This window comes from Streptomyces sp. NBC_00459 (assembly GCF_036013955.1).
In the GTDB taxonomy this organism is placed as follows: domain Bacteria; phylum Actinomycetota; class Actinomycetes; order Streptomycetales; family Streptomycetaceae; genus Streptomyces.
Genome location: NZ_CP107903.1, coordinates 7,556,598 through 7,671,940 on the forward strand (window position 1 = coordinate 7,556,598; position 115,343 = coordinate 7,671,940).

Here is a 115,343-nt window from a genome sequence, read left to right on the forward strand (position 1 = left end):
TGGCTGTGGCCGGGGGCGCGTCGGCGGCGTGCGCGAGCCAGTCGCGTACGGCGGGTACGGCGGTGAGGTCGTCGCCGCGGACCAGGGCGCCGACGGCACCGCAGTGCGAGTGGCCGCAGACGACGATGTCGCTGACGCCGAGGACCTCCACGGCGTACTCGATGGTGGCGGCCTCGCCGGTGGGGCTGGCGGAGGCGTAAGGGGGGACGATGTTGCCCGCGGTGCGCAGCTCGAAGAGCTCGCCGGGCCTGGCACCCGTGATCAGGGCCGGGACGACCCTGGAATCGGAGCAGGTGATGAACAGGACCTGGGGGGACTGGCCTTCGGCGAGCCCGGCGAACTCCTCAGGGCGCTGACCGAAGGTGCGGGCGTTGTCGATGAGGGGCTGCATGTGGTGACTCCTCCTGGCGCGCCTCGAAGGCGCGTCGGACGTACATGACAGTCGGACGTGCTGACAGGGAGTGGGGGGGGCGTCCCGGCTGTCAGCAGCGGAAGACCTGGAGCGCGGCCGGGGTGTGCGCGGTCAGCGATCTGGGTGCCTGATGGCGTGACGTGACGCGCGTCTCCGGTTCGTGCGGAGCCGTGGGATCCACCGCGAGGAGCGGGCGCTCGGGCACCTGGGGACCCGAATCGGCGATGCGATGCCGGTCGCGGGTGCGCAGGGGCAGGCTCGGGTCGTGATGACGGCCGCCGTCACCACAGGTGACGTACTCGTCGCGCTGGGCTGCCACCCTGGGTTTGTTTCTGGGCTCGGTCTTGGCCTCGGCATGACGGGCTGTGTGCGCGGATGCGAAGGACGTCGTGGGAGCGAAGAACGGGAGGGCCAGCAGGACGGCGGCGAGGAGGGAAATCACGGTCCGGGCCGTAGTACCTCGGAACATGCGCCCCCCTCCAGGCGATTCACGGTCTCTCGAACGCGTCAACGGTTGGTCAATTACGGGTCAAGAAACACGTTAACCCTGCGAAGTTGTTTGCTGGGTTAACTTAGCGTTTCAGGCTGAAGAGAGCCTGAAAAGCGCGGGTGGGGTGACGCGAACTGGTCCTTGACCTGCGGTAGTTCATATGGTGCGCAGGTCAGAGCGTCATGAGGGCTCCACGAGGCCCTTGGCGTCGCGGGCCAGCGCGGTCAGACGGGAGATCGCGCGGAAGTACTTCTTGCGGTAGCCGCCGTTCAGCATCTCCTCGCTGAACAACTGGTCGAAGGGCAGGCCGGAGGCGAGCACCGGCACCTCGCGGTCGTACAGCCGGTCGGCGAGCACGACGAGCCGCAGCGCCGTCGACTGGTCCGGGACCGGCCGCACATCGGTGAGGCACACGGCCTTCAGGCCGTCCGTGAGGGCGCCGTAGCGGCTGGGGTGCACGCGGGCGAGGTGGCCGAGGAGCTGCGGGAAGTCGTCGAGCGACGTGCCCTCGGTGGCGTAGGCCGCCTTGGTCACCTGCTCCTCGGTGTACGGCGCCGGGGCCTGGGGCAGCCCGCGGTGGCGGTAGTCCTCGCCGTCGATGCGCAGCGCGTGGAAGTGGGCGGACAGGCCCTGGATCTCGCGTAGGAAGTCGGCCGACGCGAACCGCCCTTCACCGAGCTTGCCCGGCAGGGTGTTCGAGGTGGCGGCGAGGGCGACGCCCGCGTCGACGAGCTTGCCGAGCAGGGTCGAGACGAGGACGGTGTCGCCCGGGTCGTCGAGTTCGAACTCGTCGATGCAGAGCAGCCGGTGGCCGGACAGGGTCTGGACGGTCTTCTGGAAGCCGAGGGCGCCGACCAGGTTCGTCAGCTCCACGAAGGTGCCGAAGGCCTTGAGTGCGGGTTCGGCCGGGGTGGCGTGCCAGAGCGAGGCGAGGAGATGGGTCTTGCCGACGCCGTAACCGCCGTCGAGGTAGACGCCACGGGGACCGGCCGGCACCTTGGACGCCTTGACCTTCCCGAACCCGAAGAACCCCCGCTTGCCGCCTCCCAGGGCGTGCGCCCCGCCGAGCCCGCCCGCGAACCCGTCGAGGACGCGTACGGCCTCGGTCTGACTGGGCTGGTTCGGGTCCGGGATGTACGTACCGAAGCGCACCGAGTCGAACCGGGGCGGCGGCACCATCTCGGCGACCAGCCGGTCCGCGGGGACGTGCGGCTCACGGACGCACAGGGACAGCGGAGCCGTGTCGGCTATCGGACCGAGACCGGGGGACGCGGGGGTGGTAGGCACGGTTCACCATGCTAGGGCCTGTCCGGCGGGCAGGGCCGGGCCGGACCGGCGCTGCGCGGGCGGCGACCGGGCGGGGGCGGGGTGGGCGGCTGCCGGGCGGAGGAGGCCGGCGGCGCGTGGGGGTCCCGTCGGTCGGGCGAAGCCGGGGGTGGGGGAGTCGGCAACCATGACAAAGGCGGCAGATGGGCGTTCGGGGCCCCGCGGCCCCGGGCCCGGCCCGCCGGACAGGCGGGGGGCGCCGTGCCAGACTGCCTGGCATGCGACGTCTGTTCCCTGTGACCGAAGAGACAGTGGCCGAGGCCCCGGGAGGGGGCGCGGACGCCGGTGGTTCGCCCGGTGCCGGAGCGGTCGACCGTGAGTGGAGCCTGGAGGAGCTGGCCGCCGCCTACGCCTACCCCGAGAAGACGAACGGGAGCCGGGAAGCCTGGCTGCGCGCCAACATGGTGTCCACGCTCGACGGCGCAGCCCAGCACGACGGCCGTTCCCAGCCCATCTCGTCCGCCTCCGACATGCGGATCTTCGGCACCCTGAGGGCGCTGGCGGACGTGGTCCTGGTCGGTGCGGAAACGGTACGCCAGGAGGGCTACCGCCCGGCACGCGCGCGTGCCGAGTTCGCCGCGGCGCGGGAGGCGGCCGGGCAGGCGCAGGCGGCGGCGATCGCGATCGTCAGCGCGAGCCTGGAGCTGGACTACTCGCTCCCGCTGTTCACCTCGCCCCTGGTGCCCACCCTGATCCTCACGGGTGCCGCTGCCGCTCCCGACCGGGTCGCCGCGGCCGAGAAGGCGGGCGCCCGGGTGGTCGTCGCCGGTGACGGCATGGGCGTCGACCCGGCACGCGCGGTACAGGCACTCGCCGACCTCGGGCACACCCGTTTGCTGGCCGAGGGCGGGCCGCGGCTGCTGGGCCAGCTGGTGGCGGCCGAGGTGCTCGACGAGCTGTGTCTGACGATCTCCCCGATGCTCACCGTGGGGGACGCCCAGCGGATCTCGGGCGGGCCCTCGGTGCCCGTTCCCCGTCACTTCGAACTGGTGTCCTTGCTGGAGGAGGCCGGCTTCCTGTTCAGCCGTTATCACCGCTCCTGACGCACCGGGTCCGACTCGGCCCGACACGATCCGGAACCTGCCGTTCCGTTTGACTTTCGCTGGGCACACTAAATTTCGCAGTCCCCGTGCGATCACGGGGCAGGATGGTTTCAGCAGGGGCCTACGAACGGCCCACGGAGGAGAAGGGCGCCTGTCGTGTTCACAAGCGTACTGATGATCGAGAAGGCCCTGACGTCCGCCGACGTGGAGTTCGTCACCACCTTGCACGGCGACGAGGACGTGGCCTTCCACGTGCTGCTCCAGCCCCGTGGCGACCAGGCCGACCGACTGTTGCGGGCCATCGACGACATCGCGCTGGGCGAGCTCGACGAGGCGGCGCACGAACGGGAGACCCCGGAGGGCGAGGACGCGGCGGCGCTGGGGGAGCGGGCACTCGAGGTGTCGCTGACGGCGCTGCGGGCGGCGGGGCACGAGGCGGAGGGGCGGATCGTCGAGGACCATCCGCTCGATGCGTTGCGGGGGCTGGTGGACGAGATCGAGGCGGACGAGGTGATCGTGCTGACCGATCCCCACTACGTGGAGGAGTTCTTCCACCGCGACTGGGCTTCCCGGGCCCGGCACAAGGTGGGGGTGCCCGTGCTGAAGCTGTTCTCGCACAGCAAGGTGTGACGCCGTAGGGGCCGGGCGGGTGTCCGCGGCCCTCCCTTGTCGGGTGCCGCCGGTCCGGCTAATAGGCTGGGGGCTCAGCTTCGTACCGCATCTGGGGAGAAACGCATGGCACCCGGCCTTCCTATCGCCATGGACCGACCGCACTTCATCGGTATCGGTGGTGCCGGGATGTCAGGGATCGCGAAGATCCTGGCGCAGCGCGGGGCCGTGGTGGCCGGCAGTGATGCCAAGGAGTCCGAGACCGCCACGGCACTGCGGGCGCTGGGGGCGACCGTGCACATCGGCCATGCCGCCGGGCATCTCGCCGACGACGCCACCTGCGTCGTGGTCTCCTCCGCGATCCGCGCGGACAACCCCGAGCTGGCGCGGGCGGCGGAGCTGGGGATCTCGGTGGTCCACCGTTCGGACGCGCTCGCCCGGCTGATGGACGGCCTGCGGCCGATCGCGGTCGCGGGCACCCACGGGAAGACGACCACGACGTCCATGCTGGCGGTGTCGCTGAGCGAGCTGGGGCTGAACCCCTCGTACGCGATCGGCGGCGACCTGGACGCACCCGGCTCGAACGCCCTGCACGGCGACGGCGAGATCTTCGTGGCCGAGGCGGACGAATCGGACCGCAGCTTCCACAAGTACGCGCCCGAGGTCGCGATCATCCTCAACGTCGAACTCGACCACCACGCCAACTACGCCTCCATGGACGAGATCTACGAGTCCTTCGAGACGTTCGCGGGCCGGATCGTGCCCGGCGGGACGCTGGTGATCTCCGCCGACCACGACGGTGCCCGCGAGCTGACGCGTCGCCTGCCGGACTCCGTACGGGTGGTGACGTACGGGGAGTCCGCGGACGCGGACGTGCGGGTCCTGTCGGTCGTACCGCAGGGCCTCAAGAGCGAGGTAACCGTCCTGCTGGGCGGCGAGGAGCTCACGTTCACCGTCTCCGTCCCCGGCCGGCACTACGCGCACAACGCGGTGGCCGCGCTCGCGGCGGGCGTCGCACTGGGCGTGCCCGCCGACGAGCTGGCCCCCGCCCTGGCCGCGTACACGGGGGTGAAGCGGCGGCTCCAGCTGAAGGGCGAGGAGGCGGGCGTCCAGGTCATCGACTCGTACGCGCACCACCCGACCGAGATGACGGCCGACCTGGAGGCGATGCGGGCGGCGGTCGGCGATGCGCGCATCCTGGTGGTCTTCCAGCCGCACCTCTTCTCCCGTACCCAGGAGCTGGGCAAGGAGATGGGCGAGGCGCTGGCGCTCGCGGACGCGTCGGTCGTCCTCGACATCTACCCGGCCCGCGAGGACCCGGTCCCCGGCGTGACCAGCGCGCTGATCATCGACGCCGCGCGGGCCGCGGGCGCCGACGTGACGGCCGTGGCGGACAAGGCCGAGGTGCCGGAGACCGTCGCGGGAATGGCGAAGCCCGGTGATCTCGTTCTCACCATGGGCGCGGGTGATGTCACGGACCTGGGCCCGCGGATCCTGGACCGTCTGGCACGGTGACGTTCAGGGTTCCGCAGTGACTTTCGCGGTGACTTTCGCAGTAAGGGGCTGAGCTACATGTCGTACGACGTCGAAAAGCCGGACGAGCAGTGGCGCGCGGAGCTGACGCCGGCCGAGTACACGGTCCTGCGTCAGGCCGGCACGGAGCCCGCCTTCGTGGGTGAGTACACAGGCACCAAGACGAAGGGCGTCTACTCCTGCCGGGCCTGCGGCGCCGAACTCTTCACCTCGGACACGAAGTTCGAGTCGCACTGCGGCTGGCCGTCCTTCTTCGACCCGAAGGACACCGACGCGGTGGAGCTGATCGCGGACCGTTCGCTCGGGATGGTGCGGACCGAGGTGCGGTGTGCCCGGTGCGGGTCGCACCTCGGGCACGTGTTCGAGGGGGAGGGGTATGCGACCCCGACCGATCAGCGGTACTGCATCAACAGCATCTCGCTGCGGCTGACGCCCGACGAGGGCTGAGGACCGGGAGCGCCACTGGCCGATGGGGGCCCTGCCGTCGTACGTCGTACGGCAGGGCCCCCATCGCGTTCCCCTATGAGGTGCAGACGTCCTTCAGCCGGTCGGCGGCGGCGTCGATCCTGCTGGAGTCCGGGCTCGTGTCGCCGTTCAGGATCGACTTGTTGTAGTCCTTTATCGCCTTGTTCAGATCGTCGACCGCCTTGTCGACCTCGCCGTCGTCCGTCTCCTTGTTGATCTTGTCCAGGTTCTTGTCGATGGTGTCGATGGAGTCGTCGGTTTTCGACGGGTCCTTCACCGCGTCCCAGCCGGCCTCGTGGATCGCCTTGACGCTGTCCGAGATGGAGTCGGCGTTGCTGAGGCAGCCGAGGGAGTTGTCGAGGTCCTCGCAGCCGGTCAGAAGTCCGGCGGTCATGGCGACGGCGGCGACGGCGGTGGCGATGGTGGTGGTGCGACGGCCGCGACGGCGGTTCGAGGGCATGGAAAGGGTCCCTTCACTTCATGGGTTGACGAGGACTTCGGTGTGCGGGCGTCAGGCCCAGGGCTGCTGCTCCACGAGCGCGGGCGCCGTCCGCTCCTTGCGGCTCGACACGAGGCCGCCGGCCGCGCCCAGGGAGACCAGGCCCATACCGGCGGCGGTCGCGATCCCCTTCACGCCGTCCATCGTGAAGTAGCAGAACGCGGCCACACCGCCGTTGAACAGGAAGAGGAACCAGAGCGTGGACGGCTTCGACAGGAACGCCTTGATCCTCGGCCTCCTGGCGATGCGTGAGCCCGCCAGCAGGGAGACGGCGATGCCGGCGTAGGCGGCCAGGTCCTTCTCCGTGCCGTCGAGAACGGCGCCGGACGCGGTGCTCGCGGTGAGACCGCCGAGGAAGCACGACCACAGCAGCAGATTGGTGATGAACGACTTCACGGCGGCGAGCAGCGTCTTCACGGACATTCCTTCGGCGGGGAGGGAGGGGTTCTGGGCTCTGCCGACCACGATCCCGTCGCTTGATCGCCGCCACGAGGGACCCTTCTCCCGAATGCGTGGTGTAGCCCGCTACACCGTCCGCGATGCTGCGCGAATATTTCATTGACCGGTCGGTACACGATACGTAGCATGCGGATGGCAGGCCGTCGACGAGGACTGGCGCCAGGAAGCGGAGTGACCATGACGACGAAGCGTTGGAAGCAGCGTCCGCCGGGCTCGACCTGGGGCGACTGGGGCGAGGACGACGAGCTGGGCCGGATCAACCTGCTCACCCGGGAGAAGGTCCTGCAGGGCGTGCGCGAGGTCGAGCACGGCATCGCCTTCAGTCTCAGCCTGCCGCTCGACCATCCCGGCGGCTCGGCCATGAACCAGCGCCGCTACCCGCCGATCCTGCGCCCCACCGAAGACCTCCAGCACAACCAGGACGTCTTCTACAACATCAAGGCCAGCGAACACTTCTCCCCCGACCTCATCGACGTCTGGTCCGACGACGTCGTCACCCTCTGGCCGCAGTACTCCACCCAGTGGGACGCCCTCGCCCACCAGGGCGCCGAGTTCGACGCCGACGCCGACGGGATCGCCGAAGCCGTCTACTACAACGGCTACCGCGCCGGCACCGACCTCGTCGGACCCAAGGACGACGCCAAGGGCGACGGCAGCGGCAGCCTCGGCTTCGCCCGCCACCTCGGCCTCGAACACATGGCGGAACACGGCGTCCAGGGACGCGGCGTCCTCATCGACATCGCCCACCACCTCGGCACCGACTACCAGCCGGTCAACTACCGGCAGTTGCGCGCCATCATGGACGCCGACAACGTCACCGTCGAACCCGGCGACATCGTCCTGCTCCACACCGGCTTCGCCACCCAGATCCTCGCCTGGAACAAGAACCCGGACCCCGTGGCCATCCACCGGACCGCCGCCTACCTCGACGCCCACGACCCCGAGATCCTCCAATGGATCACCGACTCCCAGCTCGCCGGCCTCGTCGCCGACAACTACGCCGTCGAAGGAGTGGGCGTCGGCAACGAGACCGGCCGCCACTCCCTCCTGCCCATCCACCACCTGTGCCTGTTCAAACTCGGCGTCCCCCTCGGCGAACTGTGGTACCTCGACAAACTCGCCACCTGGCTGCGCCAACACCACCGCACCCGCTTCCTCCTCACCGCACCCCCACTCAACCTCCCGGGGACACAGGGCAGCCCCCTCACGCCGATCGCAACCGTCTGACGAACCCGGTCGGCATCGAGCGCCGTTCGGTGCGGGCCGGGAATCCTGCCCCCGACCCGCACCGAACTGGCATCTCTCTCCCTTCTCTCCACGGGGGACACGTATTGATCGTGTATCGTCACGCGGTGCTACAGGCAATGCCGGGAAGCCAGTTGGGGCCCCGTGACGATGTACCGGGTTGCGAAGGAATGGTGAGATGCCGGCCACTCGGAGGGAGCGCGGCAAGACCGAGCGCTACTACCGCATGCGTGAGAACGTGGTGGACGTCGCCGTCGAGCTGTTCTCGAAGCGCGGGTACGCCGACACCGGCGTGGCGGACATCGGCGAGGCCGCGGGGCTGGCCCGGGGTGCCCTGTACTACTACATCGGCTCGAAGGACGCGCTCCTCGTCGAGATCCACGACCGCGTCATGGATCCGCTGCTCAAGGAAGCCGCCGCGATCGTCGAACTCGACCTGAGTTTCGAGACCCGGCTGCGACTGCTGTCGGAATGCCTGCTCTGGCAGATCGTCAACAAGCATGACCACGTCTGGGTGTTCCTGCACGAGTACCGCCAACTCCAGGGCGAGTACCGCGAGTTGTTCCGCGAGAAGCGGCAGCGGTTCGAGTCGCGCATCCGCGGCCTGCTCGCCGACGGGCACCGCCGGGGGTTGCTCCAGGGGCGCCCGCAGGAGGACCTGGAGCTGGCGACGCTCGCGTTCCTGAACCTGCACAACTACACGTACCAGTGGCTGGCCGGTCATCGGGTCATGCGGGTCGAGGAGCTCTCCGCCTTCTACTGCGACATCTTCTTCAACGGCATCCTGGCCGAACCCCTCGACCAGGAGCGCGCCGGGAGCGAACTGGAGCAAGGGCGGTCCGTACTCCGGGAGTTGCGAGGCGTGAAGCCCGAGGCCGGCGCCAGGGCCGAGGCGTAGGTCCCTGTTCTGTCGCTCCGGGCGTGCGTTACGCTCCCAATAATGTACCGACCGGTCGACGCTTTGATGGAGGATCGAATGCCGACAACCGCCGGAAACCCCGAGGTCGCCGGGCGACGTGTCGTGATCACCGGGGCCGGGCGCGGTCTGGGGCGTGTTCTCGCGCAGGCCTTCGACTCCGCGGGGGCGCGGCTGGGCCTGGTGGCGCGTTCCGGGGACGCGCTCAAGGAGGTGGCCGGGACGCTCCATGGCGACCCCCTCATCTGTGCGGGTGATGTGCGTGACGAGGCCTTCAACGAGTCCGTCGCCGAGGGCATGGTCGAGCGGTTCGGCGGGGTGGACGCCTGGATCTGCAACGCCGGGGTCTCGCCCGGGGTCGCGACGGTGACCGACACCAGCCCCGACGCCTGGCGGCAGGTCATCGACGTCAACCTGACCGGGACGTTCCTCGGGGCGCGGGCCGCCGCGGCGGTGATGGGCGCCGGAGGGCGGATCATCGTCACCGGTTCCGTGCTGGGCGACCGGCCCAAGGGCGGCCTCGCCGCGTACTCGGCGTCGAAGAGCGGCGTCCAGTCCCTGGTGGGGGCGCTGGCGCAGGAGCTCGGGCCGCGCGGGATCACCGTCAACACGGTGGCCCTCGGCTGGTTCGACACCGGGCTCGGCGCGCACTGGCGGCGCAGTTCGGAGCGGGACACCGGCATCGTCGAGCACACGGCGCTGGGACGCTGGGGCACTCCCGACGATCTGCCCGGCATCTATCTGTTCCTGGCCTCAGAGTCCTCGGCCTATGTGACCGGCACGACGATCACGGTGGACGGCGGCTATTCACTGCTCTGAGCCGACGGGGCCTGTCGTCGCGCGGCGACAACAGGCCCCGCCCGGTGCTCAGTCGGCGCTGAGCACCCGTACGTCCCAGGCGCCGAGTGCCAGCTCGGTGCCCGCCGGGACCGGGCTGCCGTTCAGTACGTCGGTCAGAGCGGCCGGCGCCGTGACGCGCACGGGCTCCCAGCTCCAGTTGTGGACGATGTGCACGCGCCGCCCGTCCTCGGCCGTGCCGGTGGTCGCCGTGACCGAGGCCGGGAGGTCCCCCCAGAGGCTGCGGGCGTCCGGGGTCAGCCAGGTGGCCAGTTCCCGGGCGAGGTCGCGGCCCGGCACCGTGCCGACGTACGTCACCTGGCCCGCCCCGTGGCGGCGGGTGGTGACCGCCGGCCAGCGGCCGAAGTGCGGGTGGTCGTACGTGACCAGCGGCTCGGCGTCGGTGACGGTGAGACCGTCGGCCCAGTGCGCCGCTGTCGCGCCGTCCGGAAGCCGGAGCGGACCGCCGGGCACGCCGCGCACCGGGATCTCCCGCGCCAGGTTGCTGAACTCGTCGTAACCGACGCCGGCCGCGTCCACCAGGCGGCCGGGGGCCAGTTCGTTGCGGGCCCGCGCCTCGTGGTCGGCGTACGCCGTGCGCGGGCCGAGGACCAGGTGGCCGCCCGCATGGGCGTACGCGGCGAACCAGTCGAGGGTCGAGTCGGCGGCGATGTACAACGCCGGTACCACCAGGACCGGGTGACGGCTCACCGCCTCCTCCGGGGTCAGGCCCTCCCGCTCACCGCTGGGGTCGTGGAGCTGGCGGGCGTGGACGATCCGGACCTGGCGGCCGGCGTCGAAGGCGCCCCGGTAGAACGGGTCGAAGATCCGGTGGTAGGCGGTGTCGTCCGGCTCGCCGTCGCCCGTCGCGAGCGGCGGGTACTTCTGCATCAGCCACTTGCTGGGCGTCGAGTAGACCATCGTGATGTCGGCGTCCGGTTCGAGCCCGGCGACCAGCGCGCCCGCCGTGTCCAACTCGGCGCCCAGGGTCGCCAGTTCGGCATACGTACGACCGGGTCGCCCGCTGTGCGGAATGACGCCGCCCCAGTACGTCTCGGCGCCGAAGTGCAGGGTGTGCCAGTGCCAGTACTCGACCATCCTGGCGCCGCGCCCGACCAGCGCCCAGGCGGCCTGGCGCCACTGGCCGTCGAAGGCGGGGCGGTTGTCCCACGCGAAACCGATGGAGCTCGCGTTGGTCTCGGTGACCAGGAAGGGGGCCTGCTTGGAGGAGAACATCCAGTCGGCGGTCTGGTACAGCGACCACACGCCCGTCGTCTTCCAGCGCTGCGCGTGCTCGTCCGGCGTACGGTCGGGGAGCGCGAGGCCGTCCTGCATGTCGTAGTACGGGTTGCCCGACGCGATGTCGAGCCGGTCGGTGAGCTCGTCGTCCTGCACCGCCGGGCGGGTGTAGGAGATGCAGGTGGTGACGAACTGGTCGGGGCTCGCGTACTCGCGGACGATGTCGGCCTGCCAGCCGATGAACTCGGTGACCTGGCGGGCCTGGAACTCCCGCCAGGCGACGTCGTACTGGGGCTGGACGTTGCCGTCCGGGGTCCACAGGTCGGCCCACGTGGACAGCCGGTGCGACCAGTAGACGAGGCCCCACTCGCGGTTCAGGGTCTCGATGTCCCCGTACTTCGCCCGGAGATGGTCGACGAAGCGCTCGAACACGCCCCGGTTGTAAAGGAGTTCGTTGCCGGGTTCGTTGTCGACCTGGAAGCCGATGACCGCCGGGTGACCGGCGTAGCGTGCGACGATCTTCCGGATCACCCGCTCCGCGTGGAACCGGAACGCGGGGTGCGTGAAGTCGACCTCCTGCCGGGCGCCCCAGCCGATGCGCTGCCCGGTGGCCCGCTCACCCGTGATCTCCGGGTACTGGCGGGCCAGCCACGGCGGTACGGCGTACGTCGGGGTACCGAGGACCACGGCGATACCGCGCTCATGGGCGCCGTCGAGCACCGGCTCCAGCCAGTCGAGGTCGAAGTGTCCGTTGGTGGGCTCCCAGGTCGACCAGACCGACTCGCCGACCCGGATCACCGTGAACCGGGCGTCGGCCATCAGATCGAGGTCCGTCTTGAGCTGTTCGCCGGGACGGTACTCGCGGCCGTGGGTGGGCTGGTACTCGTGGTAGTACGCGGCGCCGAAGAGGACGCGGGCGGGCAGAACCGCCATGAAGTCAACCTCCAGTGGGGGAAGGGGAGTTGGGCAACCAGGTTGGCTGGGCGGGGAGTTACTGCTTGACACCGCCGGTGGCCAGGCCGCTCTGCCAGTACCGCTGGAGCAGCACGAAGGCCACGACGAGCGGGATCACCGAGATCATCGACCCGGTCACCACCAGCGCGAGCATGTCGCTGCTGGCACCCGCCCCGCCGTTCTGCGCCTGGGCGGCCCAGGAGGAGAGCCCGACCGTGATCGGGTACAGGTCCGGGTCGTTGAGCATGATCAGCGGCAGGAAGTAGTTGTTCCAGGTCGCCACAAGCGTGAACAGCAGCACCGTCACCAGGCCCGGCGCCAGCAGCCGCAGCACGATCTGGAAGAAGATCCGGAACTCACCGGCCCCGTCCATCCGGGCGGCTTCGAGGATGCTGTCGGGCACGGCGTCCTGCGCGTACACCCGCATGAGATAGAGCCCGAAGGGACTCACCAGCGAGGGCAGGATGATCGCCCACGGCGTGTTCACCAGCCCCACCTTGGCGAACAGCAGGTACGTCGGAATGGCCAGGGCGGTCGCCGGCACCATGACCGCGCCGAGCACGAGGTTGAAGGCGGCGCCGTTCCCGCGGAACCGGAACTTGGCGAACCCGTACCCCGCGGCGGCCGCCAGGACCGCGGCACCGACGGCGCTGACACCGGCGTACAGCAGGGTGTTGAGCAGCCAGTGCAGGAAGACACCGTCGTCCTGGGTGAAGGTGTCGCGGATGTTCGTCAGCAGTTGCGGGGTGTCGGAGAACCACAGGCCGAAGCTGTTGATCAGGTCCCGGGTGCTCTTGGTGGAGGCGATCAGCAGCCAGAGGAGGGGGAGGAGGAAGTAGGCGAGCGCCGCCAGCATGGCGATCGTCAGGGGTGTGCTGCGACGGCCGGCCTGTCCCCCGCGCCGCTCCTTCGGCGCCTTGCGCACCTGGTCCGTCGTACGAACCACGGCGGTAGCGGAGGGAGTTGTGGTGGTCACGCGGGCCTCCTGCGGTTCGCGGTGAGCAGGAAGGCGTACGAGATGATCACGATGAGCAGGCCGAGGAGGAAGGAGACGGCCGCCGCGTAGTTGATCTGCTGGCTGGTGAAGGCGAGCGTGTAGGCGTAGAGGTTGGCGGTGTACGCGCTGTCGATGACGTCCGGGACGATCTTCATCAGCAGGTTGGGCTCATTGAAGAGCTGGAAACTGCCGATCACCGAGAAGAGCAGGGTGAGCGTCAACGCGGGCCGCAGCGCCGGGAGTTTGATGGACCAGGCGATCCGCCAGGCCCCCGCACCGTCCAGGGCGGCGGCCTCGTACAGGTCCTGCGGAATGGTCCGCAGGGCCGCGTACAGAATGATCATGTTGTAGCCGACGAACTCCCACGTCACGATGTTCGCCAGGCTGCCCAGCATCCAGCTGTCGGTCAGGAAGTGCGGGGCGGGCAGGCTCAGTTTGTCGCTGAGCTGGGCGAACGGGCCGAAGTCGGGGCCGTAGAGATAGCCCCACATCAGGGTGGCGACGACGCTCGGGACGGCGTACGGCACGAAGATGCCCAGCCGGATCACCCGGGACAGCCGCAGCAGGCCGCTGTCCAGGGCGAGGGCGAAGAGCAGGGCGAGCAGCAGCATCACCGGGACCTGGATCACGAAGAAGGTCGCCACCCGGACGACACCCTCGCGTAGCTGCGGGTCCTTGATGGCGGTCAGGTAGTTGTCCAGGCCGACGAACGACGTGCCGCCGACCAACTTCTCCTGGAACAGGCTCAGATAGGCCGCGTAGCCGAGCGGAGCGAGGAAGAGGAGAAGGAACAGGACCATGAAGGGGGCGACGAACAGCGGGCCTGCCGACCGCGGTCGTGCGAGATGCCTGGCCATGTCAGGGTGCCGCCTTCACCGTGAAGCCCTGGCTCTTGGCGAAGGTCGTGATCCGCGTCTGCCAGCCCGCGAGCGCGGTGACCGTGTCGGTCTTCCTGGCCAGGGAGCGGCCGACGGTCTCGGTCCAGTCGGTGGCCACCTGGTCGAGGAACGGCGGCCACTGGAAGGCGGGGTCGACCTGGGCGCTGATGCCGGCGAAGACCTCGTTGACCTTCTGGCCGCCGTAGAAGGCGGGGGTGGCGCCACTGAAACTCGCGTCCGCGAGCAGCGCCTTGGTGGCCGGGAAGAAGAACTGCTTTGTTGCGAACATCTTCGCGCTCTCCGGGTCGCTGTTGAGGAACTTGGCGAACTCGGCGGCGGCGATGGGGTTCTTGGTGGACCGGATCACGGCGGTCGTGGAGCCGCCCCAGTTGCCCGCGCTCGGCTTGGCGGCGTCCCACTGCGGCATCGGCGCCGCCCGCCACTTGCCCGCGGTGTCCTTGGCCGAGCCGGAGAGGAAGGCCGGGCCCCAGGCGCCGACGATCCAGGTGGCGTACTTGCCCTTGTTGAGCGCGGCGTACCAGGAGTCCGTGAAGTCGGGCTCGACACCGATGACACCCTCCTGCGCGAGCCCGCCCCAGAACGCGCCGAGCTTCTTGGAGACCGCGTCGTCGACGCTGATGGCGATGTCGCTCTTGCCGGAGGTGACGTAGGGCTTGGCGCCCGCCTGCCACAACAGGCCGTGCCAGGCGGCGACCTGGTTGGCGGCGAGGTTGGTCAGATAGACCTCCGGGTCGGCCTTGTGCAGCTTGCGCGCGGCCTCGGCGAACTCGTCCCAGGTCTTGGGCACTTCGATGCCGTGCTTGTCGAAGATGTCCTGCCGGTACAGCATGCCCATCGGGCCGGTGTCCTGCGGGACCGCCCACACCTCGCCGCCGCTGCCGCTGACCTGGCTCCACGTCCAGTCGACGAACTGGGACTTGAGGGCGGAGGCGCCGTACGGGCGCAGGTCCAGCAGGCTGTCGGTGATCGTGAAGGTCGGGATGGCCTGGAACTCGATCTGCACCATGTCGGGGGCACCGCTGCCGGCCTTGAGGGCGGTGCGCAGCTTCGTGTACTGCGGGGTGCCCTGACCGGCGTTGACGGCCTTGACCTTGATCGCCGGGTACTTCTTCTCGAAGAGGGCGATCTCCTGGGCGATCTCCGGGACCCACGTCCAGAAGGTCAGCTCGGTCGGGGTCTTCATCGCCTTGTCGATGTCGGCCTGGCTGACCGGCTTCGACGAGGACGAGCCGCTGTCGGACCCGCCCCCGCCGCAGGCGGTGAGAGCCGCCCCGAGCGAGGCGGCGCCGGCCGCGGTGAGGAGGAGCCGACGGCTGATGGCAGAGGAGGAGACGTTGTTTCTGGGCATGGTGAACTCCGGCCGGGGCGAAAGGGAGTGGAGTGGAGAAAGAGGAGTGAGCGAAGGGAGGGGGCCGCAGGTGGGGCTGACCGGCCTCTTGTCGGTGCGGCTACCGGTGGGGCGGGGGTGCGGTGGAGGACCGTACGACGAGGTCGACCGGTGGGTCGCTCGGCGGCAGCGGATCCGCGTCCGGGTTCTCGATGGCGTGCAGTAGCCGTTTGAGGCCTTCCTGGGCCACGGCGTCGAACGGCTGCCGCACGGTGGTGAGCGGCGGTGTGACGTACGCGGCGACCGGGATGTCGTCGAACCCGACCACGCTGACGTCGTCCGGCACGCGTCGGCCGGCCTCCGTCAGGGCCCGGATCAGCCCGATGGCCATGTCGTCGTTGGCGGCGAACACGGCGGTCACCGAGGGATCGGCGGCGAGTTCACGGCCCGCCGCGTATCCGGAGGCGGCCGACCAGTCGCCCACGACGACGGGCGGCTCGGGCGCGCCGTGGGCGGCCAGGGCGGCCCGCCAGGCGGTGAGCCGGTCCCTGGCGGCGAACCAGCGTGGCGGACCGGAGAGGTGATGGACCGTCACATGACCTAGATCCAGCAGGTGTTGGGTGGCGGCCCGGGTCAGCAGGTCCGCACCGCCGCCCGAGGTGACCGGGCGGGAGGTGGCGAAGGGGGACGGCGCGCCGATGACCAGGACCGGTACGTCGACGGAGAGTTCCGCCAGGCCCGCACCCCCGCCCTGGCCTTCGTCGATCGGCTCGGAGACGACGATGCCGTCCACCCCCTGTTCGAGGAGTGAGCCGACGGCGCCGGCGACGCCTGCCGGGTCGCCCTCCATCGTGTTGACGACCCGCAGCGCGTATCCGGTGTCCCGGACGGCGCGCTCGATGCCCATGAGCAGCGACGCGGGCCCGTACAGGGCGGTGCCCAGCGTCACCACGCCGATGGATCTGGTCCGCCCGGAGGCGAGTGCCCGGGCGGCGTTGTTCATCCGGTAGCCGAGGTCCTCGGCGGCCTGGAGAACACGGCGCCGAACGTCCTCGGAGACGTACGGCTCGCTGTTGAAGACCCGGGAAACGGTCTTCTGCGAGACCCCCGCGAGGCGCGCCACGTCGACGCTGCGCGGTGTCGACGAGGTCGCACCCCGTCCTGTCTGTCGTGTCACGGTGACTCCCGGTGGCCGGTGCCCACGGTAGCCGGAGGGTGACAGCGGCTGCCGTGGATCGAGGTGGGACAGCGACCGCCAATGTTCTGACTGCGCTGTCATGACTGCGCAGTCATGACAGCGCAGTCAGAGCGACACGTCAAGGGTTCGCGCAATCTCGACGTAACTTTCGGGGACCGCACGGAGGCCTTCGGAGCGGGTCGGGGTCCATCCCGGCTCGGTTTCCTGGGTGGCTATCGGGTTTGCCGCGTCGTCCGAGGAGCTTCCCGTGTCGATGCATGACATCGGGTCCCCCGGCCCGTATCGCCCTGTCCGAGATGACCGACGACCTGCGGGCGCTGGTCGAGTACGAGACCCCCAGTGACGACAAGGAACTGCTGACCGCCTGACTCGCCGCCATCGAGACCTGGGCGGGCCGACGCCTCGGGCCGGCGGACGAGACCGTGCGCCATGACGGCGGCGAGCACGGAGACGTCCTGGAACTCCTCCACCGGGGCACCTCGCGGACATCGGTGCTGCCGCTCGCCCACCACGACACCGTGTGGCCGGCCGGCACCCTCGCCGAGTGGCCGTTCACCGTGACGGACGACGGCCGGGTGAGCGCGCCGGGCGGCTTCGACATGAAGTGTCGCCTGGTGCAGGCGGTCTGGGCGCTGCGTCTGCTGTGTGAACGGAACCTGGCGCGAGCGACGGTGCGTCTGCTCGTCAACGGCGACGAGGAGATCGGCAGCCCGTCTCCCGGCAGCCCGTCTCCCGGCCGCACATCGAGCGGCTCGGTGAGCAGGTGGCGGCCACGCTGGTGCGCGAGCCGGCGGCGGGGCCGGAGGGAGACCGGAGGAGGGCCGGAGGGGAACCCGAAGACGGCGGTCGGCAAGGGGGTCGGTCTCTTCGAGGTGGCCGTGGAGGGGTCGAGGCACACGCGGGCCCCGACCCGTACGGCGGCGCGAGCGCCGTGCACGCCCTGGCCGAACTGGTCACCCCGATCGCGGAGTTGGGCTCACATGACCACGGCACGACGGTCAACGTCGGTGCTATCAGCGGCGGTACGGGGCGCAACGTCATCGCCGGACATGCCCGCTGCGGTGTCGACGTGCGTATCGCCGACCCCGCCGAGGAGGTCCGCATCGACACCGAACCGGCCGCCTCACGGCCTCCGACCCCCGGGTACGGGTGTCCGTCTCGGGGGCTGGAACCGTCCGGCGATGGCGCCGACGCCGCCCTCCCAACTCCTCTTCGAGCAGGCGCAGTCGGTGGCGGTGCAGCTCGGTCCGGCGATCCGTGAGACGGGCGTGGGCGGGGTCGGTGACGGCAACTTCGTGTCCGCGCTGCGACGTCCGGTCCTGGACGCACTGGGGTCGTGGGCGGGGGTGCGCACGCCCGCGACGAGCATGTGCTGCCGGCCCACGTTCCGGCCCGTACGGCGCTGCTCGCGGGGTTGCTCGCGGCCCACCCGGAATAGCCGGACGCTCACGTACGCTGGAGGAGTGGTCGGCTCAAGCGAACGGGGATTGAGATGACGTACGAGGCGAGGACCGAAGCGGGGACCAAGGCGAGGTTCGAGGCGGCGACCGAAGCGAAGGCCCCGGAAACCGCCGCTTCGATGCGCCGGGCCCGCTTCGGGCAACTGCCGGAGCGGATCCGCCCGGAGGACATGGTGGCCGCACAGCCGGCGTCGGTGCCGGATCCCGCGAAGGGCGCGTACAACGAGGACGAGTGGCTGGTCCGGTACTGCCTGTGAGGTGAGGCCGGGTCGCTGCCGACCCGGTTCGTCTGCGGAAGCGGCGGTCAGGGCCGCGGAGGTGCTTCGGGCGGCGGGGTCGCATGCCTACCCGTTGCCGGCGGAGGGCTGTTGAAGGTGACGCCGGAGATGTCCCGGCCCTGGATGACAGGGCTGTTGTGGTAGGTCCCGCCGCTGATCTCGTTGTGCACCACGCTGTCCCGTTCACCGGCCTGTCGCGCGTGCTGTGACCACTCGTCGAGGCGGCGCGCGAACTCGGCGTCCAGTACGGCCCGGACCGCCAGCGCCGTACTCAGCGCGTGGGCCCGGGCCGTGTCGTTCGGCGCCTGTGCGAGTGCCGTGAGTTCGGGTTCGGCCGAACTCACGGCCGGGACGACTGTCCCAGGGTCCCCCTCCGTGTCACCGCGGTGGAAGGGGCGCCGGACCAACGCCGTCAGCCCCTGCCACGCCTGTCGGCCGGCTTCTCCGCCGAGGCCCCCGGCGAGCGCCGCCAGCAATGTCACCGAGATGGGATCCATGGGTGTGCTCCCTCGCGCCGGACGGAATTAGACGATGGTAGCCGTGAGCCAATCGCTCGGGATACAGATCGCTATTCCGAGGGCGAAGGCCGCCGCCAGGACACGGGGCAGAGCCCGGCGGAGCCTGCTGGGCTTCGGGTTGTTCGGGGCGTGCATGAGATTTGGTTTCTCCTGCAATCATTCGATGGTTCGGAGCGCGGCTGCGCCCCACCCGATCTTGCTCCCTTGGGACCTTCGAACGCAAACCGGAAGAACCGTATCTGCGAAAGTCTATTCAACGGGTTCCGGGTCTGGTAGATGTTTGTCGCCGCGCCGATTCCGTGCGAAGTCCGGCGAGGCTCGCCCGCGCCTGGGACGCTTCTCTGGCCGCGCCTATCCGGTCCGCGACCGCGATGGCCTCGGTGATGTGTGCCGCGGCCGGGCTCTCCTGCCCCAGTCCCAGTTCGGCGAGTCCCAGCGCGTGCAGCGCCTGAGCCTGCTCGTGTGCGGCGCCCACGCTTCTGGCCAGGTCGAGGGCGTGCTGGTGACGGGTGGCCGCCTCGCCGAACCGACCTGCGGCGTGCAGGGCGGCGCCCATGGCGTGCAGGGTGTCGGAGGCGTTCCGCCGGTCGCCGAGCCGGCGGAACGTGGCGAGGGACTCCTGGTACAGATCGAGCATCGCGGTGAGTTCGTCCGGCGAATTCATGGTGTTGGCGAGGTTCACCTGGGTAATGGCACTTTCTGACGGGCTGCCTGTCTCGCTGAGTGCTTCCAGCGCTTCCTGGAGAATTTGCCGCGCGGTATCGGTGTCGCCCATGCGCAGATGGAGATCCGAGAGATTGTTGAGAACATGCGCGTATTCGCGTCCGTCTGCCGATCTTCGGAAATCGGTGAGGGCTGCATGGAAGTTCTTTCGGGATTCCTCGAAATTCCCCAGATAGAGATGGGTTATTCCGAGATTGTTCCTCGACCGGGCGATCTGCCAGCGATCGCCCGAAGGGAGACGCAGGCGCAGGGTGTCGAGCTGGAATTCGAGTGCTTCCGCCAGTCTGCCGAGATTCCAGTGGAGAACGCCGAGTTGATGAAGGGCCTCGGCCCTGGCCTCGGTGTCGCCGATCTCCCCGGCACCCCGCAGCGCGCGCCGGTGGGCGGTGCGTGCCTCGTCGTACCGGCCGCAGCGGGACAGCGCGTTGCCCAGGTCGATCAACGCGTGGACCTCGGACTGCCGTTCACCGACGGCGTGCCAGTGCTGAACGGCGGACGCGTGCATGCGCCGGGCGTCCGCGGAATAGCCCTCCTCGTCGAGGAATCCGGCCAACGCGGCGGCGAGCAGGGCCGCTTCCCGCAGCCGCCCGGTGGCCCGGCAGTGGCGTTCGGCTGTGAGCAGTGCCGTGCGCTCCGCCAGCAGCCAGCGGCGGGCCGACTGCGGATCGTCCCAGGGCGGGACGGGGTGCTCCGCAGGTGGGAGGGGACGATGCGGGCGAAGAGCGCGCGGTTGGATCATCCTGTCGGCCGCGTCGGATGCCTGCACATAGAAATTGATCATTCTGGAGAGGGCCCGCTCGCGCACGGCGTCCGATTCCTCGGACATGACGAGTGAGCGCGCGTATTCGCCGAGAAGATCGTGGAGCGTGTAGCGCTCGGGTACGGGCTCGCGTGCCAAGTGGGCGTCGAGGAGTACCTCCAGGACATTTTCCGTGGCGTCATGAGGCAGTCCGGTGAGGGCGGCGAGGGTGTATGCGTCGATGTCCGGTCCGAAACGAAGACCGATAAATCGGAAAACAGTTTGTTCTTCGGTCGTCAGTGTTCTGTACGAAACCTCGAACGCCGTGGCTATCCCGCCCCTGCTGCCGTCCCGGATTTCGTTGAGGCGTCCTTGTCCGTGGGTGAGGCGACGCAGGAGATGGGCGGTCGTCCAGGAGGGGCGGGAGGCCAGTCGGCCGGCGGCCAGCTCGATCGCGAGCGGCAGATACCCGGTCAGCCGGACGATGTCCGCGACCTCGCCCGACTGTCGGGTGCGCTCCTCGCCGGCCACGGAACGGAACAGCGCGACGGCGTCCTTCGCGGGCAGCACGTCGAGCGGGATCGAGCGGATGCCGGGCAGTCCGGTGAGACGGCGGCGGCTGGTGACGATGACGAGGGACGGCGACGCGCCAGGCAGCAGGGGGCGCAGTTGTTCCGGGCCCGCGGCGTCGTCGAGGATCACGATGGCGCGCCGGTTGCTGAGCAGGCTGTTCCACAGGTCCGCCAACTCGTGCGAATCCTGCGGGAGATCCTTGGCGGGGATACCGAAGGCCCGGATCAGGGAGCCGAGTGCGGCCTCGGTGGTGAGCGCGTCCTGACCGGGTGAGTGGGCGCGCAGGTCGAGGTGGACGGCGCCGTCCGGGTAGAGCGGCCCGAGTTGCCGGGCCGCGTGCAGCGCGATCAGGGTCTTGCCGACGCCGGCCATGCCCGACACGGTCTGCAGGGCGATGACGTTGCGGCCGGCCGCCGAACCCGCCGCCAGGGGTGAGGCGGTGTGCATTATCGCGGCCAACTCCTGTTCCCGGCCGACCAGTTCGGCGTGTGCGGGCAGTGTCCGGGGCGCCGTCACCGCAGTACCGGGGTTCACCGCGACCGCGGGCCGGGGCAGGAAGGTGTGCACCGGCGCCCCGTTGAGGACGAGCCCGTGCAATCGGGAGAGAGCCGCGCCCGGGTCCGCGCCGAGGTCGTCGCGCAGGCGTCGTCGGACACCTTCGAAGACGCGCAGCGCGTCCGCCTGGCGTCCGCTGCCGTAGGTGGCTGTCATGAGTCGGCCGGCGAGCAGTTCGTCGGTGGGATGTTCCTCCAGGAGGGCGGTGAGGTCGGGGACCAGTTCGGCGTAGCGGCCCTCGCGCAGTTCGAGGTCGATACGGATCAGCTGGGCGGAGAGGTGCCGTTGCCCGAGGACACCCCTGATGTGTTCGGCCCACAGTCCGGGCAGACCGGCGAGCGGCTCGCCTCGCCAGAGTGCGCCCGCGTCACTCAGCAGACGCAGCGCCCGACGGTCGTCGCCGCTGTCGCTCAGGGCGCGTGCCTGGGCGGTCAGCCCCTGGAACCGGTGGTAGTCCACCTGGTCCGGGGACACGTTCAGGGAGTAGGTGTGCGCCTGCTGGACGAGCCGCGCCGCGCTGTCCAGGGTCCGTAGCCTGCGGCGGATCCGGGCGGCGTACGAGTGCAGGCTCACCCGGGGCTGCGCGGGCGGGCTCTCGTCCCACAGCCGGTGGATCAGGGCGTCCAGAGAGACCGGGCGCCCCGCTTCGAAAGCCAACGCCGCGACGAGCAACCGCTCCTTGGCTGAGCCGAGCGGATCGGCGTACTGGTTTCCGCGCAGTTCGACCGGTCCCAGTAAGCGAATTTCCAGGTCCACCAGTGCCCCCGTCCGGCGGTTCGGCCTGCGCTCTGGCGTCGCTAAGAATCGCATGCGGTCAATAAGTGTTCAAATATTGCTACAACTTGAAATATTTATTGGCTCGATTCTGACCAATACGAACTCGCCAGAAACTCGTTCGGTCTGATGTGGTCGACGGTCGGGTAGGAGGTGAGACGTCGGGCATCGGGGGACCTGGGGGAAGCGGCGCATGCAGCACGTGACGGCCGAGGAATTGCATACGGCCCTGGCATCCGCCGTTCGGCGGCCACCGTCCCAGCAGGCACTCGCCCACCTCGTACGCACGCTCCCGGCACCCGCGATCGCGGAGTCCGTAGGAGCCTGGATCGAACGGGGCGGCGGAGCGGGCACGGCCGACGGCGTCCGGGCACTCGCCGAACTGCTGGCCGGCGAGGCGGTGAACAGGCCCGAGTTCGCCCGGGAGTTACAGCGGTGGCGCGCCGACGTCCTGGCCGTCGAAGCCGTGGACCGCTCCCGTCCCCAGGTCGCGAACAGCATCGGAACCTCCGCCCGCGTCGTCGGACCCGTGGTCCAGGCCCGCGACATCGCGGGCGGCGTCCACATCCACCCCGTAGTCGACCCGTCGGCAGTCAGGGCACCGGCCGTCCCGCGCCAAGTCCCGCCCGCGCCAGGCCACTTCATCAACCGGCATGCCGAACGGGCCGAGCTGGACCGACTGGCGCGCTCCTCGACCGACGGCTCCACGATCGCCGTCATCAGCGGACCGGCCGGCATCGGCAAGACCGCACTGGCCTGCCGCTGGCTGCTGGGCCGTGCGGACACCTTCCCGGACGGGCAGCTGTACGTCGATCTGCGCGGGCACTCCGCCGAAGGTCCCGCGCGCCCGGGCGAACTGCTCACGGAACTGCTGCGCTCCTTCGGCCACGAACGCATCCCCGCCGAACTGAACGAACAGGCGGCGCTGTGGCGGTCGGTCACCGCCGACGCGCGCATCGCCCTGCTGCTCGACAATGCGCTCAGCGCCGCCCAGGTACGCCCGCTGCTGCCCGGATCGACGGTGGCCCTCACCGTCGTGACCAGCCGCAACCGGCTGACCGGCCTCGCTCTGGAGGGCGCCGCCTTCGTCTCCCTGGACGTACTGCGAACCGGCGACTCCATGGAACTGCTCAGCCACCGGGTGGGCGCCGACCGGGTACGGCAGGAGCCGGAGGCCGCACTGGCCATGGCCGAGGCCTGCGCGGGGCTGCCTCTGGCGGTGTGCGTGGCCGGAGCGCGCGCCGCGTCCCGGCCCCGGCAGTCACTTGCGGTGCTGGCGCGGGCGCTGAGCGGCGGCGAGGGAAGAGGTCCGCTGGAGGCGTTGCGCATGGGAGGCGAGTCCGCCGTACGTGCCGCGCTCCAGGAGTCGTACCGCCTCCTGGAACCCCAACTTGCCCGCGCGTACCGGCATTTCGGCCTCGCTCCGGTTCCCGTGCTCACCTCCGCGGTGGCCGCGGCCGTATGCGGCGTCGAGACGGGGGGAGCGGACCGGATGCTCGACGAACTGGTCGAGGTGCACCTCCTTGAGGACCTCGGGCCGGACCCCCGCACCGGCCTCGACCGCTACCGCTTCCACGACCTGATCCGCGCCCACGCGCGGGAACGCGCCGCCGAGGAGGAGACGACCGAGGACGGCGAACGGGCCGTGCGACGCGTCGTGGACTTCCATCTCGCCGCGGCCACGGCCGCCGAGGCGCTGCTCACCCCCACCCACCGCAACCTGCGGCGTGACTACGCCGAGCCACCCGCCGCGCCGCCCTTCGCCGACGCCGCCGGCGCACTGCGCTGGCTCGACGCCGAACGCGCCCGGCTGATGGCCGTACTGCGGACCGCGGCGGCGCGGGGCTGGGACGCCGCCACCTGGCAACTCACCGACGCGCTCTGGCCGTTGTTCCTGCGGCTGCGCCCCTACGACCTGTGGATCGAGGCCCATGAGACCGGCCTCTCCGCGGCCCGCCGGGCCCAGGACCGGGCCGGGATCAGTCGTATGCTCACCTCGGGCGGCGCGGGCCTGCGCAACGTGGGCCGATACGAGGAGGCCCTGACCTGGTTCGGCCAGGCACTGGACGCGGCCCGCGAGGACCTGGCGGGACTCGCCTCTCAAGAGGCGGGCCAGTCACCGGAGTTGACGGCCGTCCGGCGCAACGAGGCCCAGGCGCTGCACGGACTCGGGCAGACCCATCGACTGGCCGGCCAACTGGACCTGGCCCGCGAGTGCTTCACCCGGGACCTGGCCCTGCGTGAGGAGATCGGCTACCGGCGGGGCGCCGCCCTGACCCGGATCTGCCTCGGCGACACGGCACTGGCGGACGGCCGGCCCGACGAGGCGCTGCCCCATCTCACCCGTGCCCGCGCAGAACTCCTCGCCGAGAACGACCCCTACGACGCGGCTCGCGCCCTGGCGTTCCTGGGCCGTGCCCACGCCCGCCGTGACGGTCCCCGACATGACCTCGCGGACAGCCAACTCCGCCAGGCCGTCACCGAGTTCGAGGCGACCGGGTCGGTCCACTGGCAGGCCCGGACACTGGAGATGCTCGGCGAAGGCGCCGAGGAACGCGGGGACTTCGAGCGGGCCGGGGGCTGGTACGCGCAGTCCCTTGCCCGCTACGAGTCGGTCAGTGAGGCTGACGCGGGTCGGTTGGCGGACCGGCTGCGTCGGGTGCGGTGATTTCGGCGGGTGTCCGGGGGCGTGGCGGCTGCCGCCCGCTTCGCTGCGGGGACTTCGGGCGGGCCGGGGACCGGTACACGCAGGCCCCGGCCCGCTTCGAGTCCGTCAGCGAAGCCGATGTGCGTCGGCTGCGGCACATGCCGTGCTGCGGGAGCGCATCGTGACCCCGGAGCGCATGCGGAGGACAGGCGTCCCGTCGACCCCGGCGAGCAGCACCAGCAGGCAGCCCGGGTAGCGCCACAGCACGAGGCCGGCCAGCAGCCACGCGTCGACGGCCGGGCGCGGCCGGGTGCTGAAGAGCACGTCGGCGCACTCCCGCCAGTTCTCGTCGGTGTCGTCGAGACAGACGACCACGAATTCGCTCACGCGGACCGCCGGCCCCGCCGTCCGCCCCACAGCCGGTGGGGGAGCGGCAGCGGCGGCAACAGCGGCTCGAAGGCGGGTTCGCCGAGCCCCAGAAGCCGGTACATCAGCTTGCGGGTGTTGTGCCCGAACCGCCCCGGCTCCGACGAGATGCGCCGCGCGATCCGGGCGTACGCCATGGCCGGATAGGCGGCCCGGGCGTAGGCGAGCTGCTCGGGCAGCGCATGGGCGGGCGACAACGCCGGTGCCACCCGGGCGAGTTCGGCGCCCGGTGACGCGGGATCGACGTCCGCCTCCGGGAAGCGGGCCAGGATGATGGGCGCCCGGGTCAGGGTGGCGTACAGCGTCACGGAACCGTGGTCCCCGAGCACCCAGTCCGCGGCGACGAGCAGCGAACGCCAGTCCAGCTCCGGCGGGACGACGACGATCCCGTGCCGCCGGGCCGTCGACAGCCAGGACCGCACCTGCCAAGGGCCGTGTCCCGACCAGACGTTGGGGTGCACCAGCACGGCCACCCGGTACTCGTCGGACGGCAGTTCCGCGAGGAGCCTGGGCAGCAGCGCGTCCAGACGGTTGAAGGAGGACCCGGCTCCCCAGGTAGAGGAGACCACCAGCAGCTTCTGATCACCGCGCAGCCCCAGCGCGGCCCGGTGGCGGGCGCGCAACGGCATGCTCACCGCGATCCGGTCCCGCGTGGCGTCACCGACCACCTCGGTGACGGGCAACGCCTCCGGGCACTCCCGCCGAAGCGTGACCAGGTCGTCCCGGTGCGCGACCGCCAGCGCTCTGGGCACCAGCCTCCCGTCCCGAACCAGATACTGCCTGCCCAGACCGCCGACGGTCCGTGGCGCTCCCGGATCCCGGTCGTCGGCGGGCCGTGAGAGCTTCATGTGCCCGGCGCCGTGCGGCAGCCGCAGCAGCGGACCGCGCAGCCGGTCGACCCCCTGCGAACCGGCCGCCAGCACCAGGTCGAACCTGCCGTCGAGAGCGGCTTCCCAGGGCAGCAGGCTGTCCTGCTCCGCGGGTACGGAGCGGGTCGCGCCCGCGTTGAAGGCGTGCGGCGCGATGGTGAAGTCGACCTGGATCCGCAGATCGGACTCCAGCAGCGACAGCGCGTCACGCAGCCGCTGTCCGTACACCTGCGTGTGTACGACGGCCAGGACCCTCTTGCAGCCCGGCAGCGTCAGCCATTGCCGTGCACTGTCCATCGGTACCCCCGTTGTGGTGTTCCTGGTGAATGGGAACGCTCGGTACGGGGGTGCCCCGTTGCCGGGGCGGAAGGCTTGCCGAGGCCTTGCCGAAACCTTGCATACGGACGAGGGCGAGGGTGAGAGCGAGGACATGGACGGGGACAAGGACACGAGCACGGGCGGGCCACCGGAGGATGTCCGGCGGCCCGCCCGTGTACGGAGAGGTGGAGAAGGGTCGGTCAGCTGACGTCCGAGGCGTCCAAGCGGTACAGACCGCTGCTGGTCGACGTCGAGGACGAGGTGGAGGTGGAGGCAGATGTGGAGGTGGTCGACGAACTGGAGCTGTACGCCGAGGAGTTGACCGCCGTGCCGTGTTCCTTCACCCAGGTGGCGATCTCCGAGTCGGTGCCCTGGCCGGTGTCGCTGCTGACGATGATGTAGTGCAACTTGCCCGATTTCACGAGGCTCTTGAGCTTGGCCAGGGTCATGGCGTTGTCGCTGCCCGACCAGCCGCCCATGGAGATGACCGGCTGGCCCGACTCCAGGATGATCGAGGACGCCGTCTGGTCGGTGGCCACCGCCAGCAGCCAGGTCGCCCCGTCCTGGTGCTTCTTGAGGTACGTGATCATGTCGGACGACACCTGGGTGCCGCCGCCCATTCCACCGCCACCGCCACCGGTGCCTCCGCCGTCACCGCTCGGCCGCGTGCCCGACCCGGCCGCCGCCTCCGACGAGCTCCCGCTGGAGGACGAGGAGGAGCCGGACGGGGGCTGCCCCATGGACCGGTCGCCGCCGTTGCTCGTACCGCTGCTGCCGCTCGTACCGGTGGAGCCCTGCGGAGCGCCGCCACCGCCGCCCATGCCGCCGCCCATGCCACCGCCCGTGCTGGGGCCGGCCGTGGGGTTCGTGCCGTTGGTGGAGCTGGTGGCCGCCGAGAGGGAGTAGGCCGCCGGGCCCGCCAGGAGGGCGACGACCGCCGCCAGGGCCGCGATGCCCAGCAGGCGCTGCCGCTTCATGAACCGCCCGGTCAGCAGACCGAGGACCGAGACAGTGCCCGCCACCGCCACCACGATCTCCGCGACCGTGTACAGCGTGCCGGAGCCCGAGACCCGCTGGAGCAGGACGACCGCCCAGACCGAGCTGGCCGCGACCGCCACCGGCAGGACCCACGCCCACTTGGCCGCCGAACCTTCACGGAAGGCGCGGTACAGCATGACGCCGCCGGCGCCCGCCAGGGCCGCGATACCGGGGGCCATGGCCGTGACGTAGTACGGGTGGAAGGTGCCCTCGGCGAGGGCGAAGGTCAGATAGTGCACGACGAACCAGCCGCCCCACAGCATCAGCGCCGCCCGCTTGGCGTCCGTACGAGGGGCCCTGCCGCGCAGGACGAGGCCCGCGACCAGGGCGATCAGCGCGAACGGGATCAGCCAGGAGATCTGGCCGCCCATGATCTCGTTGAACATCCGGTAGAGGCCGGCCTCGCCGCCGAAGCTCGCGCCGTTGCCCTGCGAGCCCACCGACGAACTCGCCCCGAAGATACGGCCGAAGCCGTTGTAGCCGATGACCAGGTCCCACACGGTGTTGTCGGTCGAACCGCCGATGTAGGGGCGGGAGGAGGCCGGGATCAGGTCGACGATCACCATCCACCAGGCGGAGGAGACGACCAGCGCCACCGTGGCCACGGCCAGGTTGCGGACGCGCCTGCCCAGGCCGGCGTTCGCCGCCCAGAGGTAGACCAGGAAGAAGACCGGCAGGACGACGTACGCCTGCATCATCTTGGTGTTGAACGCGAAGCCGATCGCCACCGCCGACCACACCAGCGGCATCAGCCGTCCGGTGCGCACGGCCTTCATCAGGGCCGCGGCGCCCAGCAGCATCAGGAAGACCAGGATCGGGTCCGGGTTGGTGTCCCGGGTGATCGCCACCGTGATGGGCGTCAGGGTGAGCGCGAGGGCCGCTACCGTCGCCGCCACCGGGCCGAAGTCGCGCTTCACCATGCGGTGCAGCAGCGCGACCGAGCCCGTGCCCACCGCGACCATCGGCAGCATCAACTGCCAGGTGCCGTAACCGAACACGCGGGCCGACAGTCCCATCACCCAGAGGGCGAAGGGGGGTTTGTCGACGGTGATGAAGCTGCCCGAGTCCAACGCGCCGAAGAAGAACGCCTTCCAGCTCTTCGTGCCGCTGTACACGGCGGCGTCGTAGAAGGTGTTGCCGGTGATGGAGGAGAGGTTCCAGGCGTAGAGCGCCGTGGCCAGGAGGAGGATGCCCCAGAGAGTGGGGCGGGTCCAGCGCGGGTCCTCGGGGGCGCCGGTGAAAAGGCGCCGGGCGCGGGCCCCGAGAGTGCCGTCGGTGGCGGGCGGTTCGGCCCGGTGGCTGTGATGGGGCGCGCTGTCGCGGGTCGGCGGCGGGGCGAGGGTCGTCATGACGCGTACTCCAAGCTGGGGGCGGGGCTGCTGATGTGCTGAGGTGCGCCGATCGGACTCGATACGGGCATGCGCTGCGGGACGGCGATCCGGGAGCGGCCGGTGAGACCGGCGCGCAGCATCCGGCGCATGCCCCTGAGGTCGTCCAGCGCCGTACGGACGATGTCGACCCGGCTGTCGGGGTCGTCGACCCAGTCGACCGGTACTTCGTGGATGCGCAGGCGGTTGCGCTGGGCCAGGACGAGCAACTCGGTGTCGAAGAACCAGGCGTTGTCCTCGATGTGCGGGGCGAGGGCCCGGAAGACGTCGGTGCGGACCGCCTTGAAACCGCACTGGGCGTCCGAGAAGCGGGCCGCGAGGCCGAGCTTCAGCAGGGTGTTGTACGAGCGGGAGATGAACTCGCGCTTCGGGCCGCGCACCACGTCGGACTGGCGGTGCAGTCGGCTGCCGATGGCCAGGTCGCTGTGGCCGGACAGAAGAGGGGCCACGAGCGGGAGGAAACCCGCGAGGCCGGTGGACAGGTCGACGTCCATGTAGGCGACCACGTCGGCCGTCGAGCGGCTCCACACATGCTTCAGGGCGCGGCCCCGGCCCTTGGCGTCCAGATGGACGGCGTGCACATGGGGGAGGCGGAGCGTCAGATCGGTCGCCGCCTGCCAGGTGGCGTCAGTGCTGGCGTTGTCCGCGACCGTGATCCGGAACGGGAACGGGAAGGAGGCTTCGAGGTAGGCGTGGAGACGGCCGATGCTGTCGGCGAGTACGTGCGCCTCGTTGTACACCGGCACCACGATCTCGACCGAACGCTGCCGGACGCCCCTCGCGTTCGTTTCGTTCATGCCAGTGACGATCGGGGCCGTATCTGGGGCGACCCTGAGGCGACTCTGAGCGACGAATGAGAATCAGCGAACTCACAGCTTGCCCACAGGGAGCCTGTGCGAGCGCCGTCTCAGACCGACTGGGCGCTTCCGCCGCCCGAGGCCGCCGTCGCTATCAACCGGTCGATCAGGGCTATCAGCACGTCCCGGCACGACTCCCGGTCCCGCGCGTCGCACAGCAGGACCGGCGTGTGCTCCGGCAGCGCCAGCGCCTCCCGGATCTCGTCCGGCTCGTACGGATGTTCCCCGTGAAAGCCGTTCACCCCGACGACGAAGGGGATCTCCCGGCGCTCGAAGAAGTCGATCGCCGCGAAGCTGGACTCCGGCCGGCGTACGTCGATGAGGACCACGGCCCCCAGCGCGCCGATCGCCAGGTCGTTCCACATGAACCAGAACCGCTGCTGACCCGGCGTTCCGAACAGATACAGGATCAGTTCGCGGCTGAGGGTGATGCGGCCGAAGTCGAGGGCCACGGTGGTGGCCTTCTTCTGCTCGATGCCGTCGAGATCGTCGATGCCGAGGCCGGCCGCGGTGAGTGGTTCCTCGGTGCGCAGGGGCACGATCTCGCTGACCGAGCCGACCATGGTCGTCTTGCCGACGCCGAAGCCGCCGGCGATGAGGATCTTGACCGTGTCGGGCGCCGAGGTCCCGTTCACGGTCGGGTCAGAGCCGGCCAAGGCCGTCCCTCACTTTCTGGAGCAGGTCCATGTCCGTGGTGCGCGAGATCTGGCGCGGGGACCGGGCGGTGATCCGGCCGGCCTCCAGCAGGTCGCACAGCATGATGACGACCACACTCACCGGAAGGTCCAGATGGGCCGCGAGCTCCGCCACCACGACGGGCCGCGCGCACAGCCGCAGGATCCGCGCGTGCTCGGGCTGCGGCCGCTTGGCCCCGTCGGGCTGAGGCTCCACCGCCGTCACCGACGTGATCAGTGTGAAGTCGGCGCGGCTGGGCCGGGTCCGCCCGCCGGTGAGCGTGAACGGCCGTACGAGGCGGCCGGCCGCGTCGCTTCCGTTCACCTCACTCGCCGGCCGCGCCGACGACCCCGGCACGCGGCGCCGCGCTGAGGTGCTCACCGATCTTCTTCACCAGCATGTTCATCTGGTACGCCACCACGCCGACGTCCGCGCCCTGGCTGGTCAGCACCGCGAGATGGGCGCCAGGACCGGCGGCGGTGAGGATCAGGTAGCCGTTGCGCATCTCGATCAGCGCCTGGCGCACCGGGCCGCCCCGGAAGTCCATGCTGACGCCCTTGCTGAGGCTCATCAGCCCCGACGCGGTCGCCGCGAGCCGCTCGGCGTCGTCACGCAGGAACGCCGTGGATCTGCTGACGACCAGTCCGTCCTCGGAAAGCACGACGGCGTGGTTCACCTCGGCTACCCGGTCCACGAGTCCGGTGAGCAACTGGTCGAGCTCGGTGTGCGTGGCGGGGGTGGGGCGTGTCATTTCTCTGTCCTTCATCAGCGGTCTGCGGGCGGAGTCGAGGTGACCGGAGTGCCTGCGGCGGGGAGCGGTGCGTCGGGTTCCTGAGGCGCGTCGTCCTCCCCATGGTCGTACTGCTCTTCGTCGTCGTCACGGGCCTGGAGGGTTCCGCGCTGGAAACCGGAGAGCGAGGAGGCCGCGCGCTCCGCCGAGAACTCGTCGAGGGCGTCCTCGGACACGCCGTCGGGTTCGGTGTCCTCCAGCAGTTCCGCGGCCAGACTGGTCTGCGGCACCCGGCGCGGCAACGGTGTGAGCCCGCCCTTGCGGTCGCCGCCGCTCCGCTCGGCCTTCCGCTCATCGCCCGGCCAGGCGCCCCGCTCCGCCCCGACGAGGGCGGTCTGCCGGGGAGCGGCACCGGCGTCGGCGGTCCGGGCGCGCGCCACTGCGGGTTGCGGCTCCCGCATCCGCTCGTGGCCCGTGCGCTCCGCGGCGACCGGGCCGGCCACCTCGGCGGACTCCGGCTTCGCGGATGAGGAGTCCGTGTCCGGCGCGCTGATTTCCCGTACGACGACATCGTGCGGGATCAGTACGATCGCCGTCGTACCGCCGTAGGGCGAGGAGCGCAGCGTGACATGGATGCCGTGCCGGACGGCCAGGCGCGCGATCACGAACATGCCGAGCCGGAGGTCGTCGGCGAGCGCCACCACGTCGAACTGCGGGGCCTTGGACAGGTGTTCGTTGAAGGACGCGTAGTCCTCCTCGGACATCCCGAGTCCGCGGTCCTCGACCTCGATGGCCAGCCCCTTGGCGACCATCGCCGCCCGTACGCCCACCGGGCTGGGCGCGGGGGAGTAGGCGGTCGCGTTGTCGATCAGCTCGGCCAGCAGATGGATCACGTCGGCCACCGCGGGGGGCGCGAGGTAGACGTCCTCCTCGGTCTGCACCTCCACCCGCTGGTACTCCGCGACCTCGCCGACGGCGCTGCGCAGGATGTCGATCAGCGCGACCGGCTCGGTCCAGCTGCGGCCGGGCCGCTCACCGCTGATGATGACGAGGTTCTCCTCGTAGCGGCGCAACTGGCTTGCCGTGGAGTCCAGTTCGTACAGGCCCTTGAGGATCTCCGGGTCCTGGTGGGCGCGTTCCAGCGCGTCCAGCTTGGTGAGCTGGAGGTTGACCAGGTTCTGGCTCTGCCGGGCGATGCCCAGGATGACCTTCTGGAAGCCGCGCCGGGTGTCGGCGAGTTCGACCGCGGTGTGCACGGCGGTGCGCTGGGCTGCGTTGAACGCGTGGGCCACCTGGCCGAGTTCGTCGTGGCCGTAGTCCAGCGGCGGGGTGGCCGACTCGACGTCGATCTTCTCGCCCCGGTTGAGCCGCGCCACCACGTCCGGCAGCCGCTCCTCGGCCAGGCTCAGGGTGGCCACGCGCAGTCCGCGCAGCCGACGGGACAGGGACCGGGTGATGCGCCACGACAGTGCGATGCACAGCAGCAGCCCGCCGAGTCCGCCGGCGCTCAGCGAAGCGGCCTTGATCAGCAGCGACCGCGACTCGTCGGAACTGCGGGCGAGCAGCCCCTGGGTCTCGTCGTGGATGAGCGAGCCGTACTGGAGGCTCAGTTCGTCCATCGCCGCGATCCACTGCTTCTGCCTGTCGGGCAGCGTGATCTTCCGTTCGGCGCCGCCGCCGGGGGTGCCCGACGCGAGCACCTGGTCCTCGATGGAGGTCAGGTTCCGCCAGGCGGAGCCCTGCAGGATCGCCTCGGTGCGTTTCTTCGCCGTGCCGGTCATGGACTGGATCAGCTGGTCCTCGACGACCCAGCGCCGGGCGCTCACCAGCCGGACGTACGACTCCCACTCGTTCTGGTCGAAGTGCCCCGAGGGCCAGGCCAGCATGAGCTGGGAGTCCTCCTGGGCGACCAGTTCGGCCGCCTGCTCCAGCAGGACGAGCGGGCCGGCCTGCGAGGTGAGGTCGCCGTCGTCGACCTGGGAGAGCTCCTGGAACGAGTGGATCTGGTTGCCGATCATCGACGAGTACTGGTCCAGCACCTGCTGGGGGGAGATGTCGGTGAGGTGGTCGACCTGACCTCGGTAGTACTCCAGGCTGCCCGTCGCCGCGATGACCGAGTACATCCGCTCCCCGATGCGGTCGGGGGCCTCCTGGATGGCCTTCGTCTGGCCGACCAGCTGCGCGACCGCCGCGTCCGTCACCTTGCGCTGTTCGTCCAGGGCCTTGCGGTCACCCCTGGGCGAGGCCAGCCACACGGCCGACAGGGTGCGTTCCTTCTGCAGTGCGAGCGTGGCGTCGGTGCCCATGGCACCGGTCGCCCTGCTGAGTCCCGTCTGGTCCCGCAGCCGCAGGCCCTCCGAGAACATCTGAATCGTCGTCACACCCCACATCGCGGCGAGGATGACGCTGGGAACCAGTGCGAGCAGGATCAGCGAAAGACGTATGGAGCCGAGACGGCGCCGGGCACCTTTGCGTGGAGGCATCGTCGTCCTAGGGCGATCAGCGGTGGGCGGGAGTGACAAGTGGCATGTGGCAGGCGGTGGATGGCAGCGGAAACGGAACGGGTGGCGGAACACGCGTGGGTCCGCAGGATGCTATCCGTACAAGTGAGCGTACGCACCGTGAGCCCCCAAAGCTTGGTGCAGCCGTTGTACGACGGATGCCGCGCGAGGAGATCCGGGAGCGCGCCGGAAGGGGATGCGGAACGCCTGCGGCAGACGGCCGGAGCGGGACGGGAGGCAGCCGGCGGGTGACTCTCAGCGGGTGCCCTCGGCCGCGAACCGGGCGACATCGGCGATGTTCTGCTTGGTGACGAAGGCCGGCCCGGTGAGCACGGGAGCCGATCCGCCGCCGCTGAAGTTGCCGTTGGACTTGTACAGCCAGAGCGAGTCGACGGCGAGATAGCCCTGGAGGTACGGCTGCTGGTCCACGGCGAACTGCACGGTACCGCTCTTGATGGCGCCCACGATGTCGTTGTCGAGGTCGAAGGTGGCGATCTTCGCCTTGCTGTTCGACTGGTCCACCGACTTCACCGCCGAGAGCGCGAACTGCGCGCCCAGTGTGACGACTTCGTCGATGCTCGAATCCTGGTTCAGCCGGGCCGCGACGACCGCGGTCACCGCGTCCAGGTCGGTGCCGTTCACGTACAGGTTCTCGGTCTCGCCGGTGAACGTCTTCTTCACACCGGCACAGCGCGCCTCCAGGCCGACGTTCCCCTGCTCGTGAATGACACAGAGGGTGTGCCTGACCTTGAGAGCGTTCAGCTTGTCGCCGATCGCCCGGCCCGCGGTGCTCTCGTCCTGGCCGAAGAACTCCAGCAGACCCGTCGAACGCCAGTCGTCGATCCCCGAGTTGAGACCGACCACGGGTATCCCCGCCGCCTTCGCCTGCGAGACCGCGCTCTTCATCGCGTAGGGCTTGGCGAGGGTCACGGCGATCCCGTCGACCTTGTCCTTGACCGCGTCACGCACCAGATCGGCCTGGGCGGCGGCACTGGGGTCACTGGCATACGTCAACTCGATGTTGTCCTTGGCGGCGGCAGCCTGTGCGCCCTTCCGCACCCGCTCCCAGAAGGCGTCGCCCTCGGCCCCGTGGGTGATCAGAGCGACCTTGAGCCGGGCGGTGCCGGCGGCACCCTGGCCAGAGTCCGACCCGTCGGAGCCTGAACCTGAGCCCGAACAGCCGGCTGCGAGAAGACAGACGGCGGCCGTAGCGGCGACAACGGCCGTGACACGGGCGGATCGTGCGGAACCGGAAGAGGCGGGGGGTGTGTTCATGGAATTTCGGCACCTCGCTGCGCGGCCGAGGAGAAGTGGGGAGCGGGACAAGAGGGGAGCGGAACAGGAGGGTTGTGGGTACGGCGAAATCTGCGCGATCGTCGGGTGACGTGCACCGACTGTCCGACTTTCGCTGGGGCGGAGCCAATCGGATGTGACGCCTGGTAGTCAAGTGAGCAACCAGTTGGAACCAGGGTCGACGAGCCGGTACGGGGTGTACCCGACGTGGGTGATCCTCCTCGGCCGGTCCTGGGTAGTGTCAGAAGGATTGCCGGTGTGGAGGGGGAATGGAAGGGGAAATGGGACCTCCGGTTCCCTTTCGTGCCCTGGTGTTTGCCAACCCGTCGTACTCCGCCCCAACCGACCCCGTCTCGCCCGGTGATCAGGCAGCCCCGCCCGTCCTGCACCGAGGAGCGTGACGTGAACGAGTGGCTGATCTACCGAGGCACGGGACAACCGCACGACGGCGTCGACCGGCTCCCGGACCCACCCGCCTGGCGCCGATTCGACGGTGGCCCGCCGATCCGGCCGCCGGCTCCCGTCGACGCCGTCTCCACCCGACGGCTCGGCCGAAGCCGCGCCTTCGCCGAGCACTACCGTCCCACCCCGGCCGAACTGGAGCTGGTCAACGCGGCGTTGTACCTGCGCCGCCCGCTGCTGGTCACCGGCGAACCCGGCAGCGGCAAGAGCACGCTCGCCCACGCCGTGGCACACGAACTGGGCCTGGGCCGGGTACTGCGCTGGCCCATCGTCAGCCGCACCCAACTGGCCGACGGCCTCTACAGATACGACGCGCTGGGCCGACTGCAGGACCTCCAGATCACCCGCCCGAGCGGGCGGCCGGAGGACACGGAGAGCCCGGCCGTATCGCAGAGCCCCGGCCGACAGCCGCCGGACGACACCGGGTTGCTCGCCCAGGGCATCGGCAGATATCTCCAACTGGGCCCGCTCGGAACCGCGTTGCTCCCCACGGAACGACCCCGGGTGCTCCTGGTGGACGAGCTCGACAAGAGCGACATAGATCTGCCCAACGACCTTCTCGGGGTGCTCGAGGAAGGCGAGTTCGGCATCCCCGAGCTGGAGAGGATCGCCGAACACCGCCCGGCCGTACGGGTCCGTGACCACGACGGGCGGTCCGTGGAGGTCCACGAGGGCCGGGTCCGCTGCCGGGCCTTTCCCTTCATCGTCCTCACCAGCAACGGTGAACGCGACTTCCCGGTACCGCTGTTGAGGCGCTGCGTCCACCTCCACCTGGAACCCCCGGACGAGGACAGGCTCGCCGCCATGGTCCGCGCCCACTTCGGCGAGGACGCCGCCGAACAGCATGCGGACGTCATCGCCCGGTTCCTCGAACGCAGGCCCGGCGAACAACGGGCGGCCGACCAGCTCCTCAACGCCATCTACCTCACCCGCCACGCCCGGGACGAGGAACCGGGCACCCGCGCCCACCTCGCCGAACAGCTCATGCGGCCACTGAACCGGCCGCCCAGGTGAGCGGGGACGCGGAGCCACCGGGCCGGTCGGACCCGCTGGGCAGGCTGATCCGGTGCCTCGCGGAGACGGGGACGGAGACGGGGGCGGTGGCCCGCCCTGGCGCCACCGAACTCGCCGACGCGCTCTGGCTGGCGGAGCGGATGGCCGAGGCGGAGAGCGGCACCGGGGCCGGCGCCGAGACGGGCGCCGAAGGTGACACCGGGCGCGGTCCCGACGCCGGAACCGCGGACGGCTCACCGTCTGGGCAGGACAGCTCCTCGCCGGACCCGGCGGACCGTCCGCGGCCCCCGCAACTCCTCGCGGTGGTCCGGGAACAGAGAGAACAGGAGGCGGAGCGGACGTACGACGCGCCGGGCACCGAGGTCCTCGTACCGCTGGCGTCCGCCTTCCCGGACCTGCTGTCCCTGGGACACGCTCTGCGCCCCCTCCAGGGGTTGCTGCCGCCGAGCGGACCGCCACGGACCCGGAACGACGACATACTCGACGAGTTCGCGACCGCCCAGGCGAGCGCCGTCGCGAACTGCGCCCTGCCGGTCTTCCGGACCGACCGGCGCCGACAGGCCCGGATGCAGCTCCTCGTCGACGACTCGCCGTCGATGGGTGCCTGGGAACGCACCCTTGAGGAACTGCGCCTCGCCTGCGAACAGTCCGGCGCCTTCCGGGCGGTGACCGTCCACCGGCTGCGCCCGTGCCCCGACGGCGGAGTCGGCGTGCTGTGCCGGGCGGGCGGGAGCGAATGGCTCGCCCCGGCGGACGGCCTGCGCGACCCGAGCGGCCGGACCGTCACCCTGCTGCTCAGCGACTGCTCGGGCCCGCTGTGGCGCCACGGCGCCGCCCAACGGCTCCTCCACCGGCGACTGCGCACGGGCCCGCTGGCCGTCGTACAGCCGCTGCCCGCGCGCCTGTGGCCGCAGACCCTGCTGCCCACCGAACCCGGCACCCTGCGGCGCACGACGGGCCCCGGCGCGATGCTCGGCTTCCGGCCGTTCCGCGACCCGGATCCCGGTCCGGGCGAGGCGCTGCCGGTCCCCGTCCTGCCGCCGACCCCCGCCGCGCTCGGCACCTGGGCGCGTTTGCTGTCGGAACGATCTGCCGGTATACGGGCAGTCTCCGTGGCCATGGTCGGGCCCGCAGACCGGGGAACGGCCCCCGCCCCCCGCCCTTACCGCACCCCGGACCAACTCGTCGAGGACTTCCGCACCAGCGCCTCCCCGGCGGCCCGCCGTCTCGCGGTCTGCCTCTCGGCGGCGCCGCTGTGCTACCCCGTGATGCAGCTGGTCCAACGCGCCCTGCTGCCCGGGACGGGCCCGGTCGAACTTGCCGAGGTGCTGTTCAGCGACCTGTTGGTGGAGGTGGCGGACGAGTACGACGGTCCCGGACCCTGGTACGAATTCTCCCCAGGAGTAAGGGACTTGCTGCTGCGCCGACTACGCCTGGACGAGGCCCTCGCCGTACTGGAGCAGTGCTCGAACCACCTGGAACGCGTGTGGGGAGGGCGGGCCCAGAACTTCCCGGCGGTGGCGGTCGGCCACTTGTCGGCAACGGCGATCCGGCCCCGCCCTGACACGACCGGCACGGAAGAAGCCCCCGCCCGGCCGGTGCCGCAGCCCTTCGCCGACGTACCCCGCCGGGTGCTGCGCAGATTCCAGCCCGGCGACATCGACGGCACGCCGAAGCCGCCGTCGACCACCACGAACGTGATCACCAACCCTTCGCAGTCGCACTCACCGGCTCACCGGCTGGCCCGTAGCCGCCTCGCCCGCTACGAACGACAGGGCGGCATCCGCGACCTCTGGGACGCCGTACGCATGCTGCGCGCGACGGAGCCCACCGCGGAGACGGCGGCCCTCCTCGCCGAATGCCTGCTCTGCCTCTGGGACATCCACCGGGACCGGGCGGTCCTACGGGAGGCGGAGGACACCGTCCGTGCGGCGGCGGACCCCGCGGGTTCACCGCCGGCCCACGCACACCTCGTCCTCGGCAAGGTGCTCCGGGCCAGGGCCACGACCGAGCCCGACGACGGGACGAGGACCCGTGCACTGGCCGAGGCGGCCGAGAGCCTGGAGCGCGCGTACGCCCTGGTGCGCTCCGAGCCGCGCCCCCTGCTCGACGTACTGCTCTGCGTCGTCGACGTGGTCCGTGCCCGCTACCGGCTCCTCGGCGACCGACGACTGCTGTACGGGGCCCAGGTACGGCTCGACGCCCTGCTGGAGGGCTGGCCGGGCGAACACCCCCTCCCCGGCTCGGCGTTGCTGGCCCGCGGCGGCCTGCTGATGGAACTGTGCGCCAACGCGCGCGAGCGTGACTCTGCCGACGAGGCGCGGGCCCTGGCCGTCCAGGCGGCGGCGGACTTCGAGTCGGCGGCGGGGCTGGCCGAGCGGGCGGGGGAACCGCCGGGGGTCGTCTGCCGGGCCTGGCTCGAACTCGCCCTGGCCCGGGCGGTCGTGGCGGGCGACGAGGGCGCCGAGGAGGTCGTCGCCGCGCTGACCGACGCCCTGCGGTCCGCCGGAACCGGCGCGCACACGGGGGAGTTGAGGCTGCGCGCCCTGTGGCGGCTGGCCCAGGCCCACACCGCCCGCTGGACCCGCACCGCCGAACCGACCGAACTGGACACCGCCGACGCCTACTTCGCCCAGGCACAGACGCAGCTGAGCACCGACGACCCACGCCGCCCGGAACTGCTGGCGGAGCGTGGTGGCGCGTTGCTCAGCAGGGCGGGCCACGAGGGACACGTGGAGGTGGCCACGGAGGCCGTGCGCATCCTGCGGGCGGCTCTCGCCCAGACCCCCGCCAGTGACGTACGACTGCCCGCGCGCAGGCTCCTCTTCGGCCGGGCCCTGATCCGTCACCACGAGGCGGGCGGCTCGCTCACGGACCTCCACGAGGCCGAGTGGATCCTGGCCCGCGCGGCCCGGGGCGCCCAGACCGGGCAGGACAACCGCACCGAGGCGCTGGCCTGGCTGGAACGCGGCGACGCGCTGCTCGTCCTGGCCCACCCCCAGAGCGCCACGACGGAGTACGAGGACCGAGCCGCCGAGTCCTACCGGCGCGCCGCGACCGCTGCCGAGGCGGCCGGTGAACTCCTCGTCTGCGCCCGCGCCCTGCACCGGCGCGGATCGGTCCTGGAACGCACGGCGGGCCCGTCCCACGCCCTGGACGCGTATCGCGCGGCCTGGGCCAACTGGCAGGCTGCGGACGGCGATCGGGATCCCCAGGCCCGTACGACACTGGAGCGCATGCGTGCCCTCACGGCCGGCGCGGCCACAACCCCCCGTGGTTCGGCCTGATTCGCTCGTACTTTCGGCCGCGCTGGGCAGGAGAGGACCGAGGGAAGGTTTCCCTACGTCGTCCACACGGGTAATTGCCGATGGCCGACGTGCCTGGGAGGAGCGCAGCGTGTCAAATCCTGCCACCGGTGAGCCGACTGTGTGGGATGAGCCTCTTCCGGATCTCACGGGCCTTGTGTGGGAGAAACTCCGGAGTGGCGGCCGTCCCGCGTTGAACGGAGTCTGCGCGGTTCTGGAGGAAAGGGTCCGCGCACCCGAGCGACCCGTCGTCGCCTATTACGAGGACGCGCCCTGACCCAGGGCGGATCGCGGCCGGGTGGCGGCCGGACACGGATGCCGACGCCACCGGCCACCCTGTGCCGAGTGCTGCGTCGGACGTCTGTGTGATGCCCTGGGGAGGTAGCGGCGCGGTGTTACCTGTGTCGTGCGAGCAGAGCCGTTCCACACCCGGCGAGTTCTACGCCCCCTGGCCGCTGTCCGTACTCGATGTGCACGGACTGCGCCGCACCGGCCGGCGCCCTGTCCCGGTTCGCCAGTTCACGCTCAAGGTCCACAGCCGCTGCAACCTCAGCTGCAGCTACTGCTACATCTACCACGGAGCCGACGGCTCCTGGCGGGACCGTGCCCCCCGCGTCTCGCCGCTGGTCATGCGGCAGACGGCCCACCGGATCGCCGAGCACGCGAGCACCCACGGACTGAGCGAGGTCCGCATAGCCCTGCACGGAGGCGAACCGCTCCTCTCGGGACCGGGTGTGCTGGTGGACTACGTCCGGACCGTCCGGGCCGCGCTGCCGGCGGACTGCGTTCTGCACGCGACCGTGCAGACCAACGGCACGCTCCTCACGGCGCAGACCCTGGTGCCGCTGGCCCGGGAGAACATCCGGATCGGTCTGAGCCTCGACGGTGGGACTCCCGCGCTGAACCGGCGCCGGGTGGACCACGCGGGGCGGCCTTCCTGGCGCCGGGCCGTACGCGCCGCGCGCCTGCTCACCCGGAACCCGCAGTCGTACGCCGGGCTGCTGTGCACGGTCGACGTCACCGCCGACCCCGGTGAGGTCTACCGCTCCCTCGCCGCCCTGCGGCCCCCGGTGCTCGATCTGCTGCTGCCCCATGGCAACTGGTCGAATCCGCCGCCGGGGCTGCCGGCGCGTGCCCCCGAAGCGGCCCGGACCGGCGACCGGGGCGCCACTCCCTACGGTGACTGGCTGGCCGCGGCCTTCGATCTGTGGTGGGACAGCGGTACGGACGAGCGCCCGCCGCCGCGGATCCGGCTCTTCTCCGAGATCATCGCGCTGCTCCTGGGGCTGCCGAGCGCGCTGGAGGCGGTCGGACTCTCGCCGACGGCTGCGGTAGTGGTGGAGACGGATGGGACCATAGAGCAGTTGGATTCACTCAAGCAAACATATGAAGGTGCGGTCCTCACCGGACTGGACGTGTTCCGCAACACCTTCGACGAGACACTCGACCATCCTGGCATGGCCGCACGCCAGATCGGGGTCGCGGCGCTGGGTGCCACCTGTCGCACCTGCCCGGTCATGGCCACCTGTGGGGGTGGAAACTATGCCCATCGCTATCGTGAAGGGAGTGGGTTCAGGCATCCCTCCGTCTACTGTCACGATCTTGAGTATCTGATCCGGCACATAGCGGCGGCGCTGCGCCGTGACCGGAATTGAACGTCCTGTTCCAGTCGTTTCGGAGCGCCCCCGACTGGCAAACCTCACTGCGAGCCACGGCCGGACGGGGCGCGGTAACGGGGTGCGGTAGGGGGACAGTCTCATGGCGGACCGGTCCGGGGGAGCCGGGGCCCATGGCCATTACGTCATCAGCTACGCGGGATTCAACCGGCCCTGGGCCGCCTGGATCGCGCATCAGCTGGAGCAGCTGGGCCATCGGACGACACTGCTGCGCTGGGACCCGCCGGTCAGCAGATCGCTGGCCGAAGCCCTGCGCGGCCTGCTGGACGCGTCCGGACGGATTCTGCTCGTCCTGGACGACTGGTACTTCAATCTCGGTCCCCGGAGCGACGACGAGTGGACCTCCGCCCTGCGCGAGGTGCTGCCGGAGTGCGAGGACCGGTTCGCCGCCGTGAGCGTCGCCACGCGAGCGATCCCACCCGGTGGTGAACGCCTGCAACCCGTCGACCTGCGCGACCTGGAATCAGGGGAGGCCCGACGGCGGATCCTGGTCCGTCTGGGACTGCCGACCACGGGCAGGCCCGGGAGCGGCGACAACGCCCCGAGGTTCCCCAATGATCCGCCGTCCGTGGTCAACACTCCGCGCCGGAACCTTCGATTCACCGGCCGTGACTGGGCGTTGGACGAGCTTCAGTCGCTGCTGAACCGTGGCGGCGACGGTGGCGCGCGGGTGGTCCTGCGCGGAATCTCGGGAGTCGGCAAGAGTCAGATCGCGATCGAGTACGCACACCGCTTCGGCAACGACTACGACGTGGTCTGGTTTGTCAGCGCGGGCTTCCGGGCCACGGCGCGCGAGCAGTTCGCCGACCTCGCACCGCGTCTGGAACTGTCGGTCGGCGGGGAACTCGGTGAGCGGATCAGGGCCGTGCACGAGGCGCTGCGCAAAGGGAAGCCCCACCGTCGCTGGTTGATCATTTTCGACAGTGCGGACGACATGTCGCAGGTCAAGGACCTACTGCCGGAAGGAAACGGGCATGTCCTGGTCACCACACTGACGCAGGACTGGGCCACCTACGGCAACCTCTCCGAGATCCCCGTCAAGCCGTTCGACCGCGAGGAATCCGTCGCCTATGTGCGCCGCCGAGCCCCGCGCCTCAACGAGAAGGAGGCCGACCAGCTGGCGGAGGCCGTGCAGGACCTGCCGCTCTTGCTGGCCCAGACGGCCGCCTGGCTGGACACCAACCGGATGCCCGCCAAGGAGTACATCGCGCTGATCCGGACGGGCGGGGCCAGCCAGATCGGCATCCGCATCTCGGACGACTACCCCATGGGGTTCCAGACGAGCTGGTCGATCACTCTCAACACCCTGGAGACGAACTATCCGGAGGCGTCCGAGCTGCTGCGACTGTTCGCGCTCTTCTCGCCGGACGCCATCCCCGTACGCCTCATCCAGACCGCTCACCCGTCCGATCTTCCCGACTATCTCGCCTCCCTCGCGGCTGACCCGATCCGTTGGTATTCGGCCCTGCAACGCTTGTCGGAGTCCACTGCGGTCAATCTCGTCTACGAGAACTCGTCGGAAGGCGAGCCACAAGTGGGAGGCGCGACCATGCACCGGCTGTACCACAGCTTCCTGACCAGCACGCTTCCCGAGGAGCGGCGGGAGGCCTTGTCCTTCGTCGCATCCGAAGTGCTGTCCGGCGCGGACCCGCGACGTCCCGGATACGCCAGGGAATGGCTCAGGTACGCCGAGCTGATCCCGCAGCTGGAGGTTTCCGGAACGCTCAACAGCAGCAAGCCGGTGGTACGCAGACTGGTCCTGAACTGTGTGGAGTATCTGCGCGCGCGGGGCGAGGGCGGCGACGGACTCCTGCTGTGCGAGAAGATCATCGCCCGTTGGCGGAACCGGCTGGAGCCGGACGACCCCGACATGCTGGTGCTGACCCACCAGCACGCCAACATGTTGCGCAGTGTCGGCCGCTTCCGGGAGGCGGAAGCGGTGGGGCGCGACGTGGTGGAACGACTGGTCCGCCTGGGCAAGCCGGCCGACGACGACGATCTGCGGCGGGCGAAGAACGGCCTGGGCGGCACGCTCAACGCCCTGGGCGGCTACGAGGAAGCGCATCAGCTCTTCCAGCAGGCCGCGCGGGAGAACTCGCAGGAGTGGTCCAATCTCGCCGTGTCGCTGATGCTGCTGGGCAGGTACCAGGAGGCGGCCGACACACACCAGAGCATCCTTGAGGCGAGGAAGGCGGAACTGGGGCCGGCCCACCCGAGGACGCTGCTGTCGGGTCTGTACTACGCCTGGACACTCCGCCTCCTCGGCCGCTACACGGACGCCAGGTCCCAGCAGGAAGCCAACCTTCTCCTCCGGCGGGACATGGACCCGTGGCATCCGCACGCCCTGCTCGCCGCGCACAACCTCGCCCTGTGCCTGCGCCGTGTCGGAGACCTGGCGAAGGCCGAGGAATGTATGCGCGACGTCGTGGAACGCAGCCTTCAGCAGCGAGGCTCCCGCCACCCCGACACGCTCCACGCCCAGGCGGACTACTCCAGCTTCCTCCGTGAGCACGGCGATCTCGGCCAGTCCCGCAAGCTGGCCGACGAGGTTGTCGACCGTTATCGGGACATGGTCGGGCCCGACCACCCGTTCACCATCGGGACGACGGGCAACATCGGCCTGATCCTGCGGAAGTACGGCGAGCACGAGGAAGCCCTGGGGATCGCCGAGTCCGTGTGCGACAGGATGGCCGCCGCGGTGGGGGTCGACCACCCCTGGTCACTCGGCTGCGCCCTCAACCTGTCCGGGGCGCGCAACTTCGTGGGAGACGAGGAAGGCGCCGCGCGGCTCAGTGCCGAGACACTGGAACGAGCCATGCGGGTGCTGGGCGAGCATCACCCCATGACCCTGTCCTGCAAGGCGTCTCTCTCCGCCGATCTGCGTTCACTGCATCGCGGCGACCAAGCGACGAGGCTGGAACAGGAAGTCCTTCACGAACTCACACGCGCCTATGGTTCCAGCCATCCGCACACCAAGGCCGTGGCCCGCAGGGATCGCCCCTACTGGGATTTCGAACCCCAGCCGACATGACCAGTTCCGGCTTCTCGTGCGCTGTGTGACACACCGTAGTCCTGTGACTTGTGTGACACACCGTCGTTGAAGCTGCTAGCGTCACGCCATCGCCCGCGCGGGTTGTACCCGCGCGGCTTTGTTCGCCTTTGTTTGACTATATTCGATTATGTTCAATCCCACCTGGAGAAGGCTTGCCTGTTCCTCAGGGCTTGGAGCTTTCTCCCAGCGCCCAGCGTCGAATCGCCCAGCCGCTGCCCAGTTTCGACTGTCGAGATCTGGCCATGTTGGCCGCTGGTGCGAAGCAACCGGTTCTTGCCGCAGTGGCCGAGACACTTCAATGGCGGGTCGGTGAAGTGAGCCGGTGCGCGCTCTACGACGACTCGCCCTACGTGCCGATCGCGCAGTCTTCGACCTCCCCGCATCGGTGACGGTGGCACCGCCACCGTGGCCCGCCCAGGGTCTCGACGTCGAAGCGGTCCGGCGTACCACGGGCGCTCGCCCCATCCCCTTCCAGCAGTTCGTGCTGAAGGTGCACAGTCGCTGCAATCTCGCCTGCACCTACTGCTACGTCTATGAGGGCCCCGACCAGAGCTGGCGCGAACGCCCCCGTGCGGTGCCTGCCGATGTCGTGGACGCGGCTGCCCGGCGCATCGCCGAGCATGCCGCGGCGCACCAGCTGCGTGACGTGCACGTCAACCTCCATGGCGGCGAGCCGTTGCTGTCCGGCCCGGGGCCCCTGGTCCGGTATGTCGCCGCCGTGCGACGGGCCGTGGCCGAGCAGGCGGGTGAGGACGCGTACCAGGTGCACGTCACCACCCAGACGAACGCGACCCTGCTCACCGACGCAGTCGTCACGGAACTAGCCGACGCCGGGATCAAGATCGGTGTCAGTCTCGACGGCGGCCTCGCCCGGCACAACAGCCGGCGCGTCGATCATCGGGGACGTCCTGCCTGGCCCGCCGCGACCCGCGGGTTACGCATCCTCCAGCGGTATCCGGACACGTACGCCGGGATCCTCTGCACCATCGACCCCGCCACCGATCCCGTCGAGGTCTACTCCTCGCTGCTCGAGTTCACGCCGCCGAGCCTGGATCTGCTGCTGCCGCACGCCAACTGGTCCGCTCCGCCGCCCGGAGCCGGTACCAACGGCCCTGAACCGTACGGACGTTGGCTCGCCGCCGTCTTCGACCAGTGGTTCGATGCGGACAGGGTGCTGACGACCATTCGGCTGTTCACCGAGATCATCGGACTGCTCATGGGAGTGTCCAGCCGTACCGAAGCGGTGGGGACCTCGCCCGTCGTGGCGGTCGTCGTCGACACCGACGGGGCGATCGAGCAGGTCGACTCGCTCAAGACCACCTACGCGGGGGCTCCCGTCACCGGCTTCGACGTCTTCCGGCACGCCTTCGACCTGGTGCTCGATCATCCCGGTATCGCCGCCCGCCAGCTCGGGCTGGCCGCTCTCTCGGCCAAGTGTCAGGAGTGTGCTCTGGTTCAGGTGTGCGGCGGTGGCAACTACGCCCACCGCTTTCGGGCGGACACCGGTTTCCTGAATCCGTCCGTCTACTGCCGTGACCTCGAACATCTGATCAGGCACATTGCCGGGCGGCTCAGTTCGGCAGTCGGTGACGCACGATTGCGGGAGGCTTGAACCGCCGTCAGAATCCCTCTGTAGCGGGGGACTTGAGGGGGCGGGGGATTGAGCAAGGTGTTCATCAGCCACAGCGCGCGCGGCGACACCTATGCCACGGAGGTGCGCTTACAGGTCGTACACGGACTGCGGGAGCGTGGCTACGACGTTCTGGTGGACGCCGACGGACTGTTGCCGGGAGAGAAGTGGTATCCGCGGCTGTACGAGTGGCTGTTGGAGTGTCAGGCGGCTGTCGTACTGCTCAACGGGGCGGCACTGACGTCGGGTTGGGTGCACCGAGAGGTCGACATCCTGATGTGGCGGCACCACTTCAACCGTTCCTTCTTCGTGCTGCCGGCGCCGGTGGGAGACGTGACGCCGGAGGACATGCGCGGGGCCGGCTTCGAGGACCTGATGTCCCTTCAGCTCGTACAGCGGACGGTCGGCCCGGCCGGGAGGGAGATCCCGGATCCCGTTGACGCCGCAGCCGCGATCGTACGGGCGTTCCCGCCGCTGCCGCCGCAGCCCGATGACGACGACCCCGTACAGCGCTGGGCCGAGGACATCACCGCCCAGTTGAGCCAGGTACGGACGATGAGCCGGCTCGCCAGCATGGGACGGGCACTCGGGCTGCACGACCGGCATCTGGCGGGCGCTCCGGTGAGCGATGTCAGCTGTGGGTTCCTCGCCGCGCAGATGCTGCACACCCATGACGCCGTACGACTGCGCAACGCCGTCGGGGAGATCGCCCGGCACATGGACAGCACCGCGCTCGACCAGCTCGTTCATCTGGTGCTGCCGGTCTGGATCGACCCCACCTCGGCACGACGCGTGCTGCCGGGCGAGGACGGGGACGAGCCCAGGACCGTGGTCCTCGCCGTGCGGAATCCGATCACCGGGGAGTACTACCTCGGGCGGGCCTTCTGCATGGACCACAGCCGGTACACGCCCATCGTGGTGAGCGCGCCGCCGCCGGGCGAGGAGGACCCGGAGGAGGAACTGCGGTACCGGTGCGAGCGGACCATACGGGCACGGTTCGGCATGACGGACCGGGAACCGCTGGCCAGCGCCCCGCAGTTGCCGGACTGCGACACGTATGTGGTCATCTTCGCCGAGCACTGTTCCCTGGAGGAAGCGGAACGGGTGGTCGACTGGCTGCACGGGCAGATTCCGTGGCTGCACATTCTGCTCATCCCGAGGGACGAACTGACCGACGACGACCCGAGACCCGGGCAGCTCGCCGAAGCCTCCCTGCTGGTACCGGAGTTCGGGGCCGACGACGAGCGGATCGCGATCAGGGTCGCGTACGGGATGCTCAACGACTGGGGCCACGGCCGGGGCGGCGACGACGGCCGGCCTGGCCCCATCAGGGGGAAGGGATGAGCCCGATGGCCGGACACCAGAGCCCCGAGGAATGGTTCCGCAGTCCTGACCGGGGGGACGGCGAGATCTATGTGATGTCACCCAGGATCGAGGAAGCGGTGATGGTGGCGCTCGCCACCGGGCGGCCGTTGCTGCTGCGCGGCAGGCCCGGCTCCGGCAAGTCCTCGCTCGCGCCCTTCATCGCCCGGCAGCGCGGATGGCGCTACTACGACCACGTGATCACCTATGCCACTCGGTCGACCGAACTGCTGTGGCGCTACGACAGCGTCCGCCGACTTGCCGACGCGCAGGCCTACCGGAGGGGAGCGGTCGGGCTCGACGACGCCTCCTACGTGGAGCCGGGAGTGCTGTGGTGGGCGCTGGCACCGCAGTCGGCGCGGCGTCGAGGGCGGGCCGTCGGCCAGGGGGCTGCCGCGGGCGAATGCCTCGACCCCTCGGCCGACATCAACACCGGCCGCAGCCCCGACCATGCCGTCGTACTCATCGACGAGATCGACAAGGCCGACCCGGACGTGCCCAACAGCCTTCTGGTGCCGCTGGGTTCGCATCGGTTCACGGTGGTGGAGACCGGTGCCGAAGTGGGTCTGGAACCGCCGACCGGAGACATCGACCCTCGGTTCGCCAGGCATCTCGTCGTCATCACGACCAATGACGAGCGTGAGTTGCCACAGGCCTTCCTGCGGCGGTGTGTCGTGGAGACGCTGCCCGATCACGATGTACCGAGCCTGGTGCGGATCGCCGAGGAGCACATGAAGACCTGGCACGGGAGCGCCGGAGACGCCGAGCTGAGGCTGGCGGAGGCGCTGGCCGTGGAGTTGGGCAAGGTGCGGGAGCAGGCGATGACGATCGGCCTGCGGGAACCCAGTACCGCCGAGTTCCTCGACGCGCTGCGTGCCTGCCTCACCCTCGGCATCACTCTCGGCAGCGAACGCTGGGAATGGCTGAAGAACTGTGTGCTGATCAAACGGCAGCAGATAGCGGGGCATGAGTGGTGAGGTCCACCAGGCCGGTTACGCGGGAGATCTGGCTGGGTGACGTGGCCAGGGCCGCCGGCACTCTCGGTATGACCGATGCGGCGGGCTGGGAGCGGGTGGCCGCGCTGCTCGGTCTCGGGCCGGGCGGTGAGCCCGTCCCTGCCGCCGAACCGCCGACGGACGTCACGGCCTTCCCATCCCCGCCTCCCGTGCCGGGACCGGACGGCCATGCGGGAGACGGTGGGCCGGAGCCGTACGTCGAGCCGTCCGACGCCACCCGGCGGTCCGTGGCCGACGAGGAGTCCACCATGCTCGTTCCTGTCGGTCACCGGCCGCCACGGCGTACCGGCTGGGCCGTCGACCCACTGCCCGCGCCCCGGTCCGCGCCCGCGGCGGACGCCGGCGCTCCGCCGCATCTCCCGCTGCTGGCACCGCGCTCGACCGCCGCCGTGCTCCACGCGGCGCTCGCTCGCGTCACACCGGAGGGCGACCTGGACGTCGAACGCGCCGCCGACCACCTGGCGAAAGGGCTGCCCTTGGAGGAGATCCCGCGCCGCCCGCTGCCGACCCTGCGCTACGGAGTACAGATCCTCGCCGACATCTCCGCCTCGATGGAACCCTTCGCCCGGGACGTCGAGGACGTCATCGACCAGGTCCGGAACCTCGTCGGTGTCGCCGGGACACGAGTGCTGCGCTTCGCGGACTGTCCCTCCCGCGGCGTCGGCGCCGGCCCGCGCGGCAGTTGGCGGCCCTACCAGCCTCCCCAGCACGGCACTCGCGTACTGCTCCTGTCCGGCCTCGGCAAGGTCGGCCCGGTGTTCGACCCGCACCGCGGCACCGAGCGCGAATGGCGGGAGACCCTGCTCAGGATCAGACAGCACGGCTGCGAGACGGTCGCCCTCGTGCCGCTTCCCGAACGGCTCTGGCCCGCTTGGTGGCAGTCCCGGATGCGCGTGGTCGCCTGGGACCGGGGAACCACCGTGGGACGGGTTGTCGGAGGACTGCGGTGAGATTCCGAGCGGGGATGACGGAGGAGGAGCGGAACGAGTCCGCGGGATCGGTGCAGAAGTACTGGCGAGACCAGGTTCCCTACGCGCAGGAGACATTGACGCGCCGCGGTGAGCCGCCGGGCCGGGCGAGGCAGCCGGTTGCTGCGGAGGCGAGCAGCCTGCCGGGGCCGGAGTGCCGGCGGGGTGCGGTGAACCGGCGTCCCGGGCCGGTGAGGCGCGACGGGCGCTCGCGCTCGGGGGACGGGCAACCGGGGACAGGCTCCCGGGCAGGGCCGTCGACGGGATGCGGTGGGCTGCGGGGCCCGGGGCATCGGCGGGTCGCGGTGAGCACGTGGTCCGGATCCGCGTCGGGATGGGACCCGCCCCTGGTCCCGGGGCCGCCGGGCGCCGCGGCGCGTTCTCCGGTGCCCGGCATCGGCGGCCCTCCGTGAGCCCGCCGGCCCGCCAGGGCCATGAACTCGCCGTTCTGCTCAGCGTCGCGAGCCGTATCGAGCCCGATCTGATGCGTGCGGTACGGATCACGGTGGCGCCGCTGCTCGATGTGTCGGCCGAGGTCGACCTGTGGTTCGGGAATCTCGTGGAGCGGCGTGGGTACGGCTATGTCTCGCTCCGTGGCGACCTGTTGCCGTCGCTGCGCAACGAACTCGCCGACCGGCTCGCCGGTTCACCGTCCGGGGCGCCCGTGCACACCCTGTGGTCCGTGATCGAACGTCTGCACAAGGACCGTTCGCCTGCCCTGTTCGCCGAGGAGTGGGCCACGTGGCTCGCGATCCGGGACGGTGTGGGCGCCGACTTCGCCATCGAACGCGCGCTGAAACCCGCGCTGCGGGCCCTGGTCGAGCAGGGCAGGGACGGGGTCGCCCGCTGGTTCGCCGGTGCCTGGCCGCGGCTGCCCGAGCCGGTCCGTCGTACCACCACCGCCTGGCAGCTCGCCACGGTCACCAGTGCCCGGCTGTCCGGCGTGAGCCTGCGCCCCGAGCTGCCGGAACGCCTGTCGGTGACCGACATCGGGCTGATCGCCGCGAGACTGCCCCGTGTCTCGCTCCGGGTGCGCCGGTACGGGCCGGACCTGTTGCTCGGCGAACGGGCCGACGGCGTGGGCGGGTTCACCATCGAGGTTCCGGACACCGACCCCAGAGTGCTGGACCTGCTCGACGAGCCGTTGCCCCGGACCCTGCTGGTGAGCCGGGGCGCCACCGTCACCGAGCGCGTCGGCTGGGGGCCGGTACAGCTGCTCGCGGCCGACGGTGCCGTCTACGCGCTGCCCGCGCCCAGCCCCGTCCCCGAGCGCCAGGCGCGTCTGCAGAGGTCCGCCGCACCCGACCGGCGGATCACCGTCGCCCACACCGGTGCCAGCCAGGCCTGGGGCACCTGGGTCGCTGACCAGGCGGAGGCCGCCGGGTTCGGCGTGACGGCCGTGCCGTGGCACCCGGATCCGGGGCGGGCGCTGTGGGACGAACTCGGCCAGCTGTCGCGTGGACCGGGGCGCACACTGCTCGTGCTGGGCGACACCGACTGCAGACTCGGCGGGCGCGGCGACGACGAGTGGAACGCCGCGCTGCCCGAGGCCGCCGCGGACCGGCCCGGCCGGCTCGCGGCGGTACTCGTCGGGGCGGGTGAACGGCCCACCGCCGTCGAGGCGTTGCCGCTGGCCGACCTGCGTGGAGCCGACGAACGCGAAGCCGTGCGACGTCTGTTCGCGCTGCTCGGTACCCGGCCGGCCAGAACCTCAGCCGACACCGGACACGGTGACCGTCGTACCGCTGACGCCCGTTTTCCCGGCATCGCGCCCCCCGTCTCCAACGCCCCGTCGCGCAACCCCCGCTTCACCGGCAGGGAAGCCGTGCTCTCCCGGATCCGGCAGACCCTGCTGGCGCCCGGACCGGAACCCGGTGCCGCCGACCGCCACCGCTGCGTGCTGCTCGGCGCCTCGGGCACCGGCAAGACACAGACGGCCACGGAGTACGTCCACCGTTACGGCAACGAGTACGACGTCGTGTGGTGGATGAACGCCGGTCACCAGGGCACGGCCCGTGAACAACTCGCCGAACTCGCGCCGAGGTTGGGACTCACAGCGGGGCAGGGCATAGGCAACCGCATCCGTGCGGTGCAGGCAGCGCTGCGAGTAGGGCAGCCGTATCATCGCTGGCTGCTGGTCCTCGACCGAGCCGACGACGTGACCGAGATCGAGGATCTGCTGCCCGAGGGGGCCGGCCATGTCCTCATCACCTCCAACAGCCGCGCCTGGGAGGACAACGAACGCGTCCACCGCGTCGACCTGCCCTCCTTCCCCCGCGCGGAGTCGATCGCGTACATCAGGAGCAGGGCCCCCCGGCTGAGCCTCGCGGAGGCCGATCTGCTCGCCGAGACGGTCCAGGACCTGCCACTGCTGCTGTCCCACACCGCGGCCTGGCTGGTGGCCCACCCCATGCCGGTCGTCGAGTACCTGGAACTCGTCCACAACGGCCACCCCGGCCGGCTGGTCCAGCCCGGCGGTGCGGGAGCCGGTGGCTCGACCGGGTATCCCCGGGCGCTCGAGAGCAGTTGGTCCATCACGCTGAGGTCGCTCCAGGAGCGCCATCCGGCGGCCGTGGAACTGCTCAAACTCTTCACCTGCTTCTCGCCCGACGCCGTCCCCATACGGCTGTTGCGGAGAGAGCGGTTGTCCGGCCTGCCGACGCGCCTCACGAGCCTGGCAGCCGACCGCCAGGCGTGGGACGCGGCGTTGCTGATGCTGGCTGAGACGTCGGCGGTGAGGCTGGTGTTCGGCGGCGAGCGGGTGGAGCGGGTGGAGCGGGCGGAGGTGCACCACTTCTACCATTCCCTGCTGCGGGACGGCCTCAGCGACGACGAGCGGGATCTGTTCTCCCAGGCTGCCTGCGACGTTCTCGCCGCCGCCGATCCGGGGAATCCGCTCGACACCCGGAACTGGTCGCGCTACGCCGAATTGATCCCTCATCTGGAGATCTCCGGAGCGCTCGACAGCGCTCGTGACGCGGTGTCCCAGCTGGTGCTGAACTGTGTCGAGTACCTGCGCGGGCGTGGCGAGGCACGCACAGGTCTACGGCTGTGCGAGCTGACCATCGCGCGGTGGCACAGCCGGATGCCGCCGGACAGCACCGAGATGCTCATCCTCACCCACCAGCACGCGAACATGCTGCGCAGGACAGGGCGTTACCGGGAGGCCGAGGCGGTGGGCCGCACGGTCGTCGACCGGCTGTCCGCGCGGCGGCCGTCGGAGGACCCCGAACTGCTGCGCGCCAAGAACGGACTGGGCGGAACACTGGTGGCGCTGGGGGCGTATCGCGAAGCCCATGTGGTGTACGAGGATTCCGCGCGGGTCAGCAGGGCGGTGCACGGGGACGATGTCACCCGCAACCGCCAGTCCTGGTCCAACCTCGCCAACGTGCTCGACCTTCTCGGGCGCTACGACGACGCGTTGGACCTGTACACGGCCCTGGCGACAGGGCTGAGGGACGAGTTGGGCCGCCGGAACTACTGGGCGCTCTACAACGAGCTGCGCTGCTGCTGGACGCTGCGTCTCCTCGGCCGCTACGGGGAGGCTCTCACCCGGCAGGAGGCGAACCTGAGCGACTACGGCGAGGTCATGGGCCGTTACGCCGTCAACTCGATGCTCGCCGAGCACAACCTCTCCCTGTGCCTGCGCCGCTCCGGCCAACTGCCGCAGGCGGAGCGGAACATGCGCGAGATCGTCGACCTCGCCCGTCAGCTCTACGGCCCCCGCCATCCCCAAGCCCTCTTCGTCGCCGCCGACTACGCCTCCCTGCTCCGGGAACACCGCGACCTGGACCGCTCCTGGACCCTCGCCGACCGGGTCGCCCGCGACTACGCGGACCTGCTGGGCAACGCCCACCCCTTCTCCGTGGGCACGGCGGGCAATGTCGGGCTGACGCTGTGGGAGTCGGGGGACCGGGACGAGGCGCTCCGTATCGCCGAGCGTGCCCTGCGCGGGATGACCGCGGCGATGGGGGCCGATCACCCCTGGACACTGGGCTGTTCGCTGAACGTCGCCGGAGCGCGCAGCCTCGTCGGGGATCCGGAGGGCGCCGCCGGCTACAGCCGGGACTGCATGGCACGGTCGGCGCGTGCGGTGGGCAGCGCGCACCCCCTGACCCTGATGTGCAAGGCCGCCCTCGCCGCCGACCTGCGCTCCCTGCGCCAGACCGACGCAGCCGACCGACTGCAGCAGGAGACGCTGGGGCAACTCGTCGAGGCGCTGGGGGCGAACAGCCCGTTCACCCTGGCGGTGCGCCAGGGTGAACGGCCGTGCTGGGACTTCGAACCGCAGCCGGAGTGACCGGCACTCCGGCTGCGGATCACCGCTCCCTACGGCTTCCGCGCCACCGCGCCGTACATGGCGATGTCCTCGTCCCTGATCCCCTCGCCGCTCTCGGCGTCCGGGTGCCACTTGTGGACCTGGACGATGCCCGGCTCGACCAGGTCGAGGCCCTCGAAGAACTCCTCCGCCTCCGGGAACGTACGCAGGCGCATCGGCATGTTGCGGGCCTTGTACTCGCGGGCGACCCGGCCCACCTCCTCCGGGGCGAACTCGGCGGTGCCGATGGACATCGCCAGGTAGCTGCCCGAGGGGAGCGGGTCGAGGAGACGGCGGACGATGCCCACCGCGTCGTCCTCGTCCAGGACGAAGTGGACGATGGCGATCACCGTGAGCGCGACCGGCTTGGTCAGGTCGAGGGTCTCGCGGAAGTCGGGGGAGTCGAGGATGGCCTCCGGGTGCTGGAAGTCGGCCTCGATGTACGCCGTCCGGCCCTCCGGGGTGCTGGCCAGCAGGCCCTGGGAGAGGGTGAGGACGATCGGGTCGTTGTCGACGTAGACCACCCGGGACTCGGGGGCCACCGACTGCGCGATCTCGTGCAGGTTGGGGGAGGTCGGAATGCCGGTGCCTATGTCGAGGAACTGGCGGATGCCCGCTTCCTTGGCCAGGTAGGCCACCGCGCGGTTCATCCAGTCGCGGTTGGCCTTCATGTGGATCGGCAGAGCGGGCCACTCGTGCGACATGGCGTCGCCCGCTTCCTTGTCGGCGGGGTAGTAGTCCTTACCGCCGAGGATGTAGTCGTAGATCCGCGCGGAGTGTGCGTTCTCCGTGTCGATTCGGTCGGCCGGCCATCCGTTGTCGGGCACGCGGCCCCTCCCATTCAGGTCGTAAGGCTGAGTCAGGTCGATCAAGTCTCAGTAGAAACAAGGCAGTTCAGAGCAGGAAGTCTGCGACACCCGCCTTGACGCCGGCCAGGAAACTCGTCATCTCGTGCGGGGTGAAGACCAGGGCCGGGCTGTCGGGATCGGTCGACTGGCGGACGGCGACCCGGCCGTCGGCGAGCTTCTTCACTTCGACGCAGGCACCGCCCGCGTCGTCGCTCCACGGCTTGGACCAGCCCCGGGAGCCGAGCTCGTGGGCCGGCATGCCGTTGCGTACGGGGTGGGAGTGGCTGGTGTGGTTCGGGTGGGTGTGTGCGAGATGGGGGTGAGTGGGGTGGTGCATGTCAGAGCTCCTTGCGAATCGCACCGAGGAGGGCCTCGGTCTTTCTGGCGGGCGCCGACTGCGCGCCCAGCCGGTCCAGAGCCTCGCGATAGACGACGACGTCGTCGCCCTTGTCGAGGTACACCGCGCCGACCAGACCGCTCAGATAGACGATGTCCGGCAACTCGGGTGCCCTGAACCGGAAGAGATGGAACGCTCCGGCCCGCATCGCGGGATGCGGGCCGTTGCCGAACGGCATGATCTGCAAGGTCACATGAGGCAGCGCGTTCATCTCGATCAGATGGTCGATCTGCGCGCGCATCACCTCCGGACCGCCGACCGGCCACCGCAGCACGGTCTCGTCCATCACGATCCACACCCGCGGCGGTGCCGCGCGGGTCAGCAGTTCCTGGCGGCGCAGACGCAGCGCCACCCGGCGGTCCGTCGCCTCCGAGGAGGCGTGCGGATTGCCGGCACCCAGCAGCGCACGCGCGTACTCCGCCGTCTGGAACAGACCTGGCACGAACTGCGCCTCGTACGCACGGATCTGCAACGCAGCCTGTTCCAGGCTCAGATACGCGGCGAACCAGTCGGGCAGTACGTCCCGGTAGTTGTGCCACCAGCCGCGCTTGTTGGCCTCGCGGACCGACTTCAGGAACGTGTCGATCTCCTGCTGGTCCGTCACCCCGTATGTCTGCAGCAGTTTCTCGACGTCCGGCAGGCGGAGACGGGCCACCTTGGCCGCTTCCATCCTGCGGATCGTGGAGTGGCTGACGCCGATGGCCGCGCCCGCGTCCTCGAACGTGAGGCCGGCGCGCGTCCGCAGCTCCTCCAGCTGTCTGCCGAGGATCATGCGCAGGACGGAGGGGGCGCCGCCCCAGTCGGTCTCCGCGGTCACACCTACCCCCTCACACCGGGCTCAGGGTTGCAGTCTGTCACGATCATCTTTCGACGGAAGCAGCATGCACCCCACAAATTGCAAATTTCAACTTGCTGGTTGCGAGCCGTTGTTGTCAGGTGTCACAGTGTTCGTACCTTCCCGGAAACGGTGAACGACGAGACTGAACGGCCCAGTTGGGGGAGAAGGGGCCGCAACCTGCGCTGTTTTGATGCGGGTTGACCTGCTCGCGGATCACATTCGGGGCGGTGTCGCACCGGCCAGGGTGCGCAGGCAACGAAAGGCGAACGGCGATGGCTCCGCCCTCCCTCCCCCAGCCACTCGGCCGAATGCCCGGCGGCCGGCCTGCCGGCCACGCGGCCCACCTCGATCACCCGGACCACTTTCCTCACTCTCCGCAGTCGGGCATGTTCGGGCTGCCCGCGACTCCCGCCTCCGTGAGTGCCGCCCGCCGGAAGGTGCGCGAGCTGCTCGACGCCTGGGAGGTCGACCCCGACACCTCTGACAACGCCCTTCTGGTGACCTCCGAGCTCGTCACCAACGCCTTCACCCACACCGCCAGCGAGCGGATCGTCTGTCGGCTGCACCTCTCCGCAGGGCGGCTGCGCATCGAGGTCGAGGACGAGAACCGCGGCGGGACCCTGCCCGCGCAGCGCAGGCCCAGCCCCGACGAACAGTGCGGACGAGGACTCCTGCTGGTCGGCATCCTGAGCGGCGACTGGGGAGTCCGCGACGCCCCGCACGGCTCCGGACGCGTCGTCTGGGCCGAACTCCTCACGGAACAGGCCGAGTTGGGGGAATCCGCCCCACCGGTAGCGCCGGTCATGGCATCGGTGGACGGCGTAGTGGCGGCGTCGGTCCCGGCGACGGTTGATGTCGAGGTGCCGGCGTCGGTCACGGCGGTCACTCCCGCCGAGCACGCGCCGACCGTCGAGCACGGTGCGACCGTCGTGCACGCGCCGACCGTCCAGAGCACGTCCGTCGCGCCCGACGCACCGGCCCCGGTCGAACCCGCGTCCTCCCTTTCCCCGCCCCTTTCCTCCACCCTTGCCGCCGCACCCGTACCCGCGCTTCCCCCGGCCGCTGTCTCCGCGCCCGTACCTGCCCTCCCTTCGGCCTCTGTCGCCGCCCTCGCCGCCGCGCCCGCACCGGTCGGACCCGCGCCCGCCCTCACCCCGACTCCATCCGCCCACCACGCCATACAGGCCGCCATGCCCGCCCCCTGGCATCCGTCGGCCCCGCATCGCACCCGGCCCGTCCCCCACTCGGCCGAAGGAATCGCCTCACATGGACCGTATGGAACGCCAGCACCGCATCCCCCGTACTCCCGCTCCTGACCAGCGCCAGCCGTACAGCCCGCACGGCCCGGTCACGCACCCGTCCCACTTGCCGAACTTGTCCCACGCGCCCCACATGCCTCGCCCTCTCCAGTCCGCCTCCCACCTCGCGCCCCCGCCGCTCCACGCGCCCCCCTCGGCCAAGCCTCCGCGTGAGCACCCCGGTCACCCCGGCCGTCCCGGTCACCTCGCCCTCCCCGCCCGGCTGACCGCCGGCCTCGGGTGCGACGCCGTGGGCACGCCCGGTGAGCACGGGCAGCGGATCATGGACTCCCTGCCCCGCGTCGGCTGTGTCTTCGCCGACGACCAGCACTGGTGGTGGATCGTCCCGTCCGGTTCCCACCTCGGTGTGAGCTGGCCGCCGAGCGTCCGTTACGTGGTCGGTGCCCAGCTGGCCGACCCGTCCTGGACGCGCACCCGGCCGCCGTCCCCGTCCGTCCTGCCCCGGCTGATCCACACGCCCGAGGGCGACTCCCCGTACACCCCGCCGATACCGCTGTACGTCCTCGCCTGCCGACTGGCCGGCAGCGTTCCCAGCTGGTCGCTCGGCACGGGCGGCTGATCCCGCCGACTCCCGTGCGGATCCCCTGAGGCGAAAGGCCTCGGGGGATCTTGACGGCACAAATGTTACCGGTAACATCGTTGCCGTCCCCGCACCGGCGCGCGGACCGGGGTCAGCCGCGTTCTCGACCACAGGCGACGGGAGTCCACGTGACCGATCAACCCACCGGACGACCGGCGGTCACCGAGCGATGGCCCCTCCCGACGTCCCCTGCGACCCCGACCGTTCCGGTCTTCAGCCCCGTCGCCGTGGTCGCCTCCTGCGTCGGCTTCGTGCTGATCGGAGTCATTCAGGCCCTGTACGGTCCGTCGATCCCGGCCCTCCGTGACGAGTTCGGGCTCTCCCCGTCGGCCGCCGGTCTCGGGCTGAGCGCCCACTTCGCCGGCGGGGTCGGCGGGGTGCTCCTCTGTGACCGGCTGTACGTGCGCGTCGGCAACCGGCGCGTCCTCGGCAGCTCGTACGTGCTGATGGCGGTCGGCGCCGCGGGCTTCGCGCTGGCGCCGAACTGGCCCGTGGCACTGGCCGCCGCACTGCTCGCCGGGCTCGGCTTCGGCGGTATCGACTACGGCCTGAACCAACTGTTCGCGGTCGGCTTCGGCACCCGTTCGACGGCGATGCTGAACATCCTCAACGCCCACTTCGGCGTCGGCGCGATCCTCGGCCCGGCGCTGATCGGCGCGGTCGGCTCGGAGCACTATCCGGCCGTCTTCCTCGCCTTCTCCCTCGCCAACCTGCCCCTGCTGCTGTGCCTTCGTGGCGTACGGGATCACGTACCGCAGCCGGGCCCCGCAGCCGAGTCCGGTGCCCCCGGCAGTCCTGGCAGCCCCGGCGGCCAGGTGCTCGCCCGCAGCCTCGGATCCGTACTCGGCGTCTTCGTCACCCTCTATGTCCTGCACGTGGGCATCGAGGCGGGCGTCGGCGGCTGGGAGCCGACACATCTGGAGACGGTCGGATACGGGGCCACAGGCGCCGCCACTGCCACCTCCGTCTACTGGCTGATGATGACCGCGGGCCGTTTCCTGGCCGCTCCGCTCGCCCTGCGTTTCTCCCCGCAGTCGATCATCGCGGTGTCCTGCGCCGGAATGACCGTCTGTCTGCTGCTGGCCGCCGTGCCCGGACTCGCCCCCTACGCCTACGCGGGCGTCGGCCTCTTCATCGCGCCGATCTTCCCCACCGGACTGCCCTGGCTGCACCGGGCCGCCCCGCAGGCACGGAGAGCCGGAGCCTTGGTCATCGCCGCCTCGATGGCCGGGGGAGTGGCCGCGGGACCGGCACTCGGCAAGGCCATCGAGTGGTCCGGCGTACGTGCCGTGCCGCTGCTGCTGGGCGGGGTCTCGGCGCTGTGCCTGGCGGCCACGCTCTGGCTGATCCGCGCGACCCGGACCCATTGAACGCCTCCTACTGAACGACTGAACGACCCCATGAACCGAACCGAAGGGAAGCCCCCGCATGCCCACTCCCGCCCTGACAACGACGTCCGACGGTTTCCTGCTGCACGGCGAGCCGTTCCGGATCATCTCCGGCGCGATGCACTACTTCCGTGTCCACCCCGACCAGTGGGCCGACCGGCTGCGCAAGGCCCGTCTGATGGGCCTCAACACCGTGGAGACGTACGTCCCCTGGAACCTCCACCAGCCCGAGCCCGGCACCCTCGCCCTCGACGGCATCCTCGACCTGCCGCGCTATCTGCGGCTGGCCAAGGCGGAGGGGCTGCACGTCCTGCTGCGGCCCGGCCCGTTCATCTGCGCCGAGTGGGACGGGGGCGGGCTGCCCTCCTGGCTCACCACCGACCCCGACATCCGGTTGCGCTCCAGCGACCCCCGTTTCACGGGCGCCATCGACCGCTATCTGGATCTGCTGCTGCCGCCCCTGCTGCCGTACCTCGCGCAGTCCGGCGGTCCCGTCATCGCCGTCCAGGTGGAGAACGAGTACGGGGCGTACGGCGACGACGCCGCGTACCTCGAACACCTCGCACAGGCTCTGCGCTCGCGCGGGATCGGGGAGTTGCTCTTCACCTGCGACCAGGCCAACCCCGAGCACCTCGCGGCGGGCAGCCTTCCCGGTGTGCTCACCACGGGCACCTTCGGCAGCAAAGTCGCGCATTCCCTGGAGCAGTTGAGGGCACATCAGCCCGAAGGGCCGCTGATGTGCGCGGAGTTCTGGATTGGCTGGTTCGACCACTGGGGCGAGGAGCACCACACCCGGGACGCCGCAGACGCCGCCGCCGACCTGGACCGGCTGCTCTCGGCGGGCGCGTCCGTCAACATCTACATGTTCCACGGCGGCACCAACTTCGCCTTCACCAACGGCGCCAACCACGACCACGCCTACCAGCCCATGGTCACCTCCTACGACTACGACGCCGCCCTCACCGAGAACGGCGACCCCGGACCGAAGTACCACGCGTTCCGTGACGTGATCGCCAGGCACGCGCCCGTCCCCGACGAGCCGGTTCCCGCGCCGAGCGTCAAACTGCCGCCCACCGTCGTCGAGTTGGGTGAGCAGGCGCCGCTGCTGCCCAACGCGGGGCTCCTCGCCAAGCCCGTGCGCACCGAGGACCCGGTGACCATGGACGAGCTGGGGCTGCGCGCCGGGTACGTGCTCTACCGCACCACCGCTCCCCTCGCGGGCGACGGGCTGCTGCACTTCGAGGGCGGAGTGGGAGACCGGGCCCAGGTGTTCGTCGACGGAGCCCCCGTCGGCGTACTCGAACGAGAGCGGCACGAAGAGTCCCTGCCCGTCCGGATTCCCGCTGCCGGAGCGGTGGTCGAGGTGCTCGTGGAGAACATGGGCGGGGTCAACTACGGGCCGCGCATCGGCTCGCCCAAGGGGCTCCTCGGGCCGGTCACCCTCAACGGCACCGCGCTGCACGGCTGGGACAGCCACCCCCTCACCCTCGACGACCTCGGTGCGCTGCCCTTCGCCCCCTCGGACGGGACCCCGGCCGCCCAACCCGCCTTCCACCGGGGCACGTTCGAGGTCGGCACCCCCGCCGACACCTTCCTGTCGCTGCCCGGCTGGACCAAGGGCCAGGCCTGGATCAACGGCTTCCACCTCGGCCGCTACTGGAACCGCGGACCGCAGCGCACCCTCTACGTGCCCGCGCCCGTGCTGCGCCAGGGCGTCAACGACCTGCTGCTCCTTGAGCTCAACGCCACGACCTCCACGCGGGCCCTGCTCACCGACACCCCCGACCTCGGCCCGGTGAAGCCATGACCCGCCACTCCCTCCGGGTCCCCGCGACCACCGAACCCCTGCTCACCGGCCACCTCCCCTTCTCCGACGCACCGGGAGCCGCCGACCCCATCGGGGTGAACAGCCGCTGGTTCACCCGGGGCGGGCGCCCCTGGTTCCCCGTCTCCGGCGAGTTCCACTACACCCGCTGCCCGGCGGGGGAGTGGGAGGAGGAGCTGCTGAAGATGAAGGCGGCAGGCGTGACGGCTGTCGCCAGCTACCTCATCTGGATCCACCACGAGGAGATCGAGGGCCGGGTCCGCTTCGACGGCGACCGCGACCTGCGCCGCTTCGTCGAACTCTGCGCCCGCCACGGCCTGGACTTCATCCCGCGCATCGGCCCCTGGAGCCACGCCGAGGTACGCAACGGCGGACTGCCGGACTGGCTGCTCGCCCGTACCCGGGCACCCCGCACCGACGACCCCGCCTATCTGGAACCCGTACGCGGCTGGTTCACCGCGATCGCCGAGCAGTTGAAGGGGCTCGACCGGGCGCACGGGGGACCGATCGTCGCCATCCAGATCGAGAACGAGCTGTACGACCAGCCCGGGCACCTCCTCACCCTGAAGCGGCTGGCACAGGAGGCCGGCCTGAGTGCCCCGCTCTGGACCTCGACGGCCTGGGGCGGGGTCCAACTCCCGCCCGACGAGCTGCTTCCGCTGTACGGCGGCTACACCGAGACCTTCTGGACCGAGTGGGACGGCGGCTGGTCCGACACCTGCCGCAAGCACTTCTTCTTCACCCACCAGCGCGACGACGAGGGCATCGGCGCCGACCTGAGGCCGACGCACGTGCGGGGTGGTGAACCTTCCCCCACCGACAGATTCCCCTGGGCCACCTGCGAGTTGGGCGGCGGGATGGCCGTTGCCTACCACCGTCGGCCGAGGGTCGACGCGGCCGACATCGGCGCCCTCGGGCTCACCAAGATCGGGTGCGGCTCGGTCTGGCAGGGCTACTACATGTTCCATGGCGGCACCAACCCGGCGGGTGAGCTGACCCCCCTCCAGGAGTCCCACGCCACCGGCTACCCGAACGACCTCCCCGTCCTGACGTACGACTTCCAGGCACCGCTCGGCGAGTACGGCCAGTACCGGCCCTCCTACGACGAACTACGCCTTCAGCACCTGCTGCTGGCGGACTTCGGCGCGCTCGTCGCACCCATGCCGTCCGCGCTGCCCGTGCGACAGCCGGCCGGACAGGACGACCGGGAGACGCTGCGCTGGGCCGTGCGGAGCGACGGCGGCTCCGGTTTCCTGTTCGTCAACAACCATCAGCCGCACGAGCCGTTGCCGGACCACCCGGACACGTCGTTCACCGTCGGCTTCCCGGACGCTCCCGAACTGACGTTTCCCAGTGCGCCGGTGACGATCCCTCAAGGAGCCTATTTCTGCTGGCCGTTACGTCTCGACGTGGCCGGGCTGCGGCTCGACTGGGCCACCGCCCAGCCGGTGTGCACGGTCGACGCCGGCGGACGTACCGTCCTGGTGCTGGCCGCCACGGACGGGATTCCCGTAGAACTCGCGCTGGACATCGGGACGCTGAGGTACGTGCACACTCCCATGGGGAGGGTCGAGTCCGCCGGCGGACGCTTCCTCGTCACCGGACTGCGGCCCGGTACGGACGCCCTCGTCGAGGTCGGGACCGTGGACGGCGGACAGGTCGGCCTGCTGGTGCTGGACGCGGCGACCGCCCGTACCGCCTACCGGGGCGTGGCCTGGGGCGCCGAGCGACTCATCCTGTGCGGCGACGGGGCCGGGGTCGTCTTCGACGAGCCGGCCGGGGTGGTGCGTGTGCACAGCGCGGCGGCGAGGACGTCGTTCGCCGTGCTGCCCGCACCCGGGACGCCGCCCGGCGGGAACCTGGCGGTGTCCTCCGACGGGGTGTTCACCCGCTACACGCTCCCGGCCGGCGAAGACCGCGGCCGTTCCGGCACCCTCGACGTGTCCGTGGTCCGGGCCGCCGGGCCCGCCCCCGACACCGTCACCGGCGTACTGGACCGGGCCGGCGTCCCGGCCGACACGTACTTCGACACGTCCGCCGCCGAGTACCTCATCGACGTACCGGACGAACTCCCGCGCACCGGAACGCTGTTGCGCATCCACTGGACCGGAGACGTGGCCCGCGCCTACGTCGGGGACACGCTGGTCGCCGACCAGTTCTTCGCGGGGCGGGTCTGGGAGATCGGCCTCGACCGGCTGTCGGCCGACGCACTGCGCAACGGAGGCGGGCTGCGGGTGAGGGTGCTGCCGTTCGCCGCCGACGCACCCGTGCACCTGCCGGTGCCCGTGCCGGTGGGAGAGGCCGGGATCGCGCGGGCCGAGTGGGTCACGGTCCGGACTCACGTGATCGGAGGGTAGGGCCATTCCGGTGGTGACCTGCGTCCGGCGGCCTATCCTGTGGGCCAGCCGGGCGGGGCACGACCGCCACGGAACAAGCCGAAGGATGCGACCCCCATGACCCGAAGTGCCGGTGGCGGCGCCGTTCCCAAGGGACGCAGCCGGCGCAACTTCGCGGGCACGAGACCGGTGATGGACGACGTGGCACGGCTGGCCGGCGTCTCCAAGCAGACCGTGTCGCGGGTGCTCAACGACAATCCGGCCGTACGGGCCGAGACCCGCGAGTCGGTGCTGGAGGCCATGCGGTCGCTCGGGTACCGGCCGAGCCGCAGCGCGCGTTCGCTGGCCAGCGGGCGGACCCGGATGCTCGGCGTGATCTCCTTCGACGCGGCCCGCTACGGGCCCGCCTCCACCCTCACCGCGATCAACACCGCCGCCCAGGACGCGGGCTACCTGGTCAGCTCCATCGCCCTGGACACCGCCGACCGGGACACCGTCGTCCAGGCCGTGGACCGCCTGTCGGCGGAGGGCGCAGACGGGGTCATCGCCATCGCCCCGCAGCGGCGCGTCGGCAAGGCGCTCGCCGAGGCCCACCTCGACATCCCCCTCGTCGTGATGGACAACGCCCTCGGCGACGACACCCCCATGGTCACGGCCGACTCCCGGGGCGGAGCGCGCCTGGCCACCGAACACCTCCTGGGCCTGGGCCACCGTACGGTCCGCCACATCGCCGGACCGACCGGCTGGACGTCCGCCGAACGCCGGGCCGCGAGCTGGCGCGAGGCCCTGGAGAAGGCGGGGGCCGAGGTGCCCGAGCCGCTCGTCGGCGACTGGAGCGCCGACTCCGGGTACGAACTGGGCCGGCGGCTCGCCCGTGATCCTGACGTCACCGCCGTTTTCGCCTCCAACGACCAGATGGCGCTCGGCGCGTTGCGCGCCCTCCACGAGGCCGGCCGCCGGGTCCCGGACGACGTCAGCGTCGTCGGCTACGACGACATCCCCGAAGCCGCCCATCTGCTGCCCCCGCTGACCACCATCCGCACCGACTTCCAGGAGATCGGCACCCGGTCCCTGCGGCTGCTCCTGGCGCGGATCGACGGCCGGGAGGAGACGGGCGACGCGGACGCCGGGGCCGTGGTCTCCGTCATCCCCGCCCACCTCATCGTGCGACGCAGCACGGGTCCGGCACCGGCCTGAAAGGCTCCCGCACGGCCCTAAACTGGGCGGGTGGTGACAGGCGGTACAGGTACGGACGGCTCCGGTTCCGACGATCCGTCGGCGGAGGTGCTGGCGGAGGCCGCCGGGGCCTTCGGGCTGCTGGCCTCGCCCGCCCGGCTGCACATCATGTGGGCGCTGGCCCAGGGCGAGAGCGATGTGACGGGGCTCGCCGAGCGGGTCGGCGGCGCGCTGCCCGCCGTCAGCCAGCACCTCACCAAACTGAGACTCGCCGGGCTGGTGCGCGCGCGACGCGAAGGGCGCCGACAGGTGTACCTCGTCGACGACGCGGACATCGTCACCGTCGTACGGCTGCTGGTCGGGCGGCTCTCCGACCGGGCCGAGGGCACCCCCGTACGGCACCTCCGCGGAGTCTGATCTCTGCGCGTCACGCTCTGCCTCGAACGTCAGCGCGATGCCCGCCGCCGTAGGGCTCCTGCTGCCCCTCTCCCCGCCCGGCCCGCCACAGGGGCTGCTGGGTCTGCCGGGGCCGTACCACGCGCTTGTGGCGGCCGTGGTGGGCCTGTACGGGGTGTCCTCGCCGTCGCCCGGCGGTGGCGGTTCCGGCGCGGGTCCGCCCGGGTCAGCCGTAGCTGAGGTTCGAGCAGGGGCTGTCGTCCGCCGAGCGGGCTCCCTCGGCGACGTCCTTCGGGACGGCGGTGGGCTGCGGGGCGGCCGTGGAACCACCCTTGTACGACTGGCCGACGACCACGTTGACGCCCGGTGCCGTCACCGGCTGGATGGCCGCGCCGGGGAAGACGCGGGCCGCCGTCTGGGCCTCGGACTTGTGGCCGGGGCCGTACTCGATGACCGTCGTCGCGTGGTCCTGGCTGCTCGCGGTCGCCGTGCCGGCGACCGTGAAACCGTCGGACGTCAGCTCGGCGGCGGCCTTCGCGGCCAGGCCCGTGACGGTGGTGCCGTTGTAGACGGTGACGGTGATTCCCTTGCCGGACACGGGAGTCGGGGAGGCTGTGGGGCGGGCGCTCGGTGAGGCCTTCTTCTTGCCGCTCGCGTCCTTGCCGTCCAGGGTGCGGTCCGCCTTGAGAGCGGCCCAGAGGTCACTGGCGTCGGGTTCGACGATCGCGACGCGCGAACCCTGATACCGCCAGGGGATGGTGACGAACTTGGTGTTGTGCAGGTCGATGTTCTTCAGTGACATCGCGAAGGAGATCAGCTTCTGGGCGGAGCCGAGGCCGGGGTCCACGGTCATGGACTTGGTGGCCGCGTCGGCGAGCGGGAGCAGCTTGGTCGGAGTCAGACCGTTGCTCTTCACCTCGTTCAACAGGCTTGCCACGAAGGCCTGCTGGCGCTTGATGCGGCCGATGTCGGAGCCGTCGCCGATGCCGTGCCGGATCCGGACGTAGTCCAGCGCCTTCTGTCCCGAGACCGTCTGTTCGCCCTTGTCGAAGAGCAGCTTGCCGCGCGTGGGCCGTTTGGGGTTGAGATCACCTTCGTACAGCTTCTGGGGGAGGCACACCTTCACCCCGCCCACCACGTCGGTCAGCGCGGCGAAGCCCTTGAAGTCGACGACCACGGTGTGGTCGACACGCAGACCGGTGATGCTCTCGACCGTGTTCTGGGTGCAGGCGGGATTGCCCTTGGCGGTCTCGCCGACCGAGTAGGCCTCGTTGAACATGGTGCGCGGCCGGGCGGTCGTCCACTTGCCGTCGGGCAGCCTGCAGGGCGGGATGGTGACCAGGCTGTCGCGGGGTATGGAGACGGCCACGGCGTTCTTGTGGTCGGCGTAGATGTGCAGCAGGAACGCGGTGTCGGAGCGGCCGATGTCGTTGACGTCGCCGCCGCCGAGCGCGGCGTTGCCGTCGTTGCGCGCGTCCGAGCCGATGACCAGGACGTTCTCGCCCTTGGACGAGCCCGCGGCGGGGCGGTTGTCCGAGATGCCGCCCGCGTCGAAGGTCTTGATGTCGCTGTCCAGCTTCAGATAGACCCAGCCGGCGCCGGCCGCGAGGAGCAGCAGGAGCGCGAGGCAGATCGCCAGGACCAGCCGCCCGCGCCGACCCGGCCTGCGCCGCCGGCTGCCCGCCGCGGACCGGTGTCGCTGGGGTACGGCAGGCCTGCTCGTGCTGGTGGTCATCGGCGCCCTTCTCACGTCTCACCCTGGTCGTACAGTTGCGCAAAGTGGCAACTGTTGTGTGAGACGAAGGAAAGGGCGGTGAGGTTGTGCTCCGGAACGGACTGGAACCCTGGCACCTGCTGGTCGTGGCGATCGTGTTCATCGTGATGTTCGGCTCGAAGAGGCTGCCGGACACGGCACGCGCTCTGGGCCGCTCGATGCGCATCCTCAAGAGCGAGGCGCGGGCACTGAAGGCCGACGGGCCGGCGAGCGGGTCGGCGGGGGAGGGAACTTCGCAGGTGAGCGGCGGCATATCGGCCGGACCTGCGGTCGACCGGACCGAGCCCGTTGCCGCCGAGTCTGTTGCCGACCGGCGGGAGCCCGTCGTCGATCGGTAAGATCATCAGCATGGCCGCTTCCGAACCGACCATCCTCGCGACCTCCGGCGGACATCGCGCCGGGGGCCGGACCATGGTGGAGTTCGATGCCCTCGTGCATCACGCCGTCGACCTCTCCGGCGTCCACGGCCGCAGACCGCGCGTCCTGTACGTCGGCACGGCCATCGGGGACGCCGAGCACTTCACCGCCCGCATGGGTGAGGCCGCCCGGGTCGCGGGCTTCGACCTCACCCCGCTGCAGCTCTTCCCCATGCCCAACCTGGACGACGTCGAGGGCACGGTGCTCGAACAGGACGTCGTCTGGGTCATGGGTGGTTCGGTGGCGAATCTGCTGGCGGTGTGGCGGGTGCACGGCCTCGACCGGATCATGCGGCGCGCCTGGGAGGCCGGCGTGGTGCTCAGCGGGGTGAGCGCGGGTTCCCTCTGCTGGTTCAGAGGAGGCACCACCGACTCCTTCGGCCCCGAACTCCGGCCGCTCACCGACGCGTTGGGCTTCCTTCCGTACGGCAACGGTGTGCACTACGACAGTGACGCGGGCCGCCGCCCGCTGGTCCACCGGCTCGTCGCCGACGGCACCCTGCCCACCACGCACTGCACCGACGACGGGGTCGGCCTCGTCTACCGAGGAACCGAACTCGTCGAGGCGGTCGCGGAGTTGCCGGGCAGGGGTGCCTATGTCGTCAGGTGCGAGGGTGACGCGGTGGTGGAGGAGCGGATCGAGCCGCGCAGGCTGCCGTCTCCGTCTTCCTGACCGCCGTCCGCCGCTGCGGGCTCATGTGATTCCACAGCGTCCGGGGCCGCCATGGCGGCCTTGCCCTGCTGCTTGTCCTTGCGCCGTTGGCGGCGGCTGACACGCGGTTCCTGGTCCGGCAGCCAGCCGAAGGCCATACAGCTGCCCACGGCTCCGAGGGCGAGACCCACGAAGAAGCCACCGAGGTTCGAGGTGACCCACGTGCCCAGCGTCAGCATGATGCCGACGATCGAGTAGAACAGGCGCTGCGCGGGGTTGAAGAGGATCAACAGACCGCACACCACCATCAGCGCCGGCAGCATGAAACCCGCCAGGCCCTGCATACCCAGATGCACGACGATCTTCAGGGAGACCTTCATCGTGATGAGGATCTCCACCCCGCCCAGGGTGAGCAGCAGCCCGCCCAGGAACGGACGGCGGGCCCGCCACGTTCTGAAAGCGGGCCCCACCTCCTGTTGGTCCATGCCCAACATCAGCAACCCGAATCGCTGAAGCTGAGCTTCAGCCCGGGCAGCTTGAACACGGCCGCCGTGGTGGCGTAGTTGGTCGACCGCAGGTTGGCGATGCGGATGGTGTCCGCCTGCTGGCTGAAGACACCGGCCGGACCCTTGACGCCCGCCTTGTCGAGCGTGCTGGCGTCGTTGCCGATCTCGATGTTGCTGAAGGACGCGTCACCCGACTGCTCGGTGCCGTCGAGCGTCAGGTCGGTCGCGGACACCGGAGTGCCGTTGCCGCCCGCCTTGATCAGCAGGTTGACGCCGCCGAGGTCGACGCTCTGGCACAGCTTGGTGATCGTCGCGTTCTTGATCGCGGTGGTGATGACCAGGACCTGGCCGCCGGTGTCGCCCTCGTTCGGGCTGTTCTCGATCATGTGGTCGAGGCCGCCGAACTGCTCGAAACCGGTGCCGTTCATCTCGGTCGCGGTGACCGTGAACGGCATGCCGGAGATGGCGAACTGGACACCCAGGGCGCCCTCTGCGGTGAGAACCGCGAGCGTCGCGGCGACCATGGTCGCCGGCACCGCCATCATCGCGGCGCGGCGTCCACGGACCCGCCCGCGCCGCTCGGTGCCCTTTCCGGCACCTTCGAAGAATTCGGACACGTTGGTGGATCCCGCGGCCCCGGCGCCCTCGGAAGCGCTAGCGCTTCCTGGCTGCTCGGGGTTGGATCCGGCGGACGACGAGGCGTCCGAGGACGAGGCCATGGCTGCTCCCAGTACATAGTCAACTGCGTCAATGCTGGTCAAGCTTCTGTGGCACGTTGTCCTGGCGCGGACAGCGGCTGCGGCGTACGTCTCCTCACAACTCCCGGCGGTTGCAAGGGCTTTCACGGTTACGCCCCAGTAGCCGCCGAGGAAGTTACCCGTGGTTACTTTAGAGGGTCAAGGGAGTTGTGGAAAAAGGGTGCGGATTATGCTCCACCTGTGACTTCGCGGGCCGATCGAGGGCCGTTCGGGGGGTCCTGAGGGCCCTCGGAGGGGTGTCCCGGGGGCCGAGGGCGCCCGTGGAAGTTCGAGCGGAAGCAGTGGGAAAGTTCGACGGGAGACATCAACTTCCGTCCGATGTATTGACGTTGACGGTTCCTCAGGTCTACAACTCGACCTGGTTTCCCCGGATCCGTGGCGCCGGATCCGCAGCGATGCGAGTCATCGCTCTTCCCGGACTCATTGCTCATTCCGAAGTCCGCCTCCGAGGCACCGGCATGGCCGTTTCCCCCCTGGGCCACCGCCGGTTCGCCCTGTTCCGCCCGGTCCGGCAGGAAGCCTCCCTCCAAGCCTTCCTGCCGGCCACCGGCCGGTTGTCGTTGCCGGTCCGTCACGTACGGAGAAGGCGTCACGGGCCGGCAACGCCGTCTTTCCCGCGTCCTTCATGCGTTCGGCACGCGTACTTTCGCGTGTCCCGACCTCTTCGACACCACCCCTCAACACCCCCCGTTCCAGAAAGAGGCACCCGCATCATGCGTACTCGTACCCGCTCCGCCCTCGCCCTCGCCGCCGCCGTCGCCGGGCTCTCGGTCGCCGCGGTCACCCCCGCGTCCGCCGCCGACACCGTGCTCACCATCAACAGCGCGGGCGGCGACGCCGTCGCCGTGGGCGATGTCCTCAGCGCCTCCCTCGCCACCGGCACCACCGCCACCCTCTACTCCAGCGCGACCGGCACCAGCGGCGTCTCGTGTGCGGCGTCGACCTTCACGGCGACGGCCACCGACAACCCCGTGGCGCCCGGAAGCGCCACCGAGTCGGTCACCGCGCACACCTTCGGCAGTTGCACCAGCAATGTGCTCGGCGTGCTCGGCGTGACCAGCGTGACCGTCAACAACCTGCCGTACACCACCGTGGTGGGCTCCGACGGCTCCGTCGTCGTCACCCCGGCGTCCGGCTCCACCATCCAGACGACCGTCGTGCTGCGCACCCTGCTGGGCAGCATCAACTGTGTCTACCAGACGCCCAGCCTGACCGGTACGACCGGCACCGCCGACAACAGCATCAACTTCACCGCCCAGGCGTTCACCAAGACGTCCGGTTCGTCGCTGTGCTTCAGCAGCGGCTACTTCACCGCCAAGTACGCCCCGGTGACGGACGTTACGCAGGGCAACGCCACGGTCTTCGTCAACTGACGAACCGTCAATGAGCGGCTGTGCTGCCGGTGTTCACCGGCGGCGCAGCCGCAGGACGAGGGCAGCGACCACGGCGAGCAGTACCGCCGCGGCGCCGGCCGCGACCAGGTGCCGTGACCCGGTGCCGTCGGTGGCCGACGCCACCGGCGTGCCCGCCACGGTGCTCCCGGCCTGTGGGGCGGCGGAGTCGGCGGACTCCGCCGCCTGTCCCGTTTTCACGGCCTCCGCCGTCTTCCCGGCCGGATCGGCCGAAGGGGTGGCCGGCCCGGGCCGTGTCGCGGGCGAGGCGGTGGCGGTCGGCGTGGAGGCACCGGAGCCGGTGGAGTCGCCGGCGCCCCCAGAGCCATCGGTGCTGCCCTTCGCCTTCGGGAACACCACGTCCGAGCACGAGTAGTACGTGTCCGGCGTACTGGAGTTCTGCCAGATCGTGTACAGGACATGGCGGCCGGTCCGGTCGGACGGCAGCGTCATGCCGAAGCGGTACGCGTCGCCCGTCATCGAGGGATCCTTGACCTCGGCGAACGGCCGGTCCGGCAGGTCGGACCAGTTCAGCGGGCCGGACGGGTCGTACCCCGGCTTCGTCAGAAACATCCTGAACGTGCCGGTGTGCGGAATCGTCGAGCGGTACGTCATCGTCAGCCGCGCGCCCGGTGTCAGTGCGGTCGAGGGCCAGTCGGAGCGCGCGAGGTCGAGCCCCCGGTAGTCGGGCAGCCCACCGCTGCACAGTCGGCCGTCGGGGATCACCGCGCGGTCCCGGCCGTTCACGTTCGCTACCCGCAGGTTGTCCCAGAAGGTGAAGGGCGCCCCGCCGTTCGCGGTGACCGCCGCCCGGCAGGCCGCCGTACCGGCCAGGCTGCCGCCGTCGGGGGAGCAGGCGTAGGCGCGACTGACCGGCGAGGTCGGGGCTCCGTGCGCCTGAGCGGGACCCGCCACGGACAACATGAGCAACAGCGGCGCCGCGAAGGCTGCGGTGCCCGCGAGTGCGGTGGCCGAGAGAGTACGGCGGTGGGCGGTCATCCGGGACGTCTCCTCGACCAGGGGAAAAGGTCTGCTTCCGGGCAGTACGGGAAGCGGACGGACCGCGTTCAATCGTCGGGCGGCACCGGCAATCCGCCGCAACTCACCCAACCCGGTCAACTGGCCGTGACGCAGGGTCGGTTTCCGGCTTTCAAGGGTGTGGATCCGGACCGATCGAGGGTTTCCCCTGTATCCGGATGACCTTCTCTTTGCCTACTGTTCCACCACAGCCGCCCCACAGGTAACCCCGCAACGGGCCGCTCGCGCTTGGCCGGCCGCCGCGCCGCTTTTCGAACCGCACCCCCCGCCGCTTCGACGACGAAGCGATTCGCCCGCCACTCCTCGCTGCCCGCGCCGCCCGGAGTACGGCCCCGAAAGGCAAGCCCTTGCGTACTTCACCCACCCGTTCCACGGGGCGGAAGCTGATATCCGTCGCCGCGGTCTCCGCCGCCCTGGTGGCCGCGGCCACCACCTCGGTCGCCGTCGCCCAGGAGCCCGTCGCCCCCGGCGTCACCCTCGACGCCGCCGCGCAGTCGGTCGCCGCCCCGGCCGAGCGACTCATCGTCGGCTACAAGGCCGGCGCAGCCGAGGCCAAGTCGAACGAGGCCGCCGACGCCGACGCCGCCGCCAAGGGCAAGGAGGCCGGCGAGGACCTGGACTTCCAGCGCCGCCTCGGCACCGGCGCGGCCCTCGTCGACCTGGGTGACGAACTCAGCAAGACGGACGTCGCCGATGTCATCGCCGAGTACAAGGCCGACCCGCAGGTCGCCTACGTCGTGCCGGACCGCCTCAAGAAGCCGATGGCGGACCCGAACGACACCGAGTACGCCAAGCAGTGGGACCTCTTCGAGTCCACCGCGGGCATGCGTGTCCCGGGCGCCTGGACCACCGCGACCGGCACCGGCGTGACCGTCGCCGTCATCGACACCGGCTATGTCACGCACTCCGACGTCGCCGCGAACATCGTCGCCGGCTACGACTTCATCTCCGACACCGCGGTCTCCGTCGACGGCAACGGCCGCGACAGCAACCCGGCCGACCCCGGCGACTGGTACGCCGACGGTGAGTGCGATCAGGACGAGGGCAGCAGCTCCTCCTGGCACGGTACGCACGTCGCGGGCACCATCGCCGCCGTCGCCAACAACAGCAAGGGTGTCGCGGGCATCGCGTACAACGCGAAGATCTCCCCGGTCCGTGTGCTCGGCAAGTGCGGCGGCTACGACTCCGACATCATCGACGCCATCACCTGGGCGTCCGGCGGCACCGTCTCCGGTGTCCCGGCCAACGCCAACGTCGCCAAGGTCATCAACATGAGCCTCGGTGGGGGCGGCGCCTGCTCCGCGGCGACCCAGAGCGCCATCACCGGCGCGGTGAACCGCGGCACCACGGTGGTCGTCGCGGCCGGCAACGAGAACGCGAACGCCTCCACGTCCAACCCGGCGAACTGCAGCAACGTCATCACCGTCGCCGCGACCGGACGCACCGGCGCCCGGGCCTCGTACTCCAACTTCGGCTCCGTCGTGGACATCTCGGCCCCCGGCGGCGAGATGAGCACCGGCACCGCCAACGGCATCCTCTCCACGCTGAACTCCGGCGCGAAGACCCCGTCCACCGAGTCGTACGCCTACTACCAGGGCACCAGCATGGCCACTCCGCACATCGCGGGCCTGGTCGCGCTGATGAAGTCGGCGAACTCCTCGCTCACCCCGGCCCAGATCGAGACGGCCATCAAGAACAACGCCCGTGCCCTGCCCGGTAGTTGCTCGGGCGGCTGTGGTGCGGGTCTGGCCGACGCGGCCAAGACCGTGCAGGCCGTGAGCGGCACCGGCGGCGGCACGACGGGTACCGTCTTCTCCTCCAGCACCGCTGTCTCCGTCCCGGACAACGGCGCCGCGGTCGAGTCCTCGATCGCCGTCACCGGCCGGACCGGCAACGCCCCCTCGGCCCTCCAGGTCGGGGTCGACATCACCCACACCTACCGCGGTGACCTGGTCATCACCCTGGTCGCGCCCGACGGCACGACCTACCCGCTGAAGGCCTCCAGCACCTCGGACTCCGCCGACAACGTGAACACCACGTACACGGTGGACGCCTCCAGCGAGACGGCCAACGGCACCTGGAAGCTGCGCGTCCAGGACGTGGCCGCCTCGGACACGGGCAGGATCAACAGCTGGAAGCTCACCTTCTGATCCTCTGGTCCAGTGGGCGAACCACACCCCGGCTCGAGTGAACCGGCGGTGTGACAGAAGCGGGCGGGTCGGTCGGCGTGGATGGACGCCGGCCGGCCCGCCGTCGTATGCGGGCCCGCTCGTCACCCGGCCGCCGGACCGCCGAACTCCGCCAGCTGCTCCGCTGCCCACTCCCGGTACCCGCGCGCCGGCCGGCCGAGCAACTCCGCCACGGTCGGCTCCACTTGCGCCTTCGACCCGTGCCGTCCCCGCGCGGCACTCTCCGCGAGGGCGTGGGCCAACGGCTCCGGATAGCGCGCGATCAGCTCTCGCAATACCTGATCGTCCGTCAGTTCTACGAACTTGAGCGGTCGTCGCAGCAACTCGCCCAGGATCTCCGTCTGTTCCACCGGGGTGACCCCCGCCGGTCCGGTGAGCGCGTATGTCCGCGCGGTGTGCTTCTCCGGATCCGTGAGCGCCCGTACCGCCACATCCGCGATGTCCCGCGGGTCGATCGCCGCGGTGGCGACGGTGCCGTTGGCACTCCGCACCAAGCCCTCCGCCCGGATCGAACGGGCCCAGCCCAGCGTGTTGGACATGAACGCGCGCGGTCGCAACAGGGTCCAGGACAGGCCCGAGGCACGTAGCAGCCGCTCGTTCTCCCGTTGCCACTGAGTGATCAGGTCGGTGGCGTCGGGCTCGGTCACCGACAGGGTGGTCAGCTTCACGGCGTGCCCGACCCCCGCAGCGCGGGCGGCCGTCAGGAAGTTCTCGTCGTGGGAGTGCGTCAGTGGATTCCTGGTGACGAGCAGCGCAGACCGTACGCCGGTCAGGGCCCGGCGCAGGCTGGCGGGATCCTCGAAGTCGCCGCCCACCACCTCGGTGTGCGGGCCCGCGAGGGCGGCGGCGCGCTCGGGGTCGCGGGCCAGCAGCCGTACCGGTTCGCCGGCGGGAAGGCGCCGGGCCACTTGGCCGCCGACGGTGCCGGTCGCCCCCGTCAGCAGGATCATGAAGCCTTCAGGTCGAGGGATTCGATCGAGGTGAGGACCCGCGCGCCCCGGTCCGCGCTGCTGTCGAGGCCGAGCAGCAGCCCCGGCACCGCGATGCTCGGCAGGATGTGCGCCCACAGCACGGACAGCCGGTGGCCGAGATCGGCCCGGTCCGTCATCGCCCGCGACATCAGCTGGATGCCGGTGAAGCCCCCGACCAGCAGGTCCACCGTCTCCGGCGGGTCGACCGTGGGCAGCAACTCGCCCTGTTCCCGGGCCTGTTCCATCAGGGTCGTCAGCCGCTGGGACCACTGTCTGAAGGGCTCCGCGTGATCCACGTGGTTCGGTGTCTCCTGGTCCACCGCCAGTCGGACACTGCCCCGCAGCAGGGAGTTGGTCAGCAGCCGCCGGCCGACCACGAACGTCATGTCGATGATTTCCTGCAGCTTGCAGGGCTGCGCCGGCACACTGCCGAACGGCACCTGCTCGGCGAGCACCGCCTGCGCGAGCGATTCCTTGGAAGGGAAGTGGAAGTACAGGGCGCCCTTGGTGACCTCGGCCCGCTCCAGCACCATCGAGATGGTGGTGGAGGTGTAGCCGTGCTCGTCGAAAACCGCGCCCGCGGCTTCCAGGATCGCTCTGCGCGTCCTGATGGCGCGCTCCTGTTTCGCCATAAGAGCCCCTCCCTGGCGCCCAGTTGGCCGGTGTCCGTAGCAGTGCCGATCGGTGCCGTGCTGTGCGTGACGGCGCGTGGTCAGGCGCGCCGGAACCGCCGATCATAGGGCCGGACCGACTGATCTCGTTGAAAACAAACCGGTCGCCTCGTACTCTATCGCTCACCGATGCGGGCGCCTTTCCGTCTGCCACGCCATACGGGGGATAGAGGGAGAGACATTGCTTCCAGTGCCGCAGTCTGCCGAAATCCCACTCATGACGGCCGGCGTTCCGCGCCAACTCGTGCACCGCGCGTCCATCGCGGAGACGTTCCCCACCGATTGGTCCCGAACGGGAACCGACAGGTTCAGGGTCTGCGCGCAGTGGCCGCGGGTCCACTGTTTACACGTGTCGCCGGACCGGACGGCATACGATCCGCTGCTCGTCGTGGAGACCGTGCGGCAGGCCGGAACCCTGCTCAACCACGCCGAGTACAAAGTGCCGTTGGACCACCGGTTCGTGCTCCAGGAGTTCCGGATCACCACGTACCCCGAGCACCTGGGCGTGGGGCCGGCGCCGGCCGAACCCACCGTCGACATCACTTTCTCCGACCTCCGTCATCGAGGCAAGCGCCTGGTCTCGGCCCGCTACGAGGCCGACGTACGGCTGGACGGTGAACTGGCCGCACACGCCGACGTCGCCTTCACCTGCACCAGCGGCGCCGTCTTCAGCCGGCTGCGCGGCGGCCGAACGGCAGCCACCGTGACGGCACTGCCCGTTCCGCCGGGTCTGTCCGCCGCCGATGTGGGCCGGGACTCGGCGGCGGACGTGGTCCTGGCACTGCCCCAACAGATTGAAAGTCACTGGCAGTTGCGAGTTGATACCGGTCATGCTGTTTTCTTTGACCACCCACTTGACCACATACCGGGCATGTTGCTCCTGGAGTCCGCCAAACAGGCCGCGCTGGCGCGCACGGGTGCCGACAGGGGCCTGATGCCCGTCTCCTTCGACACGACCTTCCACCAGTTCGCCGAATTGGACCTGCCCACCTGGATCGAGTCGACCGACGACGGCGGAGGGGTCCTCAAGGTCGTGGGAACACAGGAGGGGCGCACGGTTTTCGAGTGTGTGGTGGGCACAGCGGAACGGTCGGCTATCTTGTACAGGGAGTGAGAAACAAACGGCATATCCCGTTTTTCTCAGGGGAGTTCGGGAGCACCGGTACGGTGAGGAGGGGTGTCGCCGATGGCGAGGCAGTTACGTGCCGAACAGACCCGCGCGACGATCATCACGGCCGCGGCCGACCTGTTCGACCGCCATGGATACGAATCGACCAGCCTGAGCGACATAGTCGAGCACGCTCATGTCACCAAGGGCGCCCTCTACTTCCACTTCGCGGCGAAGGAGGACCTGGCCCACGCCATCCTGGAGATCCAGTCCAGGACCTCCCGGCGGATGGCCAGAGACATCGACGGCCGCGGCTACTCCTCGCTCGAAGCGCTGATCCGTGTCACGTTCGGGATCACGAGGATGGCCGTCGAGGGCCCGATAGCCAGAGCGGGGCTGCGCCTGGCCGCCGGTGACGTCACCGTACGGCCGCCGCTGCGGCACCCGTTCCGCGAGTGGTCGGAGATGGCCTCCGGCAAACTCCTCGGCGCGGTCAAGGAGTCCGACGTGCACCCGGACGTCGATGTGGACGCGATGGCCCACTCCCTCGTCAGCTTCTTCGTCGGCAGCCGTGTGGTCAGCCGGGCGGTGGAGCCGGTGGCGCGCCAGCCCCGCCGGACGGCGGACATGTGGCGGCTAACCATCCGGGCGCTGGTGCCCACGCCCAGGCGGGCGCGGTATCTGGGCCTGGTGGCGCAACTGGAGCGGGAGATACGGGCGGTGGCATGAGCCCGGCGGGGTGGGCGGCTGATCCGGTGGGGGGTTCGGCCTGTCCTGTCCTCGCCCGACGATGTCCCGGACCACGTGTTTTGCGGACGGTACGGTGAGGCGCATGCCTGCTTCCGACTCCGTGTCCCCGCCCGTGATCCTCGGCAACGAGCCTGGTTCGTTCCCCTGGAGCGTGCTGGCCGAACGGCATCCCGCGCTCATCCAGAAGGTCCGGGACGCGTTCCCGTACGGCCCGGAGCAGCACCGCGCGCTCGACGCGCTCCTCAAGAACTGCACCGAGGGCGTCGTCGAACCGCTCCCCGCCGGAGCCGAGGACCGGGAACAGTGGGAGGAGTGGGGGACCCGGGAGTACGCAGGCCGGTCCTGGTTCGACGTGCCGTGGCTGTGGGCGGAGGGCTACTTCTACCGCCAACTCCTGCAAGCGGTCGGGTACTTCGGCGGAGGTGCGGGCGTCGGTGGCGGTGCCTGGCGCGGGATCGACCCCTTCCGCCCTTTCAAGCTCGCCGAACTGGACGCCCCCGAGACCGACGAGGAACTGGCCGCGCTGGACGACCTGGTGAGTGTGCCGCAGGAGGAGCAGGCGCGCGCTCTGCTCCACGGTTCGCTGTGGGGCAACCGGGCCGACCTCGGCTTCCGGCTCTCCGGCGCTGACGAGGGCGGGGAGGCGGCAGGAATCGTCGCCGACGACAGCGAGGCGCTCTGGTCGCTGCTTCGGCCCGCCCGGCCCGTCGCGGGCACGGTGTGTCTGGTCGCGGACAACGCGGGCCGGGAACTCGTCCCCGACCTGCTGCTCCTGGACCACCTGTTGACCCGGGGGTACGCCGAACACGCCGTCCTGCACGTGAAACCGCACCCGTACTTCGTCTCCGACGCGACCACCGCCGACGTGGTCGACGCCCTGCGCCGGCTGACCCGGGCGCCGGGGGCCGCCGCCGAGTACGGCCGCCGCCTCTGGTCCGCGCTGGGCGAGGGCCGCCTCGTCGTACGCGCCCACCCCTTCTCCTGCGCACCGCTCCCGTACACGGCGATGCCCGGTGACCTCCGCGAGGACTTCGCCGCGGCCACGGTCACCCTGATGAAGGGCGACCTGAACTACCGCCGCCTGGTCGGTGACCGACTCCGGCCCCCCACCACGCCGTTCGCGGACGTCACCGCGTACTTCCCCGGGCCGGTGGCCGCGCTGCGCACACTGAAGTCTGACGTGATCGTCGGCCTCGACACCCGTACCGAGTCGGCGCTCGTCGCCGCGGAGGGGCAGCGCTGGCGGACGAGCGGCACGCGTGCGGTGATTCAGGTGTCGGCGTAGTCCTCCGAGCCCTCCCCGTCCTCGCATGTCGAGTGAACTCACAACGCCCGTAAGGAATCCCGGAATCGGTTCTGATTCACGCGATGGTGTGATCATGTCCCGCCCCGCGGATGGCGCGTCCGGGGCAGGGGTAGGGCCCCGCCCATGACACAGCCGTTCGTACTCCCGCACTTCTACATGCCGTATCCCGCGCGGCTTAACCCGCATCTGGACGAGGCGCGCGCCCATTCGACCGTCTGGGCACGGGAGATGGGAATGCTGGAGGGCTCAGGCGTCTGGGAGCAGTCCGACCTCGACGCGCACGACTACGGGTTGTTGTGCGCGTACACGCACCCCGACTGCGACGGACCCGCCCTCTCACTGATCACCGACTGGTACGTGTGGGTGTTCTTCTTCGACGACCACTTCCTCGAGGTCTTCAAGCGCAGCCAGGACCGCGACGGCGGCAAGGCCTATCTGGACCGGCTGCCCCTGTTCATGCCGCTCGATCTCTCGACTCCCGTACCGAAGCCGCAGAATCCGGTGGAGGCGGGCCTCGCCGACCTGTGGACGCGCACGGTTCCGTCGATGTCCGTGGACTGGCGCAGGCGGTTCGCGGTCGCGACCGAGCATCTGCTGAACGAGTCGATGTGGGAACTGTCCAACATCAACGAGGCGCGGATCTCCAACCCGGTCGAGTACATCGAGATGCGCCGCAAGGTCGGCGGCGCGCCCTGGTCGGCGGGGCTCGTGGAGTACGCGACCGCCGAAGTGCCCGCGGCCGTAGCGGAGTCGAGGCCGCTCAGGGTGCTGATGGAGACCTTCTCGGACGGCGTCCACCTGCGCAACGACCTGTTCTCGTACCAGCGGGAGGTCGAGGACGAGGGCGAGCTCAGCAACGGCGTGCTCGTCCTTGAGACCTTCTTCGGGTGCACGACCCAGGAGGCCGCCGACACCGTCAACGACATCCTCACCTCACGGCTCCACCAGTTCGAGCACACCGCGCTCACCGAAGTGCCCGGGCTGGCCCTGGAGAAGGGCCTCACCCCGGACCAGGTCGCCGCGGTGGCCGCGTACACGCGCGGGCTGCAGGACTGGCAGTCCGGCGGCCACGAGTGGCACCTGCGCTCCAGCCGGTACATGAACGAAGGAGCCCTGGAGGAGTCGCGGCCGTTCGGAATCGGTGGTTTCGGCACGTCCGCCGCCAACATCGGCGCACTCCTGGCCTCGGCCGGCGCCGAACGGCTGCGCGCCTACACGCACGTGCCCTACCAGAAGGTCGGCCCGTCCCTGCTGCCGGACTTCTACATGCCGTTCGGGCTCACTCTGAGCCCGCACCTGGACGGCGCGCGGTCCCGCCTCGTCGACTGGTCGCACGCCATGGGCATCCTCCAGGAGGGCGTCTGGGACGAGGACAAGCTCGCCGCCGCCGACCTGCCGCTGTGCGCGGCCGGCATCCACCCGGACGCGACGGCCGACGCCCTCGACCTCAGCTCCGCCTGGCTGGCCTGGGGCACCTACGGCGACGACTACTACCCCCTCGTCTTCGGCCACCGCCGTGACCTGGCCGCGGCCCGCCTGTGCACCGAGCGCCTCTCCGCGTGCATGCCCATCGAGGGCGACGGGTTCCCGGTCCCCGTCAACGCCATGGAACACGGCCTGATCGACCTGTGGCGGCGCACCACGGTCGGGATGACCCCCGACCAGCGGCGCACGTTCCGTGCCGCGGTGGACGTGATGACCGAGAGCTGGGTGTGGGAACTGGCCAACCAGATCCAGAACCGGGTCCCCGACCCGATCGACTACCTGGAGATGCGCCGCGCCACCTTCGGCGCCGACCTCACCATGAGTCTGTGCCGGATCGGCCACGGCCGGTCGGTCCCTCCGGAGGTCTACCGAAGCGGCCCCGTCCGGTCGCTGGAGAACGCGGCCGTCGACTACGCGTGCCTGATCAACGACGTGTTCTCCTACCAGAAGGAGATCGAGTACGAGGGCGAGATCCACAACGGCATCCTCGTCGTCCAGAACTTCTTCGGCTGCGACTACCCGACCGCGCTCGGCATCATCCACGATCTGATGACCCAGCGCATGCAGCAGTTCGAGCATGTCGCAGCTCATGAATTCCCCGTCCTGTACGAGGACTTCAAGCTCACCGAGGAGGCGCGAGCGACCATGGACGGCTATGTGACCGAACTGCGGAACTGGCTGTCCGGCATCCTGAACTGGCACCGGGAGGTCCCCCGGTACCAGTCCGACCACCTGGCGAGCCGGTCCCACGGCTTCCTGCCGGACCGCAGCGCGCCCCTGCCGATCGGCTGAGTGTTCCCCGCCGTCCGGTCGCGGTCGGTCGGCGGTCGGGCCGGGAGTCCGGTACCGGTCCCGCGCGCGTGCCTCCGGGCCGTGCCGGGGCCGGTCCCCGGCCGTTGTCCGTCAGCCGAGGCCGCGGACCGCTCCGCCGTCTCCTCGGCGAGTTCCCGTACGCCCGTGGCGGCGTTCCCCCGAGAGCCCGCCGCGTATCGCGTCGGCGGCGGAACGACTCTGTCGCAGCAGCCGCAGGGCGTGATCGGTCGGCGTGCCGCAGCACGTGACAGCGGACCTTCCCCCGGCTGCGCCGTGTTCGGACGCCTATGGCTGCCCATGTCCGATCCCACGTCAGTCTCACTCGTTCGTGGCTCGTGGTGCACCGGTGCGCCGGGTAGAGCACCTGGCGGAGGCGAACCATGGAACAGACTGCGCTGCGTCCCAAGCCGATGCCCGGTCAGGAACCGGCCGGCGGCACCACACCCCGCCCGGCCCGGCGCCCGCATGCCGCGCGCCGCCGCGGCCGACGGCTGACGACCCTGCTGTTCTGCCTGTTCATCGGGGCCGTCCTGGTTCTCGCGGGCGTCGGGCTCGGCACGCTCGGTGCCACGGTGATCGGCCTGAGCAAGCTCGCGGACCTGCGGAGTCAGGCGGGAGAGGGCGGGCGGAAGGGGCAGCCCGGGGAGGCGCCGGGCGCGCGGGGCGGGGAGCACGCCGGGTCCGGCTCCGGGGCGGGGACCGAGTCCCGGTCCGAGTCCCGGTCCGAGTCAGGATCCCCGTCCGGGGCCAGCCCTTCCCAGTCGTCCTCGGGCGGCGCGAGCCCGGCCTCCCCGCCCTCGGCCGTGACCGCGACACTCGGCGTCGAGGCCGTGGACGCCGAGAAGGCGGGAGCGCTCCTCGTCGGCGTCCATGTGCCCGGCCCGGGCTACAGCGCGGGCCTCGTCAGGGGCGACGTACTCCTCGCGTTCGGCGGGAACCGGATCGACTCGGCGTCCGATCTCGCCCGTGTGGTCGCCCACGCCCGCCCGGGTTCCGAGATCACCCTCACGGTCCTTCACCGCAGCGGCGGCTACCAGCAGTTGGTGGCGGTTCCGGGCGTCGTCACCTGACCGCGCCCCCACTCATACGACGACCCTGAAGTGGCTGGTCAGCCGCCCGGTGTCGTCCAGTATGTGAAAGGCGAGGCCGACCGGTGCGTCCCGGTCCGCGGCCCCCTCGCCCTCCCAGGGCAGCCGGAGGGTCCAGGTCACTCCCGGGCCGACCAGCAGCGGCCGGCCGGCGAAGACCGTGGCCGCCGGTGTGTGCGCGTGACCGGTGACGAGCCCGGCGATCTGGGGCCTGCGCTCCATCAGCGCGGCCAGTCGGCCCGGTGCTTCCAACTGGTAGGCGTCGGGCAGGGGATGGTGGAGGGCGACCGGTGGGTGGTGGAAGGCGAGCAGTGCCGGGACCCCGTCGTCCAGTTCGTCGAGCGTTCCGTCGATCCAGTCGTACGTCTCGTCGTCCAGGGCGCCTTCGTCGCTGCCCGGCACACTGGAGTCGCACATCAGAACGGCGGCGTCGTCGAAGACGTGCGCGCTGTTCACCGGCCCCTCGGCGGCGGGCAGTCCGAGCAGTGCCTTGCGGTAGGGCGCGCGGCTGTCGTGGTTGCCCGGGCAGGTGAGCACCGGGAAGGGTGCGTCGCCGGTGCGCAGCCCGAGGATGCGCGCTGCCTCCTCGTACTCGGCCTCCGTGCCGTGGTCCGCGATGTCCCCGGTCACCAGCAGGGCGTCCACGTGCCCCGGCAGCTCCCACAGTCGGTCGCGCACCTGTTCGGCGCGTGCCGTCGACCGTGCGGTTCCGTCGAGGTGCAGATCGCTGATGTGGGCGAGTACGAGCATGACCTTCCGCCTCCCTTAATGGTTCGGGTAGATCTAACCATTAGATCTAATGGTTGCTCAACTACCTCCCGTTAGTTCAAGGGGTCGGGGTGGGTGACGCAGGTGGTGGGGGCCGTCAATCGGCTCGCGCCGCCCCGTGCATCCGGGCAGGATGCTGCCCGTAGCCCCTCGCCCTTCCATGGAGGCCCGGATGACCGGCAGCACGCCCGCGCCCTTCACCGCCGACGACTACCGGGCGCGGATGGGGCGCGCCGTACGGGCCGCCGAGGACGCGGGGCTCGCCGGGCTCCTGGTGGCGCCCGGACCCGACCTCGTCTGGCTCACCGGCTACGCGCCCACCGCGGTCACCGAACGCCTCACCCTGCTCGTGCTGGCCGCCGGACAGGACCCGGTCCTCGTGGTGCCCGCCCTGGAAGCCCCGGACGCGGCCCACGCGGCGGGCGCGCCCGCCCTGACCCTGCGCCACTGGACCGACGGCAAGGACCCCTACGCGGCCACCGCGGCCCTCCTCGACGCGACAGGCCGTTTCGGGGTCAGCGACAACGCGTGGGCACTGCACCTGCTGGCACTCCAGCAGGCGTTGCCCCGCAGCTCGTACGTCTCGCTCACCGAGGGACTGCCGATGCTGCGCGCGGTCAAGGACGCGACGGAACTGGCCCGTCTGGCAGCCGCGGGCGCGGCTGCCGACGCGGCGTACGAGGAGATCCGCAGGGTTCCCTTCGGCGGACGCCGGGAGAGTGACGTCGCGGGCAACCTGGCCGATCTGCTGCGGCGCTTCGGGCACTCCCAGGTCGACTTCACGATCGTCGCCTCCGGCCCCAACGGCGCCAATCCGCACCACGAGGCCGGCGACCGCGTCATCGAGCACGGCGACATGGTCGTCCTCGACTTCGGCGGCCTTCTGCACGGCTACGGCTCCGACACCTCCCGCACGGTCCACGTCGGCGAACCGGACGCCGAACAGCGCCGGGTCCACGACATCGTGCGCGAAGCCCAGGAGGCGGGCTTCCGGGCCGTGCGGCCCGGCGCCGCGTGCCAGGACGTCGACCGGGCGGCCCGTGCGGTCATCACCGAGGCCGGGTACGGCGAGTACTTCATCCACCGCACCGGCCACGGCATCGGCGTCACCACGCACGAACCGCCGTACATGATCGAGGGCGAGGAACGGCCCCTCGTCCCGGGCATGTGCTTCTCCGTGGAACCCGGCGTCTATCTGCCCGGACGCTTCGGCGTACGCATCGAGGACATCGTCACGGTCACCGGCGACGGCGGCCGGCGACTCAACAACACCACCCGCGAGATGGTCATAGTGGACTGACCGCACTCAGGAGCCCATTCCCGCCCTCACCCCCGGACGACAGCGGCGCGACCATGACCCAGGCACCGACACCCACCGCGGACACGGTCCGCACACTGGTCCGATCCCTGCTGACGGACGGCACGACCGGCACCCCCGGACCCGACGTCCGGCCCGCCGACGCGGGCGGGGCGGGCGGTGAGCACTCCACCTGGTGGATCGGCTCCCGGCACGTACTGCGCCTCGCCCACGACCGCGAGACCTCCGCGCGACTTCGCCGCGAACCGCGCCTGCGCGACCTCGTACGCCCGCACATCGGCCTCGCCGTCCCCGTCGGCGTGGCGCACGGCGAGTGGGCCGACGGACTTGCCTACGCGCTGGACACCAGGGTGCCCGGTGGCTCGGCGGAGGAGCACGACGTCTCCGCCGTCGGCGAGGCCGACCTGGCCGCGCTGCTCACGGGGCTGCGCGAGGTGCCCGTACGGCAGGCCGAGACGCTCGGTGTGCCGCGGGTCGGGCCACGCTCCCTGGAGGCGCTGCGCCGGGCCGCCGAAGGCGCGGCCGAACGCCTCGCCGCGGCCGACGAGTTCGACCCCGCGCGCCTCCACCAGCTGACTCCGTCCGCCACCACGCAGCTCGCCGCGCAGGCCGGTACGGCGGTTCTCGTCCACCACGACCTCAGGGGCGAGCACCTGGCGGTGAGCGCCGACGGGCGGGTGCGCGGCGTCCTCGACTGGACCCACGCGGTCGTCGGCGACCCGGCCGAGGACATCGCCGGACTCGCCCTCGCGGTCGGCTCGCCCGCGGCCGTACGGGCCGCCACCCTCGCCGGGTACGCGGCCCGGCCCTGTCTGCGCGGACTGTGGCTCGCCCGCTGCGACACGGTCGTCCGGCTGGCCGAGAGCCTCGCCGGCCGCGACGCCGGCCCGCTGCCGCTCCGCAGGGCCCAACTGCGGCGTGCCTGGGAGGCGATCCTGCTGGAGCGGGTGACGGAGCTGCGGGAGGAGGACGAGCAGGGGTAGGTTCACCCCGCGCTCACCCTTGCTCCAGCACCACGCAGGACTCCCCGGGAACGTGCAACAACCCGTCGGCGCCCGGCAGTTCGACCGGTTCCCAGGCGGCCAGCACCCGTGCCCGTCGCGGGCCCAGGGGGATCGCCGCCGACTTCGGGGCGAGGTTCGCCACCACCCGTACGTCCCCGCGGCGGAAGCCGATCCAGCGGGCCTCCTCGTCGTACGCGACCTTGATGTCCGAGAGGTCCGGGTCCGTGAGGTCGGGCTGGGCGTGGCGCAGGGCGATCAGGTCCCGGTACCAGGACAGCACGCGCGCGTGCGGCTCGCGTCGGGGCTCCGACCAGTCGAGGCAGGAGCGGTCGCGGGTCGCCGGGTCCTGGGGGTCCGGCACGTCCTCCTCGGCCCAGCCGTGCGACGTGAACTCCCGTCGCCGGCCCCGCCGTACGGCCTCCGCGAGGTCGGCGTCCGTGTGGTCGGTGAAGAACTGCCAGGGAGTGCCCGCCGCCCACTCCTCGCCCATGAACAGCATCGGTGTGAACGGCCCGGTGAGCATCAGGGCGGCGGCGCAGGCGAGCAGTCCGGGGGAGAGGGCGGCCGAAAGACGGTCTCCCTGGGCGCGGTTGCCGACCTGGTCGTGGGTCTGCGTGTAGCCGAGCAGCCGGTGTGCGGCGACCCCCGTGCGGTCGAGCGGGCGGCCGTGCGCGCGGCCCCGGAAGGTCGAGTACGTGCCGTCGTGGAAGTAGCCGCCCGAGAGCGTCTTGGTGAGCGCCGCGAACGGGGCCCGCGCGAAGTCCTCGTAGTAGCCCCGCGACTCACCGGTCAGTGCCGTGTGCAGGGCGTGGTGGAAGTCGTCGCTCCACTGCGCGTGCAGTCCGAGACCGCCGCCCGCGCGCGGGGTGACGATCCGCGGGTCGTTGAGGTCGGACTCGGCGATCAGGGACAGCGGCCGGCCCAGGTCCGCGGCGAGGCCGTCCACCGCCGTCGACAGCTCCTCCAGGAAGTGGCACGCGCGCGTGTCCCGCAGTGCGTGCACCGCGTCCAGCCGCAGCCCGTCGATCCGGTAGTCGCGAAGCCAGGCCAGCGCGCTGCCGAGCAGATAGGCGCGCACCTCGTCCGACCCGGGCGCGTCCAGGTTCACCGCCGAGCCCCAGGGCGTCTGATGCGTGTCCGTGAAGTACGGACCGAAGGCGGGCAGATAGTTGCCCGACGGCCCCAGGTGGTTGTGCACGACGTCGAGGATCACGCCGAGACCGAGTGCGTGCGCCCGGTCGACAAAGCGCTTCAGCGCCTCGGGACCGCCGTACGGTTCGTGCACGGCCCACAGAGAGACCCCCTCGTACCCCCAGCCGTGCCGCCCCGGGAAGGGGCACAGGGGCATCAACTCGACGTGTGTGACGCCCAGTTCCACGAGATGGCCGAGCCGCTCGGCCGCCGCGTCCAGTGTGCCCTCGGGCGTGTACGTGCCGACGTGCAGCTCGTACAGAACCGCACCCGGCAGCGCGCGGCCCGCCCACTCGGTCCGCCAGGTGTGGCGCCCGTGGTCGACGACGGCGCTCAGCCTGTCCGGACCGTCCGGCTGGCGGCGCGAGCGGGGGTCGGGAAGCACGGGGCCGTCGTCCACGGCGAAGCCGTACCGCGACCCGTCCCCGGCCTCGGCCTCGCCGGACCACCAGCCCGTGCGCTCCGGATCGCGCTCCAACGCGCGCGTGGCGCCGTCGCACCGGAGCGTCACACGACTGGCCTGCGGTGCCCACACCTCGAAGTGCACGGACGGATCCCCTTACTCTGCCGAGCGGTGCTCACCGGGACGTAGCCCGTCCCATGGTGCTTCAAACGCCGACGGTCCGTGCTCGAATCCTCACCTTTGCCGAGCGTGTCGTCAGGTCGGCCCTGCGGGCCGCCGTTTCCGTGTTTTGTGGACACCCCGCGCGCGCTGCCCGACAATCACGAACGTGACGTCGTCCTTCGAGTTCCACACATACCCACCGCGCCTCTCCGACGCGGAGCGCGACAGGGCGCTGAAGGCACTCCGGGAAGGGGTGGCTCTGGGCCGGCTCTCGCACGACACGTTCATCCGGCGCATGGAACTGGCGCTGGCCGCCCGCCGCTCCGACGAACTGGCCGTCCTCACCGCCGACCTGCCCACCGAGAAGCGCCTCTCCCGTCTGGTGTTCGGGACGGTCGAAGCGGTCTCCGGCTTCACGGTACGACTGCGCAGGGCCTGGCAGGCCGAACGGCTCCCCAAGCTGCTGCTGCCCCACCCCGGCAACGGCCACCCGCTGCGCATAGGACGCGACCCCGCCAACGGACTGCGGCTCACCCACGAGACGGTCTCGCGCGTCCACGCCGAACTCCGGCGCCAGGGCGGCCTGTGGGTGCTGCGCGACCTCGGTTCGACCAACGGTACGACGGTCAACGGGCGTCGCGTGATCGGCGCGGCCGTCGTCCGGGACGGCGACCAGATCGGCTTCGGGCACATGGCGTTCCGCCTCTCGGCGGAGTGAAAGCGCTTCCGCGGGCGTTGCCTCGTCGGAGCAACTCACTTTGCGTGCCGTGGTGTTGACGTGACCCGTCAGTCGTGACTGACTGTGCGTGCGCCATGTACCCCAAGTGAACCGACGGCCCCGCTGTGGAGGTTGCCCTGTCGCCGCTCCTCCGCTATCCGTCCGTGGACGAGCTGGCCGACCGGGCCGCCGCACTCGTCGCCCGTCACCCCGCCGACGCCCGGCTGCGCACCGTGGGCACCTCGCGCGCGGGCACACCCCTGTTGCTGCTCTCCGTGGGACACGGCAGCCGTCACGCCCTGATCGTCGCCGGGCCGCACGCCAATGAGCCCGTGGGCGGCGCGACCGCCCTCCGGCTGGCCGAACGGGCCCTCGCCGACCCCGGACCGACCGTCCGCGCGGACGCCACCTGGAACCTCCTGCTGTGCCTCGATCCCGACGGCTCCCGCCGCAACGAGGGCTGGCTCGCGGGTCCCTACACCCTCGGCCACTACTTCCGGAACTTCTTCCGGCCCGGCTTCCTGGAACAGCCCGAATGGCTGCCCGACGGCGCGGCCGGGGCCGCCCTGCCGGAGACCCGCGCGCTGCTCGCCCTGCAGGACGAACTGCGGCCGTTCTTCCAGTGCTCGCTGCACGGCGTCGACGTCGGCGGCGCCTTCGTGGAACTCACCCGGGACCTGCCGGGCCTCCCGCAGCGCGTCGCCGAGACGGCGGCACGGCTCGGCATCCCGCGCGAGCTGGGCGCGTTCGACACCCTGTACTGGCCCAGGCTGGGACCCGCCGTGCACCGGATACCGCCGCCGAGGCGTGGCGATCTGGCCGCCGCCATCACGGAGGCCGCCGTCGAGTCGACCTGGTTCCATCCGCACCGGCACGGCACCGTGACGGCGATCGTCGAGGCACCCATGTGGGGCGTGGCAGCCGTGGAGGACGACACGCGTCCCGTCGACGCCGACGCGGTGCTGCGCACCGTCAGCCACACGCTGCGGCACGACACGCGGTTTCTGGAGGTGGTCCTGGGGCGGTTGCGGCCCCACCTCGCGCTCGTGCCGGACGCGGACCGTCTCCTCGCCCCGGTGGACGACTACCTACTGGTCTGCCCCGGTCTCGCCGACGCCTGGGACCCCGACACGGACGACGGCACCGCGCACCGGCTGCCACCGCTCGGCAACGCCCACCTGGCCACCCTGCGCATCGCCGGGCGGCGGTTGGCGCTGCGTACGGCGGGGCTGCTGCACCAGCTGGCGCGCGGCGCCGGGCCGGGGGCCGCAGACGTCCTGTGCGCGCTCGACCGGCTGATCGACGAGTGGTGCGCCGACTACCGCGACGGCTGCGGGGCGCGCTGGATACCGGTCGCCCGTCAGGCGGAGTACCAGTCCCGGGTGGCGCTCGCCGCGTTCGAACTGGCGGGCCGCAGCACGCGCGCGGGCTCACGTTCGGGTGAGCCGGGCTGGGGTGCGGGGACCGCGGTGCCGATGCACAGGGAATGACCCACACGATCAGCACCGGCAACACGATCAGGCCCGCCCGGATCATCAGGCCCGTCCCCGCCGCGCGAGCGGTACACGGTGCCCTGCTGGCCGTCGGCCTCCTCCTCGCGGGCTCCACCCCGGCCCAGGCGGCTCCCCAGGAGGACGCCCGGGGCAACTGGCTCTACGTCACCGTCAGCCGCGGCGAGCCGGGCGGCGACACCCGCGGCACGCTCGTGCTGTGCGACCCGCCCCTGGGCCACGCGCAGGCGGCTCGCGCCTGCGCGGAACTCGCCGCGGCGGACGGCGACATCGGTGGCATCCCGCCGAGGAAGACCCTCTGCCCGATGCTCTACTCGCCCGTCACCGTGCACGCGGAGGGCGAGTGGAACGGCCGCCCGCTGGAGTACGACAGGACCTTCTCCAACGGGTGCGAACTGGGGGCGAGGACCGGCGCGGTGTTCGCCCTGTAGAGCCTCATCGGGGGCGCTCCGAAGCGGCGAACGGTTTCGCCTGTCTATCTCCGAGGCGCGCCCTCGCGCGCGTGCCGCGCCGCGGCCACCACCGTGCGGGCCTGGTGCTCGACCTGATGCTCCAGGGGCACCCAGCGCGCGCGGAAGCGGTCCATGAAGGCCTCGCTCCAGGACGCGACCAGGTGTTCGAGGTGCGGTGCCGCGCGGTCGTCGGTCTCCCGCAGGACCCGCAGCAGCATCGCGGCGGCGCGCAGCGGCAGCCTCCGGCCGAATGCGTCCACGCTGCCGACGTACGCCATCGTCGTGTCGGCGGGCGGCGTGTGCGTCCAGTCGGCGGCCAGTCCGGGAACCAGCTCCAGCGCCCACTGGGCGGCCCGCAACAGGGGCCCCTCGGCCCCCGTCAGCCGGGGCAGCGCGTCGGCGAGGACCCGTTCGACCTCCACCCCGTCCCGCAACAGCCGGCCCGCCAGCCGCCGTATCGCCGCCGCCGGCGCGGGGTGCGGGGCCGGGTCGTCCACCAGGTCGCTCGCCCACATCGGCACCTCGACGACCGCCGTCAGACCGCCGTAGCGGTGGGCGTGGTACCAGGTGCTGTGCCGGGCGTCGTCCGGCATGCTCGGGTACGCCGCGTCCGAGCCCGGCGCCGGCATCACGTGCACGCCGGGCCCCGACGCGGGCCAGCCCGCCGCGTCCGAGGCACCCGTCTCCACCGGGATGTGCAGCTCCGCCGCCGACTTGGCGAACGGCTCGGCGAGCCCGGGGACGTCCTTCGTCAGCTGCACCCAGCTGCCCCCCACGTCGGTGCCGTGCAGGGTGACCTGGAGGTAGGGGCGCAGTTCGTCGATGACACCGGTCAGGGCGCGGGTCTCCGGCGGCAGCCGGTCGGGCGGCAGCACGGAGGGCGCCCACTCGGGCTGCTCGGGCCCGGCGGGCCGGTAGAAGCCGAGGTGGTAGTCGAGCAGGGTGCGCGGCGACGGCGTGACGTGCAGGCTGGCCCCGTCCGGGTCGGCGCACAGCAGGAAGTGCCAGGAGGTGCCCGACCGCAACTCGCGGTCGTGCACGGCCCGTGCCGCGAGCGACAGGAGCGTGGAGCCGCCCGTGGGCTCGTTGGCGTGGGCGCCCGCGACGACGAGCACGGCATGTCGTGCGTGGCCCACGGACAGCAGATACAGAGGCCGTCCGGCGCGGGAGGAGCCCACCTGCCTGAAGGTGCACAGGCCGGGCCGGTGAGCCGCCAGCGCCCGGGCGGACGAGACGAGTTCGTTCACACTGGGGTAGCGCTGCTCCGGCAGGAGACTCACCCCCGTCTGGTCCATCCTGCGTCGCAATCCGCAGTACCCCATGGCGTCCAGGAACTGTCAAGGAGGTGGCGGGGGCGGCTCCAGGGGGCGCCAAGGAGCATTCACCGCCGACGGGACCGCACGGCAGGGGCGTCTGCCGTGCGGGACGGCCGCACACCGCCCGCCGAGGGCGCGTACGCGGGCCATCGGCGGGGTGCGAAGAGGGCGACGCCGCTCACCACTACGCGCCGGTGGTCCCGTGTGGGCGCCGGGAGCGCGCGCCTCTGTACGCCGGGCGCATGGGTGCTTGCAAAGGCGTGCGGCGCAGTGTTCACGCCCCCCCGCTCCCGCTCCCGCTCCCTCGCCCTCTCACTCCTCGCCGACACGCTCCAGCAGTGCCACCGGCAGCCGCGCGAAAAGCTCCGCCACGCGCGCGTGCCCGGTGAACTCCCGCTCCGGAGACAGCAGATCGGCCCACCGGCCCGGCGGCAGCGGCAACCGTGTGTCGAGCCAGCCGCCCGAGTCGGCCAGCCTCAGGGACAGCCGGGTCACCGCCGTGACCACCTCCCCCGAGCGCGCGAACGCCGCACAGTGCGCCGCCGCCGGACCCTCCGCGACGAGCGGCGTGTACGTCGCCGTGTCGCCGAACACCGCCGGGCGCCGTGCGCGCAGCCGCAGTGCCGTCGCCGTCAGCTCGTCCTTCTCGCCGGGAGCCTCGGGAGGGAACCGGACGGGACGGCGGTTGTCCGGGTCCACCAGGGCCCGGTACTCGCTCTCCGTGCCCTGATAGAGGTCCGGAACGCCCGGCATCGTCAGATGGACCAGGGCCGAGCCCAGGACGTTCGACCGGACATGGGGCTCCAGGACGCTCCGCAGCGCGGCCACGTGCTCGCCGGGCGCCCCGCACGGGCCCGCCGCCACGAATGCCGCCACCGCCTCCTCGTACGCCGGTTCCTGCTCCGTCCAGGCGGTGTGCAGGCCCGCCTCCCGGACGTGCTTCAGCAGGGCGCCCTGGAGGCGCTCACTGTCCGCCGGTCCCAGGCCGAAGGCCGTCTGCCAGGCCGCCCACGCCAACTGGGCGTCGGGCACGCCCTCACCGGCACGCGTGACCTCCGCGAGGACGTCGGCCCAGCGCTGCGGGCACTCGGTGAGCACGGCCAGAGCCGCGCGTACGTCGGCGCTGCGCTTCGTGTCGTGCGTCGACAGCACCGTCCCCGTGGCCGGCCAGTCGCGCTGCACGCGCGCGCAGTAGGCGTGGAAGTCCTCCGGGGACACCGCGGGACCGCCCGGGCTGCCGCCGACCTCGTTCGCCGACAGCAGCGGCACATACCGGTAGAACGCCGTGTCCTCCACGGACTTGGCCCGCAGCGCCGACGAGGTCTGCGCGAACCGGTCCCGGAACTCCCCATGCCCGGGCCCGTCCGCGTCGCGGCCCTGCCCGAGCAGCAGGTCCCGTACGACGTCCACGGCCCCGGCCTCCTCCGGGACGACGAACGCCTGCCGGGCCTCCGCGGCGGCCTCCTCGGTGACCACGGAGGCCGTGTCCCCGGGCGTGTAGGGACGGTAGACCTCCATGCGGACCAGCAGCTCGCGCAGCGCGGTACGCAGGGCCCAGGGGGCGCGGTCGCGCAGCGCGGGGTCCTGGGAGGCGGCGCAGAGACGGTTCGCCACGCGGGTCAGCCGGTCCACCTCGGTGGCCAGCTCGTGCGTCACCACCTTGTACGCGGCCCGCCGTACCGTCGCCTCCCAGTGCCCGCCCCGGTCGGCCTGAGGAGCCGCGAACCGCCGGTACTGGCCGAGGAGTTCGCCCACGCCCGCCGGATCCGTGAACAGGCCGTCCACGTGCCGCAGGGCGTCGTAGCCGGTGGTCCCCGCGACCGGCCAGCCCGCAGGCAGGTGCTCCCCGTCGGCCAGGATCTTCTCGACCACCGTCCAGCGGCCCCCGCTCGCCTCGTGCAGCCGGCGCAGATACCCGCCCGGGTCCGCGAGCCCGTCCGGGTGGTCGACCCGCAGCCCGTCCACCACCCCGTCGGCGAGCAGCTCCAGCAGCTTCCCGTGTGTCGCCGCGAACACCTCGGGGTCCTCGACCCGCACCCCGATCAGCTCCGAGATGCTGAAGAAGCGCCGGTAGTTGAGCTCGGTGCGTGCCAGCCGCCACCACGCCGGGCGGTACCACTGGGCGTCGACGAGCTGCGGCAGCGGCAGCTCCTCGGTGCCCTCGCGCAACGGGAACACATGGTCGTAGTAGCGCAGTACGTGGCCGTCGTACCCCAGGTGCGCGTCCCGCCACCGCTCGACCTTCAACAGGTCCCACACCTCGCCGAGCGGCTGCCCGAGCACCGGCAGCAGCAGGCGCCCGTCCTGCGCCTCCCAGTCGATGTCGAACCACCGCGCGTACGGCGAGCCCGGGCCCTCCCGGAGCACCTCCCACAGGGGGCGGTTGTGACGCGGGGACATGGCCATGTGGTTGGGCACGATGTCCGCGACCAGGCCGAGACCGTGCTCCCGCGCGGTGTGCGCGAGCGCGCGCAGCCCCTCCTCGCCGCCGAGTTCACCGCGCACGCGCGTGTGGTCCACGACGTCGTAGCCGTGCGTCGAACCCGGGACGGACTCCAGGAACGGTGACAGATGCAGATGCGAGACGCCGAGCGAGGCCAGATACGGCACAGCGGCCGCCGCGGCACCGAACGGGAACGCGGGCTGGAGTTGCAGCCGATAGGTCGCCGTGGGCACGACCGGGTCAGGACGCTCAGGTGTCATGGGAACCTACGTACCCGCCCCACCGCCTTTCGTGTCATCGACTCCCGCACACGGCCGTCGAAAACGGCCCTCCACGCGCGCGTGGAGGGCCGCAGGGGGCCGTGAGAAGGACTACGCCGGGCGTTGCAGCACCGTCAGGCTGTGGTCCACCAGGGTCAGGCGGTCGCCCGCCGCCACCTTCGCGCCCGTACCCGGTGCCACGCCCTCCGGGCGGGCCGTGTCGATCACGACCTGCCACTGACGGCCGTGGTTGACCGGTACCACGAACTCCAGGGTCTTCGGCGAGGCGTTGAACATCAGCAGGAACGAGTCGTCGGCGATGCGCTCCCCGCGGGAATCCGGCTCCGAGATGGCGTTGCCGTTGAGGAACACGCTCATCGCGCCCGCCTGCGCCGAGTTCCAGTCGCGCTGGACCATCTCCTCGCCCGCCGGAGTGAACCAGGCGATGTCCGACAGATCGTCGTGGGTGCCCTCCACGGGGCGGCCGTGGAAGAAGCGGCGCCTGCGGAAGACCGGGTGGTCCTTGCGCAGCCACACCATCGCGCGCGTGAACTCCAGCAGTTCGGCGGAGCCGGGAGCGGCTTCGTCGCCCTCGCCCGGCCACGGGACCCAGGAGATCTCGTTGTCCTGGCAGTACGCGTTGTTGTTGCCGCCCTGGGTGCGCGCGAACTCGTCGCCGTGGCTGATCATCGGCACGCCCTGGGACAGCATCAGTGTCGCGATGAAGTTCCGCAGCTGGCGCGCCCGCAGCGCCAGGACGTCGGGGTCGTCGGTCTCGCCCTCCGCGCCGCAGTTCCAGGACCGGTTGTGGCTCTCGCCGTCCCGGTTGTCCTCGCCGTTGGCCTCATTGCGCTTCTCGTGGTAGGACACCAGGTCGTTGAGCGTGAAACCGTCGTGGCACGTCACGAAGTTGATCGAGGCCAGCGGACGGCGGCCGTCGTCCTGATAGAGGTCCGAGGAGCCGGTGAGCCGGGACGCGAACTCCGCGAGCGTGCGCGGCTCGCCCCGCCACATGTCCCGCACGGTGTCGCGGTACATGCCGTTCCACTCGGTCCACAGCGGCGGGAAGTTGCCCACCTGGTAGCCGCCCTCGCCCACGTCCCACGGCTCGGCGATCAGCTTCACCTGGGACACCACCGGGTCCTGCTGGACCAGGTCGAAGAACGACGACAGCCGGTCCACCTCGTGGAACTGCCGGGCCAGGGTGGCCGCGAGGTCGAAGCGGAAGCCGTCGACGTGCATCTCGGTGACCCAGTAGCGCAGCGAGTCCATGATCATCTGGAGCACGTGCGGGGACCGCATGAGCAGCGAGTTCCCGGTGCCCGTGGTGTCCATGTAGTACCGCTGGTCCTCCATGAGCCGGTAGTACTGCGCGTTGTCGATGCCCTTGAAGGACAGCGTCGGGCCGAGGTGGTTGCCCTCCGCGGTGTGGTTGTAGACCACGTCCAGGATGACCTCGATGCCGGCCTCGTGCAGCGCCCGCACCGCCGACTTGAACTCCAGGACCTGCTGGCCGCGGTCGCCCCAGGAGGCGTACGCGTTGTGCGGGGCGAAGAAGCCGATCGTGTTGTAGCCCCAGTAGTTGTTCAGGCCCATGTCCACCAGCCGGTGGTCGTTCACGAACTGGTGGACCGGCATCAGTTCCAGGGCCGTGACGCCGAGTCCGGTCAGATGTTCGATGATCGCGGGGTGGGCGAGTGCCGCGTAGGTGCCGCGCAGCTCCTCGGGCAGCGCCGGGTGGCGCATCGTCAGGCCCTTCACATGGGCCTCGTAGATCACCGTGTGGTGGTACTCGGTGCGCGGGCGCCGGTCGTCACCCCAGTCGAAGTACGGGTTGACCACCACCGACGACATGGTGTGCGGCGCCGAGTCGAGATCGTTGCGCCGCTCGGGCTCGTCGAAGTGGTAGCCGTACACCTCCTCGCCCCAGGTGACCGAACCGCTGATCGCCTTCGCGTACGGATCGAGCAGCAGCTTCGCCGAGTTGGACCGCTGGCCGTGCTCGGGCGCGTACGGACCGTGCACGCGGAAGCCGTACCGCTGCCCCGGCATCACCCCCGGCAGATACGCGTGCCGGACGAACGCGTCGCTCTCCCGCAGCTCCACCGCGGTTTCCGAGCCGTCGTCGTCGAGAAGACACAGCTCGACCCGGTCGGCGGCCTCCGAGAAGACCGCGAAATTGGTGCCGGCGCCGTCGTACGTGGCACCGAGTGGATACGCCTCTCCTGGCCAGACCTGCATGCGCTCGACTCTCTCAGTTGTGGTCCGCCGCTGGGGCCGACTCCACTCCGAGTCTCCCCGAAAGTGATGGAACCACCTACGACTTACGTCCCTCTTACCGGTCGACCAGTGCGTACCCGCCCACGCGGGTATGTCAAAACTCTTCTTCTTCACGTACTCCCTGGGCTGTGAGGGGGAGTAAGGGGACAACGTGCGCAAGATCGTGCGCCGCCACCTGGGCAAGGTGGTGGCGGGTACGGGGATCGCGGTTGCCGGTACGGCCGTGATGGTCGCCGTGACGCTGCCGGGATCGGCCGGGGCCGACGAATCGGGAGGCACCGGGACCGCCGGGAGTACGGCGAGTACGGGCGGCGGATCGGGGCAGTCCGCGCAGGAGCAGGGCGCGGTACAGCCGGGTGTCGTCGAACAGGCGCCCGCCGAGGGCGAGAAGGGCAAGGGCCGTGATCCGCTGACCGACGACGAGATGGCGCGGGTCGAGCGGATCGTCCTGAACCGGCAGCTGCTCAACTCCAGTGAGAACGTCGAAGGCGGGCGCGGCCCGCAGCGGATCGGCATCGACCTCGCCGACCCCGACGCCGCCGAGGCGGACAGGGCGAACGCGCCCCGGCGCGCGGACGTGTCGTACTACGACTACAAGGACGACACCCTGGTCACCAGGACCGTCAACCTCGACACCGGCAAGGTCGAGCGCACCGGTGTCCAGCACGGCGTACAGCCGCCGCTGAGCCGCGCCGAGACGGTCGAGGCGACGAAGCTCCTGATGGCCGACCCGCTGGGCGCGGGCCTGAAGGCCGACTACAAGGACGCCACCGGCGCGGAACTCACCTCGCCGGACCAGCTGCTCGTCAGCAGCATGGTGTACCGGGCCACTCCGGGCGCCCAGCCCGCCGTACTCGACGCGTGCGGCGACCACCGCTGTGTGCGGCTCTTTCCCAAGGTGAAGAACGGGCCGTGGATCGACGCCCGTTCGCTCGTGATCGACCTGAGCGCCCGCAAGGTGGCCGAACTCGGCTGAACCGGGTGCCTTTCGCACTCCTGCACTCTCACACCCCTTTCTCTCCTCCCAGGGAGCCTCTTCGTCATGCGTGTCAAAAGAAACAGCCGTACCCGGGGACGGGCGACGGTCGGACTCGTGGGCCTCTCGGCGGTCGCGCTGTCCGCCGGCCTCACCACCGCGGCGGGACCGGCCGCCGCCCAGCCGAAGGCCGGGCCCGTGCCGCCCGCCGAGTGCAGCGCGCCCTACCGCATCGAGCAGAAGCTCGCCACCGGCACCACCTGGCGGATGTGCTGGCGTTACGAGAGCGAGGCCGGGCTCGTCCTGGAGAACGTCTCGTACCAGCCCCCGGGCGAGTCCCAGCCGATCAAGGTCCTCAACTCCGCGAGGCTCGGCCAGATACACGTCCCCTACGACGACGGGAAGGCCGAGTACCAGGACCTCACCCAGGCGGGCTTCGGCCAGGGCCTGATGAACATGGCGCCCGGTGAATGCCCCGGCGGCACCATCAAGACCGTCAAGGTTCCCGAGGCCTGGGACCCGGACAACGCGAACGTCAAGGGCCTGTGCACCACGACCCGTTCGCGCGGCCACGCCTACCGCATGCAGAGCGACACCGGGAACAAGGTCTGGCAGACCCAGGGCAAGGACCTGCTCGTCTACACCGTCAACCAGGTCGGCTGGTACGAGTACATCACCGAGTGGCGCTTCCAGGACGACGGCACCGTCAACATGAACGTCGGCGCCACCGGCAGCCTCGCGCCCGAGGACTACGACGCGGGCGACGGCCGCGGCTGGCCCATCGGCAAGGGTGCCAAGGCGTACGCCACCAGCCACAGCCACAACGTCTTCTGGCGGCTCGACTTCGGCCTCGACGGCTCGTCCAAGGGCAAGGTCGAGCAGTACGACTCCGTGGTCAGCCCGCCCGCGAACGGGCAGGAGGGGCCGACCAACAAGACGACCCGCACCCAGGTCAAGAAGGAACTCGCGGGCGACGCCAAGAACATGCGCTGGTGGCGGATGGTCAGCGCCACCGGCAAGAACAAGGACGGTCACGCGCGGTCGTACGAGATCGTCCCCGCCGCCACCACCAAGTACCCGGGCCGCAGCTACACCCGGCACGACGTCTACTTCACCGAGTACAACAAGTGCGAGCAGTTCGCCAGCGACAACCTGGGCGACTGCGGTGCCGGTGCCAAGAAGTCCGTCGACGGATGGGTCAACGGCCAGACCCTCACCCACCCGTTGGTCTGGGTGAATGTGGGCTTCCACCACATAGCCCGGGACGAGGACCAGCAGCCCATGCCCGTCCACTGGCAGGGCTTCTCCATCGCCCCGCGCGATGTCACGGCTATGAATCCGCTCACTCCCGCCGGGCTCGCCGACCAGAACGGGCATGTCGAAAGCGGTAGTTGAGAAACGACCATGTCCATCCTGCTGCACCGTTGACCGCTCCCGGAGTACCCTTCCTTGATCGTCGGCCGGGATCGGCCACGGGGAGAGCTCGGGGGAGCGGAAGGCGGTGCGCGGGTGGGCTCGGGAGGGCTGGAGCTGCCCCCTGGTGACGAGGGTCACGAGGGGAACTCCACAGAGGTCCCGCCCGGCGCGGTGTCCCTGGCACGGCCGATGGAGACGGGTTCCATTGGACCGGAACTGGACTGGGACGCCGACGCCTGGCGCGAGGTGCGTACGCGCGCCCAGCGGGCCGGCCGGGCCTACATCTGGCTGAACCTGGTCGAACAGCGGCTGCGCGCGGTCGTGGCCGCCGTCCTGCGTCCCATCTACGAACCCGTCCACGGCGACGAGTGGGTGGTCGCCGCCGCCGGACCGGCCGGCCAGGAATGGGTGCAGCGCGCGGTCGCCGTACGCGAAGTCAGCCGCCGCAAGGGCTACCTGCTCGACCCGGCGGACGACAACGTCCTCAGCTTCCTGACCCTCCCCCAGCTGCGTGAGCTGATGGTGCAGCACTGGCCGTGCTTCGAGCCGTACGTCGACGAGCGCCGCGACGTCGAACTCGCCCTGGACGAGCTGGAGGTCACCCGCAACGTCGTCTCCCGCAACCGGGCCCTGTCCGAGGCGGTCCTGGGCCAGGCCGAGCGGGCCTCGGGCAAGCTCCTGGAGACCCTCGGTACGGGCGGCGACGTGCCCTCCGCGCGCCGGTTGCCGGTGGACGCGGTCGAGGACCTGGTGGGTGAACGGTACGGGGACGTGGTCGCCGTACACACCGACCGCGTACGGCTGATGCGCCAGTTCCCGGCCGAGGACATCTTCGGCGGCGCGCGTCGCCTCGACGCCATCGGTATCGGTCTCAACCTTCTTGTGCAGAACTTCTCCGGGCGGCGACTGGTACGGCTGGCGGAGTCGGGCTGCCGGGTGAGGCTGCTGTTCCTGAACCCCGCGTCCAGTGCGGTGAAGCGGCGTGAGCGGGAACTCGGCCTCAAACGGGGCGAGTTGAGCCGGGCCGTGGAGATGAACATCCTGCACATGCGCCGGGTGCGGTCGAAGCTGCGCGATCCGGGCGCCTTCGAGATCCAGGTCTTCGACGAGACTCCCCGCTTCACCGCCTACCTCGTCGACGGGGACGGCTCGGACGGGGTCGCCATCGTGCAGACGTATCTGCGCCGGACGCGCGGGATGGAGGCGCCGGTGCTGGTGCTGCGGGGCGGAAGCCGGTTGGTCAAGTCGGGCGAGGCGGAGGAGATAGGCCTTTTCCCGACATATCGCGAGGAGTTCGAGGTGGCCTGGGCGGATTCACGTCCGGTGTCCTGACCTGCCTGTCCTCCTCAAGCGGAATGCGGTCCTCTGATTGTCAGTGGCTCATGGGATCGTGGAGACCACTGGGGGAAAGCACCACCAAGAAGGCAAGAAGGGGGGCCAGGCATGGGCTGGCACCATGAGCTGCTGATCGGCTTCGACCTGGAGACGACCGGGACGGATCCGAGCGAGGCACGCATCGTCACCGGCGCGGTGATCGAGGTGAGGGGCGGTGAGCCGCTCGGCCACCGCGAATGGCTGGCCGATCCGGGTATGGAGATCCCGGCGGAGGCGGTGGCGGTGCACGGCATCACCAACGAGCGCGCGACCAGCGAGGGCAGGCCGGCCGACCAGGTCGCGGACGCGATCGCGGACGCGCTGGCGACGTACTGGAAGACGGGCGTACCGGTGGTCGCCTACAACGCGAACTTCGACCTCACCCTGCTCTCGGCGGAGCTGCGACGACACGGCCTGCCGTCCCTGCGTGAGCGGCTGGGCGGTCCGGATCCGGCGCCGGTGATCGACCCGTACACGATCGACCGCTCCGTCGACCGCTATCGGCGCGGCAAGCGCAACCTCGAAGCGGTGTGCCGGGAGTACGGCGTCTCGCTGGACGCTGCTCACGACGCGTCGGCGGACGCGTTGGCCGCGGCGCGGCTGGCATGCGCGATAGCCGAGCGGCACCCCAAGATCGCGGGGCTCGGGCCGGTGGAACTGCACCGGCGTCAGATCGAGTGGTACGCGGAGTGGGCGGCGGATTTCCAGAGCTTCCTGCGGCGCAAGGGGGAGGTCGACGCGGTGGTCGACGGGACGTGGCCTGTGCGGGAGGTTGTGGGCGGGGTGGTCTGAGGGGGAGTTTTCCATCCGCCTGCCCGTTCACCGCATGTGTCCGGCCCGGGAGGTACCTCTTCAGCGCCGGTCGGCACCATCCAGCCTGTCCGGCGTTTGAGGACGAGGCCCGTTCAGGGCCGAAGCGGGGGTCCGGGGGCGGAGCCCTCAGGGATGGGACGGGTAGGGGCGGCGGGGGCGAGAACCTTGGCCTGTGCCGCGCGGTGGGCGCGTTCCACCGACTGCCCCCAGTACGTGCCCGTGACCATCAGCGTCGCACCCAGCGCCGTGAACGCCGTCAGATGCTCGCCGCCCAGGGCGATCCCGATCGCGGCGGCCCAGATCGGCTCCGTCCCCAGCAGCAGGCTGGCCCGGCTCGCCGAGGTGCGCTGCACGGCCCAGGTCTGGGCGAGAAACGCGAACACGCTGCAGAACAGGGCGAGATAGAGCAACTGCGTCCATGTCCCGGAGTCGGCTCGGACCAGCGCCGGAAGGTCGGGAGCAGCGGCCGGCAGGAACAGAGCCGTGCCGATCACGGTCTGGAACGTCGTGAGGTGAAGAGGGCGGATCGGCCGGCCCGTGGTGAGGCGTCCCACCAGAGCCACGTGGACCGCCCGCACCAGCGCCGCCCCCAGCATCAGCAGGTCACCCAGCCGCGGCGCGTGGAAACCGTTGCCGGACATCAGCAGGCCGACGGCCAGGACACAGACGCCCGCGGCGGCGTAGAAGGCCGGAGGCAGCCCGCCGGGGTGCCCGGCGCGGTCCAGGAGAGGGGTGAGCACGATGGTCAGGCTGATGATCAGGCCCGCGTTGGCGGCGGTCGTGTGGGCGACTCCGTACGTCTCCACGACGAGGACAGCGGCCTGCGTGACCCCGAGCGGCAGCCCGGCCCGCACCTCCTCGCGGGTCCACAGACGAAAGTCGGTGCCCCGCTGCCGTTCCTTCCCCCGCCCGGCGGCGATCAGGCCGAGACAGGCGAGCGCGGAGAGGGCGTAGCGCGCGAACAGGACCACGAGAACGGGCAGGGCGGAGGTGGCTGTCTGGGCGGACAGATAACTGGAACCCCAGACGAGCGCGACCAGGAGGAGTACCGCGTCGGTACGGCGGGAGTCGGACACGCGACTACGGTGCACCGGCATCGACCCTGAAGGACAGGGCCACCTTCTTAAACGATCTTTTAGTTTCCCTACACGGTCTGCCTACACTGGCCCCATGGACGAACGTCAGCTGCGGATCCTGCGCGAACTCGGTGAACTGGGCAGCGTCACCGCGGTCGCCGACGCGCTGCTCGTCACACCCTCGGCGATCTCCCAGCAGCTGCGGCTGCTCCAGCGCGCCATCCCGGTCCCGCTCACCGAGCGACAGGGGCGCCGGCTGGTGCTGACCGACGCCGGGCAGGCACTGGCGGGCGCGGCGACCGAGGTGGAGTCGGCGCTGGCGCGGGCCCGGCATACCGTCGAGGAGTTCCTGGACCGGCCGGACGGGGAGGTGTCCGTGGCGGCGTTCCACAGCGCGGGCGCCGCCTTCTTCCCGCTGCTGCTGCGTTCCCTCACCGGACCGGACGGGCCCGTGCTCACACTGGCCGACAAGGACGTCACGCAGGACGACTTCCCGCCGCTGACCCGTGAGTACGACCTCGTCCTCGCCCACCGCCTGGACCACGCCCGGCCCTGGCCGCGCACGGTGGCGGCGACCCCGCTGCTGCGCGAACCGCTCGACGTGGCCATGCCCGCCGACCATCCGCTCGCCGCCAAACGCCGAGTGACCCCCAGCGATGTGGCCGACCAGCCCTGGATCGCCGTACACGACGGCTTCCCGATCATGGCGACGATCGAGGCCATCGCCACCGCGGCGGGCCGCCGGCCCCATCTCGCCCATCGCATCAACGAGTTCTCGGTCGCGGCGGAGGTGGTGGCCGCCGGAGGAGGCCTGGCCCTGATGCCCCGCTGGACCTCACGCCCGCACCCTGACCTCGTCCTCAAGCCCCTCAGCGGCATCCATGCCAGACGCCGCATCGACGCCCTCCACCGCCCGGAGCGAACCGCCCGCAGGGCGGTACGAACGGTGCTGACGGAACTGCGCAGAGCGGCACAAATAATCAGGGCCGAGGAGTAGCGCCTCTTTGAGGGGCGCGGGGAACTGCGCGACAAGCCACGAACAACCCGCAGACGCCCGACAACACCAAGGCCCCACCCACTAGGCACTCAAAACGGATACCACCGCACAGCCGCATCCCCCGCCCGCAAGGACTCCACCCGCCGCGAGAACTCCACCGACGCCTTCGGATTGACAGGCGCATGCTGCGCAACCCACGCACAACTCGCTGTCTCCCGCGCCCCGCGCAGCACTCCACACCCCGCCCACTCCCGCACATCCCATCCGTACGCCTCCGTGAACGCGCCGTAGGACTCGGCGGGGAGGGCGTACCGGTCGTGGGACAGCGCCATGACCACCAGGTCGTGTTCACGCAGATCGGCGGAGAAGGTCTCCAGGTCGACCAGGACCGGCCCGTCGGGGCCGATGTGGACGTTGCGGGGGAGGGCGTCCCCGTGGATCGGGCCCGGCGGGAGCTGCGGGGTGAGCGCGGCGGCGGCCGCGGCGAAACCGTCGCGGCGCTCGCGCAGATATGCCGCGTCCGCAGGGTCGATCGCGTCGCCCGCGAGCCGCAGCCAGCGTTCCACGCCGCCCAGGAGTTCGCGGGGCGGCAACGTGAAGGAACGGGGGAGCGGCAGGGCGTGCACGATCCGTAGGAGTTCGGCCAAATCCCGGGGGCCGGCGGCGCGTACCGGATCGGGCAGCCGGTGCCACACCGTCACCGGGTGGCCCTCGACGAGGAGGGCCTTCGGGTCGGCCGCGCGTACCGCCGGGACGCCTTCCTCGGCGAGCCAGAGCGCGATGTCCAGCTCCCGCCGCGCACGGTCGAGGAGTTCGGCGTCGCGGCCCACCTTGACGACCAGGTCACCGGCGGCGAACACCGCGTTCTCGCCCAGCGCCAGGAGCCGGACGTCCGGTGCCGTGCCGGGCAGTACGCCCGCCGTGGCCAGTACGTCCCGGGCCTGTGCCTCGTCCATCGTCCGCCTCCCGCGCAGTCACTCGTACCCGGCTGTCCACGTCCGTGTACGTCCGCGAACGGCGTCGGGTTCACGCCATCCGCCGGTCAGTGTCGCATTCGCACTGGTGGGAGCGTGTGCGCGGTGCCTTGACGGCGTACACGGGCTTCACGACCATGACGGGGCCACCTCGGGCGACCAAAGGAGCCGATCACGTGACATTGGCGACCGGTGCGAGGCGACCGGCCGGGCGCTCGACCCGCGCCGGGCCGGGTGGCGGTCGGATCACCGGCCACGGCGCCTGGTTCCTCGTCCTGCCCGCCCTGATCCCGATCCTCGTCCTGAGCGTGGGACCGCTGGTGTACGGGATCCTGCTGGCTTTCACCGACGCCCAGTCCGGCCGGACCGCGTCCACGCGGTGGATCGGCACGCTCAACTTCCAGGACCTGCTGCACGACACGCTGTTCTGGGAGTCGTTCCGGATCGGGCTGGTCTGGGCGGCCGGGGTGACCGTGCCGCAGTTCCTGCTCGCCCTCGGCCTCGCCCTCCTCCTCAACCAGGAGTTACGGCTGCGCTGGCTGGCCCGCGCCCTCGCGATCGTCCCGTGGGCGATGCCCGAGGTCGTCGTCGGCATCATGTGGCGGCTCGTCTACAACGCGGACGCCGGTGTACTCAACGAGACGCTGCGCGACCTGGGCCTGGGTGACGGACGCGACTGGCTCAGCGGCCTCGCGACCGCGCTGCCCGCCGTCATCGTCGTCGGGATCTGGGCGGGGATGCCGCAGACGACGGTCGCCCTGCTCGCCGGCTTGCAGAACACCCCGCGTGAACTGCACGAGGCCGCGGCCATGGACGGCGCCGGCGCCTGGCGCCGCTTCCGGACGGTCACCTGGCCCGCGCTGCGGCCGGTCGCGCTCGCCATCACCGCCCTCAACCTGATCTGGAACTTCAACTCCTTCGCCCTGGTGTACGTCCTGACGAACGGCGGCCCCGGCGGACGCACCCGGCTGCCCATGCTCTTCGCCTACGAAGAGGCCTTCCGCTACGGCCAGTTCGGCTACGCGGCGGCGATGGGCTGTGTGATGGTCGCGCTGATCTCCGTCCTTCTCGCCGTGTTCCTCGTCGGCCGGCTGAGGGGAGGTGAGGAGAGTTGAGGACGAGCACGAGCGCCCGCGTCGGGCAGTACGCGGCCCTTCTCGCCTACCTCGCCTTTCTGGCCCTGCCGTTCCTCTGGCTCCTGTCCACCGCCTTCAAGTCCCCGCGCGAACTGGGCAGTCTGCACCCCACCTGGATCCCGGAGCACCCCACCCTCGACAACTTCCGCCAGGCCTTCGACGAACAGCCGCTGCTGCACGCCGCGTTGAACTCCCTGCTCGCGGCGGCCTCGGCCGCGCTGGTCGCCGTACTGCTCGCGACCCCGATGGCGTACGTCATGGCCAGGCATCGCACGCTGCTCGGGCGGGCGGCGACAGGGTGGGTGGTGGTCAGCCAGGCGTTCCCGTTCGTGCTGGTCATCATCCCGCTGTTCCTCGTGCTGAAGAACCTGCGGTTGATCGACTCCGTCTTCGGGCTGGTGATGGTGTACGTGGTGTGGTCGCTGCCGTTCGCGCTGTGGATGCTCGTCGGGTATGTACGGGCCGTGCCCGCCGAGTTGGAGGAGGCGGCGGCCGTCGACGGCGCCGGACGCCTGCGCACCCTGGTCTCCGTGACGGCTCCGCTGCTGGCGCCGGGGATCGTGGCGACGGCTCTGTTCGCGTTCGTCACCGCCTGGAACGAGTTCTTCTTCGCCCTGGTGCTCCTCAAGACCCCGGAGAAACAGACCCTGCCGGTCGTCCTCACGCATTTCATCGGGGCGGAGGGCGTTGCGGATCTCGGCCCGTTGGCCGCCGCCGCGTTCCTGGCGACACTGCCCTCGCTCGTCGTGTTCGCGCTCATCCAGCGCCGTATCACCGGTGGCATGACGGCCGGGGCGGTGAAGGGCTGATGCGCGCGCGACGGCTCGTCGTCCTCGTCATCGTGCTGCTTCTCGCCGGCTGCACAGGCGGCGGGGACACCACCGCGGACGGCCGAATCACCCTCCGCTTCCAGTCCCTCGCCTGGCAGGACGAGTCCGTCGCCGCCAACAAGGCGTTGGTGAAGGAGTGGAACGCGACCCATCCCGACGTCAAGGTCGAGTACGTACAAGGGAGTTGGGACAGCATCCACGACCAGCTGCTCACCTCCTTCGAGGGCGGTGAGGCCCCCGACATCATCCATGACGCCTCGGACGACCTCGCGGACTTCGCGTACGGCGGCTACCTCGCCGATCTGCGCGAGTTGCTGCCCGAGCGGCTCAAGTCCGACATCCCGCAGCGCAGTTGGGAGACGACGACCTTCGGGGACGGCGTCTATGGCGTGCCGTTCCTCCAGGAACCGCGGGTGCTGATCGCCAACGCGAAATGGCTGAAGGAGGCGGGCGTACGGATCCCGACCCCCGAGCAGCCCTGGAGCTGGCCGGAGTTCAGGCAGATCACCCGGCAGCTCAGCGGCGACGGCAGATACGGCGTGGCCTGGCCGCTCAAGGAACCCGTCTCCGCCACGCTCAACCTGTCCTTGTCCGCGGGCGGCAGACTCTTCCACCGGGACGCGGACGGCAAGGTGACCGTCCGCTTCACGGCCCCGGAGCAGGTGGTCCCCCGTACGATCCACGACCAGGTCAACTCCGACGACAGCGCGTCGGGTTCGACGCTGGGAAGCGGCGGCTCCGACACCCTGCCCGGGTTCTTCGGCGGCCGGTACGCGATGGTCCCGCTCGGCTTCTCCTACCGTCAGCAGATCGCGCAGCAGGCCCCGAAGGGCTTCGAGTGGCAGGTGCTGCCCGCACCGGCGGGCGCCGACGGACTCACCCAGGGTGTCAGCCCGCAGACCCTCTCCATCGCCGAGGACAGCCGACACCAGCGGGAGGCGGCCGAGTTCATCGACTTCATGCTGCGCCCGGAGAACATGGTCCGGCTCGCCCTCGGCGACTGGATGCTCCCCACGGGCACCCAGGCACTGAAGTCCCCTTCCCTGCGGACCCGGAAGGACGGCTGGGCCACGGGCACCGCCCTCGCCACCCACCTCCGCTCGGCCCCCGCCCAGTCCGTGCGCGGCTACCCGGAGTGGAAGGACAAGGTCGCCACGCCCGCGTTCCAGGAGTACTACAGCGGGGCGATCGACCTCGCCGAACTGCGAGAACGGCTGGAGGACGACGGAAACCTGGTGCTGGCGCGCTATCAGCGGTGAGCGGCTCTTGTGCGAATGATCGCCGTACCGCAGGCCGTCGACCGGTTCGGCAACGCCGACATGCTGGAAGGGCTCGGGGTCGCCCGCCGTGTGCCCATGGAAGAGGCGACCGCCCAGGCGCTGCGCGAGGCCGCCCTCGCACTCGTGGACGATTCGGAGGTCGCCCGGCGGCTCACGGAGGTCCGGGCCGGGATGGTGAGGGAGGGTGGCCCCCGGCGGGCCGCCGAGCTGATCGAGGCCGGGCTGCCGGCCGCACCAACGACCTGAACGGGAAGAGGGCCCGTTGGCTCCCCGGTGACCAACGGGCCCTCAGTTCAAGGGATTTGCCGGGTGTTCAACAGATGTGAAGGGTGAGTGGGAGGAGTACTCAGACCCCTACCCGATCGCCCTCCACAGCGGGCGGCTGAGGCGGCGACACGGGCTCCGGGGCCTCGTCGTGCGTCAGGTCCGGCAAGCGGTTCAGCCACTTCGGGAAGTACCAGTTGCGCTCCCCGAGCAGGGCCATGACGGCCGGCAGCAGCACACCGCGGATGATCGTCGCGTCGATGAGCACCGCTGCCGCGAGACCCACACCCATCTGCTTCATGGACTGCATCGACAGCGTGCCGAAGATCGCGAACACGGCGACCATGATGACGGCGGCACTGGTGACGACCCCGGCCGTGGTGACCACCCCGTGCTGGATCGCGTCCTTCGTCGAACGGCCCCGCAGATGCGCCTCGCGGATACGCGAGACGACGAACACGTGGTAGTCCATCGACAGGCCGAACAGGATCACGAACAGGAACAGCGGCAGCCAGGTGATGATGGCGCCCACGCCCTCCGCACCCACCAGCGACGCGCCCCAGCCGTGCTGGAAGACGGCGACCAGGATGCCGTAGGCGGCCCCGACCGAGAGCAGGTTGAGCACGATCGACGTGATCGCGATCGTCAGGGAGCGGAACGACAGCAGCATCAGCAGGAAGGCGAAGACGACCACGAAGGCGAAGACCGGGGCGACCGCGCCGCCCAGCTGGTCGTTGAAGTCCTTCGAGCCCGCGACCTGTCCGGTGATCGGCGCCTGGACGCCGTCGACCTTGCCGAGGGTGGCCGGGCGTACCTCGTCGCGCAGCTTGTCCAGGCTCTCGCCCGCCTTGTCCAGGTCGGAACCGCCGACCAGCGGGACGTACACGAAGGCGATGTTCTCGGCGTCGTGCAGCTTGATGTCCACCGGGCCGCGCGAGGCACCCGAACTGACCGCCAGCGCACGGAAGTCGGCGAGCGCGGACTGCACGTCGGCCGCGTTGATGTCCCGTGCCTTGACGATCACCTCGGCGGGCTCGGAGCCGCCGGGGAACGCGTCGTTGACGCGGTTGTAGGTACCGACGATCGGCAGCGAGTCGCCGAACTCCTGGTCCAGGGTGAGGTTCTGGGTCTTCATGCCGAGCGCGGGCGCGGCCACGGCGAGCAGGGCACCGGCCGCCACGACCAGCGAGATGGCCGGCCTGGCGAGTACGACCTTCAGCACGGCCGTCCAGAAACGGCTCTCCCCGTTGCCCTTGCCGCGGTTGCCGTTCTTGCGCCGCTTGTCCGGGTGCAGGAACGGGATCCTGCCCTTCTCTACCCGCTCACCGAGCAGCGACAGCAGCGCCGGAAGGACCGTCACCGAACCGACCATGGCGACCGCCACGACCATGAGCGAGGCCAGTCCCATCGCCTCGAACGTGGCGAGCCCGGTGAACAGCATGCCCGCCATCGCCACGCACACCGTGACACCGGAGACGATGATCGCGCGGCCACTGGTCGCCGCGGCGATCTGGAGCGCGGCCTCGGGACTGCGGCCCGCCGCCCGCTCCTCGCGCTCCCGGCGCAGATAGAACAGGCAGTAGTCGACGCCGACGGCGAGACCGACGAGCAGCATCACGGAACTCGCGGTGTCGTCCATCGGCTGGAGGTGGCTGACGATACCCATCAGACCCATCGTCGCTATGATCGCGGTGACCGCCAGTGCCACCGGCAGCAGGGCCGCGACCAGCGCGCCGAACGCGATCAGCAGAATACCGAGGGCCACCGGCACGGCGGACAGCTCGGCCTTCTTGAAGTCGTCCCCGAAGGCGTCGTCGAACGTCTTGTTCATACTGGCGCCGCCGATCTCCTCGATCCGCAGCTCCGGGTGGTCCTTCTGGACGTCCGCGACGGCCTTCAGCACCGGCTCGACCCGGTCGCCCGCCGTCTCGGCGTCACCCCGCATGTCGAACTGGACGAGAGCGCTGCGTCCGTCCTTCGAGAGGGTGTCCGTGTCGTACGGCGACTGGACGTCCGTGACCTTTCCGGTCCCGTCGACCGCCTTGATGACGTCGGCGACGGCGGCCCGGAACGCGGCGTCCGTGGCCCTGACGCTCGCGCCCTTCGCCTGGATGAGGACGGTCTCGCTCGCGGGTTCGTCGATCCCGGCATCCTCGATGATCTTGGCGGCCGTGTGGGTCTCGCCCCCGAGCTGGTCGCTCTCCTTGACCTCGACGCTGCCGGCCGCCGAGCCCAGGCCCATCGCCAGGACGACGAACAGCACCCAGATCCCGACGGCCGCCCAGCGGTGCTTGGCACTCCAGCCGCCGGCCCGGGCGGCTATGCCCCGTACCCGCGTTTCTCCGTTCCCCATGACGGGCTGCCCCCTCGTAAGCGGCGACAGCCCCCTGCCATCACCTTTAGTTCGAAGGTATGGGCCGGATAAGACCATCTCCTCGTGCTCGCCGGTGAGGTGCGGTCGGCCGAAGTCCTCCCCTCGGGTACCGGCGTCTCCCCACTGGGTAGGACACCGGCCCCCTACATCTAAAAGACGATCTCGGGGTGGTTCCTCGGGGAGGCTGTCAGTGGGCCGCCTTATGGTGTGCGAATGACGACAGGTGAGCAGGCGACGACCACCTACGCGGCGCTGCTGCGCGGCATCAACGTGGGCGGCAACAAGAAGGTCCCGATGGCCGAGCTGCGCACCCTGCTGGAGGGCCTCGGGTACGACGGCGTCCGGACGTATCTGCAGAGCGGTAACGCCGTCTTCGCCACCGGCCACGGGGACGAGGAGTCCCTCGCCGGGGAGATCTCGCGGGCCATCGAGAAACACTTCGGATTCACCGTCGACGTGATCGTGCGCGACCACACCCACCTGCGGGCGATCAGGGACAACTGCCCTTTCCCCGCAGCCGAGTTGGAGGCCAAGCAACTCCACGTCACCTACTTCTCCAGGCCCGTCGACGACAGCCGCTTCGCGGACATCGACCAGGCCGCCCACCTCCCCGAGGAGTTCCGGCTCGGCGACCGCGCGCTGTACCTGTACGCGCCCGACGGACTCGGCCGCTCCAAACTCGCCGAGCAGCTCGCCAAGCCCCGGTTCCTCAAGGGCCTGATCGCGACCACCCGCAACTGGAACACCGTCGTGAAACTGGTGGAGCTGACCGAGGACGAGACCCCGGGCAGGTGACACCCACGCCGCCCGACACCGTGACCGTGACCGGGAGCGCGACCCCGCCGTGGAGGCCGCCGTCGAAGCCGAGCCACGACTGCTCGCCCCCGAGATCCGCGGCTCACCCGAGCTGACCGGAGCGCTGCCGCACCCCGGGTTCCGCGAGTTGGGCGACGCCGTTCAGCGATCCCTGGCGACTGACCTACCGGAGGTGCAGGCGCGCCAGTTCGTCCCCGGACAGTCGTACGGTCCCGGCGGCCAGGTTCTCCTCCAGGTGTACGAGGGAGCCGGTGCCCGGGGTCGGGCAGAGCACCGGGGAGCGGTGCAGCAGCCAGGCCAGCGCCACCTGGGCCGAGGTCGCTCCGTGTGCGGCGGCGATCTCCGCGCACACCGGGTCGGCCGCCAACTCGCCGTTGCCCAGCGGAAACCACGGCAGGAACGCGATGCCGTGCGCCTCGCACAGCTCGAGCAGCGGCTCGGAGGCCCGGTCGAGGAGGTGGTAGCGGTTCTGCACGGACGCGATCGACGTCAATTCCCGTGCCGCGACCAGCTCTTCGGCCGTCACGGAGTCGAGGCCGAGCTGCCGGATCTTGCCCTCCGTGCGCAACTCGTCGAGGGCGCCGAGCTGTTCGGCCATCGGGACGCGTGGATCGAGCCGGTGCAGCTGATACAGGTCGATCGTGTCGCGGCGCAGCCGCCGCAGACTCGCCTCGCACATCGCGCGCAGCCGCTCCGGCCGGCCGTCGATGTGCCAGGCGTCGGGCCCGGTCCGCACGACACCGCCCTTGGTGGCGACCGACACCCCGTCCGGGTACGGGTGCAGGGCCTCGGCGACGAGTTCCTCGGCGATCGACGGCCCGTAGTTGTCGCCGGTGTCGATCAGCGTCACGCCCCGGTCGACGGCCCGGCGCAGTACGGCCACCGCGTCGTCGGGGTCGCCTCGCGGGCCCCAGTAGCCGGGGCCGGTGAGCTGGGCGGTGCCGTAGCCGAGGCGCTGGACGGGCAGCTCGCCGCCGATCGTAAAACTTTCCGAAGGCATGCGACGGACACTACCTGTGCGGTGCACGCACCATGGCAGGCTGATCCGCATGCGCTACATCATCATCGGAGCAGGGGCGGTCGGCGGTGCCATCGGCGGGCGGCTGGCCGGAGCGGGGCACGAGGTCGTCCTCGTCGCCCGGGGTGCCCAGTACGAGGCGCTGAGCGCGCGCGGGCTGCGGCTGGTGACACCGGACGGGACGCACACGTACCGCCTGCCGACCGTCGACGGACCCGCCGGACTCGGGGAGTTGCGAGCCGACGACGTGCTCGTCCTCGCCGTCAAGACGCAGGACAGCGAAGGCGCTCTGGCGGTCTGGGGGCCGGTGCCCGTCGCGGGCGGCGGCACGGCGGCCGAGCGGCTGCCGCTGCTCTGCGCGCAGAACGGCGTGGAGAGCCAGCGTCTCGCGCTGCGCCGCTTCCGGCGGGTGTACGGCGTCTGCGTCTGGCTGCCCGCAGCCTACGAGGAACCCGGCATCGTCTCCGCCGCGGGCGCCCCCCTCACCGGCATCCTCTTCCTCGGCCGCCACCCGCACGGCACCGACGACACGGTCCGCCGGATCGGCGCCGACCTGGAGAAGGCGGAGTTCGAGGCCCCGGTCGTCGCGGACGTGGCACGCTGGCAGTACGCCAAGCTGCTCACCAACCTGGGCAACGCCATCCGGGCACTCAGCGGTGCGGCGGACAGCGAGGAGAGCGAACAGCTGCGTCAACGGGTGTACGCCGAAGGCGAGTCGGTGCTCGCGGCGGCCGGGATCCCGTACACGAGCGCCGCGGAGGCGAAGGCCAGGCGCGGTGACAAGATCACTCTACTGCCCCTGCCCGGCACCGAGCCCGGCGGCGGCTCCTCCTGGCAGTCCCTGAGCCGGGGCACCGGCACGATCGAGACCGACTACCTCAACGGCGAGATCGTGCTCCTGGGACGCCTGCACGGCGTACCGACACCCCTGAACGAGCTGCTGCAGAGGCTGGCCAACACGTTCGCGCAGGAACGACGGCCGGCGGGTTCCCTGCCTTCGGCGGAACTCGTACGGCTGGCGGACGAGGCCGTGGTCAACTGAACGTCGGCTGTCGACGGGCGGGAGCCGGCGGAGCGACGACCCGAACTCCGCCTGCCCGCAGACCGGTTCAGGCGACCGGAGACACCTACGCGCTCACTGCGGCCCGCCCCGGCAACGGCATCCGTACCGCCGCCTCCGCGTACCGCCGCAGCAGCAGCCGGGCCACCTCGGGTGCCGGTCCCAGGACATCGGCGAGGACGTCCGCCTCGGCCGCGCCCCGCGCGATGCGGTCCGGGAGGAAGCCGGGCGCGAGGACGTAGGGCGCCACGGCGACCCGCTCGCAGCCCAGTTCCCGCAGCTCCCGTACCGCGTCCTCGGTGCGCGGAAGGGACGCGGAGGCGAACGCAGGCCGCACGGCGCACCAACCGGTGTGCCGCCACTCCCGCGCGATTTCAGCGATCACTGCGATCGCCTCCAGGTCGGTGGACCCCGCCGAGGCCAGCACGACCCCGGTCGAGGACTTGTCGGCGGGAGTCAACCCCGCCTCGTACAGCCGCCGTTCGAGCGCGGAGAGAAGCAGCGGGGACGGGCCCAGCACCTCCGCCTGGCGGATGTTCAGCCGCCTCGGCGCGTCCCGCAGGACCGCCGGGATGTCCGCCTTGGCGTGGAAGGCGCGGGTCAGGAGGAGGGGAAGGGCGACCACGTCACGGACGCCCTCCGCCGCCAGGGACTCCAACACCCCTTGTACGGACGGGATGTTGAAGTCCAGGAAGCCGGTCTCCACGCGCAGCCCGGGCCGCAGCGACCGTACGCGCCGCACGAGGGCGTGCACGGTCGCAGCGTGCCGCGGGTCGCGGCTGCCGTGGGCGATGACCACGAGGACGGGGCGGACCGGCTGCTTGTACATGGGGCTCAGCTCGCCACCAGGAGGCCGCGGCTGCGCAGCACGCGTCGTTCCAGCGGGCTGAAGATGAGCAGGTCGACGGCGATACCGACGAAGAGGATCAGGAAGATCGCCTCGAAGATCATCGGCATGGAGCTGGCGTTGCGTCCGTTCTCCAGCAGTGCGCCCAGGCCGATGCCCAGGTCGGGGGAGGAGGCGATGATCTCCGCCGCCATCAGTGAGCGCCAGGAGAACGCCCAGCCCTGCTTCAGACCGGCCAGATAGCCCGGCAGTGAGGCAGGCAGGACGATGTGCCAGGCACCCTTCCAGCCGGTCGCGCCCATCGTGCGGCCCGCCCGCAGGAACAGCGGCGGCACCTGGTCGATGCCGGAGACCAGGCCGTTGGCGATGGACGGGACCGCGCCGAGCAGGATCACCGCGTACATCATCGAGTTGTTCAGACCCAGCCACAGGACCGCCGGCGGCACCCACGCCACCGAGGGCAGCGACTGGAGGCCCGACAGGACCGGTCCGATCGCCGCACGGATGAACTTCACCCGGGCCACCACCAGACCCAGCGGGGTGCCGATTGCCAGGGCCAGCAGGAAGCCGAGCAGACCGCGCTCGACGCTGGTCCAGATGTAGCCGAGGAGCTTGCCCTCCAGCCAGTCCTCCTTGAACTCGGCCGCTACGTCGGCGGGCGAGGGCAGGTCGGTCGGGTCGCTGACGATTTTGAACGTGATCAGCGCCTGCCAGATGAGCAGCACCACGCCGGTCGCGATGAGCGGCGGGAGGATCTTGGCGCGGAAGGTCACCGAGAAGGGCGTGCGCGCGGTGGCCACGTTCTCCAGGGCGTCCAGACCGGCCTCCAGGCCGGCGGTCTGGAGGTTGCCGTCGGACCGGTCCTGACGCGTGTCCGTCAGGCCCGACTTCGTGTCACTGCTGGCCATGACGGCGGATCTCCCCACGCAGTTGTTCGGTGATCTCAATGGACAGTTCGGCCACGGGGGCGTCCTCGATACGACGTGGCTGCGGGATCTCCACCGTCCACTCGCGCGCGATCCGGCCCGGCCGCGACGACAGCAGGACGACCCGCTGCGCGAGCCGCACCGCCTCCCGCACGTTGTGCGTGACGAACAGGACGGAGACACCCGTCTCCGCCCAGATCCGGGTCAGCTCGTCGTGCAGCACGTCACGCGTGATCGCGTCGAGCGCCGCGAACGGCTCGTCCATCAGCAGCAGCCGGCTCTTCTGGGCCAGCGCCCGGGCCAGCGCGACCCGCTGGCGCATACCGCCGGACAGCTCGTGCACCCGCTTGTCGTACGAGCCCTGCAGCCGGACGAGGGCGAGCAGCTCGTCGGCGCGCCCGCGCCGTTCGTTCTTCGGAACTCCCCCCAGTTTCAGGGCGAGTTCGATGTTCCTGCCCGCGGTAAGCCACGGGAAGAGGGCGTGCTCCTGGAACATCAGGGCAGGACGCCCGTCGGTCTTGATGCTGCCGGCGCTCGGGTCGTCGAGACCCGCGACAAGGTTGAGCAGTGTGGACTTGCCACAGCCCGAGGCCCCCAGGAGGGTGACGAACTCACCCGGCGCGACATCGAGCGTGATGTCGTCGAGGACGAGCTGCTGCCCGGCGGGCCCGGCGAAGGACTTCGATACGTGCTCGATTCGGGCGGCGTACTCGACTGACTCGGCCCGTTCGGCCTTGGCGATCGCGGTGGCCATGGTCGTCACCTCCTGGGAACTCTCGGGGATCGGGACTACTGGACGCCGAGACCGGCGTCGTCGACCGGGCTCTCGCCCTCGGCCTTCAGGACGTTGTTGAGGGGCGTGAGGTCGTAGATGCCCTTCAGCAGCGGGTCCTCCAGCAAACCGGCCTTGACCGCGTGCTCCGCCTCGGCGTTGAGGGTGGAGGCCAGCGGGTCGTTGGTGAACTGGATGGACTTCCACGCCGGGTCGATGACCTCGGGCTTCAGCGCCTTGCCGGAGTCGATCGCGAGCTGCGCGTTGGCCGCGGCCTTCGCCGCGTCGGAGTTGGCGTTGATCCACTTGTTGGTGTCGACGGAGGCCTTCAGGACCGCCTCGACGGCCTTCGGGTGCTCCTTGAGGAACTTCTGCGACACGATGATGTTCGTGATCACGAACTTCTTGTCCGGCCACAGGTCCGCCTCGTCGAGCAGCACCTTCGCGCCCTCGGCGACCAGCTTGGACGCGGTCGGCTCCGGCACCCAGGCGCCGTCGATGGAGCCGGACTTGTAGGCGTCCGGGGTCACCTTGTTGTCGGTGCGGACGACCGACACATCGCCCTTGCCGCTCTCCGCGTCGACCTTCCAGCCCTGGTCGGCGATCCAGTTGAGGAACGCCACGTCCTGGGTGTTGCCCAGCTGCGGGGTGGCGATCTTCTTGCCCTTGACGTCCTTGACGGACTTGATCTTCTTCGGGTTGACGACGAGCTTCACACCGCCGGACGCCGAACCGCCGATGATGCGGAGGTTGGTGCCCTTGGACTTGGTGTAGCCGTTGATCGCCGGGGAGGGGCCGATCCAGCCGATGTCGATGGAGCCCGAGTTGAGGGCCTCGATCTCGGAGGGACCGGCGTTGAAGACCTGGTACTTCGCTTCCGTGGCGCCCAGCGCCTTCTGGAAGTAGCCCTTGTTCACACCGACCAGCGCGGTGCCG

Annotated in this window: 92 protein-coding genes and 2 pseudogenes (2 of these 94 cut by a window edge); 51 read left to right on the forward strand and 43 right to left on the reverse strand. The window is 70.6% G+C overall.

What is annotated here, in order from left to right:
- The 3 genes from OHN74_RS33410 to zapE all read right to left on the reverse strand — a co-directional run.
- Window positions 1-391, reverse strand: partial view of a carbonic anhydrase gene (locus tag OHN74_RS33410; protein ID WP_327698281.1) — the 5' portion only. The gene continues 206 nt to the left of window position 1, outside the view; 391 of the gene's 597 nt are visible here — the first part of the coding sequence; the start codon lies at window positions 389-391; its stop codon lies off the left edge, out of view.
- 91 nt (window positions 392-482) lie between these two features.
- Entirely contained in the window at window positions 483-881 is a 399-nt protein-coding gene (locus OHN74_RS33415; RefSeq protein ID WP_327698282.1) for a hypothetical protein, read from the reverse strand.
- A 201-nt stretch (window positions 882-1,082) separates the two neighbouring features.
- Complete coding sequence (gene zapE, locus OHN74_RS33420; RefSeq protein WP_327698283.1) at window positions 1,083-2,189, reverse strand: cell division protein ZapE; 1,107 nt, start codon at window positions 2,187-2,189, stop codon at window positions 1,083-1,085.
- A 257-nt stretch (window positions 2,190-2,446) separates the two neighbouring features.
- On the opposite strand from zapE, the gene OHN74_RS33425 reads away from it, so the two are divergent.
- The 4 genes from OHN74_RS33425 to msrB all read left to right on the forward strand — a co-directional run bounded on the left by OHN74_RS33425 (window position 2,447) and on the right by msrB (window position 5,860).
- Window positions 2,447-3,271, forward strand: a complete 825-nt coding sequence (locus OHN74_RS33425) for a pyrimidine reductase family protein (protein WP_327698284.1) — start codon at window positions 2,447-2,449, stop codon at window positions 3,269-3,271.
- Between the two features lie 156 nt (window positions 3,272-3,427).
- A complete protein-coding gene (locus tag OHN74_RS33430; protein WP_327698285.1) occupies window positions 3,428-3,901 on the forward strand; it encodes an indole-3-glycerol phosphate synthase in 474 nt (157 codons plus the stop codon).
- A gap of 105 nt (window positions 3,902-4,006) precedes the next feature.
- Window positions 4,007-5,395 (forward strand): UDP-N-acetylmuramate--L-alanine ligase, encoded by a 1,389-nt coding sequence (murC, locus tag OHN74_RS33435; RefSeq protein ID WP_327698286.1) that lies wholly within the window; start codon window positions 4,007-4,009, stop codon window positions 5,393-5,395.
- Window positions 5,396-5,452: 57 nt separating this feature from the next.
- Window positions 5,453-5,860 carry a peptide-methionine (R)-S-oxide reductase MsrB gene (gene msrB, locus OHN74_RS33440; RefSeq protein ID WP_327698287.1) on the forward strand — a complete coding sequence of 136 codons (408 nt, stop codon included), beginning with the start codon at window positions 5,453-5,455 and terminating at the stop codon, window positions 5,858-5,860.
- Window positions 5,861-5,933: 73 nt separating this feature from the next.
- Here msrB and OHN74_RS33445 read toward each other — a convergent pair whose 3' ends face one another.
- Both OHN74_RS33445 and OHN74_RS33450 read right to left on the reverse strand, forming a co-directional pair.
- The gene (locus tag OHN74_RS33445) at window positions 5,934-6,338 is read right to left on the reverse strand and encodes a hypothetical protein (RefSeq protein WP_327698288.1); all 405 of its coding nucleotides are present in this window, start codon (window positions 6,336-6,338) and stop codon (window positions 5,934-5,936) included.
- A gap of 51 nt (window positions 6,339-6,389) precedes the next feature.
- Window positions 6,390-6,794 carry a hypothetical protein gene (locus OHN74_RS33450; RefSeq protein WP_327698289.1) on the reverse strand — a complete coding sequence of 135 codons (405 nt, stop codon included), beginning with the start codon at window positions 6,792-6,794 and terminating at the stop codon, window positions 6,390-6,392.
- Window positions 6,795-7,013: 219 nt separating this feature from the next.
- Here OHN74_RS33450 and OHN74_RS33455 point away from each other — a divergent pair, with 219 nt between their 5' ends.
- The 3 genes from OHN74_RS33455 to OHN74_RS33465 all read left to right on the forward strand — a co-directional run bounded on the left by OHN74_RS33455 (window position 7,014) and on the right by OHN74_RS33465 (window position 9,816).
- Window positions 7,014-8,063: a cyclase family protein gene (locus OHN74_RS33455; protein ID WP_327698290.1), complete on the forward strand. Its 1,050-nt coding sequence runs from the start codon at window positions 7,014-7,016 to the stop codon at window positions 8,061-8,063.
- A gap of 196 nt (window positions 8,064-8,259) precedes the next feature.
- Window positions 8,260-8,979, forward strand: a complete 720-nt coding sequence (locus OHN74_RS33460) for a TetR/AcrR family transcriptional regulator (protein ID WP_327698291.1) — start codon at window positions 8,260-8,262, stop codon at window positions 8,977-8,979.
- Between the two features lie 78 nt (window positions 8,980-9,057).
- The gene (locus OHN74_RS33465) at window positions 9,058-9,816 is read left to right on the forward strand and encodes an SDR family NAD(P)-dependent oxidoreductase (protein ID WP_327698292.1); all 759 of its coding nucleotides are present in this window, start codon (window positions 9,058-9,060) and stop codon (window positions 9,814-9,816) included.
- Between the two features lie 48 nt (window positions 9,817-9,864).
- Here OHN74_RS33465 and OHN74_RS33470 read toward each other — a convergent pair whose 3' ends face one another.
- The 5 genes from OHN74_RS33470 to OHN74_RS33490 form a co-directional block, all read right to left on the reverse strand.
- A complete protein-coding gene (locus OHN74_RS33470) occupies window positions 9,865-12,006 on the reverse strand; it encodes a beta-galactosidase (RefSeq protein WP_327698293.1) in 2,142 nt (713 codons plus the stop codon).
- Between the two features lie 58 nt (window positions 12,007-12,064).
- Complete coding sequence (locus tag OHN74_RS33475) at window positions 12,065-13,003, reverse strand: carbohydrate ABC transporter permease (RefSeq protein ID WP_443060487.1); 939 nt, start codon at window positions 13,001-13,003, stop codon at window positions 12,065-12,067.
- Entirely contained in the window at window positions 13,000-13,881 is an 882-nt protein-coding gene (locus tag OHN74_RS33480) for a carbohydrate ABC transporter permease (RefSeq protein WP_327698294.1), read from the reverse strand. The genes OHN74_RS33475 and OHN74_RS33480 overlap by 4 nt, the downstream gene beginning before the upstream one ends.
- A gap of 1 nt (window position 13,882) precedes the next feature.
- Window positions 13,883-15,271 carry an ABC transporter substrate-binding protein gene (locus OHN74_RS33485; protein ID WP_327698295.1) on the reverse strand — a complete coding sequence of 463 codons (1,389 nt, stop codon included), beginning with the start codon at window positions 15,269-15,271 and terminating at the stop codon, window positions 13,883-13,885.
- Window positions 15,272-15,371: 100 nt separating this feature from the next.
- Window positions 15,372-16,427, reverse strand: a complete 1,056-nt coding sequence (locus OHN74_RS33490) for a LacI family DNA-binding transcriptional regulator (RefSeq protein WP_327698296.1) — start codon at window positions 16,425-16,427, stop codon at window positions 15,372-15,374.
- A 952-nt stretch (window positions 16,428-17,379) separates the two neighbouring features.
- On the opposite strand from OHN74_RS33490, the gene OHN74_RS33495 reads away from it, so the two are divergent.
- Both OHN74_RS33495 and OHN74_RS33500 read left to right on the forward strand, forming a co-directional pair.
- The gene (locus tag OHN74_RS33495) at window positions 17,380-17,709 is read left to right on the forward strand and encodes a peptidase dimerization domain-containing protein (protein ID WP_327698297.1); all 330 of its coding nucleotides are present in this window, start codon (window positions 17,380-17,382) and stop codon (window positions 17,707-17,709) included.
- Window positions 17,710-17,940: 231 nt separating this feature from the next.
- Window positions 17,941-18,165 (forward strand): hypothetical protein, encoded by a 225-nt coding sequence (locus OHN74_RS33500; protein ID WP_327698298.1) that lies wholly within the window; start codon window positions 17,941-17,943, stop codon window positions 18,163-18,165.
- A 47-nt stretch (window positions 18,166-18,212) separates the two neighbouring features.
- On the opposite strand, the gene OHN74_RS33505 is transcribed toward OHN74_RS33500, so the two are convergent.
- A complete protein-coding gene (locus OHN74_RS33505; RefSeq protein WP_327698299.1) occupies window positions 18,213-18,683 on the reverse strand; it encodes a hypothetical protein in 471 nt (156 codons plus the stop codon).
- Window positions 18,684-18,957: 274 nt separating this feature from the next.
- Window positions 18,958-22,050, reverse strand: a complete 3,093-nt coding sequence (locus OHN74_RS33510; RefSeq protein ID WP_327698300.1) for an AfsR/SARP family transcriptional regulator — start codon at window positions 22,048-22,050, stop codon at window positions 18,958-18,960.
- Window positions 22,051-22,261: 211 nt separating this feature from the next.
- Between OHN74_RS33510 and OHN74_RS33515 the strand changes: the two genes are divergently transcribed.
- Window positions 22,262-24,736, forward strand: a complete 2,475-nt coding sequence (locus OHN74_RS33515; RefSeq protein WP_327698301.1) for a tetratricopeptide repeat protein — start codon at window positions 22,262-22,264, stop codon at window positions 24,734-24,736.
- A 105-nt stretch (window positions 24,737-24,841) separates the two neighbouring features.
- Here the strand turns inward: OHN74_RS33515 and OHN74_RS33520 are convergent, their stop codons facing one another.
- The 9 genes from OHN74_RS33520 to OHN74_RS33560 form a co-directional block, all read right to left on the reverse strand.
- Window positions 24,842-25,102 (reverse strand): hypothetical protein, encoded by a 261-nt coding sequence (locus OHN74_RS33520; RefSeq protein ID WP_327698302.1) that lies wholly within the window; start codon window positions 25,100-25,102, stop codon window positions 24,842-24,844.
- Complete coding sequence (locus OHN74_RS33525) at window positions 25,099-26,307, reverse strand: hypothetical protein (protein WP_327698303.1); 1,209 nt, start codon at window positions 26,305-26,307, stop codon at window positions 25,099-25,101. Before OHN74_RS33525 ends, OHN74_RS33520 begins: the two co-directional genes overlap by 4 nt.
- A 221-nt stretch (window positions 26,308-26,528) precedes the next feature.
- The gene (locus OHN74_RS33530) at window positions 26,529-28,715 is read right to left on the reverse strand and encodes an ArnT family glycosyltransferase (RefSeq protein WP_327698304.1); all 2,187 of its coding nucleotides are present in this window, start codon (window positions 28,713-28,715) and stop codon (window positions 26,529-26,531) included.
- Complete coding sequence (locus OHN74_RS33535; RefSeq protein WP_327698305.1) at window positions 28,712-29,551, reverse strand: dolichyl-phosphate beta-glucosyltransferase; 840 nt, start codon at window positions 29,549-29,551, stop codon at window positions 28,712-28,714. Before OHN74_RS33535 ends, OHN74_RS33530 begins: the two co-directional genes overlap by 4 nt.
- Before the next feature lie 110 nt (window positions 29,552-29,661).
- Window positions 29,662-30,267, reverse strand: coding sequence for a GTP-binding protein (locus OHN74_RS33540; RefSeq protein WP_327698306.1), 606 nt, complete (start codon window positions 30,265-30,267; stop codon window positions 29,662-29,664).
- On the reverse strand, window positions 30,254-30,610 hold the full coding sequence (locus OHN74_RS33545; protein ID WP_327698307.1) for a DUF742 domain-containing protein: 357 nt from the start codon (window positions 30,608-30,610) through the stop codon (window positions 30,254-30,256). The genes OHN74_RS33540 and OHN74_RS33545 overlap by 14 nt, the downstream gene beginning before the upstream one ends.
- A 1-nt stretch (window position 30,611) precedes the next feature.
- The gene (locus OHN74_RS33550) at window positions 30,612-31,037 is read right to left on the reverse strand and encodes a roadblock/LC7 domain-containing protein (protein ID WP_006377390.1); all 426 of its coding nucleotides are present in this window, start codon (window positions 31,035-31,037) and stop codon (window positions 30,612-30,614) included.
- Between the two features lie 14 nt (window positions 31,038-31,051).
- Window positions 31,052-33,499: a sensor histidine kinase gene (locus OHN74_RS33555; protein WP_327698308.1), complete on the reverse strand. Its 2,448-nt coding sequence runs from the start codon at window positions 33,497-33,499 to the stop codon at window positions 31,052-31,054.
- 273 nt (window positions 33,500-33,772) lie between these two features.
- Window positions 33,773-34,792 carry a substrate-binding domain-containing protein gene (locus OHN74_RS33560; protein ID WP_327698309.1) on the reverse strand — a complete coding sequence of 340 codons (1,020 nt, stop codon included), beginning with the start codon at window positions 34,790-34,792 and terminating at the stop codon, window positions 33,773-33,775.
- A 420-nt stretch (window positions 34,793-35,212) separates the two neighbouring features.
- Between OHN74_RS33560 and OHN74_RS33565 the strand changes: the two genes are divergently transcribed.
- From OHN74_RS33565 to fxsT (OHN74_RS33605), 9 genes are all read left to right on the forward strand, one after another.
- Window positions 35,213-36,286 (forward strand): AAA family ATPase, encoded by a 1,074-nt coding sequence (locus tag OHN74_RS33565; protein WP_327698310.1) that lies wholly within the window; start codon window positions 35,213-35,215, stop codon window positions 36,284-36,286.
- Window positions 36,283-39,573: an SAV_2336 N-terminal domain-related protein gene (locus OHN74_RS33570; RefSeq protein ID WP_327698311.1), complete on the forward strand. Its 3,291-nt coding sequence runs from the start codon at window positions 36,283-36,285 to the stop codon at window positions 39,571-39,573. Before OHN74_RS33565 ends, OHN74_RS33570 begins: the two co-directional genes overlap by 4 nt.
- A gap of 386 nt (window positions 39,574-39,959) precedes the next feature.
- Window positions 39,960-41,246 (forward strand): FxsB family cyclophane-forming radical SAM/SPASM peptide maturase, encoded by a 1,287-nt coding sequence (locus OHN74_RS33575; RefSeq protein ID WP_443060488.1) that lies wholly within the window; start codon window positions 39,960-39,962, stop codon window positions 41,244-41,246.
- Between the two features lie 103 nt (window positions 41,247-41,349).
- Window positions 41,350-44,298, forward strand: coding sequence for an FxSxx-COOH system tetratricopeptide repeat protein (gene fxsT, locus OHN74_RS33580; RefSeq protein ID WP_327698313.1), 2,949 nt, complete (start codon window positions 41,350-41,352; stop codon window positions 44,296-44,298).
- Window positions 44,299-44,710: 412 nt separating this feature from the next.
- Window positions 44,711-45,931 (forward strand): FxsB family cyclophane-forming radical SAM/SPASM peptide maturase, encoded by a 1,221-nt coding sequence (locus tag OHN74_RS33585; RefSeq protein ID WP_327698314.1) that lies wholly within the window; start codon window positions 44,711-44,713, stop codon window positions 45,929-45,931.
- A gap of 57 nt (window positions 45,932-45,988) precedes the next feature.
- Window positions 45,989-47,293, forward strand: coding sequence for a toll/interleukin-1 receptor domain-containing protein (locus OHN74_RS33590; protein WP_327700364.1), 1,305 nt, complete (start codon window positions 45,989-45,991; stop codon window positions 47,291-47,293).
- A gap of 5 nt (window positions 47,294-47,298) precedes the next feature.
- Window positions 47,299-48,288, forward strand: coding sequence for a MoxR family ATPase (locus OHN74_RS33595; RefSeq protein ID WP_327698315.1), 990 nt, complete (start codon window positions 47,299-47,301; stop codon window positions 48,286-48,288).
- A 68-nt stretch (window positions 48,289-48,356) separates the two neighbouring features.
- A complete protein-coding gene (locus OHN74_RS33600) occupies window positions 48,357-49,277 on the forward strand; it encodes a hypothetical protein (protein WP_327698316.1) in 921 nt (306 codons plus the stop codon).
- Between the two features lie 427 nt (window positions 49,278-49,704).
- The gene (gene fxsT, locus OHN74_RS33605; protein WP_327698317.1) at window positions 49,705-53,595 is read left to right on the forward strand and encodes an FxSxx-COOH system tetratricopeptide repeat protein; all 3,891 of its coding nucleotides are present in this window, start codon (window positions 49,705-49,707) and stop codon (window positions 53,593-53,595) included.
- Window positions 53,596-53,624: 29 nt separating this feature from the next.
- Here fxsT (OHN74_RS33605) and OHN74_RS33610 read toward each other — a convergent pair whose 3' ends face one another.
- The 3 genes from OHN74_RS33610 to OHN74_RS33620 form a co-directional block, all read right to left on the reverse strand.
- Window positions 53,625-54,440, reverse strand: coding sequence for an SAM-dependent methyltransferase (locus tag OHN74_RS33610; RefSeq protein ID WP_327698318.1), 816 nt, complete (start codon window positions 54,438-54,440; stop codon window positions 53,625-53,627).
- A gap of 67 nt (window positions 54,441-54,507) precedes the next feature.
- Window positions 54,508-54,798 carry a DUF397 domain-containing protein gene (locus OHN74_RS33615; RefSeq protein WP_443060489.1) on the reverse strand — a complete coding sequence of 97 codons (291 nt, stop codon included), beginning with the start codon at window positions 54,796-54,798 and terminating at the stop codon, window positions 54,508-54,510.
- 1 nt (window position 54,799) lies between these two features.
- The gene (locus OHN74_RS33620; protein ID WP_327698319.1) at window positions 54,800-55,675 is read right to left on the reverse strand and encodes a helix-turn-helix domain-containing protein; all 876 of its coding nucleotides are present in this window, start codon (window positions 55,673-55,675) and stop codon (window positions 54,800-54,802) included.
- A 293-nt stretch (window positions 55,676-55,968) separates the two neighbouring features.
- Here OHN74_RS33620 and OHN74_RS33625 point away from each other — a divergent pair, with 293 nt between their 5' ends.
- The 7 genes from OHN74_RS33625 to OHN74_RS33655 all read left to right on the forward strand — a co-directional run bounded on the left by OHN74_RS33625 (window position 55,969) and on the right by OHN74_RS33655 (window position 64,737).
- Window positions 55,969-57,012 (forward strand): ATP-binding protein, encoded by a 1,044-nt coding sequence (locus OHN74_RS33625; RefSeq protein WP_327698320.1) that lies wholly within the window; start codon window positions 55,969-55,971, stop codon window positions 57,010-57,012.
- A 76-nt stretch (window positions 57,013-57,088) separates the two neighbouring features.
- Window positions 57,089-57,574, forward strand: coding sequence for a hypothetical protein (locus OHN74_RS33630; RefSeq protein ID WP_327698321.1), 486 nt, complete (start codon window positions 57,089-57,091; stop codon window positions 57,572-57,574).
- Window positions 57,575-57,723: 149 nt separating this feature from the next.
- Window positions 57,724-58,965, forward strand: coding sequence for an MFS transporter (locus OHN74_RS33635; protein ID WP_443060490.1), 1,242 nt, complete (start codon window positions 57,724-57,726; stop codon window positions 58,963-58,965).
- A 58-nt stretch (window positions 58,966-59,023) separates the two neighbouring features.
- Entirely contained in the window at window positions 59,024-60,790 is a 1,767-nt protein-coding gene (locus OHN74_RS33640; protein WP_327698322.1) for a glycoside hydrolase family 35 protein, read from the forward strand.
- Window positions 60,787-63,165, forward strand: coding sequence for a beta-galactosidase (locus tag OHN74_RS33645; RefSeq protein ID WP_327698323.1), 2,379 nt, complete (start codon window positions 60,787-60,789; stop codon window positions 63,163-63,165). Before OHN74_RS33640 ends, OHN74_RS33645 begins: the two co-directional genes overlap by 4 nt.
- A 96-nt stretch (window positions 63,166-63,261) precedes the next feature.
- Window positions 63,262-64,341: a LacI family DNA-binding transcriptional regulator gene (locus tag OHN74_RS33650; RefSeq protein WP_327698324.1), complete on the forward strand. Its 1,080-nt coding sequence runs from the start codon at window positions 63,262-63,264 to the stop codon at window positions 64,339-64,341.
- A 33-nt stretch (window positions 64,342-64,374) separates the two neighbouring features.
- Window positions 64,375-64,737, forward strand: a complete 363-nt coding sequence (locus tag OHN74_RS33655) for an ArsR/SmtB family transcription factor (RefSeq protein ID WP_327698325.1) — start codon at window positions 64,375-64,377, stop codon at window positions 64,735-64,737.
- Between the two features lie 205 nt (window positions 64,738-64,942).
- Here OHN74_RS33655 and OHN74_RS33660 read toward each other — a convergent pair whose 3' ends face one another.
- On the reverse strand, window positions 64,943-66,451 hold the full coding sequence (locus OHN74_RS33660; protein ID WP_327698326.1) for an LCP family protein: 1,509 nt from the start codon (window positions 66,449-66,451) through the stop codon (window positions 64,943-64,945).
- Between the two features lie 86 nt (window positions 66,452-66,537).
- Between OHN74_RS33660 and tatA the strand changes: the two genes are divergently transcribed.
- Window positions 66,538-66,828 carry a Sec-independent protein translocase subunit TatA gene (gene tatA / locus OHN74_RS33665; RefSeq protein ID WP_327698327.1) on the forward strand — a complete coding sequence of 97 codons (291 nt, stop codon included), beginning with the start codon at window positions 66,538-66,540 and terminating at the stop codon, window positions 66,826-66,828.
- A gap of 10 nt (window positions 66,829-66,838) precedes the next feature.
- Window positions 66,839-67,579, forward strand: coding sequence for a peptidase E (locus OHN74_RS33670; RefSeq protein ID WP_327698328.1), 741 nt, complete (start codon window positions 66,839-66,841; stop codon window positions 67,577-67,579).
- 53 nt (window positions 67,580-67,632) lie between these two features.
- Here OHN74_RS33670 and OHN74_RS33675 read toward each other — a convergent pair.
- Together OHN74_RS33675 and OHN74_RS33680 are read right to left on the reverse strand one after the other, a co-directional pair.
- Window positions 67,633-68,052 (reverse strand): annotated as a pseudogene (locus OHN74_RS33675) (DUF6114 domain-containing protein); the annotation flags it as partial.
- A complete protein-coding gene (locus OHN74_RS33680) occupies window positions 68,052-68,783 on the reverse strand; it encodes a DUF6230 family protein (protein WP_327698330.1) in 732 nt (243 codons plus the stop codon). The gene OHN74_RS33680 and the pseudogene OHN74_RS33675, both read right to left, overlap by 1 nt.
- 752 nt (window positions 68,784-69,535) lie before the next feature.
- Between OHN74_RS33680 and OHN74_RS33685 the strand changes: the two genes are divergently transcribed.
- Complete coding sequence (locus OHN74_RS33685; RefSeq protein WP_327698331.1) at window positions 69,536-70,195, forward strand: Tat pathway signal sequence domain protein; 660 nt, start codon at window positions 69,536-69,538, stop codon at window positions 70,193-70,195.
- A 33-nt stretch (window positions 70,196-70,228) separates the two neighbouring features.
- Here the strand turns inward: OHN74_RS33685 and OHN74_RS33690 are convergent, their stop codons facing one another.
- Window positions 70,229-71,212, reverse strand: coding sequence for a lytic polysaccharide monooxygenase auxiliary activity family 9 protein (locus OHN74_RS33690; protein WP_327698332.1), 984 nt, complete (start codon window positions 71,210-71,212; stop codon window positions 70,229-70,231).
- Between the two features lie 386 nt (window positions 71,213-71,598).
- On the opposite strand from OHN74_RS33690, the gene OHN74_RS33695 reads away from it, so the two are divergent.
- Window positions 71,599-73,401 (forward strand): S8 family peptidase, encoded by a 1,803-nt coding sequence (locus OHN74_RS33695; RefSeq protein ID WP_327698333.1) that lies wholly within the window; start codon window positions 71,599-71,601, stop codon window positions 73,399-73,401.
- A 122-nt stretch (window positions 73,402-73,523) separates the two neighbouring features.
- Here the strand turns inward: OHN74_RS33695 and OHN74_RS33700 are convergent, their stop codons facing one another.
- Both OHN74_RS33700 and OHN74_RS33705 read right to left on the reverse strand, forming a co-directional pair.
- Complete coding sequence (locus OHN74_RS33700) at window positions 73,524-74,390, reverse strand: NAD(P)H-binding protein (protein WP_327698334.1); 867 nt, start codon at window positions 74,388-74,390, stop codon at window positions 73,524-73,526.
- The gene (locus tag OHN74_RS33705; RefSeq protein ID WP_327698335.1) at window positions 74,387-75,043 is read right to left on the reverse strand and encodes a ScbR family autoregulator-binding transcription factor; all 657 of its coding nucleotides are present in this window, start codon (window positions 75,041-75,043) and stop codon (window positions 74,387-74,389) included. The genes OHN74_RS33700 and OHN74_RS33705 overlap by 4 nt, the downstream gene beginning before the upstream one ends.
- Before the next feature lie 256 nt (window positions 75,044-75,299).
- Between OHN74_RS33705 and OHN74_RS33710 the strand changes: the two genes are divergently transcribed.
- From OHN74_RS33710 to OHN74_RS33730, 5 genes are all read left to right on the forward strand, one after another.
- On the forward strand, window positions 75,300-76,196 hold the full coding sequence (locus OHN74_RS33710; protein ID WP_327700366.1) for a ScbA/BarX family gamma-butyrolactone biosynthesis protein: 897 nt from the start codon (window positions 75,300-75,302) through the stop codon (window positions 76,194-76,196).
- 72 nt (window positions 76,197-76,268) lie between these two features.
- Entirely contained in the window at window positions 76,269-76,919 is a 651-nt protein-coding gene (locus tag OHN74_RS33715; protein ID WP_327698336.1) for a ScbR family autoregulator-binding transcription factor, read from the forward strand.
- 103 nt (window positions 76,920-77,022) lie between these two features.
- Window positions 77,023-78,225: a damage-control phosphatase ARMT1 family protein gene (locus OHN74_RS33720; protein WP_327698337.1), complete on the forward strand. Its 1,203-nt coding sequence runs from the start codon at window positions 77,023-77,025 to the stop codon at window positions 78,223-78,225.
- 144 nt (window positions 78,226-78,369) lie between these two features.
- Window positions 78,370-80,523 carry a germacradienol/geosmin synthase Cyc2 gene (gene cyc2 / locus OHN74_RS33725; protein ID WP_327698338.1) on the forward strand — a complete coding sequence of 718 codons (2,154 nt, stop codon included), beginning with the start codon at window positions 78,370-78,372 and terminating at the stop codon, window positions 80,521-80,523.
- A 401-nt stretch (window positions 80,524-80,924) separates the two neighbouring features.
- Window positions 80,925-81,614 (forward strand): PDZ domain-containing protein, encoded by a 690-nt coding sequence (locus OHN74_RS33730; RefSeq protein ID WP_327698339.1) that lies wholly within the window; start codon window positions 80,925-80,927, stop codon window positions 81,612-81,614.
- Window positions 81,615-81,626: 12 nt separating this feature from the next.
- Here the strand turns inward: OHN74_RS33730 and OHN74_RS33735 are convergent, their stop codons facing one another.
- Complete coding sequence (locus OHN74_RS33735; RefSeq protein ID WP_327698340.1) at window positions 81,627-82,382, reverse strand: metallophosphoesterase; 756 nt, start codon at window positions 82,380-82,382, stop codon at window positions 81,627-81,629.
- Between the two features lie 190 nt (window positions 82,383-82,572).
- Between OHN74_RS33735 and OHN74_RS33740 the strand changes: the two genes are divergently transcribed.
- Both OHN74_RS33740 and OHN74_RS33745 read left to right on the forward strand, forming a co-directional pair.
- Window positions 82,573-83,700, forward strand: a complete 1,128-nt coding sequence (locus OHN74_RS33740; protein WP_327698341.1) for an aminopeptidase P family protein — start codon at window positions 82,573-82,575, stop codon at window positions 83,698-83,700.
- A gap of 53 nt (window positions 83,701-83,753) precedes the next feature.
- Window positions 83,754-84,701, forward strand: a complete 948-nt coding sequence (locus OHN74_RS33745; protein WP_327698342.1) for an aminoglycoside phosphotransferase family protein — start codon at window positions 83,754-83,756, stop codon at window positions 84,699-84,701.
- A gap of 13 nt (window positions 84,702-84,714) precedes the next feature.
- Here the strand turns inward: OHN74_RS33745 and treZ are convergent, their stop codons facing one another.
- Complete coding sequence (treZ, locus tag OHN74_RS33750; RefSeq protein WP_327698343.1) at window positions 84,715-86,460, reverse strand: malto-oligosyltrehalose trehalohydrolase; 1,746 nt, start codon at window positions 86,458-86,460, stop codon at window positions 84,715-84,717.
- Between the two features lie 184 nt (window positions 86,461-86,644).
- Here treZ and OHN74_RS33755 point away from each other — a divergent pair, with 184 nt between their 5' ends.
- From OHN74_RS33755 to OHN74_RS33765, 3 genes are all read left to right on the forward strand, one after another.
- Entirely contained in the window at window positions 86,645-87,196 is a 552-nt protein-coding gene (locus tag OHN74_RS33755) for an FHA domain-containing protein (protein ID WP_327698344.1), read from the forward strand.
- 164 nt (window positions 87,197-87,360) lie between these two features.
- Complete coding sequence (locus tag OHN74_RS33760; RefSeq protein ID WP_327700367.1) at window positions 87,361-88,686, forward strand: M14 family zinc carboxypeptidase; 1,326 nt, start codon at window positions 87,361-87,363, stop codon at window positions 88,684-88,686.
- Window positions 88,683-89,138, forward strand: coding sequence for an SSI family serine proteinase inhibitor (locus tag OHN74_RS33765; protein WP_327698345.1), 456 nt, complete (start codon window positions 88,683-88,685; stop codon window positions 89,136-89,138). The genes OHN74_RS33760 and OHN74_RS33765 overlap by 4 nt, the downstream gene beginning before the upstream one ends.
- Window positions 89,139-89,182: 44 nt before the next feature.
- Here OHN74_RS33765 and OHN74_RS33770 read toward each other — a convergent pair whose 3' ends face one another.
- The 3 genes from OHN74_RS33770 to glgX all read right to left on the reverse strand — a co-directional run bounded on the left by OHN74_RS33770 (window position 89,183) and on the right by glgX (window position 95,419).
- Window positions 89,183-90,439, reverse strand: coding sequence for a M14 family zinc carboxypeptidase (locus OHN74_RS33770; protein ID WP_327698346.1), 1,257 nt, complete (start codon window positions 90,437-90,439; stop codon window positions 89,183-89,185).
- A 348-nt stretch (window positions 90,440-90,787) separates the two neighbouring features.
- A complete protein-coding gene (treY, locus tag OHN74_RS33775; RefSeq protein ID WP_327698347.1) occupies window positions 90,788-93,178 on the reverse strand; it encodes a malto-oligosyltrehalose synthase in 2,391 nt (796 codons plus the stop codon).
- A gap of 111 nt (window positions 93,179-93,289) precedes the next feature.
- Window positions 93,290-95,419, reverse strand: a complete 2,130-nt coding sequence (gene glgX / locus OHN74_RS33780) for a glycogen debranching protein GlgX (protein ID WP_327698348.1) — start codon at window positions 95,417-95,419, stop codon at window positions 93,290-93,292.
- 190 nt (window positions 95,420-95,609) lie between these two features.
- On the opposite strand from glgX, the gene OHN74_RS33785 reads away from it, so the two are divergent.
- The 4 genes from OHN74_RS33785 to OHN74_RS33800 all read left to right on the forward strand — a co-directional run bounded on the left by OHN74_RS33785 (window position 95,610) and on the right by OHN74_RS33800 (window position 100,016).
- Window positions 95,610-96,434 (forward strand): Tat pathway signal sequence domain protein, encoded by an 825-nt coding sequence (locus tag OHN74_RS33785; RefSeq protein ID WP_327698349.1) that lies wholly within the window; start codon window positions 95,610-95,612, stop codon window positions 96,432-96,434.
- A gap of 66 nt (window positions 96,435-96,500) precedes the next feature.
- On the forward strand, window positions 96,501-97,829 hold the full coding sequence (locus OHN74_RS33790; RefSeq protein ID WP_327698350.1) for a copper amine oxidase: 1,329 nt from the start codon (window positions 96,501-96,503) through the stop codon (window positions 97,827-97,829).
- Between the two features lie 114 nt (window positions 97,830-97,943).
- Window positions 97,944-99,182, forward strand: a complete 1,239-nt coding sequence (locus tag OHN74_RS33795) for an SAV2148 family HEPN domain-containing protein (RefSeq protein ID WP_327698351.1) — start codon at window positions 97,944-97,946, stop codon at window positions 99,180-99,182.
- Window positions 99,183-99,293: 111 nt separating this feature from the next.
- The gene (locus OHN74_RS33800; RefSeq protein WP_327698352.1) at window positions 99,294-100,016 is read left to right on the forward strand and encodes a 3'-5' exonuclease; all 723 of its coding nucleotides are present in this window, start codon (window positions 99,294-99,296) and stop codon (window positions 100,014-100,016) included.
- A 113-nt stretch (window positions 100,017-100,129) separates the two neighbouring features.
- Here OHN74_RS33800 and OHN74_RS33805 read toward each other — a convergent pair whose 3' ends face one another.
- Window positions 100,130-101,113, reverse strand: a complete 984-nt coding sequence (locus OHN74_RS33805; RefSeq protein ID WP_327698353.1) for a DMT family transporter — start codon at window positions 101,111-101,113, stop codon at window positions 100,130-100,132.
- Window positions 101,114-101,207: 94 nt separating this feature from the next.
- On the opposite strand from OHN74_RS33805, the gene OHN74_RS33810 reads away from it, so the two are divergent.
- A complete protein-coding gene (locus OHN74_RS33810) occupies window positions 101,208-102,110 on the forward strand; it encodes a LysR family transcriptional regulator (RefSeq protein WP_327698354.1) in 903 nt (300 codons plus the stop codon).
- A gap of 89 nt (window positions 102,111-102,199) precedes the next feature.
- Here the strand turns inward: OHN74_RS33810 and OHN74_RS33815 are convergent, their stop codons facing one another.
- The gene (locus OHN74_RS33815) at window positions 102,200-103,066 is read right to left on the reverse strand and encodes a phosphotransferase enzyme family protein (RefSeq protein ID WP_327698355.1); all 867 of its coding nucleotides are present in this window, start codon (window positions 103,064-103,066) and stop codon (window positions 102,200-102,202) included.
- Window positions 103,067-103,260: 194 nt separating this feature from the next.
- Here OHN74_RS33815 and OHN74_RS33820 point away from each other — a divergent pair, with 194 nt between their 5' ends.
- The 4 genes and pseudogenes from OHN74_RS33820 to OHN74_RS33835 all read left to right on the forward strand — a co-directional run.
- Window positions 103,261-104,199, forward strand: coding sequence for a carbohydrate ABC transporter permease (locus tag OHN74_RS33820; RefSeq protein WP_327698356.1), 939 nt, complete (start codon window positions 103,261-103,263; stop codon window positions 104,197-104,199).
- On the forward strand, window positions 104,196-105,029 hold the full coding sequence (locus OHN74_RS33825) for a carbohydrate ABC transporter permease (RefSeq protein ID WP_327698357.1): 834 nt from the start codon (window positions 104,196-104,198) through the stop codon (window positions 105,027-105,029). Before OHN74_RS33820 ends, OHN74_RS33825 begins: the two co-directional genes overlap by 4 nt.
- The gene (locus OHN74_RS33830) at window positions 105,029-106,309 is read left to right on the forward strand and encodes an ABC transporter substrate-binding protein (RefSeq protein ID WP_327698358.1); all 1,281 of its coding nucleotides are present in this window, start codon (window positions 105,029-105,031) and stop codon (window positions 106,307-106,309) included. The genes OHN74_RS33825 and OHN74_RS33830 overlap by 1 nt, the downstream gene beginning before the upstream one ends.
- Window positions 106,310-106,576 (forward strand): annotated as a pseudogene (locus tag OHN74_RS33835) (glycosyl transferase); the annotation flags it as partial.
- Window positions 106,577-106,676: 100 nt separating this feature from the next.
- Here OHN74_RS33835 and OHN74_RS33840 read toward each other — a convergent pair.
- Window positions 106,677-108,947, reverse strand: coding sequence for an MMPL family transporter (locus tag OHN74_RS33840; RefSeq protein ID WP_327698359.1), 2,271 nt, complete (start codon window positions 108,945-108,947; stop codon window positions 106,677-106,679).
- A 234-nt stretch (window positions 108,948-109,181) separates the two neighbouring features.
- Here OHN74_RS33840 and OHN74_RS33845 point away from each other — a divergent pair, with 234 nt between their 5' ends.
- On the forward strand, window positions 109,182-109,763 hold the full coding sequence (locus OHN74_RS33845; RefSeq protein ID WP_327698360.1) for a DUF1697 domain-containing protein: 582 nt from the start codon (window positions 109,182-109,184) through the stop codon (window positions 109,761-109,763).
- A gap of 184 nt (window positions 109,764-109,947) precedes the next feature.
- Here OHN74_RS33845 and OHN74_RS33850 read toward each other — a convergent pair whose 3' ends face one another.
- Entirely contained in the window at window positions 109,948-110,784 is an 837-nt protein-coding gene (locus OHN74_RS33850) for an aldo/keto reductase (protein ID WP_327698361.1), read from the reverse strand.
- Window positions 110,785-110,833: 49 nt separating this feature from the next.
- On the opposite strand from OHN74_RS33850, the gene OHN74_RS33855 reads away from it, so the two are divergent.
- On the forward strand, window positions 110,834-111,844 hold the full coding sequence (locus tag OHN74_RS33855; RefSeq protein ID WP_327698362.1) for a ketopantoate reductase family protein: 1,011 nt from the start codon (window positions 110,834-110,836) through the stop codon (window positions 111,842-111,844).
- A gap of 85 nt (window positions 111,845-111,929) precedes the next feature.
- Here the strand turns inward: OHN74_RS33855 and OHN74_RS33860 are convergent, their stop codons facing one another.
- The 4 genes in view from OHN74_RS33860 to OHN74_RS33875 are tightly spaced (at most 35 nt apart) and all read right to left on the reverse strand, a layout consistent with a single transcriptional unit that may run on beyond the window.
- Window positions 111,930-112,691: a sirohydrochlorin chelatase gene (locus tag OHN74_RS33860; protein WP_327698363.1), complete on the reverse strand. Its 762-nt coding sequence runs from the start codon at window positions 112,689-112,691 to the stop codon at window positions 111,930-111,932.
- 5 nt (window positions 112,692-112,696) lie between these two features.
- A complete protein-coding gene (locus OHN74_RS33865; RefSeq protein ID WP_327698364.1) occupies window positions 112,697-113,617 on the reverse strand; it encodes an ABC transporter permease in 921 nt (306 codons plus the stop codon).
- Complete coding sequence (locus OHN74_RS33870; protein WP_327698365.1) at window positions 113,604-114,389, reverse strand: ABC transporter ATP-binding protein; 786 nt, start codon at window positions 114,387-114,389, stop codon at window positions 113,604-113,606. Before OHN74_RS33870 ends, OHN74_RS33865 begins: the two co-directional genes overlap by 14 nt.
- Window positions 114,390-114,424: 35 nt before the next feature.
- On the reverse strand, window positions 114,425-115,343 hold the 3' portion of the coding sequence (locus OHN74_RS33875) for an ABC transporter substrate-binding protein (protein ID WP_327700368.1). It continues 179 nt past the right edge of the window; 919 of the gene's 1,098 nt are visible here — the last part of the coding sequence; its start codon lies off the right edge, out of view; it ends in the stop codon at window positions 114,425-114,427.

What these genes read in the sequence shown, in the direction of transcription:
- glgX (WP_327698348.1), bottom strand. Translation starts at nt 95,419, where the DNA reads ATGCAGGTCTGGCCAGGAGAGGCGTATCCACTCGGTGCCACGTACGAC.
- OHN74_RS33560 (WP_327698309.1), bottom strand. Translation starts at nt 34,792, where the DNA reads ATGAACACACCCCCCGCCTCTTCCGGTTCCGCACGATCCGCCCGTGTC.
- OHN74_RS33710 (WP_327700366.1), top strand. Translation starts at nt 75,300, where the DNA reads ATGACGGCCGGCGTTCCGCGCCAACTCGTGCACCGCGCGTCCATCGCG.
- OHN74_RS33650 (WP_327698324.1), top strand. Translation starts at nt 63,262, where the DNA reads ATGACCCGAAGTGCCGGTGGCGGCGCCGTTCCCAAGGGACGCAGCCGG.
- OHN74_RS33645 (WP_327698323.1), top strand. Translation starts at nt 60,787, where the DNA reads ATGACCCGCCACTCCCTCCGGGTCCCCGCGACCACCGAACCCCTGCTC.
- OHN74_RS33470 (WP_327698293.1), bottom strand. Translation starts at nt 12,006, where the DNA reads ATGGCGGTTCTGCCCGCCCGCGTCCTCTTCGGCGCCGCGTACTACCAC.
- OHN74_RS33815 (WP_327698355.1), bottom strand. Translation starts at nt 103,066, where the DNA reads ATGGACGAGGCACAGGCCCGGGACGTACTGGCCACGGCGGGCGTACTG.
- OHN74_RS33850 (WP_327698361.1), bottom strand. Translation starts at nt 110,784, where the DNA reads ATGCCTTCGGAAAGTTTTACGATCGGCGGCGAGCTGCCCGTCCAGCGC.
- OHN74_RS33630 (WP_327698321.1), top strand. Translation starts at nt 57,089, where the DNA reads ATGCCTCGCCCTCTCCAGTCCGCCTCCCACCTCGCGCCCCCGCCGCTC.
- OHN74_RS33505 (WP_327698299.1), bottom strand. Translation starts at nt 18,683, where the DNA reads ATGGATCCCATCTCGGTGACATTGCTGGCGGCGCTCGCCGGGGGCCTC.
- OHN74_RS33660 (WP_327698326.1), bottom strand. Translation starts at nt 66,451, where the DNA reads ATGACCACCAGCACGAGCAGGCCTGCCGTACCCCAGCGACACCGGTCC.
- OHN74_RS33535 (WP_327698305.1), bottom strand. Translation starts at nt 29,551, where the DNA reads ATGAACGAAACGAACGCGAGGGGCGTCCGGCAGCGTTCGGTCGAGATC.
- OHN74_RS33715 (WP_327698336.1), top strand. Translation starts at nt 76,269, where the DNA reads ATGGCGAGGCAGTTACGTGCCGAACAGACCCGCGCGACGATCATCACG.
- OHN74_RS33810 (WP_327698354.1), top strand. Translation starts at nt 101,208, where the DNA reads ATGGACGAACGTCAGCTGCGGATCCTGCGCGAACTCGGTGAACTGGGC.
- OHN74_RS33480 (WP_327698294.1), bottom strand. Translation starts at nt 13,881, where the DNA reads ATGGCCAGGCATCTCGCACGACCGCGGTCGGCAGGCCCGCTGTTCGTC.
- treY (WP_327698347.1), bottom strand. Translation starts at nt 93,178, where the DNA reads ATGACACCTGAGCGTCCTGACCCGGTCGTGCCCACGGCGACCTATCGG.
- OHN74_RS33870 (WP_327698365.1), bottom strand. Translation starts at nt 114,389, where the DNA reads ATGGCCACCGCGATCGCCAAGGCCGAACGGGCCGAGTCAGTCGAGTAC.
- OHN74_RS33555 (WP_327698308.1), bottom strand. Translation starts at nt 33,499, where the DNA reads ATGCCTCCACGCAAAGGTGCCCGGCGCCGTCTCGGCTCCATACGTCTT.
- OHN74_RS33700 (WP_327698334.1), bottom strand. Translation starts at nt 74,390, where the DNA reads ATGATCCTGCTGACGGGGGCGACCGGCACCGTCGGCGGCCAAGTGGCC.
- msrB (WP_327698287.1), top strand. Translation starts at nt 5,453, where the DNA reads ATGTCGTACGACGTCGAAAAGCCGGACGAGCAGTGGCGCGCGGAGCTG.
- OHN74_RS33465 (WP_327698292.1), top strand. Translation starts at nt 9,058, where the DNA reads ATGCCGACAACCGCCGGAAACCCCGAGGTCGCCGGGCGACGTGTCGTG.
- OHN74_RS33685 (WP_327698331.1), top strand. Translation starts at nt 69,536, where the DNA reads ATGCGTACTCGTACCCGCTCCGCCCTCGCCCTCGCCGCCGCCGTCGCC.
- OHN74_RS33705 (WP_327698335.1), bottom strand. Translation starts at nt 75,043, where the DNA reads ATGGCGAAACAGGAGCGCGCCATCAGGACGCGCAGAGCGATCCTGGAA.
- OHN74_RS33625 (WP_327698320.1), top strand. Translation starts at nt 55,969, where the DNA reads ATGGCTCCGCCCTCCCTCCCCCAGCCACTCGGCCGAATGCCCGGCGGC.
- OHN74_RS33720 (WP_327698337.1), top strand. Translation starts at nt 77,023, where the DNA reads ATGCCTGCTTCCGACTCCGTGTCCCCGCCCGTGATCCTCGGCAACGAG.
- OHN74_RS33735 (WP_327698340.1), bottom strand. Translation starts at nt 82,382, where the DNA reads ATGCTCGTACTCGCCCACATCAGCGATCTGCACCTCGACGGAACCGCA.
- fxsT (WP_327698313.1), top strand. Translation starts at nt 41,350, where the DNA reads ATGGCGGACCGGTCCGGGGGAGCCGGGGCCCATGGCCATTACGTCATC.
- OHN74_RS33525 (WP_327698303.1), bottom strand. Translation starts at nt 26,307, where the DNA reads ATGGACAGTGCACGGCAATGGCTGACGCTGCCGGGCTGCAAGAGGGTC.
- OHN74_RS33845 (WP_327698360.1), top strand. Translation starts at nt 109,182, where the DNA reads ATGACGACAGGTGAGCAGGCGACGACCACCTACGCGGCGCTGCTGCGC.
- OHN74_RS33640 (WP_327698322.1), top strand. Translation starts at nt 59,024, where the DNA reads ATGCCCACTCCCGCCCTGACAACGACGTCCGACGGTTTCCTGCTGCAC.
- OHN74_RS33860 (WP_327698363.1), bottom strand. Translation starts at nt 112,691, where the DNA reads ATGTACAAGCAGCCGGTCCGCCCCGTCCTCGTGGTCATCGCCCACGGC.
- OHN74_RS33600 (WP_327698316.1), top strand. Translation starts at nt 48,357, where the DNA reads ATGACCGATGCGGCGGGCTGGGAGCGGGTGGCCGCGCTGCTCGGTCTC.
- OHN74_RS33455 (WP_327698290.1), top strand. Translation starts at nt 7,014, where the DNA reads ATGACGACGAAGCGTTGGAAGCAGCGTCCGCCGGGCTCGACCTGGGGC.
- OHN74_RS33790 (WP_327698350.1), top strand. Translation starts at nt 96,501, where the DNA reads ATGCGTGTCAAAAGAAACAGCCGTACCCGGGGACGGGCGACGGTCGGA.
- OHN74_RS33730 (WP_327698339.1), top strand. Translation starts at nt 80,925, where the DNA reads ATGGAACAGACTGCGCTGCGTCCCAAGCCGATGCCCGGTCAGGAACCG.
- OHN74_RS33800 (WP_327698352.1), top strand. Translation starts at nt 99,294, where the DNA reads ATGGGCTGGCACCATGAGCTGCTGATCGGCTTCGACCTGGAGACGACC.
- OHN74_RS33855 (WP_327698362.1), top strand. Translation starts at nt 110,834, where the DNA reads ATGCGCTACATCATCATCGGAGCAGGGGCGGTCGGCGGTGCCATCGGC.
- OHN74_RS33485 (WP_327698295.1), bottom strand. Translation starts at nt 15,271, where the DNA reads ATGCCCAGAAACAACGTCTCCTCCTCTGCCATCAGCCGTCGGCTCCTC.
- OHN74_RS33830 (WP_327698358.1), top strand. Translation starts at nt 105,029, where the DNA reads ATGCGCGCGCGACGGCTCGTCGTCCTCGTCATCGTGCTGCTTCTCGCC.
- OHN74_RS33445 (WP_327698288.1), bottom strand. Translation starts at nt 6,338, where the DNA reads ATGCCCTCGAACCGCCGTCGCGGCCGTCGCACCACCACCATCGCCACC.
- OHN74_RS33550 (WP_006377390.1), bottom strand. Translation starts at nt 31,037, where the DNA reads ATGACACGCCCCACCCCCGCCACGCACACCGAGCTCGACCAGTTGCTC.
- OHN74_RS33865 (WP_327698364.1), bottom strand. Translation starts at nt 113,617, where the DNA reads ATGGCCAGCAGTGACACGAAGTCGGGCCTGACGGACACGCGTCAGGAC.
- OHN74_RS33740 (WP_327698341.1), top strand. Translation starts at nt 82,573, where the DNA reads ATGACCGGCAGCACGCCCGCGCCCTTCACCGCCGACGACTACCGGGCG.
- OHN74_RS33530 (WP_327698304.1), bottom strand. Translation starts at nt 28,715, where the DNA reads ATGACGACCCTCGCCCCGCCGCCGACCCGCGACAGCGCGCCCCATCAC.
- OHN74_RS33690 (WP_327698332.1), bottom strand. Translation starts at nt 71,212, where the DNA reads ATGACCGCCCACCGCCGTACTCTCTCGGCCACCGCACTCGCGGGCACC.
- murC (WP_327698286.1), top strand. Translation starts at nt 4,007, where the DNA reads ATGGCACCCGGCCTTCCTATCGCCATGGACCGACCGCACTTCATCGGT.
- OHN74_RS33415 (WP_327698282.1), bottom strand. Translation starts at nt 881, where the DNA reads ATGTTCCGAGGTACTACGGCCCGGACCGTGATTTCCCTCCTCGCCGCC.
- OHN74_RS33765 (WP_327698345.1), top strand. Translation starts at nt 88,683, where the DNA reads ATGACCCACACGATCAGCACCGGCAACACGATCAGGCCCGCCCGGATC.
- OHN74_RS33515 (WP_327698301.1), top strand. Translation starts at nt 22,262, where the DNA reads ATGCAGCACGTGACGGCCGAGGAATTGCATACGGCCCTGGCATCCGCC.
- OHN74_RS33575 (WP_443060488.1), top strand. Translation starts at nt 39,960, where the DNA reads ATGCCCTGGGGAGGTAGCGGCGCGGTGTTACCTGTGTCGTGCGAGCAG.
- OHN74_RS33615 (WP_443060489.1), bottom strand. Translation starts at nt 54,798, where the DNA reads ATGCACCACCCCACTCACCCCCATCTCGCACACACCCACCCGAACCAC.
- OHN74_RS33840 (WP_327698359.1), bottom strand. Translation starts at nt 108,947, where the DNA reads ATGGGGAACGGAGAAACGCGGGTACGGGGCATAGCCGCCCGGGCCGGC.
- OHN74_RS33460 (WP_327698291.1), top strand. Translation starts at nt 8,260, where the DNA reads ATGCCGGCCACTCGGAGGGAGCGCGGCAAGACCGAGCGCTACTACCGC.
- OHN74_RS33680 (WP_327698330.1), bottom strand. Translation starts at nt 68,783, where the DNA reads ATGGCCTCGTCCTCGGACGCCTCGTCGTCCGCCGGATCCAACCCCGAG.
- OHN74_RS33425 (WP_327698284.1), top strand. Translation starts at nt 2,447, where the DNA reads ATGCGACGTCTGTTCCCTGTGACCGAAGAGACAGTGGCCGAGGCCCCG.
- OHN74_RS33500 (WP_327698298.1), top strand. Translation starts at nt 17,941, where the DNA reads ATGACGTACGAGGCGAGGACCGAAGCGGGGACCAAGGCGAGGTTCGAG.
- OHN74_RS33595 (WP_327698315.1), top strand. Translation starts at nt 47,299, where the DNA reads ATGGCCGGACACCAGAGCCCCGAGGAATGGTTCCGCAGTCCTGACCGG.
- OHN74_RS33670 (WP_327698328.1), top strand. Translation starts at nt 66,839, where the DNA reads ATGGCCGCTTCCGAACCGACCATCCTCGCGACCTCCGGCGGACATCGC.
- OHN74_RS33745 (WP_327698342.1), top strand. Translation starts at nt 83,754, where the DNA reads ATGACCCAGGCACCGACACCCACCGCGGACACGGTCCGCACACTGGTC.
- cyc2 (WP_327698338.1), top strand. Translation starts at nt 78,370, where the DNA reads ATGACACAGCCGTTCGTACTCCCGCACTTCTACATGCCGTATCCCGCG.